General features: G+C 63.0%; 86 protein-coding genes, 1 other RNA gene, 1 pseudogene and 1 riboswitch. Of the genes and pseudogenes, 45 read left to right on the top strand and 43 right to left on the bottom strand.

The genetic code is table 11. From position 1 onward, the window contains the following. Nucleotides 1–295: 295 nt before the first annotated feature. From F758_RS0128345 to F758_RS44680, 3 genes and pseudogenes are all read right to left on the bottom strand, one after another. On the bottom strand, nucleotides 296–1492 hold the full coding sequence (locus F758_RS0128345) for a GAF domain-containing protein (RefSeq protein WP_024511058.1): 1197 nt from the start codon (nucleotides 1490–1492) through the stop codon (nucleotides 296–298). Nucleotides 1493–2623: 1131 nt separating this feature from the next. Continuing rightward, nucleotides 2624–3466: an AAA family ATPase gene (locus F758_RS0128350; RefSeq protein ID WP_024511059.1), complete on the bottom strand. Its 843-nt coding sequence runs from the start codon at nucleotides 3464–3466 to the stop codon at nucleotides 2624–2626. A gap of 105 nt (nucleotides 3467–3571) precedes the next feature. After that, a pseudogene (locus F758_RS44680) lies at nucleotides 3572–3816 on the bottom strand (GlsB/YeaQ/YmgE family stress response membrane protein). Between the two features lie 120 nt (nucleotides 3817–3936). On the opposite strand from F758_RS44680, the gene F758_RS0128360 reads away from it, so the two are divergent. The 3 genes from F758_RS0128360 (at nucleotide 3937) to sseA (ending at nucleotide 6650) form a co-directional block, all read left to right on the top strand. Then, entirely contained in the window at nucleotides 3937–5112 is a 1176-nt protein-coding gene (locus tag F758_RS0128360; RefSeq protein ID WP_024511060.1) for a vWA domain-containing protein, read from the top strand. Nucleotides 5113–5261: 149 nt separating this feature from the next. Further along, the gene (locus tag F758_RS0128365) at nucleotides 5262–5675 is read left to right on the top strand and encodes a rhodanese-like domain-containing protein (RefSeq protein ID WP_024511061.1); all 414 of its coding nucleotides are present in this window, start codon (nucleotides 5262–5264) and stop codon (nucleotides 5673–5675) included. A gap of 120 nt (nucleotides 5676–5795) precedes the next feature. Continuing rightward, complete coding sequence (gene sseA, locus F758_RS0128370; RefSeq protein WP_024511062.1) at nucleotides 5796–6650, top strand: 3-mercaptopyruvate sulfurtransferase; 855 nt, start codon at nucleotides 5796–5798, stop codon at nucleotides 6648–6650. Nucleotides 6651–6660: 10 nt separating this feature from the next. On the opposite strand, the gene F758_RS0128375 is transcribed toward sseA, so the two are convergent. Then, nucleotides 6661–7671 (bottom strand): hypothetical protein, encoded by a 1011-nt coding sequence (locus F758_RS0128375; RefSeq protein ID WP_024511063.1) that lies wholly within the window; start codon nucleotides 7669–7671, stop codon nucleotides 6661–6663. A 366-nt stretch (nucleotides 7672–8037) separates the two neighbouring features. Here F758_RS0128375 and F758_RS0128385 point away from each other — a divergent pair, with 366 nt between their 5' ends. Both F758_RS0128385 and F758_RS0128390 read left to right on the top strand, forming a co-directional pair. Beyond that, on the top strand, nucleotides 8038–9276 hold the full coding sequence (locus F758_RS0128385) for a L,D-transpeptidase family protein (RefSeq protein WP_024511064.1): 1239 nt from the start codon (nucleotides 8038–8040) through the stop codon (nucleotides 9274–9276). Nucleotides 9277–9397: 121 nt separating this feature from the next. Then, a complete protein-coding gene (locus F758_RS0128390; protein WP_024511065.1) occupies nucleotides 9398–10363 on the top strand; it encodes an NAD-dependent epimerase/dehydratase family protein in 966 nt (321 codons plus the stop codon). A 4-nt stretch (nucleotides 10364–10367) separates the two neighbouring features. Here F758_RS0128390 and F758_RS0128395 read toward each other — a convergent pair whose 3' ends face one another. Together F758_RS0128395 and F758_RS0128400 are read right to left on the bottom strand one after the other, a co-directional pair. Next, nucleotides 10368–11327, bottom strand: coding sequence for a D-2-hydroxyacid dehydrogenase family protein (locus tag F758_RS0128395; RefSeq protein WP_024511066.1), 960 nt, complete (start codon nucleotides 11325–11327; stop codon nucleotides 10368–10370). A gap of 123 nt (nucleotides 11328–11450) precedes the next feature. Further along, nucleotides 11451–11666, bottom strand: a complete 216-nt coding sequence (locus tag F758_RS0128400; protein WP_024511067.1) for a hypothetical protein — start codon at nucleotides 11664–11666, stop codon at nucleotides 11451–11453. 257 nt (nucleotides 11667–11923) lie between these two features. Here F758_RS0128400 and ettA point away from each other — a divergent pair, with 257 nt between their 5' ends. The 3 genes from ettA to F758_RS0128415 all read left to right on the top strand — a co-directional run bounded on the left by ettA (nucleotide 11924) and on the right by F758_RS0128415 (nucleotide 15699). Continuing rightward, entirely contained in the window at nucleotides 11924–13576 is a 1653-nt protein-coding gene (ettA, locus tag F758_RS0128405; protein WP_024511068.1) for an energy-dependent translational throttle protein EttA, read from the top strand. Between the two features lie 141 nt (nucleotides 13577–13717). Further along, nucleotides 13718–14302, top strand: a complete 585-nt coding sequence (locus F758_RS0128410) for a TIGR00645 family protein (RefSeq protein WP_024511069.1) — start codon at nucleotides 13718–13720, stop codon at nucleotides 14300–14302. Nucleotides 14303–14469: 167 nt separating this feature from the next. After that, nucleotides 14470–15699: a lytic murein transglycosylase gene (locus F758_RS0128415; protein ID WP_024511070.1), complete on the top strand. Its 1230-nt coding sequence runs from the start codon at nucleotides 14470–14472 to the stop codon at nucleotides 15697–15699. A gap of 242 nt (nucleotides 15700–15941) precedes the next feature. On the opposite strand, the gene F758_RS0128420 is transcribed toward F758_RS0128415, so the two are convergent. Continuing rightward, the gene (locus tag F758_RS0128420) at nucleotides 15942–16226 is read right to left on the bottom strand and encodes a hypothetical protein (protein ID WP_024511071.1); all 285 of its coding nucleotides are present in this window, start codon (nucleotides 16224–16226) and stop codon (nucleotides 15942–15944) included. Nucleotides 16227–16463: 237 nt separating this feature from the next. Continuing rightward, the gene (locus tag F758_RS0128425) at nucleotides 16464–16784 is read right to left on the bottom strand and encodes a hypothetical protein (RefSeq protein WP_024511072.1); all 321 of its coding nucleotides are present in this window, start codon (nucleotides 16782–16784) and stop codon (nucleotides 16464–16466) included. Between the two features lie 168 nt (nucleotides 16785–16952). Here F758_RS0128425 and F758_RS0128430 point away from each other — a divergent pair, with 168 nt between their 5' ends. The 3 genes from F758_RS0128430 (at nucleotide 16953) to bfr (ending at nucleotide 18324) form a co-directional block, all read left to right on the top strand. Beyond that, nucleotides 16953–17252: a hypothetical protein gene (locus F758_RS0128430; RefSeq protein ID WP_024511073.1), complete on the top strand. Its 300-nt coding sequence runs from the start codon at nucleotides 16953–16955 to the stop codon at nucleotides 17250–17252. Between the two features lie 176 nt (nucleotides 17253–17428). Next, nucleotides 17429–17692, top strand: coding sequence for a (2Fe-2S)-binding protein (locus tag F758_RS0128435; protein WP_024511074.1), 264 nt, complete (start codon nucleotides 17429–17431; stop codon nucleotides 17690–17692). A 143-nt stretch (nucleotides 17693–17835) separates the two neighbouring features. Next, nucleotides 17836–18324 carry a bacterioferritin gene (bfr, locus tag F758_RS0128440; protein WP_024511075.1) on the top strand — a complete coding sequence of 163 codons (489 nt, stop codon included), beginning with the start codon at nucleotides 17836–17838 and terminating at the stop codon, nucleotides 18322–18324. 165 nt (nucleotides 18325–18489) lie between these two features. Here the strand turns inward: bfr and F758_RS0128445 are convergent, their stop codons facing one another. Next, nucleotides 18490–19095 (bottom strand): pyridoxamine 5'-phosphate oxidase family protein, encoded by a 606-nt coding sequence (locus F758_RS0128445; RefSeq protein WP_024511076.1) that lies wholly within the window; start codon nucleotides 19093–19095, stop codon nucleotides 18490–18492. 300 nt (nucleotides 19096–19395) lie between these two features. Further along, nucleotides 19396–19794 (bottom strand): nuclear transport factor 2 family protein, encoded by a 399-nt coding sequence (locus F758_RS0128450; protein WP_024511077.1) that lies wholly within the window; start codon nucleotides 19792–19794, stop codon nucleotides 19396–19398. Nucleotides 19795–19937: 143 nt separating this feature from the next. On the opposite strand from F758_RS0128450, the gene F758_RS0128455 reads away from it, so the two are divergent. Further along, nucleotides 19938–20627 carry an ArsR/SmtB family transcription factor gene (locus tag F758_RS0128455; RefSeq protein WP_024511078.1) on the top strand — a complete coding sequence of 230 codons (690 nt, stop codon included), beginning with the start codon at nucleotides 19938–19940 and terminating at the stop codon, nucleotides 20625–20627. Nucleotides 20628–20643: 16 nt separating this feature from the next. Here F758_RS0128455 and F758_RS0128460 read toward each other — a convergent pair whose 3' ends face one another. Next, on the bottom strand, nucleotides 20644–20889 hold the full coding sequence (locus F758_RS0128460; protein ID WP_024511079.1) for a DUF2188 domain-containing protein: 246 nt from the start codon (nucleotides 20887–20889) through the stop codon (nucleotides 20644–20646). Between the two features lie 147 nt (nucleotides 20890–21036). Between F758_RS0128460 and F758_RS0128465 the strand changes: the two genes are divergently transcribed. Then, a complete protein-coding gene (locus F758_RS0128465) occupies nucleotides 21037–21303 on the top strand; it encodes a DUF2277 domain-containing protein (protein ID WP_024511080.1) in 267 nt (88 codons plus the stop codon). A 330-nt stretch (nucleotides 21304–21633) separates the two neighbouring features. Here F758_RS0128465 and F758_RS0128470 read toward each other — a convergent pair whose 3' ends face one another. Continuing rightward, nucleotides 21634–22164, bottom strand: coding sequence for a collagen-like protein (locus F758_RS0128470; RefSeq protein WP_024511081.1), 531 nt, complete (start codon nucleotides 22162–22164; stop codon nucleotides 21634–21636). Nucleotides 22165–22314: 150 nt separating this feature from the next. Between F758_RS0128470 and F758_RS0128480 the strand changes: the two genes are divergently transcribed. Continuing rightward, nucleotides 22315–22560, top strand: a complete 246-nt coding sequence (locus tag F758_RS0128480; RefSeq protein WP_024511082.1) for a hypothetical protein — start codon at nucleotides 22315–22317, stop codon at nucleotides 22558–22560. 9 nt (nucleotides 22561–22569) lie between these two features. On the opposite strand, the gene F758_RS0128485 is transcribed toward F758_RS0128480, so the two are convergent. After that, nucleotides 22570–23337, bottom strand: coding sequence for an SDR family NAD(P)-dependent oxidoreductase (locus tag F758_RS0128485; protein ID WP_024511083.1), 768 nt, complete (start codon nucleotides 23335–23337; stop codon nucleotides 22570–22572). A gap of 101 nt (nucleotides 23338–23438) precedes the next feature. Here F758_RS0128485 and F758_RS44685 point away from each other — a divergent pair, with 101 nt between their 5' ends. Further along, a complete protein-coding gene (locus F758_RS44685; protein ID WP_349543457.1) occupies nucleotides 23439–23876 on the top strand; it encodes a J domain-containing protein in 438 nt (145 codons plus the stop codon). Nucleotides 23877–23973: 97 nt separating this feature from the next. Here F758_RS44685 and F758_RS0128495 read toward each other — a convergent pair whose 3' ends face one another. Both F758_RS0128495 and F758_RS0128500 read right to left on the bottom strand, forming a co-directional pair. Beyond that, nucleotides 23974–24666, bottom strand: coding sequence for a glutathione S-transferase family protein (locus F758_RS0128495; protein ID WP_024511084.1), 693 nt, complete (start codon nucleotides 24664–24666; stop codon nucleotides 23974–23976). Between the two features lie 9 nt (nucleotides 24667–24675). Beyond that, the gene (locus F758_RS0128500; protein WP_035723382.1) at nucleotides 24676–25062 is read right to left on the bottom strand and encodes a RidA family protein; all 387 of its coding nucleotides are present in this window, start codon (nucleotides 25060–25062) and stop codon (nucleotides 24676–24678) included. Nucleotides 25063–25280: 218 nt separating this feature from the next. Here F758_RS0128500 and F758_RS0128505 point away from each other — a divergent pair, with 218 nt between their 5' ends. Continuing rightward, nucleotides 25281–25712 (top strand): hypothetical protein, encoded by a 432-nt coding sequence (locus tag F758_RS0128505; protein WP_024511086.1) that lies wholly within the window; start codon nucleotides 25281–25283, stop codon nucleotides 25710–25712. 89 nt (nucleotides 25713–25801) lie between these two features. Here F758_RS0128505 and F758_RS0128510 read toward each other — a convergent pair whose 3' ends face one another. From F758_RS0128510 to F758_RS0128540, 7 genes are all read right to left on the bottom strand, one after another. Beyond that, nucleotides 25802–26317 (bottom strand): mismatch-specific DNA-glycosylase, encoded by a 516-nt coding sequence (locus F758_RS0128510; RefSeq protein WP_024511087.1) that lies wholly within the window; start codon nucleotides 26315–26317, stop codon nucleotides 25802–25804. Between the two features lie 3 nt (nucleotides 26318–26320). Next, nucleotides 26321–28219: a phosphomethylpyrimidine synthase ThiC gene (thiC, locus tag F758_RS0128515; RefSeq protein ID WP_024511088.1), complete on the bottom strand. Its 1899-nt coding sequence runs from the start codon at nucleotides 28217–28219 to the stop codon at nucleotides 26321–26323. Between the two features lie 135 nt (nucleotides 28220–28354). Further along, on the bottom strand, nucleotides 28355–28963 hold the full coding sequence (locus F758_RS0128520; RefSeq protein WP_024511089.1) for a thiamine phosphate synthase: 609 nt from the start codon (nucleotides 28961–28963) through the stop codon (nucleotides 28355–28357). Continuing rightward, nucleotides 28950–29735 carry a thiazole synthase gene (locus tag F758_RS0128525; RefSeq protein WP_024511090.1) on the bottom strand — a complete coding sequence of 262 codons (786 nt, stop codon included), beginning with the start codon at nucleotides 29733–29735 and terminating at the stop codon, nucleotides 28950–28952. Before F758_RS0128525 ends, F758_RS0128520 begins: the two co-directional genes overlap by 14 nt. A gap of 193 nt (nucleotides 29736–29928) precedes the next feature. After that, a complete protein-coding gene (gene thiS, locus F758_RS0128530; RefSeq protein WP_024511091.1) occupies nucleotides 29929–30126 on the bottom strand; it encodes a sulfur carrier protein ThiS in 198 nt (65 codons plus the stop codon). Next, a complete protein-coding gene (locus F758_RS0128535; RefSeq protein ID WP_024511092.1) occupies nucleotides 30117–31133 on the bottom strand; it encodes an FAD-dependent oxidoreductase in 1017 nt (338 codons plus the stop codon). Before F758_RS0128535 ends, thiS begins: the two co-directional genes overlap by 10 nt. Further along, nucleotides 31121–31265, bottom strand: a riboswitch (TPP riboswitch). Its footprint overlaps the gene before it by 13 nt. Before the next feature lie 26 nt (nucleotides 31266–31291). After that, nucleotides 31292–31789: a lytic transglycosylase domain-containing protein gene (locus F758_RS0128540; RefSeq protein ID WP_024511093.1), complete on the bottom strand. Its 498-nt coding sequence runs from the start codon at nucleotides 31787–31789 to the stop codon at nucleotides 31292–31294. A 198-nt stretch (nucleotides 31790–31987) separates the two neighbouring features. On the opposite strand from F758_RS0128540, the gene F758_RS0128545 reads away from it, so the two are divergent. Both F758_RS0128545 and F758_RS0128550 read left to right on the top strand, forming a co-directional pair. Beyond that, a complete protein-coding gene (locus F758_RS0128545; RefSeq protein ID WP_024511094.1) occupies nucleotides 31988–33478 on the top strand; it encodes a MerC domain-containing protein in 1491 nt (496 codons plus the stop codon). Between the two features lie 244 nt (nucleotides 33479–33722). Next, a complete protein-coding gene (locus tag F758_RS0128550) occupies nucleotides 33723–33923 on the top strand; it encodes a hypothetical protein (protein WP_024511095.1) in 201 nt (66 codons plus the stop codon). Between the two features lie 13 nt (nucleotides 33924–33936). On the opposite strand, the gene F758_RS0128555 is transcribed toward F758_RS0128550, so the two are convergent. After that, nucleotides 33937–35286: an ATP-binding protein gene (locus F758_RS0128555; RefSeq protein ID WP_024511096.1), complete on the bottom strand. Its 1350-nt coding sequence runs from the start codon at nucleotides 35284–35286 to the stop codon at nucleotides 33937–33939. A gap of 1 nt (nucleotide 35287) precedes the next feature. Then, entirely contained in the window at nucleotides 35288–36028 is a 741-nt protein-coding gene (locus F758_RS0128560) for a response regulator (RefSeq protein WP_024511097.1), read from the bottom strand. Between the two features lie 258 nt (nucleotides 36029–36286). Here F758_RS0128560 and F758_RS0128565 point away from each other — a divergent pair, with 258 nt between their 5' ends. The 3 genes from F758_RS0128565 (at nucleotide 36287) to F758_RS0128575 (ending at nucleotide 37968) form a co-directional block, all read left to right on the top strand. Next, nucleotides 36287–36862 carry a hypothetical protein gene (locus tag F758_RS0128565; protein WP_024511098.1) on the top strand — a complete coding sequence of 192 codons (576 nt, stop codon included), beginning with the start codon at nucleotides 36287–36289 and terminating at the stop codon, nucleotides 36860–36862. 196 nt (nucleotides 36863–37058) lie between these two features. After that, on the top strand, nucleotides 37059–37556 hold the full coding sequence (locus F758_RS0128570; RefSeq protein WP_024511099.1) for a PRC-barrel domain-containing protein: 498 nt from the start codon (nucleotides 37059–37061) through the stop codon (nucleotides 37554–37556). 196 nt (nucleotides 37557–37752) lie between these two features. Further along, complete coding sequence (locus F758_RS0128575; protein ID WP_024511100.1) at nucleotides 37753–37968, top strand: dodecin family protein; 216 nt, start codon at nucleotides 37753–37755, stop codon at nucleotides 37966–37968. A 209-nt stretch (nucleotides 37969–38177) separates the two neighbouring features. On the opposite strand, the gene F758_RS0128580 is transcribed toward F758_RS0128575, so the two are convergent. The 3 genes from F758_RS0128580 to F758_RS0128590 all read right to left on the bottom strand — a co-directional run bounded on the left by F758_RS0128580 (nucleotide 38178) and on the right by F758_RS0128590 (nucleotide 42382). Continuing rightward, nucleotides 38178–39389, bottom strand: coding sequence for an ABC transporter substrate-binding protein (locus tag F758_RS0128580; protein WP_024511101.1), 1212 nt, complete (start codon nucleotides 39387–39389; stop codon nucleotides 38178–38180). Between the two features lie 321 nt (nucleotides 39390–39710). Further along, nucleotides 39711–41282: a DUF4403 family protein gene (locus F758_RS0128585; RefSeq protein WP_024511102.1), complete on the bottom strand. Its 1572-nt coding sequence runs from the start codon at nucleotides 41280–41282 to the stop codon at nucleotides 39711–39713. Between the two features lie 191 nt (nucleotides 41283–41473). After that, nucleotides 41474–42382 (bottom strand): LysR family transcriptional regulator, encoded by a 909-nt coding sequence (locus F758_RS0128590; RefSeq protein WP_024511103.1) that lies wholly within the window; start codon nucleotides 42380–42382, stop codon nucleotides 41474–41476. Nucleotides 42383–42547: 165 nt separating this feature from the next. Between F758_RS0128590 and attM the strand changes: the two genes are divergently transcribed. From attM to F758_RS0128610, 4 genes are all read left to right on the top strand, one after another. Beyond that, a complete protein-coding gene (gene attM, locus F758_RS0128595) occupies nucleotides 42548–43339 on the top strand; it encodes an AttM family quorum-quenching N-acyl homoserine lactonase (protein WP_024511104.1) in 792 nt (263 codons plus the stop codon). Between the two features lie 291 nt (nucleotides 43340–43630). Next, complete coding sequence (locus F758_RS0128600; protein ID WP_024511105.1) at nucleotides 43631–44686, top strand: glycosyltransferase family 4 protein; 1056 nt, start codon at nucleotides 43631–43633, stop codon at nucleotides 44684–44686. 50 nt (nucleotides 44687–44736) lie between these two features. Next, complete coding sequence (locus F758_RS0128605) at nucleotides 44737–45426, top strand: class I SAM-dependent methyltransferase (RefSeq protein WP_024511106.1); 690 nt, start codon at nucleotides 44737–44739, stop codon at nucleotides 45424–45426. Between the two features lie 182 nt (nucleotides 45427–45608). Beyond that, a complete protein-coding gene (locus F758_RS0128610; protein WP_024511107.1) occupies nucleotides 45609–46241 on the top strand; it encodes a hypothetical protein in 633 nt (210 codons plus the stop codon). Between the two features lie 210 nt (nucleotides 46242–46451). On the opposite strand, the gene F758_RS0128615 is transcribed toward F758_RS0128610, so the two are convergent. After that, nucleotides 46452–48122, bottom strand: a complete 1671-nt coding sequence (locus tag F758_RS0128615; protein WP_024511108.1) for an aminotransferase class III-fold pyridoxal phosphate-dependent enzyme — start codon at nucleotides 48120–48122, stop codon at nucleotides 46452–46454. A gap of 34 nt (nucleotides 48123–48156) precedes the next feature. Between F758_RS0128615 and asd the strand changes: the two genes are divergently transcribed. The 3 genes from asd (at nucleotide 48157) to F758_RS44690 (ending at nucleotide 52918) form a co-directional block, all read left to right on the top strand. Then, nucleotides 48157–49020: an archaetidylserine decarboxylase gene (gene asd, locus F758_RS0128620; protein ID WP_024511109.1), complete on the top strand. Its 864-nt coding sequence runs from the start codon at nucleotides 48157–48159 to the stop codon at nucleotides 49018–49020. Between the two features lie 254 nt (nucleotides 49021–49274). Further along, nucleotides 49275–51500 carry a GumC family protein gene (locus F758_RS0128625; protein ID WP_024511110.1) on the top strand — a complete coding sequence of 742 codons (2226 nt, stop codon included), beginning with the start codon at nucleotides 49275–49277 and terminating at the stop codon, nucleotides 51498–51500. 110 nt (nucleotides 51501–51610) lie between these two features. Beyond that, nucleotides 51611–52918 carry an Nramp family divalent metal transporter gene (locus F758_RS44690; protein ID WP_051387063.1) on the top strand — a complete coding sequence of 436 codons (1308 nt, stop codon included), beginning with the start codon at nucleotides 51611–51613 and terminating at the stop codon, nucleotides 52916–52918. Nucleotides 52919–52971: 53 nt separating this feature from the next. Here the strand turns inward: F758_RS44690 and F758_RS0128640 are convergent, their stop codons facing one another. Together F758_RS0128640 and F758_RS0128645 are read right to left on the bottom strand one after the other, a co-directional pair. Next, entirely contained in the window at nucleotides 52972–53445 is a 474-nt protein-coding gene (locus tag F758_RS0128640) for a DUF2269 family protein (protein WP_024511113.1), read from the bottom strand. Further along, the gene (locus F758_RS0128645) at nucleotides 53442–54725 is read right to left on the bottom strand and encodes an SDR family oxidoreductase (protein ID WP_024511114.1); all 1284 of its coding nucleotides are present in this window, start codon (nucleotides 54723–54725) and stop codon (nucleotides 53442–53444) included. The genes F758_RS0128640 and F758_RS0128645 overlap by 4 nt, the downstream gene beginning before the upstream one ends. 410 nt (nucleotides 54726–55135) lie before the next feature. Here F758_RS0128645 and F758_RS0128655 point away from each other — a divergent pair, with 410 nt between their 5' ends. The 5 genes from F758_RS0128655 (at nucleotide 55136) to F758_RS0128680 (ending at nucleotide 60877) form a co-directional block, all read left to right on the top strand. Then, nucleotides 55136–55954, top strand: coding sequence for a phytanoyl-CoA dioxygenase family protein (locus F758_RS0128655; protein WP_024511116.1), 819 nt, complete (start codon nucleotides 55136–55138; stop codon nucleotides 55952–55954). Between the two features lie 179 nt (nucleotides 55955–56133). Then, nucleotides 56134–56874: an NUDIX hydrolase gene (locus tag F758_RS48195; protein WP_024511117.1), complete on the top strand. Its 741-nt coding sequence runs from the start codon at nucleotides 56134–56136 to the stop codon at nucleotides 56872–56874. Between the two features lie 252 nt (nucleotides 56875–57126). Continuing rightward, a complete protein-coding gene (locus tag F758_RS0128670; RefSeq protein ID WP_024511118.1) occupies nucleotides 57127–57654 on the top strand; it encodes a (2Fe-2S)-binding protein in 528 nt (175 codons plus the stop codon). Beyond that, nucleotides 57651–58667 (top strand): FAD binding domain-containing protein, encoded by a 1017-nt coding sequence (locus F758_RS0128675; RefSeq protein WP_024511119.1) that lies wholly within the window; start codon nucleotides 57651–57653, stop codon nucleotides 58665–58667. Before F758_RS0128670 ends, F758_RS0128675 begins: the two co-directional genes overlap by 4 nt. Before the next feature lie 5 nt (nucleotides 58668–58672). Further along, nucleotides 58673–60877 (top strand): xanthine dehydrogenase family protein molybdopterin-binding subunit, encoded by a 2205-nt coding sequence (locus tag F758_RS0128680; protein WP_024511120.1) that lies wholly within the window; start codon nucleotides 58673–58675, stop codon nucleotides 60875–60877. A gap of 28 nt (nucleotides 60878–60905) precedes the next feature. Here the strand turns inward: F758_RS0128680 and F758_RS0128685 are convergent, their stop codons facing one another. Beyond that, the gene (locus F758_RS0128685; protein WP_024511121.1) at nucleotides 60906–62093 is read right to left on the bottom strand and encodes a FecR domain-containing protein; all 1188 of its coding nucleotides are present in this window, start codon (nucleotides 62091–62093) and stop codon (nucleotides 60906–60908) included. A 461-nt stretch (nucleotides 62094–62554) separates the two neighbouring features. Here F758_RS0128685 and F758_RS0128695 point away from each other — a divergent pair, with 461 nt between their 5' ends. Further along, nucleotides 62555–63880 (top strand): extensin-like domain-containing protein, encoded by a 1326-nt coding sequence (locus F758_RS0128695; RefSeq protein WP_024511122.1) that lies wholly within the window; start codon nucleotides 62555–62557, stop codon nucleotides 63878–63880. Nucleotides 63881–64155: 275 nt separating this feature from the next. Here F758_RS0128695 and F758_RS52830 read toward each other — a convergent pair whose 3' ends face one another. Then, entirely contained in the window at nucleotides 64156–64287 is a 132-nt protein-coding gene (locus F758_RS52830) for a hypothetical protein (protein ID WP_283805881.1), read from the bottom strand. Nucleotides 64288–64351: 64 nt separating this feature from the next. Here F758_RS52830 and F758_RS0128700 point away from each other — a divergent pair, with 64 nt between their 5' ends. Then, on the top strand, nucleotides 64352–65392 hold the full coding sequence (locus tag F758_RS0128700) for an alpha/beta fold hydrolase (RefSeq protein ID WP_024511123.1): 1041 nt from the start codon (nucleotides 64352–64354) through the stop codon (nucleotides 65390–65392). A 301-nt stretch (nucleotides 65393–65693) separates the two neighbouring features. Here the strand turns inward: F758_RS0128700 and F758_RS0128705 are convergent, their stop codons facing one another. From F758_RS0128705 to F758_RS0128725, 5 genes are all read right to left on the bottom strand, one after another. After that, nucleotides 65694–66365, bottom strand: coding sequence for an aquaporin (locus tag F758_RS0128705; RefSeq protein WP_024511124.1), 672 nt, complete (start codon nucleotides 66363–66365; stop codon nucleotides 65694–65696). Next, entirely contained in the window at nucleotides 66365–66778 is a 414-nt protein-coding gene (arsC, locus tag F758_RS0128710; RefSeq protein WP_024511125.1) for an arsenate reductase (glutaredoxin), read from the bottom strand. Before arsC ends, F758_RS0128705 begins: the two co-directional genes overlap by 1 nt. A gap of 15 nt (nucleotides 66779–66793) precedes the next feature. Then, entirely contained in the window at nucleotides 66794–67264 is a 471-nt protein-coding gene (locus F758_RS0128715) for an ArsI/CadI family heavy metal resistance metalloenzyme (RefSeq protein WP_024511126.1), read from the bottom strand. Nucleotides 67265–67277: 13 nt separating this feature from the next. Then, nucleotides 67278–67622 carry an ArsR/SmtB family transcription factor gene (locus F758_RS0128720; RefSeq protein WP_024511127.1) on the bottom strand — a complete coding sequence of 115 codons (345 nt, stop codon included), beginning with the start codon at nucleotides 67620–67622 and terminating at the stop codon, nucleotides 67278–67280. Nucleotides 67623–68455: 833 nt separating this feature from the next. Next, nucleotides 68456–69097, bottom strand: coding sequence for a TetR/AcrR family transcriptional regulator (locus F758_RS0128725; RefSeq protein WP_024511128.1), 642 nt, complete (start codon nucleotides 69095–69097; stop codon nucleotides 68456–68458). Nucleotides 69098–69284: 187 nt separating this feature from the next. Between F758_RS0128725 and F758_RS0128730 the strand changes: the two genes are divergently transcribed. From F758_RS0128730 to F758_RS0128745, 3 genes are all read left to right on the top strand, one after another. Further along, nucleotides 69285–70592 (top strand): HlyD family secretion protein, encoded by a 1308-nt coding sequence (locus F758_RS0128730; RefSeq protein WP_024511129.1) that lies wholly within the window; start codon nucleotides 69285–69287, stop codon nucleotides 70590–70592. Nucleotides 70593–70709: 117 nt separating this feature from the next. Continuing rightward, nucleotides 70710–72293 (top strand): DHA2 family efflux MFS transporter permease subunit, encoded by a 1584-nt coding sequence (locus tag F758_RS0128735; RefSeq protein ID WP_024511130.1) that lies wholly within the window; start codon nucleotides 70710–70712, stop codon nucleotides 72291–72293. Nucleotides 72294–72620: 327 nt separating this feature from the next. Further along, on the top strand, nucleotides 72621–74420 hold the full coding sequence (locus F758_RS0128745) for an ABC transporter ATP-binding protein (protein ID WP_024511131.1): 1800 nt from the start codon (nucleotides 72621–72623) through the stop codon (nucleotides 74418–74420). Nucleotides 74421–74432: 12 nt separating this feature from the next. On the opposite strand, the gene F758_RS0128750 is transcribed toward F758_RS0128745, so the two are convergent. Both F758_RS0128750 and F758_RS0128755 read right to left on the bottom strand, forming a co-directional pair. Then, nucleotides 74433–75359 (bottom strand): DMT family transporter, encoded by a 927-nt coding sequence (locus F758_RS0128750; protein ID WP_024511132.1) that lies wholly within the window; start codon nucleotides 75357–75359, stop codon nucleotides 74433–74435. A 127-nt stretch (nucleotides 75360–75486) separates the two neighbouring features. Continuing rightward, nucleotides 75487–76428 carry a DMT family transporter gene (locus F758_RS0128755; protein ID WP_024511133.1) on the bottom strand — a complete coding sequence of 314 codons (942 nt, stop codon included), beginning with the start codon at nucleotides 76426–76428 and terminating at the stop codon, nucleotides 75487–75489. 109 nt (nucleotides 76429–76537) lie between these two features. On the opposite strand from F758_RS0128755, the gene pdxR reads away from it, so the two are divergent. Continuing rightward, a complete protein-coding gene (gene pdxR / locus F758_RS0128760) occupies nucleotides 76538–77992 on the top strand; it encodes a MocR-like pyridoxine biosynthesis transcription factor PdxR (RefSeq protein ID WP_024511134.1) in 1455 nt (484 codons plus the stop codon). 2 nt (nucleotides 77993–77994) lie between these two features. On the opposite strand, the gene F758_RS0128765 is transcribed toward pdxR, so the two are convergent. Together F758_RS0128765 and rnpB are read right to left on the bottom strand one after the other, a co-directional pair. Then, nucleotides 77995–78732 carry a sulfite exporter TauE/SafE family protein gene (locus tag F758_RS0128765; RefSeq protein WP_024511135.1) on the bottom strand — a complete coding sequence of 246 codons (738 nt, stop codon included), beginning with the start codon at nucleotides 78730–78732 and terminating at the stop codon, nucleotides 77995–77997. A 224-nt stretch (nucleotides 78733–78956) separates the two neighbouring features. Beyond that, an RNA gene (rnpB, locus tag F758_RS46660) (RNase P RNA component class A) lies at nucleotides 78957–79391 on the bottom strand. 152 nt (nucleotides 79392–79543) lie between these two features. On the opposite strand from rnpB, the gene F758_RS0128770 reads away from it, so the two are divergent. The 4 genes from F758_RS0128770 (at nucleotide 79544) to F758_RS48200 (ending at nucleotide 85993) form a co-directional block, all read left to right on the top strand. Beyond that, entirely contained in the window at nucleotides 79544–79894 is a 351-nt protein-coding gene (locus F758_RS0128770) for a YciI family protein (protein WP_024511136.1), read from the top strand. Nucleotides 79895–80006: 112 nt separating this feature from the next. Then, nucleotides 80007–81254, top strand: a complete 1248-nt coding sequence (locus F758_RS0128775; protein ID WP_024511137.1) for an RNA polymerase sigma factor — start codon at nucleotides 80007–80009, stop codon at nucleotides 81252–81254. A 2017-nt stretch (nucleotides 81255–83271) separates the two neighbouring features. Continuing rightward, complete coding sequence (locus F758_RS47145; RefSeq protein WP_245286612.1) at nucleotides 83272–85443, top strand: autotransporter family protein; 2172 nt, start codon at nucleotides 83272–83274, stop codon at nucleotides 85441–85443. 178 nt (nucleotides 85444–85621) lie between these two features. Beyond that, nucleotides 85622–85993, top strand: a complete 372-nt coding sequence (locus tag F758_RS48200; RefSeq protein WP_084305707.1) for a cupin domain-containing protein — start codon at nucleotides 85622–85624, stop codon at nucleotides 85991–85993. Between the two features lie 299 nt (nucleotides 85994–86292). Here F758_RS48200 and F758_RS0128795 read toward each other — a convergent pair whose 3' ends face one another. Continuing rightward, the gene (locus tag F758_RS0128795; protein ID WP_024511141.1) at nucleotides 86293–86766 is read right to left on the bottom strand and encodes a VOC family protein; all 474 of its coding nucleotides are present in this window, start codon (nucleotides 86764–86766) and stop codon (nucleotides 86293–86295) included. A 327-nt stretch (nucleotides 86767–87093) separates the two neighbouring features. Here F758_RS0128795 and bla point away from each other — a divergent pair, with 327 nt between their 5' ends. Continuing rightward, a complete protein-coding gene (bla, locus tag F758_RS0128800) occupies nucleotides 87094–87945 on the top strand; it encodes a class A beta-lactamase (protein WP_024511142.1) in 852 nt (283 codons plus the stop codon). A 125-nt stretch (nucleotides 87946–88070) separates the two neighbouring features. Here bla and F758_RS0128805 read toward each other — a convergent pair whose 3' ends face one another. Continuing rightward, nucleotides 88071–88916: a 2Fe-2S iron-sulfur cluster-binding protein gene (locus F758_RS0128805; protein ID WP_024511143.1), complete on the bottom strand. Its 846-nt coding sequence runs from the start codon at nucleotides 88914–88916 to the stop codon at nucleotides 88071–88073. 129 nt (nucleotides 88917–89045) lie between these two features. On the opposite strand from F758_RS0128805, the gene F758_RS48205 reads away from it, so the two are divergent. Beyond that, nucleotides 89046–89263: IS4/Tn5 family transposase DNA-binding protein (locus tag F758_RS48205; RefSeq protein WP_198026584.1), on the top strand; the 218-nt coding region annotated here is incomplete at its 3' end.

Consider the following 89263-nt stretch of genomic DNA (forward strand, 5'->3'; position numbering starts at 1 on the left):
TCGAGCTGATCGACGGCGCCGGTCACTGGATCCAACAGGAGCAGCCGGTTCGGCTCAGCACGCTCCTGCTCGCCTTCATCAAGGAGGTCGGTGGGGCGGATCACACCAGCGATTTCGGACCTGGCGGCCGTTAGCCGGATGACGCGATCATTNTTGTCCTGCCAATACAATCCGCCAACACGCTGACGCCCCGGCGTGAGGGTGCAGCGACGTGTCTCGCATCTAAATCCGCGCCTGTACAGAAGGCTTATCGCGTGGCGTCCCAATGTATCGTGAGAAACGAGTCGGCTCCGCGTCAAACCCGGCACTGCGCCAGTGCTGCACGACCTTTTCGCCTCGTAAAATTCTCGACGAGAGCGATTTGCCTGTCCGTGAAGGGGCGAATCTCCTGGCGAAATAACGCGAACAAGCCGATAAGCTCGCTTTCCTTCAACATAGGCACTACAACCATTGTCCGCCCACCTGCGGTATCGACTGCCGCGACAACGTTGGGGACGCCGGCAGCGTAAGCCGGAAGCGCTTTTAGATCGGGAAAATGACCGACCTTGTGCGTCCTGATAGTAGCGGCCATCGGCGTATCAGGATGAGGTCGCATCTTCTTTTTACGGAGGCGCATAAACTCGGGAGGCACATTGTGCGCAACCAGATCGAGTTCAGTCCCGTCCCAAAGATTGAGGGTGCCGAAGCTCGCGTCGCAGACGCGTGTCGCATTCTCGAGCATCTTGCTGAATACGGGTTCCAATTCACCCGGCGACGAGCTGATTACCTTGAGAACCTCGGAAGCCGCGGTCTGCTGCTCCAAGGATTGCCGCAATTCATTAAATAGCCGCGCGTTCTCGATGACTATCGCGGCCTGTGCGGCGAAATTCTTCATCAGCTCGATTTGCCTTTCAGAAAACGGGCGCACTTCCTGACGAAAGATGCCGATATTGCCAACCAGCGTGTCTTCGCGAAGCATCGGCACCATCAGAAGCGTTCGGGCGCCCGCCAGATCAGCCAGTGCTACGGTCGATGCTTCGCCTTCGATGTAGGGCCGACGCGTTCGGAGGTCATCGATATGCGCGATCTGCTTTGTCCGAGCGAGATGAGCCAGGCCACTGGCCGGATGCGGAAGGATGATTTCGCCAATTCGCGTCGCGAATTGCGACGGCGTATTATGTACCGCAACACGACGGAAAGCATCTCCGCTATAGAGATTGAGCACGCCAAAACGAGCATCGCAGATGCGCGTCGCATGTTCTAGAATGGCCTGAAATACCGGCTCCGGCTGGCCGGGCGAGGAACTGATCACTCTGAGAATCTCGGAGGCCGCCGAGAGCTGTTCTAAAGCGTCGTCACGTTCGCGAGCGAGCTTTGATGTTTGCTTCTTTCGCTTGCCAACAAATGCTGCGCGACGGTCCGCAGCACTTGGGCCTCCGCGGACTTTCGCTAGCCCCACCTTGCGAAGCCGCCATTTGCTCGGTTCGCGACCAACCCTCGAGCGCCGTTTCATCCGCTATTCCCCGGGGTCTAGGCCGAAATCGTAGCAGACGGAGCTTGCGCAACGCCACAGTTATTCCGGTTCCAGCGTGGTAGGACGGCCGACCAGCGCACTTTTAAACGGGGCTGGCTGTGGCGACGGTTAGCGTTAGCTGTTCTCGTCGCGCGAGACGCCTTTCGCGCCGACCGCCGCTTTGGGTCAAAGTCGGGGTCGAAGATCGGGGGAGAGAAGTCCGGTTACCCGTGACAGCGAACCGGCGCGGCGTTCTCAGCTTCTTCGCCTTGGAGCCACAAGACGACCTTCGCCCCCGTCCCTGTGATCGGCTGATTGGCTCAGGCGTGGTGCCCTGTCTTGTTCATTCGATGTGTGCTGGCGGTGGGCGGGATGACCCCAGCAGTCAGGAATTCGCCGCCTGTCGGGCGAATCGGTTGCGTTATCGCTCCGGTGACTCGCTCATCCCTCCTTTTCCTGCACGAAAACGCTGCGCGCCAGAAATCGGATTCCAAGAGCCGCTTCAAGGGGATCGGGAGTTCAAGCCAGGTGCGCAAAAATAATTAGATTTCGTTTTTTCCGAATCTATGATTTAACCGTCCCGTTCCGCGCCGATGAAAGGGGCGTATCGCGATCGTCACGAACGTGGCGCGGAGTGCGGTGGACGTGAGTGGCCGATAGACGAGCGGCGCATTTGCGTACGGCGAAATCGTGTGGTCCTGGCGCGCCCATGCAGGCGCCAAGTTGGCGACGATGCTTACGCATCGCGCCGGCGACGGTGGCAACAAGCTGGTTCACCGAGGAGAGCGCGGAGTAAGCCGTAAGCCATCGTGCAGGGAAGGCCGGTTGTTACCGCCTGTACCTGTGGTCAACGCGCCTCGCGCAAATCTTCTTCGCGCGGGGACCCCGGGTGCATGCGGCCACCCGGCCTTCCCTGCGCCCTCTGCTGCTGGAGGGCTACGACTAATGCAAAGCTCGGACGCCAGGCGCCGCGAGAAGGCGAGATGTTGGCTTGCGAAAGCTCAAGCGAAGTTTCCATCCACGATCGAGGTGCTATGGAACTGCTACTGGCGAGTCGCGCGGTGTCGGGGCGAGGGTGCAGCCGGACTCGCTGCAGCACGTTCGATACCGAAAAGCAGCCGGCCTTTCCGTTCAAACCTCCCGCCGGCTCAAGAACGCCAGCCGCTCGAACAGGTGCACGTCCTGCTCGTTCTTCAAGAGCGCGCCGTGCAGCGGCGGAATCAGCTTGCGCGGGTCGCGCTCCCGCAGCATTTCCGGCGTGATGTCTTCGTTGAGCAGCAGCTTGAGCCAGTCCAGAAGCTCGCTCGTCGACGGCTTTTTCTTCAACCCCGGCACCTCGCGTACTTCGAAGAATATCCGCAACGCTTCTTCCACCAGGCGCTTCTTGATGTCGGGGAAGTGAACCTCGACGATCTTGCCCATCGTCTCCGCATCGGGAAACTTGATGTAGTGAAAGAAGCAGCGGCGCAGGAAGGCGTCCGGCAGCTCTTTTTCGTTGTTGGAGGTGATCATCACGATCGGGCGGAGCTTCGCCTTGATGGTCTCGCCGGTCTCGTAGACGTGGAACTCCATGCGATCAAGTTCGAGCAACAGGTCGTTCGGAAACTCGATATCCGCCTTGTCGATTTCATCAATCAAAAGCACCGGGCGCCGCTCGGAGGTGAAGGCCTCCCACAATTTGCCGCGCTTGATGTAGTTCTTGATGTCGGACACCCTGGCATCGCCGAGCTGGCTGTCGCGCAGGCGCGAAACCGCGTCGTATTCGTAGAGGCCCTGCTGCGCCTTGGTGGTGGATTTGATGTGCCAGGTTAGAAGCGGCGCGCCCACCGCCTTCGCCACTTCCTCGGCCAGCACGGTCTTGCCGGTGCCGGGCTCGCCCTTCACGAGCAGCGGGCGCTCGAGCACGATCGCGGCGTTGACGGCGACCTTGAGGTCATCGGTGGCAACATAGTCCTTGGTGCCGGTAAATTTCATCAAAGCTTTGCCTTTTTACCTTCTGCTGCAGCGCAAGCTGAACAATCCTGCCTTAGCAGGAAAACGCTGCAGAAACAGCATCGATTGAGGGAATAGGGGGATGCGTCAGGCGCGCCTGACCAATGACAGAATGACGAGGACGATGACCGCGCCGATGGTGGCATCGACGATTGCGCCGAGCGTGCCGGTGGCGAGTTCGACATGCAACTGCGGCAGCACCCAGCTTGCCACCAGCGCACCGATGATGCCGATCACGATATTGCCGATCAGCCCGAACCCGGCGCCGTGCAGATCAGTCCCGCGAGCCAGCCCGCGATCGCGCCGATGATCAGCGCGGCCAAGATACCCATTGAAAAGCCCTCGCCAAAACTTCGTTCACATCAATTCTAGATGAAAAAGCCGACCGGTCCAGGGTGGTCACGACGGGCGAAGCCCTTGACGCGCATCATATGACGGGCAATCTGTAAGCCATGTTCCTGCAATTCTTCACCTCGCTCCGCGATGCCCAGGTCCCGGTGACCTTGCGCGAATATCTGACGCTGATGGAGGCGCTCGACGCCGATCTCGCCGAGCACTCCGTGGAGAATTTCTATTACCTGTCCCGCGCTGCTTTGGTGAAGGACGAGCGCAATCTCGACAAGTTCGATCGCGTCTTCGGCACGGTATTCAAGGGGCTGGAAAGCCTGTTGGACGCGATGGAGAAGGCGGATATTCCGGCCGAATGGCTGAAGAAGCTCGCCGAAAAATATCTCACCGAGGAGGAAAAGAAGCAGATCGAAGCCATGGGCTGGGACAAGCTCATGGAAACCTTGCGCCAGCGCCTGAAGGAACAGAAAGAGCGTCACCAGGGCGGCAACAAATGGATCGGCACCGCCGGAACCTCGCCGTTCGGCGCGTATGGCTATAACCCCGAAGGCGTGCGCATCGGGCAGGACAAGAACCGCAATTTCCGTGCGGTGAAAGTTTGGGACCGCCGCGAGTTCAAGGATCTTGACGGCAATGTCGAGCTCGGCATCCGCAACATCAAGGTTGCGCTGAGGCGCCTGCGCAAATTCGCCCGCACCGGCGCGCCCGACGAACTTGACCTCGACACCACCATCAAGGAAACCGCCAACCACGGCTATCTCGACGTGCACATGCGTCCCGAGCGGCGCAATGCGGTGAAGGTGCTCGTGTTCTTCGATATCGGCGGGTCGATGGACTCGCATGTCGAGCAGGTTGAAGAGCTGTTCTCGGCGGCGAAGAGCGAATTCAAGCACATGGAATATTTCTACTTCCACAACTGCCTCTATGAAGGCGTGTGGAAGGAGAACCGGCGCCGCTTCACGGACCGCACGCCGACTTGGGATATCCTGCACAAATACCCGCACGACTATAAGGTCGTGTTCGTCGGCGACGCCTCGATGTCGCCTTACGAGATCATGGTGCCCGGCGGCTCGGTCGAGCATGTCAATGAGGAGGCGGGCTCCGTGTGGTTGGAGCGCGTCATCCGCACCTATCCGCATGCAGTGTGGCTCAACCCGGTGCAGCAGAAACACTGGGACTATTCGGAATCGACCACCATCATCCGCCGCATCTTCGAAGGCCGCATGTTTCCGATCACCATCGAGGGGCTGGAAGCCGCGATGAAGGAGCTGGTGCGGTAGAGCCGCGCGCCGTCGTTCCGGATCAGCCCGCAAAGCGGGCTGATCCGGAATCTCGAGGTTGTGGACGCGATCGAGATTTCCGGGTTCGCTCGCTTTGCGAGCGCCCCGGAATGACGGGAGAGAAACGACGGATAAGAGAGGGAGAGGCAATGCCCCAGACCATTCATCGCGGCATCAAGGCCTTGGTCGATGAAGCCAACGCCGAGATCGAAACCTTGAGCGCTGCGGATGCGATCAAGGCGGCGCAGAGCGGGGAGGTCGTGATCGTCGACATCAGAGATCCCCGCGAGATCGAGCGCGAGGGGCGCATTCCCGGTGCCTTCTCCTGCACCCGCGGCATGCTGGAGTTCTGGATCGACCCTGCAAGCCCCTATGCCAAGCCGATCTTCCAGCAGGACAAGAAATTCATCTTCCATTGCGCGGGCGGCCTGCGCTCGGCCCTGGCTGCCAAGACCGCGCAGGACATGGGACTGAAACCGGTCGCCCATATCGCCGGCGGCTTTGCCGCCTGGCGCGACGCCGGCGGGCCCACGGAGAAGTGGGAGCCGAAGAAGAAGGATTGAAGGACTTCTTCGTCATTCCGGCGCGCGTGAAACGCGCGAACCCGGAATCTCGCAAGACAACCTCTCGATTCCGGGTCTGCGCAAGCGCGCAGCCCGGAAATGACGAACAAGGACACACACATGAGCACCACCGACCCGCTCGTCACCACCGACTGGCTCGCCGCCCATCTCGACGATCCCGACGTCAAGATCCTGGACGCATCGTTCAAGATGCCCGGCGTGCTGCCGCTGCCCAAGGACGACTATCTCGCTGCGCACATTCCCGGCGCGGTGTTCTTCGATGTCGACGCGGTGTCGGATCATTCCAATCCGCTGCCGCATATGTTTCCGAACGCGGAGCAGTTCGGCCGCGATGTCGGCGCGCTCGGCGTCGGCAATGATGACACGGTCGTCGTTTATGACGCCGGCGGCTGGGTGGCCGGTCCGCGCGCCTGGTGGATGTTCCTCTCTTACGGTCACGACAAGGTCCGCGTGCTCGATGGCGGCTTGAAGAAGTGGCGTGCCGAGGGGCGTCCCGTCGAGAGCGGCGCGGTTACGCCCCGGCCCGCGACCTTCAAGGCGAGCTTCGATGCAAAGCGCGTCCGCACCATGCAGCAGATGGTCGCGAACCTCGAAAGCCAGGCCGAGCAGGTGGTCGATGCACGCGCGAGCGAGCGTTTCGAGGGGCGCGTGCAAGAACCGCGGCCAGGTTTGAGGTCAGGCCACATCCCGCGCAGCCGCAATCTTCCCTACAACAACCTGTTCGATGCCGCGACCGGCACGATGAAGCCCCTTTCCGAACTCCGCACCGCCTTCTCGGCCGCAGGCGTCAAATTGGACGCGCCGGTCGTGACGAGCTGCGGCTCGGGCGTATCGGCCGCGGTGCTGACGCTCGCGCTCTATCGCCTCGGCGTCGAAAACCCGGCGCTGTATGACGGTTCCTGGTCCGAATGGGGCCTCTCCGAGGGGCCCGCGGTCGCGACCGGGCCCGCGTGACCAGGCGAAGTCAACGCGTTGCCGCGGCCGGCTGGGCGAATTGCGTTGGCTGAGCGGGCTGCGCGAACGGCATCGGCTGACTGGGCTGTCCAAACGGATAGAGCGCCTGTTGTCGTTGCTGCGCCGCGGCGGTCTCCCGACCCAGCCGCGCGCGGCGGGCCGCCAAGCGGCGACGCCGCGCACGCTCCTTTTCCTTCTTGGCCTCGGCTTCCTTCTTGGCGTCGCTGCGGTCCGGCTCGGCCTTGAGTTTTGTCTCGGTCGCGGGCTGGTCGATGGTGACGGGCGTACCGCCCAGTGTCGCGATATTGCCGGCAGTCGGATCACGCTCGCTCGCGGCTGATGCATCGGCCGGCGTGAGCGTGTCTTGGAGCGGCTCGCTGGCAGCCGACGATGCGGGGGCCGTCGCCGCCGGCGGTGCAGCCACGCTATCGGGCGATGCGGGAGTGGCCGTCGTGGCCTGCTCGATGCTCGCGGGCTTGGTTTCGGAGGGCGACGGCGCTTCGGCCGGCGCTGCGTGTTGCGCGAGTGCCGCTTCCTGCGCCGGCTGCACTGGCACGGCTTGCGGTACCGCAATGGAGTCGGCGGCCGGCGCCTTGGCCTCCGCCATTCCCTGCTTGGCCGTGACTTCGGGCGTCACCGCCTCCTGCTTTACCGCGTCACCGCTTTGGGCTGCCTCGGCCTGGGCTGGCTTCGGGGCCGATGCCTGCGGATCAAGCGCGGCGGTCTTGTCGGGCTCGGCTTGCGGCGAAGGGTTTGCCGCGGACTGCGCGGGGGCAGCAACAACGGAAGCATCCGCTTCCTTCGACTCAGCCGCAGCGGGCTCGACCCGCAGCATCGCGATCACCGGCTTGGCGGTCTCGGCCTGCTGCGCAACGGAAGCTTCGGGCGCGGGCCGCCACGATCCGCTTGAAGCGAATTCCTCATGCGCGGCCCGCAGGATCGCCGTGGCACCCAGTCCGAACACCAGTACCGATATGGAGACGACGATCGCGGCGAACAGGAAACGAAAGCCGGGAAGCATGGAAAGGGCAATTCCACCTTGCAAGAAAGCTTGCGAAGGCCTTTGAGCCATCAGGAACGCGGTGACCACAGAATTGGCCACGTTCACTCCGCGTCTGGATAGCCGCCGATGCGGAGCGAATCAGGCTCGATCCAGAATACCGCAAGCCGTCTCGCGCTGTTTGTTAAAAAATGGGCGCCGCGATCGCGCCGCGATTGGGGAGAGAATTATTTCCGGAACCTGCGGCTTCCCTGCAACGCCGTTGAAAGATCGTCACAAATCGCCCCAATCGGGCTCTGATTTCGCGGAATTGTCTTGAATGCGCCGCTATCTTCGGTCATCAGCCCGTAAACGGTCCGCTGTCGGCTTGGGGTCTATACAAGAGCGATGATGATCAAACGCATTCTGACCATTTGCGCCGCTGTTACGGCTGGCGCGGCGACGATCCCGCTTGCACAGGCCCAGCAGGCCTATCCCGCTTCGCCCGGACCGGTCTATTCGGCCGCTCCGCAGCCCTATTCACCCGGTTCTGCTCCCAATTTCGACTCCCTGGACGACGACGAGGCGCAGCCCACCGTCAGGCCACTGCCGCCGCCGGGCCCGGTCATGTCCCCGGATGACCCGCGCTATGGCCGTCCGCTCTATTCGGACCGTGGCGTGCCGACTGGCCCGGTGATGTCGCCCGACGATCCCCGCTATGGCCGTCCGGCTGGCGCACCGCCGGTCTATTCGGAACGGAGCGGCGAGCCCACCGGTCCGATCCTCTCGCCCGACGACCCTCGTTACGGCCGCCCTTCCGGACCACCGCCGGTGATCTATGCCGACCGTCCGGCCGGCGCGGCGCCGCAGCCCTATGCGAGCGCCGATCCCAACACACCGCGTCCGCCTGAGGGCGTGGGAACTCCTGGCAATGTGACAGGCGCGCTGCAGCCGCCGCCCACAGGCCCCGATGGCAGGCCTATGACGGTTGCGTCGCTGCCCCCGGAGGAGCAACCCGACACCGCACCTGCGCAACTGCCGCCGAATCTGCGCCGGCAGGAGGTTTCCTTCGTCACCAAGGAACCGCCGGGAACGATCGTCGTCGATACGCCCAACACCTATCTCTATTACGTGCTCGGCAATGGTCGCGCGATCCGCTACGGCGTCCGCGTCGGGCGCGACGGCTTTACCTGGACCGGCGTGCAGAAGATCACGCGCAAGAAGGAATGGCCGGACTGGTACCCGCCGAGCGAGATGATCGATCGCCAGCCCTATCTGCCGCGCTTTATGGCCGGTGGTCCGGGTAATCCGCTCGGTGCGCGCGCCATGTATCTCGGCAACACCGTCTATCGCATCCACGGCACCAACCAGCCGTCGACTATCGGCAAGTTCGTCTCCTCGGGCTGCATCGGCATGCTCAATGAAGATGTCTCCGATCTGTTCGATCGCGTGAAAGTCGGGACTCGCGTGGTGGTGCTGCCGGGCGGTCCGCCGCCGGCCGCAACTGCCTCCGCCCAGCCGGTGCCGGGATCATCCTCGGCCACGGCGAGACAGGCTCCGGCACAGCAGCCGGTGCAGGTGTCCAGCGCGCCTGGCACGTCACCCACCGTGGTGCCGCCGCTACCGGCCCCGGTGACGGTGCGCTAAGCGCATCCCAAATTTCTTTCGAATCGGGCGATTGCCAAAGCAATCGCCCGATTTTTTGCGCTTGAATTTGCGCGCTGTCCGACTACGTGCCGCTCGTCGCAACGGCATGGAGATCTGGCACATGCGGATCTTTGTTGCAGGCGCCACCGGCGCCGTCGGTCGCGAGCTCGTTCCCGCGCTCGCTTCCAAGGGCCACGAGGTCACTGGGCTGACCCGTAGTCCAGCGAAAGCCGAAACCATCAGGCGCATGGGCGGCCAGGCGGTCGTTGCCGACGCGCTCGATGCCGCAACGATGATGAGCGCTCTCCGCGCCGCCGAACCTGAGGTCGTTGTTCACGAGCTGACGGACCTCGGCGCCTTGACGGATCTCCGGCATTTCGATCGTGCTTTCGCCGCCACCAACCGGCTGCGCACCGAAGGCACCGATATCCTGCTGGCGGCGGCGCGTGCGGTCGGCGCAAGGCTATTCATTGCACAGAGTTTCTGCGGCTGGACTTTCAGCCGCACTGGCGGTGCCATCAAGACCGAAGCCGATCGGCTCGATCCGAATCCGCCGAGCGAACTGCGCGGCACGCTCGAGGCCATCCGATATCTCGAGCGCACGGCAACGGCCTCATCGCAGCCTGAGGGCATCGTGCTGCGCTATGGATCATTCTATGGCGAGGACACCGGGATGCTCGCGCCGGCGATGGTCGATCAATTGCGCCATCGCCGCGTGCCGATGATCGGCGACGGCGGCGGCTGGTGGTCGTTCATTCATGTGGCGGATGCCGCGGCCGCAACCATTGCCGCGATCGAGCGCGGCAAGCCTGGCCAGATCTACAACATCGTCGACAACGAGCCTGCCCAGGTGAAGGATTGGCTGCCGACACTTGCGCAGCTCATCGGCGCGAAGCCGCCGCGGCACGTGCCGGCCTGGCTCGGCCGGCTGCTTGCGGGCGAGCACATGGTTGCGATGATGACGCAGGTACGCGGCGGCGCCAATGACAAGGCCAGGCGCGAACTCGAGTGGCGCCCGGCGTATGCGTCCTGGCGGGAGGGCTTTGCGCAGGTGCTGCACCAGCGAGCGCCGAAATCTGCGGCCTGAGCGATCAGACCAGCCTGCGCGGCGGCTCGCCCTTGAACCAGGCGTCAATTGTCTCGACCATCTGGCCATAATGGGCGCGCAGGGCATCGACCGAGACGTAGCCGAGATGCGGCGTGATTACCATGTTGTCGAGCTTGCGGAAGGGATGATCGAGGGGCAGCGGCTCGACCGAGAAGACGTCGACAGCCGCGCCCGCGATCTTCTTCTGTTGCAAGGCCTCCAGCAGCGCCTGCTCGTCGACGATCGGCCCGCGCGAGGTGTTGACGAGAAACGCGGTCGGCTTCATGCGGGCGAGGTCGTCACGGCCGACCAGCCCGCGCGAGCGCTGGCTCAGCACCACATGGATGGTGATGATGTCGGCGTTCGCAAACAATTCCTCCTTGCCGGCACAGGCGACGCCAACCTCCTTGCAGCGCTCCGGCGTCAGATTCGGGCTCCAGGCCATCACGCTCATGCCGAAAGCCCTCGCAAGGCTGGCGACCTTGCTGCCGAGCTTGCCGAGGCCCACGACGCCCAGCGTCTTGCCCTCGATTTCGATACCGGCAAAGGTCTGCCAGAGTTGGCCCGCATGCATCCGTGCGTTCTCTCTTCCGATGCCGCGGGTCAATTCCAGGATCAGCCCCATCGTCAAGGCCGCCGTCGGGTCCTGGCTCCATTGCGTGCCGCAGACCACGACGCCGCGCTCCTTGGCCGCCTCCATGTCGATAGCCGCATTGCGCATGCCCGAGGTGAGCAACAGCTTCAGCTTGGGCAGTTCGGCAATTAGCGCGCGGGGAAACGCCGTGCGTTCGCGCATCGCGCAGATGATCTCAAAGTCCTTCAGCGCGGAGCTTGCCGCTTCCTGGGATGCAAAGTGATGGTTGAACACGGTGACGTCGGCGCGATCGGAGATTTTCGACCAGTCGGCGACATCAAGCGCGAGATTGAGATAATCGTCGAGAATTGCACAGCGCAGCCGCGTCATGAGAAGGTCCGTTCATGGCGAGAGTGACGGCGCGGGCCGTCCGGGAGGGGTGCCATGGTTGCGCGCAATCTCGATGCGCGCAAGCGGTCCTCGGCTTCAAAACGCGCTGAAGAGGCATCCGCCTCAGAAATCGCCCGTCTTCAGCCGGAAGGCGGCCAGTTCGCCGTGCTTGGCGCGCCATGCCGGGCCGGGACCACGCATGTAATGCAGTTCCGGCCGGTAGGGGTGGAAGGCCTTGGCCACGAATTCGTGCCAGAAGCTCTTCAGGCCGGCTAAGGGGCCGGTACGTCCGTTGCGGCTCGCCGCGGGGGTGATGCGATCAGAAGCTGTGATGGCCATGACGCAGGCTCACTGTTTTCGTTGGCGGCTTTGGCCGCGTACGACGCGGTTTTCCACGTCGAAGACCAGCTTTGGCCCGATTTATTAAAAGATAGTTTCAAATGTCGTGATTCGCCGCACAGATGGTGAGCACCCCGTATTCGCCCGTGGTGAATAGACGGAAAACCCAAGGGTTGCGGTTGCCCTTTGCCGGTCCCACGGCTACATCAGCCGCAGCAAATTTCCGACAAATCTGAAGGGTTTCCCAGGGATCGCCGATGGCGCGTCAATTCGTATATTTCATGCAGGGTCTGTCCAAAACCTATCCGGGCAACCGCAAGGTGCTCGAGAACATCCACCTCTCGTTCTACCCGGACGCCAAGATCGGTGTGCTCGGCGTCAACGGCGCCGGCAAATCGACACTGCTGCGGATCATGGCCGGGATCGACAAGGACTATACCGGCGAAGCCTGGGTCGCCGAGGGCGCGCGAGTGGGTTACCTTGAGCAGGAGCCGCAGCTCGATCCCAAACTGTCGGTCCGTGAGAACGTCATGCAGGGCGTGGCCAAGCAGAAGGCCATTCTCGATCGTTACAACGAATTGGCTGTCAACTACTCCGACGAGACCGCCGAGGAGATGACAAAACTGCAGGACGAGATCGAGGCCCAGGGCCTTTGGGATCTCGACAGCAAGGTCGACCAGGCGATGGACGCGTTGCGCTGTCCGCCTGATGATGCCGATGTGACAAAACTCTCCGGCGGCGAGCGCCGCCGCGTCGCGCTGTGTCGGCTCCTGCTAGACCAGCCGGAGCTCTTGCTGCTGGACGAACCGACCAACCATCTGGATGCCGAATCGGTGTCATGGCTGGAAGGCCATTTGCGCCAATATCCCGGCGCGATCCTGATCGTTACCCACGACCGCTACTTCCTCGACAACGTCACGGGCTGGATTCTCGAGCTCGACCGCGGCCGCGGCATTCCCTACGAGGGCAATTACTCCTCCTGGCTGGTGCAGAAGCAGAAGCGGCTGGAACAGGAGGGGCGCGAGGAGGCGGCGCGCCAGCGAACGCTCGCGCGCGAGCAGGAGTGGATCGCGGCCTCGCCGCGCGCGCGTCAGGCCAAGTCGAAGGCGCGCTACCAGCGCTATGAGGAGCTGCTGCAGAAGGCGTCCGAGAAGACGACGCAGACTGCGCAGATCATCATTCCGGTGGCCGAGCGGCTTGGTCAGAACGTTGTCGACTTCGAAGGGCTCACCAAGGGCTTTGGCGACCGGCTCCTGATCGACAATCTCACTTTCAAGCTGCCGCCGGGCGGCATCGTCGGCGTGATCGGCCCGAACGGCGCCGGCAAGACCACGCTGTTCCGGATGATCACCGGCCAGGAGAAGCCGGATAAAGGCACGATCACCATCGGCGAATCCGTGCATCTCGGCTATGTCGACCAGTCGCGCGACTCGCTCGACGGCAACAAGACCGTGTGGGAAGAGATCTCCGGCGGCAATGAGCTGATCCTGCTGGGCAAGCGCGAGGTCAATTCGCGTGGCTATTGCTCAGCGTTCAACTTCAAGGGCGCCGACCAGCAGAAGAAGGTCGGCTCGCTCTCGGGCGGCGAACGCAACCGTGTGCACTTGGCGAAGATGCTCAAATCCGGCGCCAACGTGCTCCTGCTCGACGAGCCGACCAACGATCTCGACGTCGACACCTTGCGCGCGCTCGAGGAGGCGCTGGAGGATTTCGCCGGCTGCGCCGTGATCATCAGCCACGACCGCTGGTTCCTCGACCGTATCGCCACCCACATCCTGTCCTTCGAAGGCGACAGCCATGTCGAATGGTTCGAAGGCAACTTCCAGGATTATGAGAAGGACAAGATGCGCAGGCTCGGGCAGGACAGCATCATTCCGCACCGGCTCAAGTACAAGAAGCTGACGCGGTGAGGCCTCGAGGGCCGTAGTTTGGCCTGAAAGCTTTGCAAGGCAGAGCCTGCGTGGGAGGCGCTGCGGCCACTTGTCGCTTCACAGCACGAGGGGATTGCGTAGATATAGCGCTCCGCAATCAAATCCCACGAGCAATTCCAGATGTTCCTGACCTCCGACGCACCTGTGCCGCCGAAGAGCATATCGCTGCGCCCGGTTCCCATGCTGATCTTCGGGTCGCGTTGGCTGCAATTGCCGCTCTATGTCGGCCTGATCATCGCTCAGGGCATCTACGTCGTGCTGTTCGTCAAGGAACTGTGGCACCTGTTCGCCCATGCCTTCGATTTCAGCGAGCAGCAGATCATGCTGGCGGTGCTCGGCTTGATCGACGTCGTCATGATCTCGAACCTGCTGGTCATGGTGATTGTGGGCGGTTACGAGACGTTCGTCTCGCGCCTCAACCTCCAGGGTCATCCTGATGAGCCGGAATGGCTGAGCCACGTCAACGCCAGCGTCCTGAAGATCAAATTGGCGATGGCCATCATCGGCATCTCCTCGATCCATCTGCTGCGGACCTTCATCGAGGCAGGGGCGCTGACTTCCGGAAAGACCGGCTACACCGAAACCGGCGTGATGTGGCAGACCATCATCCATGCCGTTTTCATCCTGTCAGCGATCGGCATTGCCGTCGTCGACAGGCTTTCCAATGCTTCGATCGAAGACGCCAGGAAGTCGGCGGCACATTGAGAGCGATTCACGGCTTGCGCGCGCACCGGGAGCAGCGCGCTCGGTGTTGCGGTTCACAAGCCCATGCGGCCGTGATAGTTTGGCGAGATGACCGAGATCGATGCCCGCACCGAAATGATTGCGCGACGCTCCGATTGGATCACTGCTTGAGCGGACGGTTCGCGTTGATGTCCCGCCGCGCGCTCGGCTTCGGCCTCCTGCTCCTGACATTGCAACTGGCAGCGCCCGCCCACGCGGCCGATGCCGCCTTCACCCAGTTCATCGACTCGCTCTGGCCGGAAGCGGAGGCGGCCGGCGTGTCGCGCGCGACGTTTGATGCGCAGACACGCGGGCTGGAGCCCGACTACAAGCTGCCCGACCTGATCCTGCCCGGACGTCCGCCGACCGGCGCGCCGGCGCAGGCTGAGTTCGTGCAGGTTCCGGCGGATTACGTCAAGGAAGCTTCCATCGCCCGGCTTGCGGCGGAGGGGCAGAAGCTGTTGCAGCAATATCGCCCCTCGCTGAACACGATCGAGAGCCGCTTCGGCGTGCCCGCGCCGATCGTGCTCGCGATCTGGGGCCGCGAGACCGACTTCGGCCGCTACAAGCTGCCTTACGATGGATTGCGCGTGTTGGCGACGCAGGCCTATGTCGGCCGGCGCAAGGACACCTATCGCAACGAGTTCATCCTGGCGCTGAAGCTTCTCAGCGAGGGCGCCGTCAGTCGTAAGGACATGACGGCCTCGTGGGCCGGCGCGACGGGCCTAACGCAATTCCTGCCGTCGGAATATTACAAGCACGGCGTCGACCTGGATGGCGACGGCCGCACCGACATCTGGCATTCGGTGCCGGATGCGCTCGCCTCCGCGGCCAAGCAGTTGCTTGACAAGGGCTGGCAGAGCGGGGTGCGCTGGGCCTACGAGGTGAAAGCACCGGCAAACGTCGATTGTACGCAAGGCGTGCCGGAGGTGACAAAGCCCATCCGCGAGTGGCTGCGGGAAGGCTTTGTGCCGGTGCGGGGAGAGAAGCTCAGCGCCGCTGAGCAGGCGCAGCCGGCCTCGCTGTTGCAGCCCGAAGGCATCTACGGCCCGGCTTTCCTGACCACCCAGAATTACTTCGTGATCAAGGAATATAACTTCTCCGATCTCTATGTGCTGTTCGTCGGCCATCTGGCCGACCGGATGACCAGCCCGCTGCCGTTTGCGACGCCGTGGTCGGCGTCCACGCAGTTGCGCACCGCCGATGTCGAAGCGATGCAGCGCGGTCTCACGCGCATCGGACTGTACAAGGACAAGATCGACGGCAAGGCCGGCATGCAGACTCGCGCTGCGCTCGGCGCCTATCAGAAATCGGCCGGGCTGAAGGTCGACTGCTGGCCAAGCGAGACCGTGCTGCGCGCGATCAACGCGGCGCGGTGAATGAAAGGGATTGAGAAGCCGTCGCTCAGACCGTCATCCGAAGGAGGCCGCGAACCGCGGCCGTCTCGAAGGATGAACGGCCCTGCTTTGAGAACTGGGCGGTAGCCCTTCGAGGCTCGCTCTCGCGAGCACCTCAGGGGTGACGGGACGCCGAATTCGCTTCAGGCCAACGCGAACATACGCGCGAACATGGGCCAAAGAAAAAGCCCGGCCGAAGCCGGGCTTTTGAAACATACGTTAGCTCAGTAGCAGACGCGCACCGGGCGGATCACCCAGCCGTAGCCGTCCCAATAGCGCTGGCGCTGCCAATAGCAGCCATAGGGCGGCGGGGCCGGCTCCGCCACGTAAACCGGCCCGCCATAGGCAGGACGGCTCGCGGCAATGGCGCCGCCGACGATCGCGCCACCAAGCAGGCCGGCCGCAATGCCGGCGCCGACACCGTCATGGGCCTGCGCCGCCGGCGCGACCGAGACCAACGATCCTGCGACCGTTGCAACCGCAAGCAACGCGGCAACTGTCTTCTTCATTTCTTTGGCTCTCCTGAGGGTGGCGCGCCTTGGAGGCCGCGCCGGGTTTTAAGAACTCTTCACGCCGTGTCCGGAACTGGCCGTTGCGCTTAAGAAAACGCCTAAACGGTCAACCCCGGGTAAACGAGCTTCCAGGTGGCGCCAAAAAGCGGTGTTTTTCAGGCCACCAGATGAACGGCGTCCAGGGCGAATCTGAGGTCGGGACGCCGCCCACAAGTTTTAATGCGGATAGACGGGTCAACCACAGACGCGGACGCTGCGCACCCGCCAGGCGTAGCCATCCCAGAAGCGTTGACGCTGCCAGTGACAGGGACCGACCGGGACCCCGACCGGCGCGTCGACATAGGCCGGACCATAATAGGGGTAGTAGCCCGGTCCATAGTAGTAATCCGGGCCGTAGTAATACGGGCTGGAGGCGATGGCGCCGCCGATGATGGCCCCGCCGATCAGGCCCGCGGCGAGCCCCGGACCCCAGCCGCCGCGCCAGGCATAAGCCGGCGAGGCCGCCGATAGGGCCAAAATGGCGACGGCGGCGAGTGCCACAAACGTCTTCCTCATGGTGATACCTTTCCAACTCAGCGAAGACGGTCCGCAAAGTTCCACAGGACGCTTGAATGTTCAATGAACGAGACCGCCATATTTGGCGACAAATCGGCGGAATAGGCCCGCACACGCCGCGAGGCGCAATCTGCGGTGATTTGCGCAAGCTTTGGACCGGGAGACCTCGTGGCTGGCACCGTGACCAATTTCCTCTTCGCCGTCGGAGCCACATCGGCGATCTGCTACGCGCTGGTGAACCGGCGCGATAAGCGCCGCGCCAATCGCCAGCTCGCGCGCGACCGTTCCGGCTCGGATGGCGGCGACAGCGGCCCGTCCGCTGGCGACGACGGCTGGACCATCTCGAGCTGGTTCGGCGGCGATCATTCCTCCTGCGACAGCTCGGGCCATCCGAGCGACGGCGGTGGCGGCGACAGCTGCGGTTCCGACGGCGGAGGTGGCGGCGACGGCGGGAGCGGCGGCGATTGAGGCGCGGTCATGCGCCTTCGCGTGCGCGTTTGATCTGTCGCAAGAGGCTGTCCTTAGAGCGATTCTAGCCTGTGGCAGCCACTTTGGAATCACTTCAAATCAGGGTTTTTCCTTTTGATTCCCGCTGCACGCTTCTCTATCGAAGATGGCGCATCACCAAGGCCTTCGACCTCTTCATGATCGTCTGTTCCTGCAACGTCATCACCGACCACGATATCCGCAACGCCGTCAGCAGCGCTGACGACGTGCTGCGCCATGCCAAGCAGGTCTATGGGTGCCTTGGCTGCAGTATGGAATGCGGCCGCTGCGCGCGGACCATCAAGACCATCATCGACGAGGCGCTCGGCACCTGCGCACGATCCTGCCAGACCGGATGTCCGCACAGCCGCACCGTGGCGGATACGCCGTCCGAAAGCGAATTCGCGCTCGCCGCCTCCTGAGCGATCTGGCGTTCCCCCAAATTTTGCCCTTTCCGGCTTTCGCCGGAAGGGTTGTCTTGCCGTAGAATCTCATTCAGAACGGTTCCAGGTCGGCCGCTGGCCAGGCCTCAAGTCATCTCGGCCTTCAACCTCCGGAGTGCATCATGCAGGGCGACGCCAAAGTCATCGAGTATCTCAACAAGGCTTTGCGCCACGAGCTCACCGCCATCAACCAGTACTGGCTGCATTATCGCTTCCTGAACAATTGGGGCCTGCTGGAGATGGCCAAGGTGTGGCGCAAGGAGTCCATCGAGGAGATGCAGCACGCCGACCGCATCACCGACCGCATCATTTTCTTCGACGGCTTTCCGAACATGCAGGTGTTAGATCCCTTGCGGATCGGCCAGAACGTGAAGGAGATCATCGAATGCGATCTCGCCGCCGAGATGAGCGCGCGTGCGCTCTATCAGGAAGCGGCGACGCATTGCCACGGTGTGAAGGATTACGTCACGCGCGATCTGTTCGAGAGCCTGATGAAGGACGAGGAGCACCACATCGATTTCCTCGAAACCCAGCTCGATCTGATCAATCGCATCGGCCTTGAGCTCTACACCCAGAGCCATATCGGCGGCCTCGAAGACGAGGCGCATTGAGGGCTAAACGGTAAGCGATATTTCGGTTTCGCGCGATCTATCGATGGAGTTGTAGGGTGGGCAAAGGCACGTTGCGCCGTGCCCACCTTTTTAGTTGCGATTTTGGTGGGCACGCTTCGCTTTGCCAACCCCACGGAAACTGGCAAGGATAGTAACCGCGATCGCTCACAACTGCGTCTTATAGCGCGCTTCCACTGCGGCCTGGCTTTCCGGCTCCCCGAGCGTGGTCTGATCGTGGATGATCTCGCTGATGCTGGGAAAGCTGGCGCGCTTGACCTGCGCCTCCTGCGACCACAGGCGCGAGCGCATCAACGCCTTGCCGCAATGGAAATAGGCCTCGCTCACCTCGATCCGCAGCACGGCCCGCGGCGGCTTGCCGAACTCGACCATGCTCGCCAGGAGCTGCGGATCCGCGGTCAAGCTGCCGCGGCCGCCGACGCGCAACGTCTCGTCGATGCCGGGCACGAAGAAGATGAGCTGGAGAAAGCCGCTCCCCTCGACGATGTTCTTGAAACTGTCGATCCGGTTGTTGCCGGAGCGGTCGGGCATCAGGAGCAGGTTCGGCCCTTCGACATGGATAAAGCCGGGATGGCCGCCCCGCGGCGAGGCATCGACGCTGCCATCCGCGCCTGACGTTGCGAGCACGCAGAACGGCGACATCGCGATGAAGTTCTTTGCGTGTGCATCGATCGAAGGCCGTGCCTTGGCGACGACGCGCGGCGTCGGCTTGGGATAGATCGTGGCGAGGTCGGCGGCTGAAATGTCGGTCAAGGCGGGTCTCCGATTTTCTTTTTCTCGGCAAGACTAGTAGCCTCTCGCCATCGCGTCATCCCGTAGGGTGGGCAAAGCGCAAGCGTACCTATCCATCTTGCATCCGCGCAAATGCCGTGCCGGCACGTCGCTTTTGCGCGCCAATGGCTGCGGATTTAACGCTGCATCATTCCCGGGCAGTGCGAAGCACCGAATCCGGAATCTCGAGATTGCTAGATGTGCAATTGCACATCAGAGTTCACGCTTCACGTGCCCCGGAATGACGGTGCACCAATCGCATCCGCCCTGGCGCGCGCCGCCTTACCTGGGATGGCCGGTCCTGAGCACGTTCAGGGCGTACCAGCCCCAGTAAACGCGGTGGCGCTTGATCAGCCCGTTTTCGATTTCCATCACTTCCACCAGCTCCATCTGGTCGCCCTCGGGCGTTTGCCGCGGATATTCCCACGTCAGCACACGGCCATCCGTGAAAAAGCCTTTCCGGAAGCGCTTGCGTTGCGCCGGATTGGTCTGGAACACGCGGGCGATGAAAGCGCGCAGATTGTCCTTGCCTTGAACGACGCCATCGGGCGTGTTCATCAGGTGTTGAACGAGCGGACTTTCGATCGACGCATCGTCCGCGTAGAGTGAAAGGGAAGCCTCCAGATCTCGCTTCCCCAGTGCGTCGTCCCAAAGCTTGTAGATGCGCTCGGCGTCTTGCATGACTGTTCCCTATGGATGAGTTCGACAGCGGCGAGACTCGCAGATGCGGGAGCGGCGACGTTTCATCGAATTCTGAAACATATTGCGCGGCGGCCGGTATATTATGCGGAGGAACAGTTGCGGCGGAGGGAGTTTCAACGTCAATGCTTGATCAACCGGTGCAGTCGGGCTTCTCGAAGATCACGCAGGCGCTCAGCGATCCGGCGCGCGAAGCCATGGTCAGCGCGCTCGCCGATGGCCGGGCGCTGCCGGCCGGCGAACTCGCCGCCATTGCCGGCATCTCGCCACAAAGCGCCAGCGCGCACCTGCAGAAGCTCGTGGACGCACGCGTGCTCGCGGTCTGGGCGCAGGGTCGGTTTCGCTATTACCGGATCGCCGACGACGAGGTTGCATTGCTGGTCGAAAGCCTCGTCAATCTGGCGACGAAAGCCGAAGGAGCGGCGCGCCGGCGCGCATCGGTGCCGGAGGCGTTACGCCAATCGCGTAGCTGCTATCATCATCTTGCCGGCGAGCTCGGCGTGTTGCTGTCCGATGCGATGATCCGCCGCAAGCTGGTCGCGCTCGAGGGGCGGACGGGACATGTCACCGCGGCGGGGCTTGCCTGGTGCGACGCCGAAGATATCGATTTCACTCCGGCGCATGCGCCGCACGTTCGTCTCTGCAACGACTGGACCCAGCGCGTGCCGCATCTGTCCGGTCCGTTGCCCAACGCGGTGCTGCGCCATCTGCTCGAGAGCCGGTGCCTTGTCAGACGTCGCCTGCCGCGGGCCTTGCAGTTGACGCGCACGGGCCGCGCCTTTTTCAACCGGCTCGGCGTCGACATTCCGTTTTGATCGTTGCCCGATGCCGCTAACGCTTGTCCTCGACATCGGTCTCGGGGCGATCACTCCCCACGGCGGTTTCGGTGTGCCACCTGCCGTCCGGCGTCTCATACTCAATCACCTCGGTCCGCCCCGGCGTACGCTGCTCGGCGGCGGCGCGTTTGGCGGCGGCGAGCGCTTCGGCGCGGCTCGCAAAGCTTTCCGAGAATGCGCCGTTGACGGTGTAGGCCCAGCCGCCGTCATGTTCCACGATCTTGTAGGTCACGCGAGGCATCGAAACACTCCGCTCCCTGGACTGCCGCGGAAAGTGAATGGTACCATTCTAGGCCAAAAGCCCTGCACGATGTAGCCTTTTGGCGAGCTCGAACGTTCCTCAAAGTTAAGCCCGACATGGCCATATTCAGCGCCAGCGAGGTCAATCATGTGCCGCAACATCAAAACGCTGTTCAACTTCGAGCCGCCGGCGAGTGAGGACGAAATCCGCGCCTCCGCGCTGCAGTTCGTGCGCAAGCTCTCCGGCTTCAACAAGCCGTCACAGGCCAACCAGGCCGCGTTCGACCGCGCGGTCGAGGAGGTTTCCGACGCGGCACGGCGGCTATTGAGCTCGCTGCATACGCAGGCGCCGCCACGCGATCGCACGATCGAGGCGGAGAAGGCAAAGGAGCGCTCGCGGCTGCGCTTCGGCTGACCAGGTGTTCTCGCCTCACCTCGTTGCAGCAACTGCTCCGGCGCGATGGCTTCACATTCGTGGCCGTGCCGTAGATGGCTCGCCGAGCATTTCATCAGCTTCGAAATGCGCGCCGCAACCGTGATGACGGCCACATCGTCGGATGAGAGCGCATTGATCGAAGGTGCCGGCCAGTCGCACCGTCATTCCGGAATGGTCCGAAAGGATCAGACCTCAGGTGGGCAATTGCGCACCGAGGAATCTCGAGCTTCCCGTTCGGTCCTTTCGGACCGCCCCGGAAATGAAGGAGCAGATGGCTGAGAGAAGCCTCACGAAGAACAGGCCGTGCGCCTATTTGTCCTTGCGCTTGTTCTTATACTTCTTCTTTTTCTTCTTCTTGCGATTCCCATCGGGATCCGCATCGTCGTTATGGTGCTCGTCGAGCATGTCCACGCTCTCGAACACGCGCATGGCTTCGCGCTCCTGCGCTTCGAGTTCCTCGCGTTCGGCGGCTTCCCGCTCGCGTTTTTTCCGATAGTCTTCCCAGGCGTCGAAGATCAGATGCAGCCACGGCATCACCTGCTCGATCGACGGCAACTGACCGGGCGGTCCGGGCTCGCCGCGTGGACCGGGCGCTCCTTGCGGACCAGGTTTGCCTTGCGGCCCAGGCTCGCCGCGCGGACCCGCTTCGCCCGCTTTGCCTTGCGGACCCGGCTTGCCTTGTGGCCCCGGTTTGCCCTGCGGCCCTGGCTTGCCGCGCGCGCCGTCGGGGCCGCGCCGTCCGGGATGGCCTTGCGGGCCGGCGCGTCCCGGCTCGCCGGGCTTGCCACGCGGTCCGGGCGGACCCTGTCGTCCTTGCCGAGGGGCCGAATTGTCCGCCACGCGCCACTCCTCCACGTTTGAAATGGTGATTCTTAGCAGACGTGCGCGCGGAGCATCAATTGCGGCGCCGCCGTTTTGCGGGATTGATCAACATCAATCGACAGCATCGCCGCCCATGTCATCCATAGAGCAAGCGGAAGGAGCGAGGCGATGCGCGCGGGATGGAAAATGTTCTGGCTCGCCGCTGGTGTCTGTGCGACGGCCTTCGTTGCGGCGCGCATCGTCGTTCCGGATGTGGTGCCTGTCGGCTACGCCGAAGAGGCGCAGTCATCCTGGGCTGTGCTGACTGCCTTCGTGCTGCGCGCGATCGAACTCGCGAGCGGCTGGGTCGGCGCAATCGCGCTTGCGGTGATGTGCGGCGCCTGGCTGCGAGCCCGCCTGCGCCGCGCGGCGTGAGGCGGCGGCTCAAATCGAGCGATAGCCGCCATCCGCCATCACGATCGATCCGGTGACATAGGACGACAGGTCCGAGGCGAGAAAGATCGCCGGCCCCACCACGTCCTCCGGTTTGCCTGCGCGCCCGAGCGGCGTGTGATCGAGGAAGATCTGCACGAGCTGCGGATTGGTGTTACGCACATGCTCGTTGAGCGGCGTCTCGATAAGGCCGGGGCCGATCGCATTCACCCGCACGCCGTGCTTGCCGAGCTCGGCGGCGAGTGCACGCGTAAAACCGAGCACGCCATGCTTTGAGGCTGTATAGGCCGGCGAACTCGGCGTGCGCACATGCACGAACGACTGGATCGAGGCGATGTTGACGATGCGGCCCTTGCTGGCACGCAGCGGCTCGAGGAACGCATGCGTCACGTTGAACACGCCGTTCAGATTGATAGCCATGATGTCCTGCCAATCCTTGATCACGGCGTCCGCTTCGGCGGTGAACGCGTTGCGGCGATTGATGCCGGCATTGTTGACGAGCACGGAGACCTGCCCGATCCGGTCGGCGATCGTCTTCGCCACCGCGACGCAGTCCTCACGTCGCGTCACGTCAAGGCCGAAACTGTCTGCCTTGCCGCCGGCCTCGCGGATCTCCCTGGCGGCTTTCGCGGCACCCTGTTCGTTGATGTCCAGCAGCACCACGCGCGCGCCCTCGCGGGCGAAGCCGGTGGCGATGGCGCGGCCGATGCCCGATGCGGCGCCGGTGACGACAGCGAGATGATTTTCGAGAAGCGGCATGCGGTTTCCTCCCGGTTTTTCAGTTTGGCCGGTAAGCTAGTTCAAATTTGAATGGTCGAAAATGGCATGCATTCACCTTCTTGTGGCACCGTGGCAGTGTCATGCTTGAAGAGTTCAAATCCTGGAGAATGTCGCTGGAACGCCTGCTTTCGGCGACGAATATCGATTGGCCGGAAGCGGCTCGGCTTGGGGTCGAGATCGCCGGCCGCAGTCCCGACGTGATCTTAAGGCAGGCTGCAACGCAGGCGATTCCGATCCTGCGCAACGCCGCGCAGGGCGCCGCCGACGACAGCGTCAGCCTCGGCGCCAAACGGCGGCTGTGTATCATCATCGATGTCCTGCAAGCGTTGACGGCGCCGCGGTTCGGCATGCGCCGCGCCGCACCGAAGACGCTCACAGCCGAGGAGCGCGCCCGCAAATTGCTGGACCTGCCGCTCGGCAAGCAGCTCGCGGTGACCGATATCCGTCGCGCCTTCCGCCGCGCCGCCAAGTCGGTGCATCCGATGTCGGCGGCACTGAGCAGGCTTTTCTCGAACTGATCGCGGCGCAGGAGACGCTGATGCATCGCGGAAACTACAGGGGCGATTGACCTCGGCCGCCAGCCTTCTTGCAGATCTCAGCACGGCCGGCAGCATGTCAACGACGCACTGCGGCATGGATCGCGCGGCAGTGCCGGACGATATTGTCGTGCGCAGTGACGAACTGCTTCAGCGGCGTATCGATGTCATAGAAATAGATGTTGGCGATGAAACCGTAGATGCTGGCATCGATGCTGGTCGGTTTTGCGCCGTGCAGATAGGCCTGCTGCGGGATCAGTTCGGCCAGCGCCGCGAGATCGGCGAGGCCGCGCGCCATGGCGGCATCGGGCTCGTAACGGCCGATGCCCTGATAGTAATAGCGCTGCGCGTTGAACGCCTGCGCCTTGGCGAGGCCTTCCTCCGTCAGGCTCGGGTGCTCGCGCTTGAGCGCGTCGCGAAAGGCGGGCCAATAGCGTTCGTCCTTCCAGCGCGAATATGACATCACCCAGTAGAGATCGTCGAGCAAACGGGTGACCAGCAGATTGGTCGTGCGCTGTGCCGGCGTCAGCGCGGCATCGATCGTCACACCGTATTTTTCCGTGACGAAGGCGAGAATGGTGTCGCTGTCGCCCACGATATCGCCGCCGTCGACGATATAGGGAAGCTGGCTGCGCGGCGCGTTCGAGGCGTCAAAAATGTGTTCGTGCCGGAAGGGTACGCCCGCCAGCTTGAGGAAGGCAAAGACCTTCAAGCCGTAGCCGTTGTTGTCGGCTACGCCGAACAGCGGGGGATAGGAGTAGAGTGTCAGCATTCTGGTCACTCATTTCACAAGTGATGCCAAGCCTTCGATCTCGATGAGCATTTTAGGGTCGGGCAGCGCGTGCACCACGCAGGTGGTGCGGGCGGGGTAGGGCGCAGGCCCGAACGCGCCGGCATAGAGCGCATTCATCGCCGCAACATCGGACGCGCGGGTCAGGAGCACATTGACCTTGACGAGATCGCGAAACGTCGCGCCGGCCTCATCCAGCACGCGCCTGATGTTCTTCGCGACATTGCCGAATTGCGCCTCGAAGGTATCCGGCAGCGCGCCGTGCTCGTCAAAGCCGGGAATGCCGGAGATGAAAAGCAGGTCGCCGACGCGGGTGGCGAAGGAGAGCGGCGGGGCCTTGATGCCGGGCGGGGCAGGGAAATGCTGGATCTTGGACATGGAAACCTCCGACGCTTGGCTTGCACGAACTCGCCGCCCGCGGATCACGGGGCGAAACGCGCGGCACGGGCGCGAGGCGGAGATATTGCGCCGTTCGGGCGGTTTAGGCCAGCCGCGGGAATGCATTTTGTCGGCCCCGGCCATCGGCTAGATTCGACCGGCCTGATTCGATCTGCTCCGTTCCATCCGCTCGCAACGTCTTTCCGGAGATTGTGCCCATGACAATTTCATCCGCCATCCGTGGTGCGCTCTTCGCGCTCGCAGCGTTCGCCGGCCTCTCCACCGCTCACGCCGACGAGGGCACCGTCTCGCTCGTCATCTACAAGGGGGGATGGATCATCGGCGGGTCCGGCGGCCACGGCGTGCTGAATTTCCACGGCCGCAAATACCCGCTCACGACCGGCGGGTTGGACTACGGCCTGGTGTTCGGCGGCTCGAAGACGATCCTGCGCGGCCGCGTGCGCAACATCAACAGCCCCTCCGACGTCGCCGGCGTCTATGGCGCGGCGGGCGCAGGCCTAGCCGTTGGCGCCGGCGCCCGCGCGATCGTGCTGACCAACCAGAAAGGCGCGGTGCTGGAATTGTCCGGCCAGCAGGTCGGGCTGATGGCGAACGCCGATTTGAGTGGGCTTGCGATTACGTTGAAGTAGGGGGACGCAAAGGATCGTGGGGTGGGCCAGCGCAAGCGTAGCCCAGCGCCACCTCGATGTGGGCGCGACCGCGGTCGGTTTCGCGCTGCTCAACCCACCCTGATCCAATCCGCGAGTTCGCGCCAAGGCTCGACCGTCCAATGCCCCGAGGCAGCGCCGGACGGTGACGACAGCACGAATATCTCGGGGAAGTCCGGCTCCGGACGTTGGCGCCCAAGGACAATCACTTGTGTTGGCCTCGCGTAAAAGTAACTCGCTGCCTTCTTGCTCGTGAATGCAATCGTCCGCGGCCGAAACCTCTCCATCTTGGTGCGAAAGGCCGCAACGTCGATCGGATGCTCGACAATCTCGTGATCCATCCCAGCACCCGATTTGCAAAGATCGGTGAACCCAAAACCCAGGTTCAACAGGGACGGAAACTCGCGCGGCTCATACAGCCGTGGCGTGAGGCCTACCTCATGGATGGTCCGCCAGAAGCGATTGCCGGGATGCGCGTAGTAGTGGCCCACGGCGGCTGACCTTCGGCTCGCCGCCGTGCCCACGAAGACCAATCGAAGATTGTCCTGAAGCTGATCAGGAAGTCGGGCGGTCGAGTTGTTCGCCACCCCTCACAACGCCCGATTGCTCTCCTTCACCTTCTCCGCATCGAGATAGACATTGCTGCCCATCTCCTTGAACTTCTCGCTCATCTTGGCCATGCCGTCTTCGATCACGCCGCTCATCGACATGCCGACCGCCGCCGGATCGTTCAGCGTCGCCGCATAATCGCGCACATCCTGCGTGATCTTCATCGAGCAGAATTTCGGACCGCACATCGAGCAGAAATGCGCGACCTTGTGGGCCTCCTTCGGCAGCGTCTCGTCGTGGAAGAGGCGGGCCGTATCGGGATCGAGGCCGAGGTTGAACTGATCGACCCAGCGGAAGTCGAAGCGCGCCCGCGACAGGGCGTCGTCGCGCAGTTGCGCGGCGGGGTGGCCCTTGGCGAGATCGGCGGCGTGCGCCGCGATCTTGTAGGTGATGACCCCGGTCTTGACGTCGTTGCGGTCGGGCAGCCCCAGATGCTCCTTCGGCGTGACGTAGCAGAGCATGGCGCAGCCGAACCAGCCGATCATGGCCGCACCAATCCCGGAGGTGATGTGGTCATAGCCCGGCGCGATGTCGGTGGTCAGCGGCCCCAGCGTATAGAACGGCGCCTCGCCGCATTCCTTGAGCTGCTTATCCATGTTGATCTTGATCTTGTGCATCGGGATGTGGCCCGGGCCTTCGATCATGACCTGGCAGCCTTTGTCCCAGGCGATCTTTGTCAGCTCGCCCAGCGTCTCCAGCTCCGCGAATTGCGCGCGGTCGTTGGCGTCGGCGATCGAGCCCGGACGCAGGCCGTCGCCGAGCGAGAACGAGACGTCATACTTGCGCATGAGATCGCAGATGTCCTCGAAATGCGTGTAAAGGAAGCTCTCCTTGTGATGGGCGAGGCACCACTTGGCCATGATCGAGCCGCCGCGCGAGACGATGCCGGTGACGCGGTTGGCGGTGAGATGGATGTAGGGCAGGCGCACGCCGGCATGGATGGTGAAATAGTCGACGCCCTGTTCGCATTGCTCGATGAGCGTATCCTTGTAGACCTCCCAGTCGAGCTTGACCGGATCGCCGTTCACCTTCTCCAGTGCCTGGTAAATTGGCACCGTGCCGATCGGCACCGGCGAGTTGCGCAGGATCCATTCGCGCGTGGTGTGGATGTTGCGGCCGGTGGAGAGATCCATCACGGTATCGGCGCCCCAGCGGATCGCCCACACCATCTTGTCGACCTCTTCCTCGACCGAGGAGGTCACCGCCGAGTTGCCGATATTGGCGTTGATCTTGGTGAGGAAGTTGCGGCCGATGATCATCGGCTCGAGTTCGGCGTGATTGATGTTGGACGGAATGATCGCCCGTCCCCGGGCGATCTCGCTGCGCACGAACTCCGGCGTGATGAAGGCCGGCACCGCGGCGCCGAAGCTCTCGCCATCGGCGAGCGCCGCTTCCGCACGCTCGAGCTGCTTCTTGCGGCCGAGATTCTCGCGCTCGGCCACATAGATCATCTCCTTGGTGATGATGCCGGCGCGGGCGTACTCGAGCTGGGTCACCTTGTGGCCGTCGAAGCCGCGCAGCGGCCTGTGATAGGCGGAGAAGGCGCGCGCCGCCTTATCGGCGGAGACATTGCCGTTGTCCTCCGGCTTGATGATGCGACCCTGATATTCCTCGACGCCGCCACGCTCGAGCACCCAGGCCTGGCGCGTGCGCGGCAGGCCGGCATTGACGTCGATGGTGACGTTCGGATCGGTATAGGGACCCGAGGTGTCATAGACCGGCAGGTTCGGCTCGCCGGCACCTTCCGAGAGGATGATCTCCCGCAGCGGGACACGCAGATCAGGCGCGGCATCGGGCGTTGCAAAGATCTTGCGCGAGGAGGGCAGTGGTCCGGTGGTTACGGCGGGCACGGTGGTGTCCGGATTGGGGCGGATGTTCATGGATTCCTCCTTCTTAATCGCGTCGTTCCGGACGGGCCGCGGCACGCGGGCCGATCCGGAACCTCGACGTTGTGGTGCGAGATTCCGGGTTCGATGCTGCGCATCGCCCCGGAATGACGCTGTTGAAAATACGCATCACGCCGTCTCCATCGTTTGCGCGAGCCAGGCGCGCACGCGCGCGTCCGGGTCGGCGTTCTGGGTGACGTCTGAAACGACGGCGATGGAATCGGCGCCTGCGGCAAAGATCTCGGCGGCGTGCTCGAGCTTGATGCCGCCGATCGCGACCAGCGGGATGGAGCCGACGCGCCGCTTCCATTCGGTGATCTTTGGAATGCCCTGCGGCGCAAAGCGCATCGACTTCAAGGTTGTGAAGAAGATCGGGCCGAGCGCCACGTAATCCGGCTTGGCGCGCAGCGCAGTGGCGAGCTCTTCATCATCATGGGTGGAGATGCCGAGCGTCAGCCCCGCATCGCGGATCGCCTTGAGATCGGCGTCTGCCAGATCTTCCTGCCCCAAATGTAGATGCGTCGCATTCGCATCAATGGCCGCGCGCCAGTAATCATTGACCACGAGTTTTGTGCCCGTGCCCTTCGTCACCGCGAGGGCCTCGCGCACAATGGCGAGCGCATCGGCATCGCCGAGGTTTTTCGCGCGGAGCTGCACCGTGCCGACGCCGAGCCTGGCCAGCCGCGCGACCCATGCGACGCTGTCGACCACGGGATAGAAGCGATCAGGATACGGCATGCCAGAACGGGGTCCCAACGACTGGAGTGGAGGGGGAGGCGAAGTCGCGCGCGTCCATCAGCCCGGCCTCATAGGCCGTGCGGCCGGCTTCGACGCCCAGGCGGAAGGCGCTGGCCATGGCAACGGGATCTTTGGCTTTGGCGATCGCGGTGTTGAGCAGCACCGCGTCGTAACCGAGTTCGAGCGCCTGCGCCGCATGCGAGGGCGCGCCCAAGCCCGCATCGACCACCAGCGTAATATCGGGCAGGCGATCGCGCAGCAGCCTCAAGGCGTCGCGGTTGATGATGCCTTTGGCGCTGCCGATCGGCGCCGCCCAGGGCATCACGACTTTGCACCCGGCATCGACCAGGCTCGTCGCCACCGAAAGGTCCTCGGTGCAGTAGGGGAAGACATCAAAGCCATCCTTGATCAGGATGGTCGCCGCCTCGACCAGGCCGACCACGTCGGGCTGCAGCGTGTCGTTGTCGGCGATCACCTCCAGCTTGATCCAGGAGGTCCCGAACAATTCGCGCGCGAGCTTGGCCGTGGTCACGGCCTCGCGCACGGTGCGGCAGCCGGCGGTATTCGGCAGCACGGTCACGTCGAGCTCGCGGATCAGCTTCCAGAACGAATCGCCGGTCTTGCCGCCGGCGGATTCCCGCCGCAGCGACACCGTCACGATCTCAGCCCCCGAGCTGCGGATCGCGCTCTGCATGATGGAAGGCGACGGATAGAGCGCGCTGCCGATCAGGAGACGTGACGAAAATTCGCGGCCGTAGAAACTTAGTGACATCTCAGGTTTCTCCGTCATTCCGGACGGGCTGCGCGGCACGCGGCCCGATCCGGAATCTCGAGGCTGTAGCGCGAGATTCCGGGTTCGCGTCTTCCAAATCGGCTGTTGCCGACTTGGTCTTATTATCCGAACTCGGGTAAACCCGAGTTCGCACGCGCCCCGGAATGACGAGCAAGGCAGCTGCCAGCATTCATCACCCTCCCTGCCGCGGCGTGATGATCTCGATCTCATCGCCGGCGTTGAGCGGCGTTTCCGACCAGCGGCTCTTCGGCACCACATCGTAGTTCAGCGCGATTGCAAAATGCGTGCCTTCGTAGTCCAGTTCGCGGAGCAGGGCGGCGACGCTGTCGGATGCGATCTCGCGTTGCTCACCATTGACGATCACGCGCATCGCATCACCTCATTGTCGATCTGGCCACGCTCGACAAAGCTCAGCGTCAGTTCGGCCAGCGCCGGCGCGATCAGGAATCCGTGACGGTAAAGTCCGTTCACCTGAATGCGGTTGTTGCGGCCGATGGTGATGCGCGGCAGATTATCCGGAAATGCCGGCCTCAAGCCCGAGCCGAATTCGATGATGCGCGCCTCGCCAAAAGCCGGATGCACCGTATAGGCGGCGCTCAACAGCTCCAGCGCCGAACGCACGCTGACGCCGGTATCTTCCGCCTCGATCGAGGTCGCGCCCAGCATGAACAGGTGATCCTCGCGCGGGATCACGTAAAGCGGCCAGCGCGGATGGATCAGCCGCACCGGGCGCGACAGCGTCACTTCATCCGTTTCGATCAGGATCAATTCGCCCTTGACGCCGCGCAGCTCGCCCTGCTCGTCACGCGCGGCTAATCCGCGGCAGTCGATCACGATGCCGTCGACCTCGTCGGCGGAAACGTCGCTGTTGAATTTGATGGTGCCGCCGGCGGCGATGATGCGCTCATGCAGCTTGGGTAGCACGCGGCGCGGTTCGACATGGCCTTCGGCGGGAAAGAACAGGCCTTCGCGGAAGCGGCCGTCGAGCGAGGGCTCGAGCTCGCCGAGGCCTTTCGCATCCAGCCGCCGATGGCCCTCAGTCAGCCTGGCAAAGCGTTCGAAGTCGCTGCGATCGCGCGGATGCGCCACCACCAGCGAACCGTTGAAGGGCGTGTCGGGCAATTCGCGCCGCCACAGGTCGAGCGCGCGCAGGCCCAAGCGACTGATGATGGGCTCGGCGACCTCGGCCTCGCAATAGGGGGCGAGCATGCCGCCGGCCCAGTGGCTGGTGGAGAGCATCAGGCTCGCGTCGCTGCGTTCGTGCAGCGTGACGTCGTGCCCGGCCTGGGCAAACAAGAGCGCCTGCCAGGCGCCGGCAATGCCTGCGCCGATGATGGAGACGGACGATTCCGTCCGCGGTATTTTGGTCTGCTGCATCCCTGTCCCTTCGCCGGCATGACCCGGATCAGGTTCAAAGGGTCACCGCGGTCTTTCGGCCCTGTTGCTCGGAAGCCTGGCCTCAAGCGTGCGGTTTCTCAGCTCCTCCTCGGAGCTCCCCTCGGAACGCGGCTAATGTAAGCGGATGCGCGGGCGTGTCAACGCTGCCTGTGGCGCGAAACTTGGGCGCGCGCATCGATCACGCTGGCGGCGACCCGATATTGCGGCGCAATAAGCTGCAGCGGGGCGTGAGGCCGCTGCTGCTTGGCGGCACCGTAATAGCCGGCCGCATAGTAACGGATGGCACGGGCATGGTCGCCATTCGCCGCGCGATAGGCGCCGGCGAGATATTTGACCGCATAGGTGAGATTGGTTTCGGGGTCGCGCAGGCCTGCAGCGTCGCCGGTGTAGCCCATGCTGCGGGCCGTTGCGAGCTTGATCTGCATCAGTCCGATGGTGCCGCCGCGCCCGACGAGCTGCGGCTGATAACGGCTCTCGCGCATGATCACCCGGTGGACCAGCACTTCCGGCACGCCCTCGGCTTGCGCATGGGCGGCGACCATGGCGGCATATTCGGGTTGTCCGGCTTGCGCGATCGCGGGGGCCGCGAGCACAGCGGCGACTGCGAGGGAGCTCAGCGGAAGTGCACGTTTCATGCGGGATGGGCTCGTCAGGTATGGCGTTGGGCGCGTCTTAACCTTTTGCCTACCCTGTTCCCCGGCAGCAGGGCAAGGATGTGGCAAAAACCGGGCAGGATCGCGAGATCATGGCCCAAATCTGCAGACCCGGTTTACCCGGAATTATGCCTCGCATGCTTCGATCGCGGCGGAAACAGCGCGTCAACCAGCCCGCTCATGACGATTTCAGTCTCCCATGCCGATGAGGGCGCCCGCGGCTTACGCGGGCCGTTGCCGCTATGGGTATTGCTTTCCATTTACGCGCTGTTCGTGGTCGCCGGAAATCGGCTGCTGATCGACCCCGATACGCTGTGGCAGGTCACGATCGGGCAGTGGATCATCGATCACCGCGCCGTGCCGCAGGTCGACGTGTATTCCTTCACGATGCGCGGCGAGCCCTGGATTTCGACCCAGTGGCTGGCGCAAGTGATCTACGCCAAGGCCTTCGCGCTTGCCGGCTGGACCGGGCCCGTGGTCGTTGCCGCCTTCGCGATCGCGGTGACGTTTGCGCTGTTTGCGCGATCGCTGAGCCGGGATTTGAGCGACAGCACGACGCTGGTGTTTGTCGCCGCCGCGCTGGCGCTCACGGCGCCGCATCTGTTTGCGCGGCCGCATGTGCTGGCGATGCCGGTGATGGTGGCGTGGATCGCCGGACTGGTCGCGGCCGCTGACCGTCACGAACCGCCGTCGTTTTGGCTGCTGCCGCTGATGGCGTTATGGGCCAACCTGCATGGCGGCTTCGTGTTCGGCCTGATGATCGTCGCCCCGATTGCGCTCGATGCGCTCGTGAGCGCGGCGAAGACCGAACGCAGATGGCTCCTCTTGCGCTGGGCCATGTTCGGATTGGGGGCGCTCCTCGCCGCTTGCTGCACGCCCTATGGCTGGAATTCGCTGCTCGCCTCGCAGAAGATTCTGGCGCTCGGCAGCGCGCTTCCGCTGATCATGGAGTGGAAGCCGGCCGATTTCGGCCATCTCGGCCCGTTGGAGCTTTGTCTCTTGCTCGGCATCGGCCTTGCGCTTTATCGGGGCGTGACGCTGCCGCCGATGCGCATCGTCATCCTGCTCGGATTGTTGCACATGGCGCTCGCGCAAGGGCGGGCGGCCGAAATCCTGGCGCTGGTTGCGCCGCTCATCCTCGCGGCCCCGCTGGCGAGGCAGATTGGCGGTGCCGGGGCTCGGGACGCAGCCGCGGCATTTCCGCGCGGCACTCTGATCGCAGCTCTTGCACTTGTGATGGCTGCGGGGACCTTTGCCTACGCCGCGGTGCATCGCTTCGAACCGAACATGCGCGGCGCGCCGGTTGCCGCGGTGACCGAACTGAAGAAGCTTAACCTGGCGCGCGTGTTCAACGACTACGATTTCGGCGGCTATCTGATCTATCGCGGTGTTCGAACGTTCATTGATGGCCGCACCGAGCTCTATGGCGAAAAATTCTTCGTCGATCACAACGCGGCGTCAGGATTGATGGAACCAGATAATCTGTTCCGTCTGCTCGATCAGTACGACATTCAGGCCACGCTCATGCGCACGCAGAGCGCGGCGACAAAACTGCTTGACCATATGGACGGTTGGCAAAATATTTATTCGGACGACATCGCCACCATCCACCTGCGCAAAGCGGGCGCCACGCATACGCGCGAGCCGGCGATCGATCCGGAGGCGAATTGATCGCGCCATCGCAAGCCGAGGCCGCCGCGGGACACGCGAGCCCGATCCGGCGCGATCTGGAACTTCGTTGAACTCTTCTCACATTGGGCTTTGCAAGGACACTTGTCGCGACGACCCTGCATTGCTATTTGAGATGTCCACAGGGCTGTTGGGAACAATCCACGGCGATCTGCTGGATGATTTCCGACAGCGATCTTGCCCCATTGCTTGCAAAACAAGAAACGCCCCGAAGGGAGGAAGTGCCATGACCCGCTCAGGCCTTCGTTACTTGCCCAAGCAAAATCCTTGCGCCCAATGCGGCCAGCCGATTGCCGCTCCTGACTGGGTCGAGGAAGAAGCGGATCGCACCATCTATCTCTGGCATTGTCGCGCGTGCGACTACCGTTTCGAGGCGATCGCCTTTTTCGAAGACGCCGGCACCCACAAGCGGCCGCTCGCGGCCTAAGCGGAAAGCGCGATTACGCCACGTTGCGCTTGCCTTGCGCGCGCGAGGGAATGGCGCGCAAGGGGATCTGCATGCGCACGACGAGGCCCTGCGGTGCGCGGTCGTGTAACGACAGTTCGCCGCCATGGGCGAGCGCGATGGCGCGCGCGATCGATAAGCCGAGCCCGAAGCCCGTGCATTCATCATCCATGTTGCGAGCGTCATCGCCGCGCACGAAGGGTTCCAGCATCGAGGCCTTGTTGGCGTCGGAAATGCCCGGACCGTCGTCGGCGACATCGATGGTCATGCTGTCGGCACACAGCGTCAGGCTGATCGTAACCTCGGCGCCGAACCGCACCGCGTTTTCGACGAGATTGGTGACCCCGCGACGCAAATCGTCCGGTCGCCCCATCGCCATCGCATGATCGGGGCCGACATAGCTCACGCGACGGCCCATGTCGGAGAATTGATCGCTCACGAGCTGCAGCGTGCTTGCGACATCGACCAGCGTAAACGATTCGAGCCTGCGGTCGTTGCGCAGGAACGAGAGCACGGACTCCAGCATCGACAGCATCTGGTCAAGATCAGCCTGCATGCGGCCGCGGCTGATATCGTCCTCGATGAATTCGGTGCGCAGGCGCATCCGCGTGAGCGGCGTGCGCAAATCATGGCTGATCGCCGCCAGCATCCGGGTGCGATCGTCGATCAATCCGGTGATCCGCTGTCGCATTCGGTTCAGCGCCTTGGCTACGGCGCGGATTTCCTCGGGCCCGCGTTCGGGGAGGGCCGCGGAAGTGCCATCCAGGCTGAAGCTCTCGGCGGCTTTGGCGAAGGAGGACAGCGGCCTCGCCAGCGCCCGTGCCGCCCACAGGCCGAGCAGGGTGACGCAGATGACCGCAAACATCAGCGTGTTCATCAGCGGGCTGCCCCAGAACGGTCCGGGTCGCATCGCCTGCGGAACAGTTGCTGCGACGGCCTCACCGTCGGGCAGGACGACGGCGAGTCTTTGCGAATCGTTGCCGGTCGACAGCCTGACGACGCGATACTCCGTCGGCAGATGCAGCAGGTGATGCAGCGCGCGATCTTCGGCTCGGCTTGTTGCGGGCACCGAGGCGGGCGCCAATTTTTCGAAGGAGAGTTGCGGAAACGCCCGCTCGACATCTGCGAGCAGACGTGGCCGCTCCGATGTCGGAGCGGCGCCGAGCAATTGGGCCGCCGCCGCGAACCGACTGTGCAGGTGCCAGGGCTGAGGGTGGGAGTCGTCCAGCCGATGCGCGAGGAAGATCGCGGTAATGATCAGGTGCAGCACGAGGATCGAAACGATCACCAGCGCTGCGAGCTGTCCGCCGATGGCCCTGAGATTCAGAAACCCGAACGGCGTCATGTCAGAGGTTCGAAGCTGATGCGACCGCTTCGACCCGGGGCGTGAAGATGTAGCCCCCGGACCGCACGGTCTTGATCAGCGTCGCCTCCTGCGGATCCGGCTCTATCTTGCGGCGGATGCGGCTGACCAGCACGTCGATGCTGCGCTCGAACGAGCCTGCGCTGCGGCCCTGCGTCAGATCGAGCAGGCTGTCCCGCGAAAGCACGCGGCCCGGCCGCTCGCAAAAGGTGCGCAGCAGGTCGAATTCGGCGCTGGTCATCGCCACCCGCGCGCCCGCCGGATTGCGCAATTCGCGGAGGCGGAAATCGATATGCCAGCCCTGAAACGACAGAGCGGTTGCGCCTTCGACGGCGTAGGCGTTGCGGGCCGCCGCCTGACGGCGCAGCACGGCCTTGATGCGTGCGAGGAGTTCGCGCGGATTGAACGGCTTCGGCATGTAGTCGTCGGCGCCCATCTCGAGCCCGACGATGCGGTCGACGTCCTCGCCGCGCGCGGTCAGCATGATGATGGGCACGGTCGATTCCGCGCGCACCTTGCGGCAGAGGCTCAGCCCGTCCTCGCCCGGCAGCATCACGTCGAGGATCAGAAGGTCGACGCGATGGTCGGTCATGGCGCGTGCCATCTCCCGGCCGTCGGCGGCAGTGGTGACGTTGCAGGCATTGGTGCGCAGATACTTCGCAATCAGCGCGCGCGTTTCGCGGTCGTCTTCAACGACGAGAATGTTGGGCGATAGGCTGACCATACTCACTTTTGTCGGTGATTCGGCCGGTTTGGGGAAAGTTTTTTGTTTCTAAACGTTTCTGCCGGGGCCGCCGCAACAGCCGGCAACATGCGACAAGGCCGCGTTAATATGGTTAATTCAGGGTCGGCGCGTCCTAGAGCGTGATCCGGAAAAGTGTGTAGCGGTTTTCCGAAAAGATCATGCTCAATCAAAGAGCTAAAGCGCGATGACGATACAACTCAATCTCATCGCGCTTTAGCTGAGAAATTGGAGCCGCCCATGACCACGATCTCTTCGCTTTCCAGCACCGCGTACCAATCGCCTCTGCAAAAGCTCGAGGCGGAATTGCAGTCCGAAGTCGCGGACGGCACCGTCAGCTCGTCGGATGCCTCGGCGCTGTCTTCGGCGCTGAAGGACATCGATTCCGAGCTGCAGGCGGGCAGCAGCCAGAGCGGATCGACCACATCCTCTCCGGGAGATCTGCAGACTAAGATCGACGATCTGATCCAGAACAAAGTGTCCTCGGGCAAGCTGACCAGCGATCAGGCGAGCGAACTGAAAGGCGTGTTCAAGGCGGCCTTCGGCAACGGTGCCGGCGGGCCGCCTCCCGCAAGCGATGACGGCAGCACCACGAGCGCCAACAACTCATCATCCACCAGCTCATCATCGAGCGGCAGCACGAGCGGCTCGTCGGACACGACTACTGCCGAGTTGCTGCAGCAGTTCCTGCAGTTGCTGCAGTCTTCGCTCTCCAGCTCCGCCTCTTCTTCGACTACCTACAACGCCAATGGCGGCACCAGCACATCCGACCGCGGCTCCTCGCTGTCGGCGGTTCTTGTCGACTACCGCACCTGAGCTGCGGGCAGCTTGCGCTTCGGGAGCCATCCTCAGCGACAAAAGATGGCTGTCGCTGCTCGGCGGAACCCGCAACTGGCAGCGCAGCGGAACTCCTTTGCCGCTGTGCAACTTGGAATTCGACAATCGCGGCCGGAACCGCGCATCGGCAATCGGGGTTTCTTCTCCACCTTTTGTCTAATGAGGGAGAGAAGAGATGCTACTGAAATATATCACCGCCGGCGTGGTCGGTTCGGCGTTGCTGGCGACGGCCGCGTTCGCGGAGCCGCCCGCAGCGATTTCGCAGTCTGATCTCCACGGCACCTGGCGCGCGTCGAAGGTGGTAGGCCTCAGCGTCTACAATGACAACAATGAGAAGATCGGCGCGATCAACGATCTCTTGATGGACAAGGGCGGCTCGATCAAGGCGGCCGTAATCGGCGTCGGCGGCTTCCTCGGCGTGGGCGAGCGCCTCGTCGCCGTGTCCTTTGACAAGATGAAGTTCTCGGACGAGCCGGTTTCCTCCGCCACCGCGTCGAACACGAGCCCGCCCGGCAACCGTCCGCCTTCGACCACGACCACCGGCTCTGCGACCACCGGCTCGCCGTCATCGGCCAACGCGTCCAAATCCAATCCCTGGTATCCGGACCACGCGGTCTTCAATGCCAGCAAGGACGATCTAAACAAGATGGCGGAGTTCAAATACAGCGAGTAGGGTGGTCGCCCATCTCAAACACAGCGCGCCCGATCCGGCCGGGCGCGCTTTATTGTGCTTCGTCGTCCTTTCGGTTCGCGCCATCGCCAATGCACCGGGTGCGACGCAGCCTTTCGGCGCGGTTCTGGCGGTGTTAGCCTTGCGTCGGCAGGGAGCACCCTGCTCCCTGTTGCTTCACAGCGGACGGGAGGACGGCATGACCGATAGCGTCTACAAAGTCATCGAAGTGATCGGTACCAGCAAGGAATCCTGGGAGAGGGCGGCCGCAAACGCGGTCGAGCAAGCTTCAAAATCTCTTCGTGACCTTCGCGTCGCGGAAGTTGTCGAACTCGATTTGCAGTTGGATGCCACGGGAAAGGTCGAAGCCTATCGCTCCAAGCTCAACCTTTCGTTCAAGTTCGAGGGCACCTGAAGTGGCTTTGTAGGGTGGGCAAGCGCACGCGTGCCCACTGCGGCGAGCGGCGACGCCTAGGGTGGCACGGCGGTGAAGCGCCTTTGCCCACCCCATGCATCCTTTTGCGTCATTCCAGGCATCGCGCAGCGATGAACCTGCAATCTCGAGGTTCCGGGTTCGCTGCTGCGCAGCGCCCCGGAACGACGGCGATCACCGTTGATAGACGGTCAGCCCTTCACCAGCGGACAGCCACCCTTGTCCAGCGGACGGAACGCCTCGTCGCCGGGGACGGTGGTGATCAGCTTGTAGAGGTCCCACTCGCTCTTGGACTCCTCCGGCTTCTTGACCTCGAACAGATTCATATCGTGGACCATGCGACCGTCGATGCGGATCTTGCCGTTCTTCGCAAAGAAGTCGTTGATCGGCATCGCGCGCATCTGCGCCATCACCTTCGGGGCTTCATCGGTGCCGATGGCGTCGATCGCCTTCAAATAGTGCATCGTCGCCGAATAGAGACCGGCCTGAATCATGGTCGGCATGTGTCCGACCTTGTCGTAGAAGCGCTTTGAGAAGGCGCGCGTCTCGTCGTCCTTGTCCCAGTAGAAGGCGTCGGTCACGATCAGCCCCTGCGTCGCTTTGATGCCAAGCGCATGCACGTCGGTGATCTCCATCAAGAGCGCGATCATCTTCTGCGTCGGCGTGATGCCGAATTCGGCCGCCTGCTTCAGCGCGTTGGTGGTGTCGCCGCCGGCATTGGCGAGCGCAACCACCTTGGCTTTCGAGGCCTGGGCCTGCAGCAGGAAGGAGGAGAAGTCGGAATTGTTGAGGGGATGGCGGACATCGCCGAGCACCTTGCCGCCGCTTTCCTTGACCACGTTCGCCGCATCACGCTCCAGCGCCTGGCCGAAAGCGTAATCGGCGGTGAGGAAGAACCAGGTGTCCTCGCCGCGCTTGACCATCGCCTTGCCGGCGACATTCGACAGCGCGTAGGTGTCGTAGGTCCAGTGCACCGTGTTGGGCGAGCAGGCGGAGCCGGTCAGATCGGAGCTGCCGCCGCCGGAATTGATGTGGATCTTGTTCTTCTCACGGGTCAGCGCCGAGATCGGCAGCGCCACCGATGAGGTCGGCACGTCGAAGATGGCGTCCACCTTTTCATTGTCGTACCAGTTGCGCGCAATGGAAACGCCGACGTCCGGCTTGTTCTGGTGGTCGGCATAGACCACCTCGACGGGCTTGCCTTTGACCTTGCTGCCATAATCGGCGACCGCCATCTGGACCGCGGCCACCGAGCCCTTGCCGGTCGCATCGGCATAGAGGCTCGACATGTCCGTGAGCACGCCGATCTTGACGACGTCGTCGGAGATAGTTTGTGCATGGGCGGGGATGGCCAGTGCCGCGAAAGCAAATCCCGCCGTGAGTGATGCGGCAAGTCGTTTCATCATTGTTCTCCCTACTTGTGTTGTTGTTTAAGCGGCTTAAGGACGGCCGCTACTTGCCACATCCGTCCCGCCACGCAAAGCCAAAGGCGAGGAAAATCAACGCGAACGGTGAACAAAAAGGTGGGCGGATCCTGTTGGCAGATGCCTTGCTTACCTCGCCCGCTCGCGAGGAGAGGTCGACGCGCCAACGGGTCCGCGCGAAGCGCGGCCCAATGACAGGCTCTGCGCGGCGGGTGAGCGGCTCTCCACAAGTGCACTCGCGAAGACAGCCTCTCACCGCGACCCTCTCCCCGTGAAGAACGGGGGGAGGGAGAAGATCCCTTACAACCCCGGCAGCTTGGTCACATAGACGTTGATCGAGCCTTCCGCCTGCGCGATCACGCGCAGCGTCTTGGCATCAAAGGCGATGTCGGCGAGCCTGAGATCATTGATCTTGCTTTCCACTCGCACCCCATCGTCGGTCTTCTGAAAATCCGCGATCGCTTCCGCGATCTTCTGCTTGGCATTGGCGGCGAACGGCTTCAAGTCAACGATCGACCTTTCGTACAGCGCCTGCTGCAGTCGCGGCATCACTGCGCGGGCCGCGGCCCCGAGCAGACCGAAGGCCGCCTCCGATTCGACGGCAAGCTGGATATCGGTGAAGTGCAGCGTCTGCTGTGCCCCGTCCAGCACGGGCCTGCCCCAGATGTGCACGGTCGCGTCGGTGCCGAACCCGAAGAAGCTCTTCTTCTCCTTCGCGTGCACCACAAGCGAGATCAAAAGCCGATCGCCGGACGGTGCGACCGTCGCGTGCTTGACGGTGACGTCGACCGGCCCCGAGCCGTCCTCCGGAAAGGTCTTGCCGGCAAATTGCGTCTCGACGATCTTGTTGATCTCGGTGAAAGGCAGATCGATCGGCACGCCGATGCTCAAGCCGCCCGGAGTCGGCGGCACGATGGTGATCTTGTCGGGGAAGGGACAGTCAGGTTTGGTCGGCATCGGGGTGATCCGTGTCTCCGCCTCGATCCCCAGCGTCAGGGTCAAGGCGGAGGTATCGATCTGCGGCTGTGCCGCGATGGCGCGGGTCGGGCGCATTTCCAGCCACAGCGCCGGCATCGCGGCCGTCGCGCCCGCGCCCTGCAGCGGCAGCGAGCGGCACGCCTTGACCCATTGCACGCGCGCGTTCTTCTCGAGCGTGGGATCGTTGCGAATCCTCGTGCTCACCGCCTCGAGCTGCTCGCCGACGGTCTTGTCGATGAAGGGCTTGACCTGCGCCGGCACGTTGACATGCGCGCCCGCGAGCGAAAGGTCGGTGTCGCCGAGCGTAACCTGGGCGCCGAAATTCGGCTCCAAGTGCCAGGCGGCGGCGAACTTCGGCCGCGCGGTGATGGTGACGTTGCCCTTGATCTCGGCGTTGGCGTTGATCGCCTTGATGTTGACGCTGCCGAGCTGTCTTGCCGCGTTAGCCCCCAGCAGTCCGCCGATCGCATCGGTGATCGCGCCGGTCGCCTTCGACGACAGCGCGCCGGTGACGTTCAGCTTTCCGGTGAGCGGGGTCGAGAGCGACAGCATGTCCTGTCCGCCGCTCGCGGTGATTGGTCCGCGCGAGGCGGTCCAGCCGACCTCGGCATTCTGCAGCACCTGCGCTACCAATGGATTGTCGGCCTTGCCGGCGAAATTCTTCTGCGTGCCGCGCTCGGCGGCATCGCGAATGGCGGCGAGCGTGATCGTCACCGGCGCAACGACGAAGGAGCTGCGCGAAACCGGTGGCAACGGCGCCGGTTCGGCGATGGCGGGAGCTTTCACCGCACCGCCTGGCGCCAGCCAGTCCATCAGCTTGAGGCTCACCAGAAACGACAGCACGATCACGCCGAATGCGAGTCCGATCGCTTTGAGCCTTTTGTCCAGACGCATTGTCGCCCCGAAAGGAATCGAGCTGGAAGTTTTACAGGGCTGGGTGAGCCCGCGCCAGACCGGCGCCGGGGCCGATTTACCCAAACGAAAGCGGCCTGGGCGAGGCGGAGCCGCTTTATCCACCTGTATGGAACTTAATGTGCACGCGAAACGGCTTCAGTTCACCTGCCGCGCGCATCGCCGGAAACAGGTCAGCGCAGAATCCCCGGTAAATGCTCTTCGAGCAGCGAGAGGACCGCGCGTATCCTTGGCGCAATGGGCCTTGCCGCCGGGTAGAGAGCGTGCAGATCGAAACCCGGGACGGCAAACTCGGGCAGGACCTCCGTGAGCCGTCCGCTGGCGAGATCCTCGGTGCAGACAGGCTCCTGTAGAACGCCGATGCCGGCTCCGCCGAGCAGGAGTGCATGTACGGGGCGCCAATGGCTCATGTTGAGTGCGATCTGGATCGGAGCCGGTTCGGTCTGCTGGCCGTTCGAGACCAACGGGAGCTGACCGTTGTTGAACAGGCCGGTCACGCGGACGAAGGGATGATCGATCAGTTCGGCCGGTTTCGCCGGTCTTCCGTGTCGGAGGAGATAGTCCGGCGCTGCCACCAGCACACGGCGCACGTGGCCAAGGCGGCGCGCGACGAAGCTGCCTTCGCCGCAATCCCCAAGCCGCAACGAGATATCGACGCCTTCGGTCACCGGATCGACAACCCGATCATTGAGCACGAGATCGATCTTCAGATGCGGATGACGGTCCCGCAGGCGGAGCAGGAGCGGCGGCAAGACCACCTCACCCACGCCATGCGGCGCGGCCATACGGATTCTGCCTCGCATGGATTTGTGTTGGCTCGCGGCATCTTGGGCGACGGCGGCCACCGCATCGTCGGCCACCTCCAGCGCATGTTTACTGCGCTCATAGAAGGCGACTCCCGCGTCGGTGAGCGAAATCTTGCGCGTATTCCGTCGCAGCAGGCGTGTGCCCAGATGACTCTCCAGCCGCTCGATGCGCTCGCTCACCGCCGGCTGGCCCATGCCGAGGTCGCGGGCCGCTGCGGACATGCTGCCCCGCTCCACGACCCTGACATAAACGCGCATCGCTACCAACAAGTCCATGCACGCAACATATCGGCTCAGCCAATAAATGTAATCTGACGATCCGGTCTACCGGCTGCGCGGCGGATCGCCGTAACAGGCGTCGGGCACGGCCAGTTCGCTGCCCGCTTCCGCGACAGCGCGGAGATATCGGCGGCTTTGCCCGCCTCAACGGCGAGAAGGTGCATGAACGACATCCGGCTTTACATGCTTCAATCCGGTACCCAGAAATGCAAGGTGCACGACATCAAGATGAACCAGGGCATTGGGATCGACTACGAGATACCGGTCCCGTGGTTCCTCATCGTTCACCCGAAGGGCAATGTGATTATCGACGGCGGGCTCGCGGCTGAAGGCTTGGCCGATCCGCGCGGCTATTGGGGCGATGCGGTCGATATCTTCCAACCGGTGATGAGCAAAACGCAAGGCTGCGTCGCCCAGTTGGCAGCCCTTGGCCTCGCGGCCGAGGACATTCGCTTCGTGGCGCTGTCGCATCTGCATTCGGATCACACCGGTGCGATCGGCCGCTTCCCCAACGCCACGCACATCGTGCAGCGGCGCGAATACGAGTACGCCTTCACGCCTGACTGGTTTGCGTCCGGCGCCTATGCCCGCAAGGATTTCGATCGGCCGGGACTGAAGTGGCAGTTCTTGGAGGGCGAGGCGACTGAGGGCTATGATCTCTACGGCGACGGTACGCTGCGGATCGTGTTTACTCCCGGCCATTCGGTCGGACATCAGTCCTTTCTGGTCACGTTACGCAACAGGGGGCCAATCTTGCTCGCCGTCGATGCCGCCTACACTTCGGATCACTGGAATGAAAAGGCGCTGCCCGGCCTCATGGCCTCCGCAGTGGACACGGTGCGGTCCGTTCGCAAGCTGCGCGCCCTGGCCGAACGGACCGGCGCGACCGTGGTGACAGGTCACGACCCGGATGCCTGGCCCGGCTTCAAACTCGCTCCGGCGTATTATGATTGAGTTTTGGACTGTCTGGACGACGTTAGCGCGCCGCGCCGATTTTTCGCTTGTGGCGCCGGTTTCGGCGCTCGCTTGCCCAAAGGCTTAACGGCGAAAAGTTTCGGGGCGTTCGTGCCTGCCCGCTAAAGCGGCTTCGCGCTTAAGGAATCGTTTCGTGACGGTTTCGCGACAAGGACGGCGCGGGGAGTCGTAAAAAGATTCTTCAACATTTGCATGACGTCACACGTTTGAAATATCCATAGACCAACACTCGGGAAGCGAGAATCATTCCAACTCTCGAGGCTTTCCCTGATGCGGATTTTAATTGCGACCGATGCCTGGCATCCGCAGGTCAATGGCGTGGTCCGCACCCTGACGTCGCTGTCACGCGCCGCCGCGAAGCTTGGGGCCGACATCGAATTCCTGACGCCCGACGGCTTCCCGTCGATGGCCGTTCCGACCTATCAGAGCTTGCGGATCGCTTTGCCGAACCGGGGCGAGATCGCGAGGCGGATCGAGGCGGCCGCACCGGAGGCGATCCATATCGCGACCGAAGGGCCGATCGGCTGGTCGGTGCGCGGCTACTGTCGTCGCAACGGGCTTGCCTTCACCACCTCCTATACCACGCGTTTCCCGGAATATATTTCGGTCCGGACCGGCATTCCCGCGAGCGTCGGTTACGCGGTGCTGCGCTACTTCCACAATGCCGGCGCGATGACCATGGTCGCGACGCCGTCGCTGAAGCAGGAGCTGTCAGAGCGCGGTTTCAAGAGGCTCGGCTTCTGGACGCGCGGCGTCGATACCGAGCTGTTCAATCCGAACGAGCCCGCCAAGCTGGACTTGCCGCGGCCGATCTTCATGACGGTCGGCCGTGTCGCCGTGGAAAAGAATCTCGAGGCGTTTCTGTCGCTGGATCTGCCTGGCTCGAAAGTCGTGGTCGGCGACGGCCCGCAAAAGGCCGAGCTGGAGCGCCGCTTTCCCGACGCGCGCTTCCTGGGCGAAAAGACCGGCAAGGATCTCACCGCGCATATGGCGGCGGCCGACGTGTTCGTGTTTCCGAGCCTCACCGACACCTTTGGGGTGGTGCAACTGGAATCGCTTGCCTGCGGCACGCCGGTAGCGGCCTTTCCGGTGACCGGTCCGAAGGACGTGATATCGGATCATCCGATCGGTGCGCTGGACAACGATCTGCGCGGTGCGTGCCTGCGCGCGCTTTCGATGTCGCGCGAAGCCTGCCGCGCTTTCGCGCTTGAGCGATCCTGGGAAAACAGTGCCAGACAGTTCATCGGTAATTTGAGCGCGTTGCAGCCTAGCCGCGTGCTGCGGCCGAGCCGGGTCGCGGCCAGCCGCAGCCCCGTCCGCGGCTGATTGGAACATTCACCTTCAGAGCACCATTACAAGGGTAAGCGAGACGAACGATGGCAGAAACCATGAAGCTTGACGGCACCAGGCAACTGGACTTCGACCGCGAGATGGTCGAGCAGGCCTATGACCGCTGGGCTCCCATTTATGACCTCGTGTTCGGCGGTGTCTTCAGCAAGGGGCGCGATGCGGCGATCGAGGCCACCAACAAGATCGGCGGTCGCGTGCTTGAGGTCGGCGTGGGCACCGGCATCTCGCTGCCGCTGTACGCGCCGCATGTCCGCATTTTCGGCACCGACATCTCGGAAGAGATGCTCAAGAAGGCGAAGAAGCGCGTCACCGAGCAGCGTCTGAAGAATGTCGAGGGGCTTGCGGTGATGGATGCCGAGAAGCTCGAATTCGCCGACAATTCGTTCGACGTTGTGATGGCGCAATATGTCGTCACCGCGGTGCCGAACCCGGAAGCCGCGCTTGACGAATTCGCGCGCGTGCTGCGCCCGGGCGGGGAGCTGATCATTCTGACCCGCGTCAGCGCCGATGCCGGCATGCGCCGTTTCATCGAGCAGCGCCTCCAGCCGGTGGTGCGCCGGCTCGGCTTCCGCACCGCCGAGTTCGCATGGTCGCGCTACACCAAATGGCTGGCGGGTGCCAAGGGCATGGAATTGGTGGAGCGCCGGCTGATTCCGCCGCTCGGCCACTTCTCGCTGGTTCGCTTCCGCAAGCTGGACGTCGCCGCTGCCGCCTGAGCAGCGGGTCCCCAAGCAAAAAAGCCCAAGCCGCGATGGCCGGTCTCGGCCTGACGCCATCGCCTTGCAGCAATCCCTGTCACTGCGTCAGTTGCGTGATGTCATATGTCATCATGATGATGTCACACGCGCTACATCGAATCCCTGTACAACCACTTGCGACTCACTCTTAGGGGCAAGAAATGATCAAGAACTTCCTGGAGCAGCTTCGCATCCAGCGCTGGGATGACCATCGTTATTATCATCACAGCCGGATCAACCAGAGCCTGCACTTCGTCAGCGCCGTCAGCTTCATGATCGGCTACGTGATGCTGTATTTCGATCCGCTGATGTCGGCGCTGATCGGCTGGCTGGTCTCGATGACCTCGCGCCAGGCGGGCCATTTCTTCTTCGAGCCGCGCGGCTACGATCACATCAACCAGGCGACCCACGAGCACAAGGAAGAGATCAAGGTCGGCTACAATCTCCGCCGCAAGGTGGTGCTGATGGCGATCTGGGCGGCTTCACCGGTCGTGCTGTATTTCGATCCGACCCTGCTCGGCCTTTTCACCCCCTGGGCAACGCCCGCCGATTTCGTCCGCCAGGTCGCGAAAATCTGGCTGGTGGTGGGTATCGGCGGCCTGTTGTTCCGCACCGTGCATTTGTTCTTCATCCGTGACGTTGAAACGGGCCTGGTCTGGATGACCAAGATCATCACCGATCCCTTCAACGACTTCGTGCTGTATCACAAGGCGCCGCTCGCGTTGTTGCGCGGCGAGCTGATCGACCCGGGTCTCGATATCATCGAGCATGGCCTGGAAGAGAAGCCGGCCTGAGATTTTGGTTCGAAGCCTCTCACTCGCGCGTCATGGCCGGGCTTGTCCCGGCCATCCACGTTTTGCATCCGTCATGCCAGCCTATTGCCCCCGTCATGCCGGGGCGCGCGGCGCACGAACCCGAAAATCTCCAGATTCCGGGTTCGATGCCACGCATCGCCCCGGAATGACGGGGCAAGGGGATCTACTGGGAGAGGTAAGCGGCCGAGCTCACCGCCCGAACCGGCTGCCGATCATTTCCCGCAGGATCTGCCGGCGGATGCGCTTATTGGTGAGCGCGGCATCATGCCACCACCAGCCGTCCTGCTGCATCTTGGAGGCGGCGGTGACAAAACGCTGCATCACCTCGGCGAAATCGGCCTCGGTGTAATTCAGGCTGAAGATGAAGCGCCCGGTGCCGACCCAGCTCAGCGCCAGGCCTTCGGCACGGAGATAATATTGCAGCATCCAGTTGTAGCGGGACGGTTCGGTGTAGGTGACGGTCCAGATCGAAGAGAGATTGGCGACACGCACCGGCAGATTCTGGGCCGCGAACGCCTCGTTGAGCTGTCGTGCGCGGCCGTTCCAGATCTCGTCAAGCCCGTTATACACCGCACGGAAATTCTCGCTCGCAAGGCGGCTCAGGAACTCGTCCATCGCCGTCATCACGTAAGGATGCGCGTTGAAGGTGCCGCGGGCGAGGCAGACGTCGGCCGGGCGGTCGTCGCGAAAGCGCCGCATCAGTTCTCTTTTGCCGCAGACCACGCCGATCGGCAGTCCGCCGGCAAGACTCTTCCCATAGGTGACCATGTCGGCGCGCACGCCGAAATATTCCTGGGCGCCGCCGGGGGCGAGCCGAAAACCGACGAAGACCTCGTCAAAGATGAGGACGATGTTGCGCTCGGTGCAGACCTCGCGCAGCTTCTTCAACCATTCGCCATAGGCGGCGCGGTCGACACCGCTCTTGCGGGAGCTGTCGACGAGAGAGCCGTCGCTCGGTGCATTGGCGTTCGGATGCAGCGCCTGCAGCGGGTTGACCAGAACGCACGCGATGTCGCGACGCGTCTTCAGCACATGCAGCGTCCGCTCCGACATGTCGGCGAGCGTGTAGGTCTCATGCGGCGAAACCGGATTACCGACGCCCGGCTGCACATCGCCCCACCAGCCATGATAGGCGCCGGCGAAGCGGACCAGATGCGTGCGGCGGGTGTGATAGCGGGCGAGCCGCACCGCCTGCATCACCGCTTCGGTGCCGGACATGTGGAAGGAGACTTCGTCCAGCCCCGAGATCTCGCAGAGCCGCCGCACATTCTCGGCGACGACTGGATGATACAAGCCGAGCACGGGCCCAAGCGCGTGCGCGCGCTTCTCGCCGTTCTCGATGCATTCCTTGTAAAAATCGTAGCCGAAGATGTTGACGCCGTAGGAGCCGGCGAGGTCGTAGAAGACGTTGCCGTCGAGATCAGTCAGCGTCACGCCGGAAGAGGCCTGCATGAACGTGCCGGCGGAAAGATGCTCCCGCACCAGGCGGCTGTACTGGAACGGCACGCGATAGGCCTGCGTGAACTGCAGGTCGGAAATCCGCCCTGCCGCCTCCGCCGTCATCTGCCGCGATTGCGCAAAGCGCTGCTTGTAAAGTTCGGCGAGCCGGAAGAAGCCGTCCTGGCGTTTGGTGGCCACCTCTGGCGGCGCTCCGTCGGAGCGGAAAAAGTCGTTGATATCGAACTCGTAGTGCGGGATCAGGCGCGCCACCAGTTTCGACATCTTCGAATGTCCGGTAAGCGAGCGGTGCTTGGCGCGCGACAGCGCGATCCGCGCCTTGACCTTGGGGGCGACGGCGGCAGTGGCGGTCAAGGCGACCGCACCGGCCGCGAACGAGAGAATCGGAAGCTGCGTATCCATAAGTTAAGCGCTAACCAGTCCTGCTGACAGATTCATGACAGTCAAAAGCCTCATCTCCGCGATAACCCAGCAGGAAGACCTCAATTTCCTGCTCACCAACCGGATCCCGCGCGCAGCAGTGACCCGTTTCATGGGCTGGTTCTCCAAGATCGAGAACCCCCTGGTGCGGGATCTCTCCATCGGCCTATGGCGCCTGTTCTCCGACCTCGACCTGTCCGAAGCCAAAAAGACCCACTTCAAGAGCCTGCATGATTGCTTCACCCGCGAGCTGAAGCCGGGCCTGCGTCCCTACGATCCCGATCCGAACATCGTGGCGAGCCCGTCGGACGCGATCATCGGCGCCTTCGGGACGATCCGGGAGGGCGAGCTGTTCCAGATCAAGGGCGCGCCATATTCGCTCGCCGATCTCCTCGGCGATCCCGCGCTGGTGGAGGCGCACCGCAACGGGCGGTTCGTCACTTTGCGGCTGACGTCGAGCATGTATCACCGCTTCCACGCGCCGCATGACTGCCATATTGACGAGGTCAGGCTGATCCATGGCGATACCTGGAACGTCAATCCGATTGCGCTCAAGCGCGTCGAAAGATTGTTCTGCAAGAACGAGCGCGCGGTGATCCGCACGCATCTGAAAAGCGGTGACGCGTTGACCCTGGTGCCGGTCGCCGCCATCCTGGTCGCGAGCATCCGCCTGCACTTCCTCGATCTCGTGCTCAACGGCCGGACGCGCGGGCCGCTGAACTACCCTTGCGATGTCGATGTGAAGAAGGGTGACGAGCTCGGCTGGTTCGAGCACGGCTCGACCATCATCGTGTTGGCGCCCGCGCATTTCGAATTCTGCGACAACGTTACAGAATGGGGCCGCATCCGCGCCGGGGAACCGCTGCTACGAATCTCCTAAAGCGGGGGCCCCTCGATCGAACGCAAAACAGGTGGGCCCGGCGTCTTGTTTGGGCGCGGCGCGGAACTTCCTGGTCTTCGCGCTAGTTCCTTGCGCAAGCTAAGGGCAAGAGTGGTTCACTGACGGCTGCAGCAGGCGCCGCCGGTATCTAGGTGACATCGCGCCTTCAAAATCAGGCCGTGCGGCCTCTCCGTACGCCCGGCTCGTGAAAACGTGCTATCGTCGTCGTACCAACTCGAACGGAAAGGCAGTGGATGGACATTGCCGGTGAGTTTGGGCCTTTTGCAGCAGCAGATGGCGCCGCCGATCTCGAAACACAGTTTCTAGTTTACCTCCGCGATTTCCTTCGCCGCGAGTGGCGCCTTCTCGCTCTGATCACCGCTTTGTCGTTTGGTGGTGGGGTTGCGTACGTTGCCACGACGCCGCCCAAATACACCGCGACCGCGGATATGATCATCGATACCGAGAAGATCACCTGGACTCACAGCGAGATGTCGTCGGAGACCCGCTCCATCGATGATGCCGCAGTGGAAACGGAACTCGAGACGACCAGGTCCGAAAGAGTTCGAAGGTCCGTCGTTCATCAGCTCAAGCTGAATGAAGACCCGGAGTTCGTCGGACCCTGGCAGGGCATTCGGGCCCGCATCATTGCCTTCCTCACGCGAGAACCCGGGCCGGACCCATCAACCGACGAACCGATGCGACGCGCGCTCTCCACGATCAAGGACAATCTGCGCGTGACCCGAGTAGGGCAAAGCTATGTGGAGCGGATCGCGTACACGTCTCTCGACCCGGAAAAAGCGGCGAAGATAGCGAACACGTTTGCAGAGTCTTACATTGAAGACCAGCTTCAGGCGAAGTTCGACCAGATCCGTCGCGCAAGCGAATGGCTTGACGAGCGGATGCGCGCGCTCCGCCAACAGGCGAGCGACGCCTATAAGGCGGTTCAGGATTTTAAAACCGAAAAGAACATCATCATTGGCAAGGATGGCAAGCTGGCGAGCGACATCGAGCTTGATCAGCTTGGTGTGTCGCTGGCCAAGGCGCGTGCCGACACCAGTCAGGCCCGCGCCAAGCTCGAGCGCATCCAGCGCGTCCTCGCGCAGCGCTCCAACAATATGGGCGATTTCAGCATCCCCGACCCCGTTGTTACGGATGCCTTGAGCAGCCCCGTCGTCACCAAGCTGCGGCAGCAATTCCTGGACGATCAGGCCAAGCAGGCGGAATGGACCGCCAAATATGGCGTCAATCACATTGCGGTCAGGAATCTTCGCGCCGAAATGGCAGCCCTGCAAAGTTCGATTTGGGATGAGATTTCCCGGATTGCGGAAAGCTACAAGAGCGAGCTCCAGATTACCAAAAGCCAGGAAGAAGCCATCGATAAACGGATGATGGAGGTGTTCCAGGAGTCCGGCTCGACAAGGCAGGCGCAAGTTCATTTGCGCGAACTGGAGAGCGGTGCCGAGACCTATCGCGGGATCTACGAGACGTTCTTGTCGAGGTTCACTCAAGCCCTACAGCAGCAATCGTTCCCCTCGACCGAGGCCCGCCTGGTAACCGAGGCGCCTGTTCCGCGCGAGCCAAGTTCGCCCAAGATCGCCATGGCTCTCGCGTTTGCGACACTCTGCGGATTGGGATTTGGCGTGATGTCCGCGATCGCTCGCGAGCAATTGATGAACCGCCGAATTCACACGCGCGATCAACTCGAAAAGCTTGTCGGCTCTGCCTGCCTCGCGGTTTTGCCGGCAATGTCCAAGCCGTTGGGCAGATTTCGGGGAAGCGAATCCTTGCCCTTCGTCCAAATCACCGAAGCCTCATGTTTCTCCGCGACCGCGGAAGCGCTGCGATACATGAAGGTTGCGATCGACCTTCATCCAACGGGCGCCAAGATCATCGGCATCACGTCGGCGCTTCCGGGGGAGGGCAAGACAACTGTCACGGCTGCGTTTGCAGCTTTCCTTGCGGGGACCGGTGCGCGGACTCTTCTGATCGACGCTGACCTGCGCAGTCCCTCCGCATCTCGAATGCTTGGCTATGCCGACAGGCCGGGACTGATTGACATGGTCGAGAATGGCTTGGAACTCGAAAATCTCGTCATCACAGATCCGAACTTCAAGTTTGATGTCTTGCCATCTCCCATCGCGGCGAGACCTTTCAGCAGCTCGGACGCGCTGAACTCGTCGGCGATCAAGGACATGCTGAAAGCGGTACGCAAAGAGTATGACTACGTCCTTTGCGATCTGCCCGCAGTCCTGCCGATCGTTGATGTCAAGGCAACAGCCCATCTTTTCGACGCGTTCATCTTGATCGTCGAATGGGGCGGCACGTCGACGAAGGAGATCCGCAACGCCATACGCTCATCCCCCCTTCTTTCCGAACGTCTGCTGGGGACCGTTCTCAACAAGGCAGACGAGAAATTCCTGCGACGTTTCGAGGGCTATTCGGATCGGCGCGACGCCTACTATCGCGAGTCACCCTGAGTGACCGCAGGCGCGCCATGACGAAGCGGGTATGCCGCGGTGCGGGAACGAATCCAGTCGCGCGAGCTTGATGCTCTGATGGACCGGTTAGACTCGGGCGTCCGTAATCGATGTCGGGAAGAGCGGAGACTGAGAGTCGGGCAACGAGCCAATCCGGGGGAACGCGGAACCGAAGAGAACTGGCGCGGACGCTCGGACTCGGCGTCGTCACCGGCGCTGCCGACGATGATTGCTCTGCAATCGGGACTTATGCAAGTGCAGGCGCGCAATTCGGACTGGGCTTGCTTTGGACGGCACCTGTCACCTTTCCGATGATGTTCGCCGTGGTCTATCTGTCCTCCAAATTGGGGCAGGTGACCGGCAAGGGCTTGTTTCAGGTCGTAAAGGAGCGCTATCCAAAATGGGTTCTGTGGCCGATGCTTATTGGTGTCCTTGCCGGAAACACCATTGAAGCAGGTGCAGACATCGCCGGCATGGCCGCGTGCCTGAACATCTTCTTTCCAGTCCCGCCTTTTCTGATCGTCATCGCGGTGGCCGCGACCATTCTGCTGCTTCAGGTATTCGGATCCTATACCTTCATTCGCAATATCTTTCGTTGGCTCGCGCTCTCGCTGTTCGCCTATGTCGGCTCTGCGTTCCTGGCAAAGCCGGATCTTTGGGAAGTGCTGCGGGGAACGTTTGTTCCCCACATCGAGCCATCAAAGGACTTTCTTTCGATCCTCGTCGCGGTGATCGGCACGACCCTGTCTGCCTATCTGTATACGTGGCAGTCCAATGTCGAAGTCGAGGAAAAGATAGAAGAAGGAAAGACCAGGCTATCCGATCGGCAGGGCGCCACCAAAAGCGAGCTCAGGCGATCACAACGCGACATCGTCGTCGGAATGGCGTTCTCGAACATCATCATGTACTTCATCATTCTGTCGACCGGGGCTACGCTGCACAAGGCCGGTCAAACCAACATAGAGGATGCAGCGCAGGCGGCGGAAGCGCTGCGACCCTTGGCCGGGAGCGCGGCGGCGTTCCTGTTCGCCATCGGCGTGATCGCTGTCGGATTCCTCGCCGTGCCGGTCATGACGACGGGCGCGGCGTACGATCTTGCCCAGGTCTTGGGCTGGAAGAGCAGCTTGCACGCGCAGCCAAAGGAGGCGAAGGCGTTTTATGCCCTGATCGCGGGCTTTACATTGTTTGCTGTCCTGCTCAATAGCCTCGGCTTCAATCCAATGAAAGCCTTGGTGTATGCCGGAATTGTGCAGGGCTTTTCGACCCCGCCGCTCCTCTTGTTCATCGTCCTCATGACGAACAACCGGGACCTCATGGGCGATAAGGTCAACAGCTTCTGGCTCAACGGTCTAAGCTGGCTCACGGTGGCTGCCATTTTTTCGGCAAGTATCGGATTGCCCGTGAGCTGGTTGTTGTAGCACCGCTGTTGAGCCATTGCGTCGGCACCGCTGCGAGAAGTGGTAGAAGCCTTTCACCCAATCGACGGCCGGGAAATCATAAGCCAGAAAATGATCATGACCGCGCCAAATGCCGGAAAGCCAAAGGCGAACCAAATCCGGAACAGGATATAGTACCGGACCGGCAGCGGTTTTCCCTCGCTTGCCGATGCGGCAGCAAGATTGCGCATTTGAATCTGGATCCAGACGACGGGCAGCCAGAAGACGCCGGTGAAAAGATACAAGGCCACCGAGAGCACGATCCAGCCGTCGGTCAGGGAATAGCCCGCCTGAGAAGCAAGCGCTATTCCGGTCAGCGGCTGCAACACAACCGCCGTCGCCGTGAACAGGGCATCCGCGAGCACAACGATACGTGCCACGGCCGCAATGACCGCAGGCTCGCCAGTCAAATGAGCCCGGAGCATGAAGAACGCGATGCCTGCGCCCGTGCCGAGCAGCACCGAGGCTCCGATCAGGTGGAGATACTTCAAGAGAAAATAGAGCGTCATCTTTCGTCCAGAATCGCGAGCGCGACCAGATGCAGGACGAGAATCGGGATGATCTTGAAGAGAGGACCCAGCGGCTCTGTCCATAGATCCGGGCGCAGCACAGTCGCGGCAACGGCGTAGAACGATGACAGCGGAAGCGCCGCGTAAAGGCCATAGCGGGTCAGGGGACGCCACGCTATTCCGACGCCGATCGCCATATCCGCGAGCGCGCCGGCGATGACGGCGGCTCCCGACAAGGCGCCGGCGCCCGTGCTGCGCATCAATTGAACTCCGCTCGCATATCCTGACGTCAGCGAGATCAGTCCTGTGCCGATCCAGAATGCCACCAGCACCGGAAATATCACGGCCTTGAGCAGATACAGTCGAGCAAACCATTTGTCTTGAATGGCCGCCGGCTCGGCCGCTAGCGCCTCTTGAAGAGACTGAGGTCGAATGCCGGTAACGGACATCCACGGCGCGGGGTCCCCGATGGCTCCTCGTGCGATTTCCAGCGCGGCGTTGGTTCGCATCGGAGGACGCCAGCCGAGCGCGCCGACCAGATCGCCGAGACGGTAGAGAACGTGGGACAGCGGCCTCGGAACGATGATCTTATGAGCAGCGCCCCAGCCATACCAGTTTCGATACTGCGCGACGACATCTCCCATCTGCAGTCGGTCGGGACCGGCAAGTTCCAGTTCGAGGCGCGAAGGGGCATCCGCCTTCAGGAAGAAGGAGATCGTCGCCAGGACATCCGAGAGCTGCACCACCTGAAGCGGCTGTGTGTCAGGCATCAGCGGCACAACCGGCAGGCTGGCAAGGGAGCGGATCAGAGCGCTGGCGCCGAACGCGGATCGGCCGAGCACCACCGAAGGCCTCAGGATCACCCACTCCAGATCTCGCGTCATCAATTGTCGGTCGCCCGCGTATTTGGTCGAGGAGAACGTCGAGGGACGCTCTCTGTCGACCCCGATTGCGGATAGATGGATAACCCGGCGGATACCGCTTTGCTCGCACGCAGCGAACAATGTGGCCACTCCCGTCGAATGAACGCCTTCCGCGCATTCTTGAGGGCTGTCCTGCAGAACGCCGGCGCAGTTGACGACCGCGTCGATGCCGGCGAGATAAGGCAACCAGTCAGCGGGCTCGCGCATGGACGCGATATCGACTATGGCCCAGCCCTTGAGCCTCAAGGATCGGGAGCGGTGGCGGGCAAGGCCAATGATGTCGTGCCCCTCCTGCATAAGGCGATACGCAAGCGCGGATCCGATCAGTCCGGTCGCGCCTGTAAGGAGAATCTTCATCGCGATCGCATCATGCGGCTATGCGAGTTCAATCACAGCCGCTTACATTGGTTCCTGTCGTTGCCTGCGGCGGCGCGCCGGCTGGTGCAAGGCACAGTCGGCCGTTATCTTGCACCGCGATGCCGCACCGAAATGGCCTCAAGGGCGCAGCTTGTGGAAACCTTCTTGCGGCCGGAACACAGCCCTGTTGCCGGCGAGCCTGCGCGTCACCTCGCTGTCGGAGGGCTGCACATGGATTTCTGCTGTTCGTGCGGCAGCCGCTTCAACGAATTCGGTGTCATCCCCCGCGAAGGCGGTGATCCATAGTCCCAGGCTCTAGTTGTAGCGCGAGATATGGGTTACCGATCTTCGCCAAACTCCGGCTTGGAGTTATGGGTCATAGGTGCATGGCCAAGCGATGCGAGGATTTCATGTCTATCCATGAACACGAGCCGGCAAGCGTATTAGGCGATGCGCAGATACAGCAATTCATTCGAGATGGCTTCATCCGAATCGATCAAGCCTTTCCCCGCAAACTCGCGGAGGAAGGCCGCGCGATCATGTGGAGGGATCTCCCTTGTGATCCTGGCAACCCGGCGACCTGGAGCAAACCTGTCATTCGACTTCCCGGATACGGCCAAGAACCATTCAGGAAGGCGGTCAATACGCCAACTCTCCATGCCGCGTTCGATCAGTTGGTCGGGAAAGGACGTTGGCGTCCGCGTGACGGTCTTGGCACCTTCCCGATACGCTTTCCGCATACCGATGATCCCGGCGACGCAGGATGGCACATCGACGTCAGCTTTCCTGGACCGACAGGAAGCTGGGACGAGAACAAGGACTTCTCGGATTGGCGTGTAAACGTAACCTCGCGCGGTCGCGCGCTCCTTATGCTGTTTCTTTTTTCCGATGTTGGAGAGGACGACGCGCCCACGCGCATCAAGATCGGGTCGCATCGGGACGTCGCAAGATATCTCCAGCCCGCCGGCGAGGCGGGGCTGTCGCATGGTGAACTGGATAAATTCTGCGCGACACTGCATAGACCGCTGGCGCTGGCAACGGGGCGCGCGGGTGATGTCTATCTCTGTCATCCATTTCTGGTTCATGCGGCGCAAATGCATCGAGGCAAAGAGCCGCGCTTTCTTGCCCAGCCGCCGCTGCATCCCAGCGAGCCATTCCGGCTGGATCGCGAGGACGGTTCCTATTCGCCGGTTGAGATGGCGATCCGGCACGCACTGCAGGAGAGCTGAGGCAAGCGAGGCGAACACCCTTTGATCTGCCCTGACATCCCGCGATCTTCGCTTTCGCGACCGGATGCAAGATTTAACCAATCAATTACATGCCGTTCGCAATCTCGATTTTGTCGTCGCCAGGCCCTATATCATCACGGTCGATTCTTTCATCTCTGGCTGATCCTTGAGGAAACGGGATGGCGCGGGCGCCTGTTCTGGCGGCGGGAGGCATTGTGCTGCGGCGGGCAACCCCGCCGCAGATTGCGGTGGTGCGCCTGCGCAAGCGCAACGAATGGGTGTTGCCGAAAGGCAAGCTCGACAATGGCGAGACGCCGCGCGACGCCGCCGAGCGCGAAGTCAATGAAGAGACCGGGCACGATGTCACCGTGCACGAATTTCTCGGCACGCTGGTTTACGAGTCGGGCGGGCGCTCCAAGGTCGTGCATTATTGGCGGATGGAAGCCAATGGCGGGCCGGCCTATGAACTGATGAGCGACATCCGCGAGGTCGAGTGGCTGCCGCTGGATGCGGCGGTGGAGCGGCTGTCCCGCGCCTATGAGCGCGCGTTTCTCGCCAATGTCGGACCGCTGGCGCTGGAAGCGGCGGCCTCGAACGTCATGCGCGCCAGGGCGAAGCCGTCCGCGCAAAGGAAACGGCGCAGCCGGCCGGCCTCGCCGGCGGAGCCGCCGCTCGCCGCGCCCGCTCTGTCCCGCCCGCCGATCGACGTGCCCGCAGCGGCGCCGGAGCGTGCTGTTGATGGGGCGAGCGGAATCCCCTCTGGCGAGGTCGCGGCGGTCGAAAAGCCCGAGCCTGTGGCGGCCGGGTTCGTTCCAGCTGAGGCGTCGGAACCGAGCGATGGCTTCGCAGGCTCGGCCGTCGAACCGCGCCGCAGGACTCTTGCCGCGTTGCTGCGCGATTGGCTGCAGCGCGCGGTGTAAGTCTCGACGCTCAGCCGCAGCGCCGCCCAGCCTTGGAACACGGCCCACTTGAAGGCCCACTTCGCGGTGCTCGCCCGCAACGGTGGCATCCCGATGCCGCCGGCGCGCTTGTCCCGAATGCACGCCGATTCCGTAAACGCACGCTGACCGGCCCGTGATCGAACCATCGTCATCGCAACGAATTGTTCTCACTGCTACTTCACGTGCAGCCGTACAGGCGTGGACTGCTGCTTTGCTTTCCGGAGGGATTGCATGAACCGACCACCCGTAGCCCAAGCGGGCCCTCGACATACCTCGACGCCCGCCACGTTTCCGGTGACACTCACGATCAATGGCGAGAAGCGCACCATGGACGTCGCGCCCTGGACGACGTTGCTTGACCTGCTTCGCGACCGGTTCGATCTGACCGGCACCAAGAAGGGCTGCGACCACGGTCAATGCGGCGCCTGCACGGTTCTGCTCGACGGGCGGCGAGTGACTGCGTGCCTCACGCTCGCCGTCATGAAGGACGGCTCCGATGTCGTCACAATCGAGGGGCTCGCAAGTGGCGATGCGCTGCATCCCCTGCAGCAGGCCTTCATCGATCATGACGCATTTCAGTGCGGCTACTGCACGCCGGGGCAGATCTGTTCGGCGGCCGGGTTGATCGCGGAAGGGAAGGCAAAGACCGCCGACGAGATCCGCGAGCTGATGAGCGGCAACATCTGCCGCTGCGGCGCATACCCCAACATCGTTGCCGCCATTCGGCAGGCAATGGGCGCGATGGGAGGCAAGCCGTGAACAATTTCGAATATTCGCGGGCGACCGATGTCGCCGATGCCGTCAGGCAGATTGCAGCCGATCCGGCGGCCAAATTCATTGCCGGCGGGACCAACCTCATCGATCTCATGAAGTATGACGTCGAACGTCCGGCACGGCTGATCGACATCACGCGCCTGCCGCTCAAAAGCGTAGAGGAGACCAGGGACGGTGGCGTGCGCATCGGCGCGCTGGTGCCGAACAGCGATCTCGCCTATCATCCCCTGATCGAGCAGCGCTATCCGCTGCTGTCCAGCGCGATCCTCGCCGGTGCTTCGGCGCAGCTTCGCAACATGGCATCCACCGGCGGCAATCTCCTGCAGCGAACGCGCTGCTTCTATTTCTACGACGTCGCAACTCCCTGCAACAAGCGCGAGCCCGGCTCCGGCTGCGCGGCGATCAACGGCATCAACCGCATCAACGCCATTCTCGGCACCAGCGAGGCCTGCATCGCGACGCATCCGTCCGATATGTGCGTCGCGCTGGCGGCCCTGGAGGCCAAGGTGCACGTAATGGGCCCCTCTGGCGAGCGCAGCATCGCGTTCGAGGATTTCCATCGACTGCCCGGCGACACCCCGCATCTCGACAACAATCTCGGGCCGAACGAGGTGGTGACGGCGATCGAACTGCCCGCCGAGGGGTATGCCGCGAATTACAGTTACTTGAAGATTCGCGACCGGCTGTCTTATGCCTTTGCGCTGGTATCGGTCGCGGCCGCCCTCAAGCTCGACGGCGGCCGCATCAAGGAGGCGCGCCTTGCGCTTGGCGGTGTCGCGCACAAGCCCTGGCGCAATCGCGACGCCGAAGCCGCGCTGCGCGGCGAGGCTCCCGGCAGGGCCGCGTTCGAGAAAGCCGCCGCCGCGCTTCTCGCGGGCGCCAAGGGCTATTCGCATAACAGCTTCAAGATCGGTCTTGCGCGGCGCGCGATCATCCGCACGCTGACTCAGGCGGCGAACGCGACGCCGCAAATCCAGTCCGTCAAGAAGATCCGGTGAACGTCATGGCACCAAGCATCGGCACATCCACCTCTCGCGTCGACGGCCGCGCCAAGGTTACGGGACTGGCCAAATATGCCGGCGAGTTCGCCGCGCCCGATCTCGCCTATGGAGCGGTGGTCACCTCTACCATCACCAAGGGCCGTATCGCGCGCATCGATGCGAGCAGCGCGCTTGCGATTCGAGGTGTGCTCGACGTGCTCACCCACACGAACCGGCCGAAGATGGCGGCGGGCGACGACGATTACCGCGACGACGTCGCGCCCGAAGGCGGCTCGCCGTTCCGCCCGCTCTACGACGACAGGGTTAAATTCAACGGCCAGCCGATCGCGCTGGTCCTCGCAGAGGATTGGGAGACCGCGGTCTTTGCGGCAACGCTCGTGCAAGTCGATTACGAAGAGGACGGTTTCGCGACCGATCTGCATGCGCGCCTGGAGCAGGCACACACCGTCGACAAACCGCAGAAGCCGCGTGGCGATGCCGCGAAGGCGTTTGCCGGTGCAGCGGTGCGGCACGACGCCGAATATTTCATCCCGGCCGAATATCACAACCCGATGGAGCTGTTCGCCGCGACCGTCGTCTGGAACGGCGGCGGCAAGCTCACCATTTATGACAAGACGCAAGGCGTGCAGAACGTGCAGCGCTATGTCTGTGGCGTGTTCGGGCTCAAGCCGGACGATGTGCGTGTGATGTCGCCCTTCGTCGGCGGCGCATTCGGCATCGGTTTGCGTCCGCAATATGAGGTCGTGCTGGCAACGCTCGGCGCACTCAAGCTCAAGCGCTCGGTGCGCGTCGTGCTCAGCCGCGCCCAGATGTACGGGCTCAGCTATCGCCCCGCGACCATCGAGCGGGTTTCGCTTGGCGCGAATGCCGGCGGCGCGCTCGATGCGGTCGCCTATGAAGCCGTCGCGATGACTTCGCAGCACGAGGAGTTCTCGCGCAACGACGCCGGCTGGGCGGAGCAGCTCTACGCCTCGCCCAACGCGCGCTATGCCCACAAGCTCGTGCCGCTCGACGTGATGACCCCCTGCGACATGCGCGCGCCGGGCGCCGCCACCGGGGTTTATGCATTGGAATGCGCGATGGACGAACTCGCCGTCGCGTTGAAGCTCGATCCGCTGCAGTTGCGGCTGCGCTGCTACTCGGATCGCGACCAGGAGAGCGGCCTGCCTTACAGCAGCAAGCAGCTCAAGGAATGCTATCGCCAGGGCGCCGAGGCCTTCGGATGGGACCGGCGCAGTCCGTCGCCGCGTTCGATGCGGGACGGAAGCGAACTGGTGGGCTGGGGAATGGCGAGCGGCGTCTGGGAAGCGTTGCAGATGCCGTTCTCGGCGCGGATCATACTGACGGCCAACGGTCACGCCGAGATTTCCACCGCCGCCACCGACATCGGCACCGGCACCTATACCATCGTGGCGCAGGTCGCCGCCGACATGCTCGGCCTGCCGCTCGATAGCGTGACCGTGAAGCTCGGGGATTCCACCCTGCCGACCGCGCAGGTCGAGGGCGGGTCATGGACCGCGGCGTCGGTCGCGCACGCGATCGTCAATGCCGCGGACGATGTCCGCAAGGAGCTGCTATCGATCGCGCAAACCATGCCGGGCTCGCCGCTGAGCGGTCTTGCGCCCGACGACGTCGTGCTGGCCGATGGCGCGCTCGCCAGCAAGAGCGACGGAGGTCGTGCCGTTGCGGTCGCGGACGTCATGCGGCACGGCAAGATGGAGCGGCTCGAGAAGGAGCGATCCTCCGACTTCAAGGAGGACGACAAGCATGCGCGCAATACCCACTCGGCGATCTTCGCCGAGGTCAAGGTGGATGAAGAACTTGGCGTGATCCGTGTGACGCGGGTGGTCAGCGCGGTTGCGGCCGGACGAATCATCAACACCAAGACCGCGGCGAGCCAGATCATGGGCGGCGTGGTGTGGGGAATCGGCATGGCGCTGCATGAGGAGGCGCTGACCGACCACGCCTTCGGCCGGGTGATGAACGCCAATATCGCGGAGTACCACGTTCCGGTGAACGCCGACGTCCACGATATCAAGGTGATTTTCGTCGACGAGCCGGACAGCGTCATCAACCCGATGGGCATCAAGGGTGTCGGCGAAATCGGTATCGTCGGCGTCGCGGCGGCGATCGCCAACGCCGTCTATCATGCCACGGGTCAGCGCGTTCGCGACCTTCCCATTACGCTGGACAAGCTCGCGCGGTAAGGCTCGCGCGCGAGCGCGGAGAGCATTTCTAATGCTTCTTCTCGCGCTTGGGCGCTGGTGGCCGCGGTTTTTGCAGGCCCGGTCGGTTCGGCCCGGGAGCTCTCTGGACGCCGGGCGGGCCGGGTGGCAGGCCACCTTGGCGAACGGCCGGCTGCGCCGGCGACGGGCGCTCACCCTGCCGCTGCGGAATCGCGGGTTGTGGGCCCGGCTTGGTGTTGGACTTCTCGTCCGGTCGCGGCGTCTGCTTCGGCGCCTGCGGGGTTCGCTGCTGCTGACCGCCGCGGTTCGGCGCGCCCTGCTGCGGCTGTCCGGGACGGTTTTGTCCCGGCGCCTGATTTTGCCGTTTCGGGCCGGGCGGCCGGTTGCCGCGGCTCGGCGCGTTCGGCCCGGGTGGACTGGCGCGGCGCAGCGCGCGTTGCTCGGTGACGATCTGGCGGCCGACGTTCTGCGCGGTGTGCACCTGGCGCACAAAGCCCTGGTCGCGCGCAACCTGTTGCGGCGAGATGGTCAGTGGCACTGCGGTCGGCCGTGCGCCGCCGACACCGGAGCGGATAGTGAAGCCGCTCGCGCCTTGCGTCAGCGCCCCGAGCCGCATCCCTGAGCGATCGTTGACCTCGATGCGGCCGACATGGCCGTCCGCGTCAGGATAAAGCTTGATGTTCACATTGTTGGCGCCGCCGCCTTCCGGCACTTCCACGAGGCCCGTCGTTCCGCGAATGCCGAGCGTCGAGGTCGGCGTGGTGATCTTCATGTCGCCGGTTTTCGCCACTGCGGCGGCGACGAAGGCGACCGTGCCCTTGCCGATATCGAAAATGCCGGCGTTGCTCTTGCCGCCATCCTCGTAGACGTAATTGTCGATGGTGATCTTCGCGTTCGCCGACAGATTGAAGGTCGTCGCGTCATTGAAGGTGATGCCGAGCGAGGAACTTGACGAGGTCTGCACGGTGTCGTTGAGAAAGATGTCGTCGCGCAAATGCAGCGGCAGCGAGTTCTTGTTGCGGATCACGGTGACGGTCCCGGTCAGCGTGACGACATTGCCGATCGGCTCCTCGGCGGTGGCGGCGGATGCGGGCGTGCTTGAGGAGGAGGCCGGCGTACTTGGCGCCGGCTGGGCCTGCGCCAGCCGGACGAGATCGGGCGCCGCATCGGGTGTGATCGATGCGGTTTCGTCTGATGGAGCCGGCATCGCCGCGACCTTTGCCGAGGCGCCGAGCATCAGCGGGCCGACAAGCGCGAGCGTCAGCCAAAGCCTCTGTGATGTCACAACCAACCTGCCCAAAGAGTCGACCGGACCGAGTAGGGCGGCTGCCGGCTGAACCGCCGCTGAATGTGGCGTTCAGTTCGGTCAACTCACATCAAAAACCCGGCGGCTGAAACAACCGCCGGGCTCTCAAACCCCGCTGCGTTGGCGTTCAGAAGACGCCGAGCACGATCGCGGCGACGAAGGCAAGCGCGACATACACGGCGACCACACTCAATCTGTTGACCATGGTCATGGCAGTCCCCTCGGATGAATTCGCTGCCCACATCACGCCACACATCTTAATGAGCGCACCATAACGGGAAAAGTCAGCATAGCTGTCCGTCGCGCATCGTGCAGCGCAGGCAACGTGGTTAAAGGTCCGTGAAAACAACGTGTTGATGAGTCCTTAAGTAAATTCGCGCAAACGTTTGCGGATGACGCGCGGAGTTCGTTTGTATCTCGTCGGCTCCATCGTCCTCGTTTCGCTGGCAGGTTGCGGCCGCGGGTTTTTCCAGGCCGAAAGAGAACCCTGGCGGGCCGAGGCCGAAGTCGCCTGCCTGAAATCCGGCGCGGTGAAAGAAGGGCCGGACGTCGTCCGCATCGACCCGATCTCCGGTCCCGGCGTCTGCGGCGCCGACTATCCCCTGAGGGTATCGGCGCTCGGCGAGGACGCACCGCCCGCTTACAGCTTTGCCGACGAGGATTTGCGGCCGCCGGCGCCGATCGGCAACCAGCCGCGCTGGCCGATCGCGCGACAGCCGCCGGCTTCACCGCCTGCGCCATTACCTCAGGCGTCCTATCCGCAATCCTATCCTTCGCCTTCGTCCTATCCGCCCGCGCAAGGCGCGTCGCAATCGTCTTATCCGCAAAGCTCTTATCCGCAGACTTCGACCTATCCGGACCAGACCAATCGTCAGCCCGCCTATGGCGCGGCACCGAACGGTCCGATCTCGTTGTCGGCGCCCGGCGTTCCACCTGATCAGGACCAGATCAATCTGCCGCCGGACGGCGCGCCGCCAGCGAATGCACCGATGGTACGCGCGCCCTACAGCCAGCAGGGCTATCCGACACAAGCCTATCCGCCGCGCGCCGGCGCTGGCACGCCTTATCCGCAAGCCGACGGGCAATTGCCGCGGCTCGGCCCCGGCTCCGGCAATTCCGTCGCCGCAGTCGGACCGGTCGCGGTGAAGCCGCCGGCGACACTGGCCTGTCCGATCGTCTCGGTGCTCGACCGCTGGCTCGACGAATCCGTGCAGCCTGCCGCTCAGCGCTGGTTCGGCGCGCGCGTGGTCGAGATCAAGCAGATCTCCGCCTATTCCTGCCGCGGCATGAACGGCAATCCGAACGCGCATATTTCCGAACACGCCTTTGGCAACGCACTCGACATCGCCGCCTTCACGCTGGCCGATGGACGGCGCATCACCGTCAAGGATGGTTGGCGCGGTCTTCCCGAAGAGCAGGGCTTTTTGCGCGACATCCAGGGGGCGGCGTGCCAGCAGTTCACCACCGTGCTCGCGCCGGGCTCCAACGTCTACCACTACGATCATATCCATGTCGATTTGATGCGCCGCGCCTCCAGGCGCCTGATCTGCGAGCCGGCTGCCGTCTCGGGCGAGGAAGTCGCCGCCCGCGCCATGCGTCGCAATCCTTACGCCGCGCGCGATCCTTACGTGACGGGTTCGCTCGGCGGCCATAAGGAAGCCGCACGCCGCAACAAGCGCGAGAAGGTCAACGAGGACGACGACTACGAGGACGAGTAGTCGTTGAACGGTGCTGTAGCCCGGGTGAGCGCAGCGATACCCGGGAAGCGACGCGTCAATAGCCTTCTCGCATATCGCTTCCGCTCATGCGCGCTACCGGCTCTCACACCCAACCGGCTGAACTGAAGTTGCCGGTGTAGACGTTCTCCCGATGCGACATGCGATCGCTCATGCCTGCTTTTTCGCGCACTGGTCGGATTCCTCGGGCGCAACAGCGGCGGCACATGTGCCGCCATAATCTCACGTCTTCGAGAGCAGCTTGCACAAGCGGCGGCTTAGCGCAACGAAGCCGTTGAAATGATGGAGAAAATATTAAGCCCCTCGGCTGTGCCGATGTGGGGTGAACCAGCACAGGTTGCGGCCGGAAGAATCAGCGCCATCTGAAGAAAGAAAAAGAAGAAGTCCACGGTATCTCCACCTCACCGGTTGCGCATCGGGCAACGCACCTCCAACCCGAACCAGGAGACCGCCATGTCAGAGCGCCTCGACCACGGCCGCCGCCGCTTCCTTGGCCTTGCCGCCGGAACCCTTGCTTCGGCCCAACTCGCTCTTGTTGCTTCCGCACGGGCGGAAGCCGCCCGGACGAATCCACCGCCTGCGACAAAGGCGGGTGGGTACACCTCGTTTGAACAGTTGAAGCAGATTGACGCCGGACTGCTCAATGTCGGCTACGCCGAAGCAGGCCCGGCCAACGGTCCCGTGGTGATCCTGCTGCATGGCTGGCCCTACGATATCTACAGCTATGTCGACGTGGCGCCGGCGTTGGCGTCGGCCGGCTATCGCGTGATCATTCCGTATTTGCGCGGCTACGGCACCACGCGCTTTCGCTCGGATGCGACCTTCCGCAGCGGTCAACCGGCGGCCGTGGCTGTCGACATCGTGGCACTGATGGATGCGCTCGACATCGCCGAGGCGACGCTCGCCGGTTACGATTGGGGTGCGCGCACCGCCAACATCATTGCAGCGCTTTGGCCCGAGCGCTGCAAAGGCATGGTCTCCGTCAGCGGCTATCTGATCGGGAGCCAGGAGGCGGGCAAGCAGCCGCTGCCGCCCCAGGCCGAGCTGCAATGGTGGTATCAGTTCTATTTCGCCACCGAGCGCGGCCGGGCCGGCTATGAAAAATACCGGCGCGATTTCGCGAAGCTGATCTGGCGGACGGCTTCGCCGAAATGGAATTTTGATGACGCCACCTTCGAGCGCAGCGCCGTTGCCTTCGACAATCCCGATCACGTCGACATCGTGGTTCACAATTATCGCTGGCGCCTTGGTCTCGCCGAGGGCGACTATCTCGAGCTGGAGAAGAAGCTCGCGACGTTTCCCGTCGTCTCCGTGCCCACCATCACCCTGGAGGGCGACGCCAACGGCGCGCCGCACCCCGAGCCGAGCGCCTATGCGAAGAAATTTGTCGGCAAGTACGAGCACCGCCCGATCGCCGGCGGCATCGGCCACAACCTCCCGCAGGAAGCGCCACAAGCCTTTGCGCAGGCTGTCATTGATGTCAGCCGGGGGTGAGCTCACTGGGAGGCGTAGGGCGTAATAGTGTATTGCGGCGAGGCGTGGCGGATTACGTCGTCACTAGCCTTACTGCGTCACAAGCGGCTTTATCGCCGCCTCCTGAAGGATGTGGGCGGGACGGGGCCTCATGGTTCGAGACGGCGCTTACGCGCCTCCTCACCATGAGGATCTGATGGCGCAGTAAGACTGATCCGCCTTAGAGCATGATCCGGAAAAGTGGAAACCGGTTTTCCGAAAAGATCATGCTCAAACAAAGAGATGAGATCATGATCCGATTCCGTCTAATCGGATCATGATCCTAGAAGGCTACGGCTTTCTGCTTCCACAGCCAGCCCGACAACGTCACTGCGGCCGCGGCGCCCAGCAATTGGGCTGCAACGAATGCCGCAACGTCCCCTGGCGCGATGCCCGCAAATGTATCCGACAGCGAACGCGCAATGGTCACAGCCGGATTGGCAAAGGAAGTCGAGGCGGTGAACCAATAGGCGGACGTGATGTAGAGGCCGACAGCATACGGGATCGTGGCGGGCGTGCGCGCCGCACAGCCGAAGATCGTCAACAGCAAGCCGAACGTTGCTACCGCTTCCGCGAACCATTGGCCGGCGCCGGTCCGCTGCGTCAGCGAAGATTGAAGCACCGGAAGTTCGAACATCACGTGCGCCGCCCACACACCCATGATCGCCCCCGCGATCTGCGCGATCATATAGAGGCCTGCAAGTCGCCACGTCAATTCGCCGCGTTGCGCGAACGCAAGGCTCACCGCCGGATTGAAATGCGCACCGGAGAGCGGGCCGAACACGAGAATGAGCACGACAAGGATCGCGCCGGTCGAAATGGTATTGCAGAGAAGGGCGAGCGCGACGTTCCCGCCCGCGAGCTTCTGCGCCATGATACCGGAGCCGACGACAGCCGCCAGCAGAAGGGCGGTGCCGAGCCATTCGGCGACGAGGCGGCGCGCTAGCGACGGCATCATGCGGTAGATCGCGGATCGGTAACGCGCTCGCCATCCTCCTTGACAAAGTCGCCACGCTGCGGCGGCAGCAAGTCGATGACAAGCTCGGAAGGCCGGCAGAGCCGCACGCCGTTCGGCGTCACCACGATCGGCCGGTTGATCAGGATGGGATGCGCCATCATCGCATCCAGCAGTTCGTCATCGCTCAGGGCTTCATTGTCGAGTCCCAGTTCACGATAAGGCGTGCCCTTTTCGCGCAGGAGCGCGCGCACTGAAATGCCCATGCGTGCGATCAACTGCTTGAGCAGCGCGCGGCTCGGCGGCGTCTTGAGATACTCGATGACATGCGGCTCGATCCCGGCGTTACGGATCATGCCGAGCGTGTTGCGTGACGTCCCGCAGTCCGGATTGTGATAGATGATGACATCCATTCGTGTAACCCGTCGTCAGCAGCAAGCCGATGCGGCTTTGGGGGCCCCTTGCGGCGCGCAGCAGGCACCCTGTTTTTCATGCGCAATTCTTGCGCTGTTCTCGCCGCTGCCATCACCATAGACGGTGCTTTCGCCCGTCGTGCGAAAAGTCTCCCAGGCGATCCCGGCGGGATCGTCGATCCACGCCTTTTCTGACTTGGCGTAGCAGCAGGTCGTCTGGCCCTGTTCGATAATATCGCCACCGGCTTCTCGAAGCCGCGCATAGACCTCGTGCAGCTCCTGCGTGCTTTCCACCTGAATCCCGAGATGATCGAGGCCCTTGTCGCGGCCCCGCGTCGAGATTGCGAAATTCACGCGGGGGTCCTCGAGCATCCACTTCGCATAGTCGGATTTCACGACCGCAGGCGTTGCGGCAAACAGCGCGGAATAGAAACCGATTGAGCGCTCAATATCATCGACGGAGACGTGAACGTGCAGGCGCTTCATTGGGTGCATCCTTTCATGCCGGTTCTTTGGCGCGTTTACGGGCAGGCTTGCAGCTCGCGGCCGGCGCGCAGAGCACGCCGCCGCAGCAGTTTTCGGTGAGGAAAGCGACCAGCGCGTTCATCTGCGCAAATTGCGCGGCATAGATGATGGAGCGGCCCTCGCGCCGAGCGGTCACGAGGCCGGCCGTGCGTAGCCGGTCGAAATGGAAGGTCAGCGTGTTGGGCGCAAGGTCGAGCGCCTCCGCGACGGCACCGGCCGGCATGCCTTCCGGGCCGGCTTGCACCAGGAGGCGGAACACATCGAGGCGGTTGTCCTGCGCGAGGGCGGCAAGCGCTGTGACGGCGATCTTCTTTTCCATATTTCAACGATTATCGAAATGTTGGGCGAGAGTCAACCAGCCCAGCGGGCGTAGCCCGGAATGCCCTCCGCCGAAAAACTAATTTGCTGAGCGGAATCAAAGTGGCATAGCGCGTCCAGATCTGCTCGCAAAAATAAATCGCTTCGCGATTACCCCAAATCAGTCGCATGCTCCTGCGCGTTCCGGCCCGAAATCGAGGGGCGTATCGCGATCGTCACGGACGTTGGGTCGGAATGCGGTGGACGCGTTGGCGCTAACTGACGAGCAGCGACAACGCGGACGGCGAAGTCGTGTGGTCCTGGCGCCCCAAGGCTGGCGCTAAGTTGGCGATGATGCTTCTCGCATCGCGCTGATGACGGTGACAACAAAGTCTGGCTCACCGAGGAGAGCACGAAGTAAGCCGTAAACCACTCGCGCAGGGAAGGCCGGTGTGACCCCGCCTTGCCTGTGGTTACTCCCGTGTGCGTTTTTGCGCAATTTTTTGCACACGGGGCCGCGGGTGCGGCGGGCACCCGGCCTTCCCTGCGCCCTCTGATTTCTGAGGAGGGTGGTCGTGAGCAAAACTCGGACGCGCATCGCGTCGCGAGAATGTGGAGTTGTGGCCGCAGCGTCAGTCGTGGCCACCCTTCGAGACGCCGCCGAGTTTATCATCGGGCCGTGCTTTGCGCGGACCCGTTGGCTCCCCCGGATGAGGTCGTCATGCGCGGCAAACAGTCAAACTCATGGTGAGGAGGCGCGCGAGCGCCGTCTCGAACCATGAGGCCCCGGAAGCTGCAATGACCGGAAGCATCTATCAGAATGGCAATGGCCGTGGCTTTCGCCGCGACGACACCTTAGTTCGCCTTCACTTGATACGCCGAGAGGAACATCCGCACCGCGCTTGCCACGACCTTGCGGATGCGTTCGGGCGAGGGGGCAGGCGCCGCCTGGAAAATGAAGGGAAGAAACAGCGTGGCCTGGCACATCAGCGGGAATTGCGCGGCGGCGAGCTGGCAATCGTCGATCGCAAGCTCGCCCAGCTTCACACGTGCGTTCAGATAGGCGGCGAGCCGGTTGATGGTTCTTTCCAGCACACAATCGTAATAGCGCCGGCCGACATCAGGCATGCGCTCGGCAATCGACATCACCGTGCGGATCGCCGATCCACCGCCGGGCCGGCACACCATCGCAATATAGGCCTCGCCAAATTCCTGCAGCGTCGTCGGCGCATCGCGAGCGGGATCGAAGTTGAAGATAACGTTGCCCTGGTCGACCATCTCCTGTTCGATGATCGCTTCGAACAGCGCGAATTTATCGGCGAAATAGACGTAGAGCGTGCCCTTGGAGACGGCGGCGGCACGGGCAATCTCCCCCATGCTGGCGCCGTCAAAACCCAGATCCATGAACACCCTGCGCGCGCCATCAAGGATCTGGCGGCGCTTCGCGGAATCCTCCTCGCCGTTTGCCCGAATGGAATGTGGATCGGCTGCAACCATTGGTTTAGGCTCTTGGGAAAGATTTTTGCGCTGCGAAACCCGAGCGAAGGGGTTCGCGGGCTATTCTCCGCGCATCGAAATGTATATTGACCGAACGGTTCGGTCAATGATAATTGTAAGTTCATGCGGGTCGGCGGTAGCCGCAGTGGCTCTTTGTGGTCCGCGATTGTGAGTGGGGAGGCCAAGCATGGCCGCAGCAAGAGACCAGGCCGCACGCATCCTTCGTGCCGAACCGGATAAGGATGAGGCCGGCGTCGCCCATGATGCATCGGCCGCCGTGCCTGAGACCCTCCGCGCTCCCGTGGGGGACGAAACCAAGCGCAGGCTTCCCGAGACGCCCGCGCCTGCCACCGACAAGCCGCCGCCGGCCGCTCCGCAAGCGTCCGCACCTGCACCCGCAAAAAAGTCCGGCAAGCGTAAGCTGGTCCTGATGGGGATCTTTGCGCTGCTGGCGCTCGCCGTTGCTGCCTACGGCACATATTACCTGCTGGTCGGACGCTTCTATATCTCGACCGACGACGCCTATGTCCGCGCCAACAACACCATGCTCGGCGCGCGGGTGAGCGGCCATATCGCTGCAATTCTTCCCGCCGACAATTCGCTGGTCCACAAGGGCGATGTAGTGCTGCGGATCGACGATGGCGATTACCGTATTGCCGTCGATGCCGCGCGCACCAAGATCGCGACGCAGGAAGCGACCATCGCGCGCATCGGTCGCCAGGTCGCGGCGCAGCAGAGCGCGGTCGAGCAGGCGCAAGCCAACCTCGCCTCCGCCGAAGCCGCGCTGAAGCGCGCCGGTCTCGACTATGATCGTCAGCAAACACTGAGCAACAAGGGCTTTGCCTCGCATGCCACTTTCGAGCAGTCCGAGGCTGCGCGCGATCAGGGCGTAGCCGGCGTCAAGGCCGCACAAGCGGCTTACGACAATGCGCGCGATATGGTCGAGGTGACCAAGGCGCAGCAGGCGGAAGCCGAGGCCCAGCTTGCGGAGTTGAAGACGTCACTGGCGAAAGCCGAGCGCGATCTCGACTTCGCGGCCGTGCGCGCGCCGGTCGATGGCACCTTTTCCAATCGTCTTGTGAATGTCGGCGATTTCGTCTCCGTCGGCCAGCGGCTCGGCAATGTCGTTCCGCTCGATGACGTCTACATCGATGCCAATTTCAAGGAAACTCAGCTCAAGCGTATCCGTCCCGGCCAGAGCGTGACTGTCTCGGTCGATGCCTATGGCCATCGGAAATTTGCTGGAAAGGTGGAAAGCATTTCACCGGCTGCAGGCTCGGTGTTCACGCTGCTGCCGCCGGACAACGCCACCGGCAATTTCACCAAGATCGTGCAGCGGCTGCCGGTGCGCATCCGGGTGCCAAAAGCCGTCGCCCGCGAAAACCTGCTGCGCGCCGGCATGTCGGTCTACGCAACCGTTGACACCACGAGGGGCGCCGACGACGCCGACAGCGACGCCGATCTCGACTCGCCGACGATGATTCACCCACAGTAGGGGCGAGGAAGTTGGAGCGCAACGTGAGCCCTCGAATCCATCCGCAGGCTGAGTCCACCTCTCCCGATGGGAGAGGTGGACCTTCGATGCGGCTGGCACGGTAAGGCTGACCGAATCATGGCGAACGCCACCACCGCACCACCCGCAATGATGAGCGCGCCGCCGGCGGCCGAGCGCATTGCGCCGCGGCGGCTGATCGCGTTTCTCATCATGGTGTTCGGGATGTTCATGTCGATCCTGGACATCCAGATCGTCTCGGCATCGCTGACCGACATCCAGGCCGGCCTGTCCGCGAGTTCGACCGAGGTGTCGTGGGTGCAGACCGCCTATCTGATCGCCGAAGTCATCGCGATCCCGCTGTCCGGCTTCCTGTCGCGCGCGCTCGGCACGCGGCTGTTGTTCGCGATCTCGGCTTCCGGCTTCACCTTCTCTAGCCTGTTGTGCGGCTTTTCCTCTTCCAGCGAAGAGATGATCCTGTGGCGCGCCATCCAGGGTTTCCTGGGTGCCGGCATGATCCCGACCGTGTTTGCCTCCGCCTACACGGTGTTTCCGCGTTCCAAATTCTACATCGTCGGCCCGATCATCGGGCTGGTCGCGACCCTGGCGCCAACCGTGGGTCCCACGGTCGGCGGCTACATCACCGATGTGATGTCCTGGCACTGGCTGTTCTTCATCAACGTCATTCCCGGGGTCATCATCACCGTCGGCGTGCTGGCGCTGGTCGATTTCGACCAGCCGCATTTCGAACTGCTCGATCGCTTCGACTGGTGGGGCCTGCTGTTCATGGCGGGCTTTCTCGGCTCGCTCGAATATGTGCTCGAGGAGGGGCCGCAATATGAGTGGCTGCAGGACACCTCGGTCGCGATCTTCGCCTGGGTCTGCGCCATTTCGGCCGTTGCCTTCTTCTGGCGCGTATTCAGCGCCGGGGAGCCGATCGTCGACCTGCGCGCGTTCACCAACCGTAATTTTGCAATCGGCTGCGTGCTTCAGTTCTGCATCGGCATCGGCCTGTACGGCCTGACCTATATCTATCCGCGCTATCTTGCCGAGGTGCGCGGCTACAGCGCGATGATGATCGGCGAGACCATGTTCGTCTCTGGCATCACCATGTTCTTCATGGCGCCGGTGGTCGGCCGTCTGATGCAGCGCTATGACATGCGCTACATCATCGCCGGTGGCCTCATCATCTTCGCGCTCGGTGCCTACCAGATGACCTGGATCACCCGCGACTATGATTTCTATGAGCTGTTGCTGCCGCAGATTTTGCGCGGCATCGGGATGATGTGCGCGATGGTGCCGACCAACAACATCGCGCTCGGCACTTTGGCGCCGGATCGGGTGAAGAACGCCTCGGGCCTGTTCAACCTGATGCGCAATCTCGGCGGCGCGGTGGGGCTTGCGATCATCAACGAGGTCTTGAACGACCGCACCGATTTGCACATCACCCGCCTGCAGGAGCGGGTGACCTGGGGCAATGCGCTGGCGACCGAAACGCTCAACATGATGACCCAGAAGTTCCAGGGGATGGGCGATGCGGCGTTGATCGCGCTGAAGCAATTTGCGCAGATCGTCCATCGCCAGGCCGTGGTGATGAGCTATGGCGATGCCTTCTTCATGCTGACGCTGTTTTATATCGGGCTCAGCCTCTTGGTGATGCTCTTGAAAAAGCCCAACATGATGGCGGTCGGCGACGCGCATTAGTGCCAGGGCCGCCAGCCGGCGAAGCACGCTGTTGCAAATCGCGCCTGATGCATCTATAAAGAGCGCATCGTGGCTCGAACCGGGAGAGATTTGCATGAATGCGCATGTTTCGCAAATCGCGCGCCCGCGTCCGATGCTCTCGCTGGGCATGATGTCCGGTTCCACCGGATTTCGCTTCTGTTAGAAGCCTCTTTCGCCAGCACCGATCGGGTCTGACGCCCCGGTTTTCCCAAATCCCCGACTGAGTTTTCTCAAAACGACTCGCGCGCTGTGGCGCCGCGTCGAATTGGAGCCGGCATGCGGAGGAAGCCGCAGCCGGATGACGCCATGACTATAAAAGCCCAAAAGCCCGCCGCGATCCGCGTCGTGATGCCGTTCGTGTTCCGCCACTGGCTGAAGCAGCCGGTGATGACAGCAGTCATCGCCTTTGGCCTGCTCGGTGCCACGGTCGCCGATCTGTTCATGCCGATCTACTCCGGCCATCTCGTCGACGCCCTGACCAAGGGCGCGCAGGACGCCTCCGCACGCCATGACGCGCTGATCGCGTTTGCCGCCATCGTCGCGCTGGGGTTCACCTCCATCGTGTTGCGCATGGTTGGCCTGCAGGCGATCGTGCCGTTCACACTCCGGATCATGTCGGATGTGGCCCGCGATGCGTTCCAGAGAGTGCAGCGATTTTCCACCGACTGGCACGCCAACTCCTTTGCCGGCTCGACCGTGCGCAAGGTTACCCGCGGCATGTGGGCGCTCGATCTGTACAACGACACCATCCTGCTGGCGCTGCTGCCGTCGTTGGCCGTGCTGTTGGGATCCATGATCCTGCTCGGGCTGCACTGGACGTCGCTGGGCCTCGTCATCGCGGTCGGCGCGCTGATCTATGTCGCGATGACGGTTGCGCTTTCCACGCGGTACATCGCGCCCGCCGCGCGTGTCTCCAACGCCTGGGACACCAAGGTCGGCGGCACGCTGGCGGACGCGCTGACCTGCAACGCCGTCGTGAAGTCGTTTGGTGCCGAGGCGCGCGAGGACGCAAGGCTGATGCGCGTGATCAACCGCTGGCGCCGGCGCGTCAATCGGACCTGGCTCCGCTACAATTACACCGCTGCCGTGCAGCTCTCGGTGTTGTTGTGCCTGCGTGGCTCGGTGATCGGCGGTTCGCTGCTGTTGTGGATGGCGGGTCGCGCCTCGCCGGGCGACGTCACCTATGTGCTGACGAGCTATTACATCATCCACGCCTATCTGCGGGATGTCGGCATGCACATCAACAACCTGCAGCGCTCCGTTAACGACATGGAGGAGCTGGTCGAGATCCACGATGAGCCGCTCGGCATCGTCGATGCGGCTGACGCGCAGCCGATTGCCATCACCGGTGGGCGCATCCAGTTCGAGGACGTGACCTTCCACTACGGCGGTCATCGAGTGCCGCTCTATGATGGATTGTCGATCGATATCCGCGCCGGCGAACGCATCGGCCTGGTCGGCCGTTCCGGTTCCGGCAAGACGACCTTCGTCAAGCTGGTGCAGCGCCTCTATGACGTCTCGGGCGGTCGTATCCTGATCGATGGGCAGGACATCGCTCGCGCGACGCAGCAGTCGCTGCGCAGCCAGATCGCGATCGTGCAGCAGGAGCCGATCCTGTTTCACCGTTCGCTTGCCGAGAACATCGCCTACGGCGCGCCGGGTGCCAGCATGGCAGCGATCGAGCAGGCGGCGCGGCTGGCGAACGCGCATGACTTCATCCTGCGCCTGCCGAAGGGCTATGGCACGCTGGTCGGCGAGCGCGGCGTGAAACTCTCTGGCGGCGAGCGGCAACGTGTGGCGCTAGCGCGTGCGTTCCTGGCGGATGCACCGGTGCTGATCCTGGACGAGGCGACCTCGAGCCTGGATTCGGAATCTGAGGCGCTGATCCAGGAGGCGATGGAACGGTTGATGAAGGGCCGCACCTCGATCGTGATCGCGCACCGGCTGTCCACCGTACGCAGCCTCAATCGCATCCTGGTATTCGATCGCGGCGAAATCGTCGAGCAGGGCAACCACGCCGCGCTCATTGCGCGTAGGGATGGAATCTATCGCTCGCTGTTCGAGCGGCAGGCGATGGAGTTCGCCCGCATCACGGCGGCCGAATAAGCCGTCGTCGATCTACCTGCGCGGGCGCGGTGCGTTCGGGCTCCGCGTCCATGTCGAGATCGCGACGGTGGCGACCACCGCGGCCGCGAACAATACAATCTGCGGCGTGATGGTCTCGCCGTTGAAGAGCGCGGCCAGGGTGAAGGTGACGAACGGCTGCAGCAATTGCATCTGCGATACCCGCGCGATCCCACCCATGGCCAGTCCCGCGTTCCAAGCAAAGAAGCCGATCCATTGCGAGAACAGCGCCACATAGAGCAGCGCCAGCCAAGGCCCGGGCGCGATCGCGCTCGCATGGCCGGGCATGAAAAGCGCCGCTGCCGGCAAAGAGATCGGCAGCGCGATCACCAGCGCCCAGCTAATCACCTCCCATCCCGGCATCTCGATGGTGAGCCGTCCGGAGAATGCATAGCCAACCGCCGAGGCCGCTACGGCCGCAAATAGCAGGAGGTCGCCGGAAGACAGCGATCCGCCGCCCTGGCGCAACGCGAATGCGACCACCAGTGCCGCGCCTGCAATGGACGCAATCCAGAACAGTGGCCGCGGCCGTTCGTGCGTAATGAGTACGGCCACAAAAGCTGTTGCGATCGGGAGCGCGCCCATCACCACACCGCCATGGGATGCATCAACTGCTGTCATCGACACGGCCATCAGGAACGGAAACAGGATGCTGACGCAGAGCGAGGCCACCGCAAGCTGGAGCCGCAACCGGCGCGGCGGAAATTGCCGGCGCAAGACGATCAAAAGCGCCAGCGAGGCGACGCCGGCGATCGCTGTGCGCAGCGCGGTCAATGCCAATGGATCGATCGCCGACACCGCGATCCGCGTCGCCGGCAGTGTCCCGCCGAAGATCGCCATGCCGACGAAGCCGAGGGCAAGGCCGAGCCGTTCACGCGATAGCGCGTGAGAAGATTGCTGCGACAGTGAAGGACTGGACATGATGCTGGGGAGCGGGACGAGAGATTTGTGATCGTGGAGGGATCTGGATAAGGCAAAGGTCGCGCAACTCCAAGCCGTCGCGTTTCCCGGGACAGCGCTCGGCGGGCATCCCTGCTGCGCGATGGGATCATGGTCGGGCGATCGTCGCGACCAACGCCTGCTTGTCCTGACCAGCGGAGCCTCGCTTCGCGGGGATGGTGCCGATGGCGATGCCCGCGAGAATCAGAACCATCGCCAGCAGCAAGGAAATATCGACGGCCTCGCCCAGCGCCAGCGTGGAGGTGACCACGCCGACCACGGGAGTCGCCAAAATGCCGAGCGAGGTCGTTGCCGCGGGCAGGCTGCGGTTGACCATGGCCATGGCCCAATACGCCAGCGCTGTGCCGAAGACTCCTGCATAAAAGAATGCACCCGCGAGCGCCGGACTCCAGTTGATTTGCGGTGCCCCGTCGACGAGCGCGGCAAGTATTGCGAGCACAACCGCTGCCAGCAACGTCTGCCAGAAGGTGAGCTGGAACGGAGTCGAGACCCATTTGTGCGCGCGGACATAGAGGATGTTCGCCGCCCAGGACAACGCGGCGAGCAGGATCAGCCCACTTCCGACGACCGCCTCGCGATTGCTCCAGTCAAACGCAAATGGGTTGAACATCGCGGCGAGTCCGAGCAGGCCAAGAGCGGTGCCAACCAGCCGCGGCCGGGTGATCGGCTCGCCCAGGAAAAGCGCGGCGCCAGGCACCACCCAGAGCGGGGTCGTGTAGCCCAGCACGATCGAGCGGCCGACCGGCGTGAATTTGAGGCCGAAGGCGACCAGCGCCGAGAATGCCACCATGTGCAGCAGTGCGATCGCGGCGATCACAGGCCAATCGCCGCGGCGCGGAATGATCAACTGCCCGCGCGCGAGCTGCACGACGAACAACGCCGCAGTGGCGATCGCGGTGCGGATCGCAGTCGCCCACAGCGGGAAGACGCTGTGAACGATGACCTTCGTGACGGCCCAGTTCAGGCCCCAGGTCACGACCACGATGGCAAACAGTAGAAACGCGACGCGGCGGGGCAGGGCATAATCCATAAGATCAACTCGGCAAGGATGTCGATCGGGCGCTCGACAGGGCTGCCAAGTTAGCCTTAACTGGTATTCAACAAAGAGCCATTTGTAACAATTTGACGGAGCCAGTTGGATGCAGGATGTGCTGGCCGGGCTGGTCGATATCGAGCTGTCGCCAAACCGCTCGGAAACATTGACTCATCAGCTCGCGAATGCGCTGCGCGAAGCGATCTTGAAGGGGGCGCTTCTGCCTGGGCGCCGCCTGCCGTCTAGCCGTGAAGTCGCGCGTCAGCTCAAGGTATCGCGCAACACGGTCTCAAGCGTGGTCGACCAGCTCGCGATGGAGGGGTACCTGGAGGTTGCACAGGGTCGCCGCCCCGTGATCGCGGCGCAGCCGTTGAGGCTTGCGCGCGGCAAGTCGATCTCGGCGACGGCAACTCTGGCGCCGCGGACCTCGCGTTGGGCGAAGCACCTGCAAAGGTCCAATTGGCCTTTCCGGGACAAGGCGCCGCCGCGGCCGTTTCAGACGGGGATAGGCGATGCGCGCGAATTTCCACACGATCTCTGGGCGCGGTGTCTTCGGCGCGCCGCGCGCAGCGCGGCCACCCGTCAGGCACTGTCCATCAATAGCCCGGCGCTGCAATCGGCCCTGCTGCGGCATTTGGTGATCCATCGCGGCGTGAGGGCGCAGGCCCGCCAGCTCATGGTCATGCCCTCGGCCCAGGCCGCGATCGAGCTCATCGCGCGCGTCGTGCTCGACGCCGGCGATCTCGCCTGGATGGAAAGTCCCGGCTATGGTGGCGCGCATGCAGCCTTCGAAGCCGCGGGCGGACGCGTCGCCGGCACATCCCTCGATCGCGCCGGATTAGTGATCGAGAGCGGAAGCGGCCGGCCACGCCTGATCTTCGTCACGCCCTCGCATCAATATCCGACGGGACGGCTCATGAGCATCAACCGCCGCCGCCAGCTCCTTGCCTTCGCAGCAAGCGTCGGCGCGCTCATCATCGAGGATGATTACGACAGCGAGTTTCACTATGACGGCCGGCCGGTGGCCGCGCTGCAAGGCCTCGATGAAGCGGGATGCGTCTTCTATGTCGGAACGTTCTCGAAATCGACTTTCGCGGACATCCGCCTGGGCTACGTGCTCGTGCCTGAGGCTTACGTCGACATTTTCGGAAAAGCGCAGCGGCACAGCGGGCAGATTGGGGCGGCGCCATTGCAGGAGGCGTTGGCCGAGTTCATCGACGATGGCCATTTCGCCGCGCACATCCGCAAGATGACGCGCATCTATCGCGAACGACGCGACCACCTCGTGCGCGCGCTGCATGCGGTGGCAGGGGATTGGCTCAAGATCGATCCACCGAGCGGCGGCATGCAGCTCGTCGCTTCGCTCGGCAAGCAGATCGACGACCATGAGGTTGCCGGGCGCATGGTCGACAACGGCATTTCGCTACGTCCATTGTCGCCGCATTTTCTCGGCCGCGTTACCGAGCGCGGATTGTTTCTCGGCTTTGCGGCCTGGAACGCGCGCGAGATCGAAAAAGGCGCAGAGAGGATCGGTGCCGTGTTGCGACAATATCGCCGCTGAACCTATTTCAGGCCGCTCCACAGCAGGCCGATGCCGGAGATGAACAGCAGGCCCAGCACGACATCGGTGAAGTTGCGGTCGCTCATGGCGTGATAGACCCGCGCGCCCAGCCAGGCGCCGGCGATCGTTCCAGGGAAGGCAACCAGCGCAAGCCAGATCACGTGCGGCTCGATCAGGCCGCTCGCGATCTGCAGGCAAAGCGCGGCGGCAAGCACGGTCCAATTGAAGAGTTGGAAGACCCCGCGCCGCTCGTGCTTGCCCCAACCGCGCAGGCTCGCCCACAAAATTGGAAGCGGGCCTGACAGGCCGGCCAGGCCACCCAAGATGCCGCCGGCAAAACCGACTGCGCCATCCGCCAGCTTGCCGCCGAAGCGAAGCGCCGGCCAATCGCGGTTGAAATGAAGCGCCACGGGAAACACCAGCAGGAAGATGCCTATGGTGCGCTTGAACACATCGGGATCGGCATGCGCGATCAGCATCGTGCCCAGGGGGACGCCGGCAAGTCCGCCGATCAGGAACGGCCAGACCAGACTCAGATCAAAGCCCTTCCACATCGACGGCAGCGTCGAGGTTTGCGCGACGACCGAACAGATCAGCACCAGCGTCACCGCAACCGAGGGCGGCAGCACATAGAGCCAGATTCCCAGTGCCATCAGCGCGGTGCCGAAACCGGCAAGGCCGGAGACGAAACCGCCGGCGAGCGCACCGACAAACAGCAGCGCATAGCCGGCCGCGTGCATGTTTCCTCCCGTGCATTGAAACCGTCGCGACGTTTACACGACGACTTCAGCGGGGACCATCGATTTGAGAACACGCTTGTGGCGCGAGATTCCCCTTCGCGCGGAGCCTGTCGTTGGGCCGCGCTTTGCGCGAACCCGTTGGCGCGCCCTGCAATGACGTGGCCGACCATGATCTCCAAAATGGCGAGGGGTCCGGCGCGGTTGGCGCAGAACCCCTCATTTAAAGCATCAGCCGGCCTGTAAGCCGGGTTCTGTAGGGCACCGCGCCGGTCGCGCGGCACGATACGTGACGGCCATTCCTCTGGGATCGCGCTTGCGCGCGACCTCCTGCAACCTACCCGGACGGCGAGCCTGACATCGCTCCCGCGGGCGTTGTCGCATTCCGCGAACTGCCCGCGTAACCGTCCCTATTCGGTCTTGCTCCCGGTGGGGTTTACCATGCCGGTTCCGTTGCCGGAACCGCGGTGCGCTCTTACCGCACCTTTTCACCCTTACTCGCCCTCGCAGCTTGCGCCGCAGGGCGGGCGGTTCGTTCTCTGTGGCACTTTCCCTAGGGTTGCCCCCGCCGGATGTTATCCGGCACCGCATGTCAATGGAGCCCGGACTTTCCTCTCCGACGACCTTTCGGTGCTTGCCGGAGCGGCCGTCCGGCCGACTGACGCCCTTACGCATGGGGGCTGACGGCGGCGACGTCAAGGGGATCATCGCCCGACGCGCGCCCGAAAATAAATTATCCTGAAGATGTCGTTCCGGCCGTCGGCGGTTCGACTGGATGTCGGCGATCCAGCCAATCAAGAAGGAGCAAGCGACGATGCAGTATCTGCTATTGATCTACACCAATGAAGTCGACTATGCGAAGCGCGACGCCGCGACCGTCGAGAAGACGACGGCTGAATACCAGGCCTTTACCCAGTCGATCATCCAGAGCGGCAACTTCAAAGCCGCAGACCGGCTCCAGCCGACATCGACCGCAACGACGGTGCGCGTCCGCGACGGCAAGGTGCTGACCACGGATGGCCCGTTTGCGGAAACGCGCGAGCAGCTCGGCGGCTTTTACCTGATCGAGGCCAAGGATCTCGACGCTGCGATCGGCATTGCCGCGCGCATTCCGAGCGCCCGCGATGGATCGATCGAGGTCCGCCCGATCTGGGTGTATAAATAGCGTCCGCCGTCGTTCGGGGGCGCTCGCTTCAGCGGGCGAACCCGGAATCTCGAGGTTCCGGGTTCACCCTTCGGGTGCCCCGGAACGACGGTGTTTCGTAACGACTAGTCGCATGACCCCAGCCGAGATCGAACGAATATTCCGGGACGAGGCGAGCCGGGCGCTCGCAACGCTGATTCGCCTCGTCGGCGATTTCGATCTGGCCGAGGATGTCCTGCAGGAAGCCTTCGCTGTCGCACTGGAGCGCTGGCCGGCTTCCGATCCGCCATCCAATCCCCGTGCCTGGCTGGTCAATGTCGCGCGCAACAAGGCGATCGACCGCATCCGCCGCCAGATGTCGTTTCGCGGCAAGCTGGGGGAGTTGACGCACGAATTCTTAAACAACGCCGCGGGCTGTGAGGAGCCGGAAGACGCCGGCACGCTCGATGACGATATGCTGCGGCTGATCTTCACCTGCTGTCATCCGTCCTTTGCGCCGGAGGTCCAGGTTGCACTCACGCTGCGCACGGTTTGCGGCCTCTCCACCGCGCAGGTCGCGCGTGCGTTCCTGGTCAGCGAGGATGCGATGGGGCAGCGCCTGTTGCGTGCCAAGCAGAAGATCCGGCTTGCCGGCATCGCGTATGAGGTGCCGGAGCGTGAGGCGCTGGAGCCGCGCCTCACCGGTGTGCTTGCGGTGATCTATCTCGTCTTCACCGAGGGCTATGTCGCGACCTCAGGCGAGGATCTGATGCACCCCGATCTGGCGCGCGAGGCGATCCGGCTGGGCCGGCTGCTTGATGGATTGATGCCGCAGCGTCGCGAGATCAAGGGGCTGTTGGCGTTGATGCTTCTGCATGACGCACGGCGCGCCGGGCGCGAGACGGATGCCGGCGACATCGTGCTGCTCGAGGAGCAGGATCGCTCGCTCTGGGATCGTGCGCAGATCGCGGAAGGCCTGCGGCTTGTCGATGAGGCCTTGCTGCTGCCGGGCCGGCCGCAGACCTATGTGGTGCAGGCCGCGATCGCCGCGCTGCATGCGCGTGCCTCCAGCTACGCCGACACCGATTGGCCGCAGATCGCGGGCCTTTACGAAGTGCTGCTGCGCATCGCGCCCTCGCCGGTGATCGAGCTCAACCACGCTGCTGCGATCTCGATAGTCGACGGACCGGCGCGGGCGCTCGCGCTGATCGATGCGCTGGAAGCGCGCGGCGGCCTCAAGGGATACGAGCTGTTGCCGGCGGTGCGGGCCGATCTGTTGCGCCGGCTCGGCCGGTGCGACGCCGCGCGCGAAGCGTATCTTGCGGCAACAGCCGCGACGCAGCTCGAACCGCTGCGCAGGCTTTATGCGCGGCGGATGCGGGAGATGGAGAGCACCGGTTAGCCTGCACGGCACGAGACTTCACCTCGCCCCGCTTGCGGGGAAGGTCGCCTCGCATCGAAAAGATGCGATGCGGGTGAGGGCCTCTCCAGGCACTGCGCTTGTGGATACAGCCCCTCATCCCAACCCTCTCGGAGCTCGTCTCGACCCCGTAAGAACAGGGAGAGGGCGAGGCGTGCCAGCCAGCGGCAACGCATTCAGGGCTGTCGCTGCAATCAGCCTGGTTTTTCCGATTCAATTGTCAAACAGCAAGGTGAAGACACGCCTTCGCATTCCCGCGGCACGATGCGCGCCCGGGGGCTCTGCGAGGACCTCGAGAGATCGAGGGCGCAGGGAAGACCGGGTGCCCGCCAGACACCCGCAGCCCTCGCGCGAAAAAAGTGCGCGAGAGCGCGACGACCGCAGGTGGCGGCGGAATCACGCCGGCCTTCCCTGCGCAGTGGTTTGACGGCTTACTTCGTGCTCTCCTCGGTGAACCAGCTTGTTTGCCACCGTCACCGGCGCGATGCGTGGGGCATCCTCGCCGATTTGGCGCCTGCATGGGCGCGCCAGGACCACACGACTTGGCCGTACGCGAACGTGCCGCTCGTCCGTCGGCACAATCAGCGTCCACCGCATTCCGCCTCGCGTTTCGTGACGATCGCGATACGCCCTCTTCAATCAAGGCGGGATGGGCGAAAGCTACCATGGGAGCTGTTTCTGAAAAACAGAAATATTTTTTCCATAGGGGCTGGACAGGAATTTTGCGAGCGTGCCCGCCGGGCAAATCACCTGCGCCTCGGCCATGTCCGGTCTGCGCTGAGATCTCAACGCTGCAATGAACGCTTGCAGACGGTGGATCGACATGGGTGACGGAGCAAGAGACGCATTAGCAGGCAACAGTCGGGCGCACTGAGGGCTTACAAGAGGTCCCCTGCCTTGAGCAATTCGACGTGGTGCAAGGGCATCCTTCGAGCCGGATGGCGGGAACAACAGACAATAACGGAGCGTTCGATCTTATTGTCTTCAAGATGAGGCGAGGCTCGGAGTCGCCACTCACGCCTACTCGCGAGAAGAGTTCTTCCACCTGCTTTCGGGTGCAATGAATGTCTATGTGGACGGCGAATCCGGTTTACTTCGAGTGCGGACATCGGCGGACCTTCGAGCCGTTTCGGCTCGGGGCCAGGAAGAGACGTTCTGAGGGTCGATCGCGGCTATTCGATCACCTCGTCGGCCGGCGCGAGTAGGATCGACGGCACATCTTCAGGTAGCGAGCGGTGATTTCGTTGCGGGGCTCCCACCGAAGCAGGAAGCCGTCGAAACCACGCAATTGGTCAGCATCGCTGTCCACTCCGTCGCGCGATAGCAACAGCCATCGGGAAATCCGAGCCGCCTCCGGCAATTGCCACACCTGCGGCAAGTTGTGCGGCCATTTCGAGACAACTAACAGTGCAGATTGGGTCACCGAGTCTTTAAGACTTACCCCGCAGGGGCTCGCCGGTTTTGCCGTTGATGCGCGAGGGGAGGCAACGTGGGGAACCGAGCTAGCGGGTCCGGGAGCATCAACGCCGATATCGGCTGGCGCGTCAGTTTAATCTCGCCCAGCGCAAGGATGTGTAACACCGTTGGTCGGCATTTACCCCAAAGGCTTTTCACTGGCCAGAGCCGGCGGGCTGTTTGCGCCTTCTGTGTCGTCGTGACTATCTGTGTCGTCTTGACTGGCGTCGCATCGGTCCCGGTCCACGCCCAGAACATACCTCCTGTCGTCGCCAACGGCCCTGGAGCGACGGCCAATGTCCCGGCCGGATCCGTGGTTGAGACCCCATCCTTTGGTGCCAATGCTACGAATGGAGGCACCATCACCATCGGCGGTCCCGGCGTAGACACATTTATTACCAGCACGCAAAACATAGCCGTCCAGGCTTTCGGCGCGAACTCAACGATAACTGCGGCAAACGCGATACTCGCGGGACCCAATTCCGCGGCCAGTGCCAATGGGCAGAACGCCCGTATAGAACTGACGGGTGGGTCGGCCACAGGCTTGGCAACCAGCATCGGTGCCCAACTGGGCGGCACAGTGACGCTGATGGGTACCGAAGTGATCGCCAACGGCGACGCCGCGATGCTCGGCAGCGCCGTCACCGGCATCGCCGCGGCCAACAACGGCACAGTGAATATGACGGGTGGTTCGGTCGACTCCACCTTTACTGCCATACAAGTTGTTAATAACAGCACTGTCACGATGACGAACGTGACTATGGTCCACGGCAACGCGTTTGGTATCTTTAACCTCATTGGCAACAACGCGGTGAATCTGGTCGATACCAACGTCACAGCACCCACAGCGATCGCGGTGGGGCAGTTGTCGGGGATTCCTGGAATGCCGGCTTTGCCAGGGACGCTGCAGGTGAACGTGAGCGGTGGTTCCATCACGGGTAATACGGCGCTGCTCAGCGTCGGCGGTGGCAGCACCCTCAATCTGACCGCCAGTGATGCAGCCAGATTGGCGGGAGACGCAATCGTCTCGCCTGGCGGCACCGCGAACATCAACCTGATGACCAACGCGAATTGGAGGGGTGCGGCGACGAACGTGACCGAGGTCACGACCGCTTCGGGCGGCAACTGGACCGTGACAGGCGACTCGACGGTCGGCACGGTGATGAACGGCGGCGCCATTCAGTTCACCCCACCCGCGAACGGAATGTTCAAAACGCTGACGACGATGACGTATGTGGGCCAGGGCGGATTACTCGGCCTCAACACCTTCCTTGGTGCTGACAGCTCACCCTCGGACAAGCTTGTCATCGTCAACAACGGCACGGCGAGCGGAACGACTTCCCTGCGCATCACCAATGCGGGCGGCCCCGGTGCTCAGACCAACGCCAACGGCATTCAGGTCGTCGAGGCCCTGGGTAACGCCACGACACAAGTCCCGGGCGCCCCTGCGACATTCACGCTCGCCGGCGAAGTGCGCGGCGGCGTCTACGACTACGATCTGTTCCGCGGCAGCCTCAATGGCAGCGACCCCAGTCTCGCCAATGATTGGTTCCTGCGCTCGACCTTCCTCGGCAATGGAGGGAACGGCGGCAACGGCCCAGTTACGCCGCCAGGCGAGTTGCCCACTGAGCCTGCACCCGACAACGGGTTGCCACCACCGCCGGGCGTCTGGCCGATCATCGGGCCGGAGCTTGCCACCTATGGTGTGGTGCAGCCGATCGCGCGGCAGATGGGGCTCACCACGCTCGGTACCTTGCATGAGCGCGTCGGCGACGCGGCAGCGGACACGGCGTGCCTGAACGCCACCTCAGACGACGGCGCCCTCATCACCAAGGCTCCGCCTGTTCCGTACAACTGCCGGTCGGCGGTCTGGGGCCGCTTGTTCGGCCAGCAGATCGACAACCACTACCAGGCCTTCGCCGATCCGCGCGCCACCGGCCAGATCGCCGGCATTCAGAGCGGCGCCGACATCTGGCGCGGCAGCCTGATTCCGGGCCACAGCGATAACGCCGGCGTCTACTTCGCCTATAGCAACGGCAATGTCGATGTGAACGGTCTCGTCACCAACGCGGCGGCGACCGCCTATGTGCTGCAACACACCGGTTCGGTGAATCTCAATGCCTTTTCGGTGGGCGGCTACTGGACGCACTATGGTCCAACCGGCTGGTACATCGACGCGGTGCTGCAGGGCTCGTTCTACAACGGCAACGCGGCGACGCAGTTCGCCAACCTGCCGCTCAACGGCACCGGCTTCACCTCCTCGCTGGAGACGGGCTATCCGATCCCGCTGCCGTGGCTCGGGCCGCTCTTCGTGCTGGAGCCGGAGGGCCAGATCATCTGGCAGCAGGTTTCCTTCCGCGACGACAATGACGGCTTGGGCCCGGTCGGGCTCGGCACGACGTCCGGCGCCAGCGGGCGGCTCGGGCTGCGCGGCAAGTGGACCATCAGCGACCCCGCCGGGCGGGTGTGGCAGCCTTACGTGCTCGCCAACGTCTGGCGCGACTGGGGTGCCAACGCGACCACGATGTTCGGCATCGATTCGGTGCCCTTGCGCGAAGAGGCGACGCGGCTCGAGTTCGCCGGCGGCCTCAGCGCGAAGCTTCTTCCTGGCCTCAGCCTCTACGCCCAGGCCGGCTACCAGTTCGCCGTGAGCGGCACCGACGGCGGCCGCCGCGATGGCGTGAGGGGAGACCTCGGCGTGCACTACACGTGGTAGAGACTATTCGAGCGACCTTGCAGGTCGTCTCAAATATGTCGGAGGTCCGAGGCCATGAGCCGACATGTAGAACTGCCGCTCGGGCACCTTGCTGCTTTGGCGAGGCCTCCCCATCGTCGTTCGCTCCGCGATCTGATCGAGGTACGACGGCTCGACGTCTGACAACAAGGGGTGTCCAATGGGTGAAAATATCGATGGTCAGGCAAGCGCCCAACAAGCCGGGTTTCCGGGTGTCACACGTAAGGTTCTCGAACGTCTTCCATTGTCCGGCGATCATCGGGAACTTGTCGTGGCTGAGGTGACCTATCCACCCGGCGGTGTAGCTCCGCTTCACCGGCATCCGGTTGGGGGAGTGGTCTTCATCATTGAAGGTGTTGCCGAGTCAGCCTATGGCAGCGATGATCCGCGACAGTATCGAGCAGGCGAGACCTTGCAGGATCGCTCCGATATTCCACACACCCTCTTTCGCAATTGTGACCCGGAACGCCCGCTCCGCTTTCTGACCATCTACGTGCTCGAACCCGGGCGCTCCTACACAATGGAGCCATGAGCGCATGATCCGGATCATGCGCTCAAGCGCGATGAGATTGAGTTGAATCGTCATCGCGCCTTAGCTCTTTGATTGAGCATGATCTTTTCGGAAAACCGCTACACACTTTTCCGGATCATGCACTGGTACTTCCCGCCAAATTGCGAGATTGGCTATTTTCACGACGCCACATTAGGCCAAGCACGGTCCTGGCCGCTCCACGAGTCGCAGACATAGGCCATCAGACCGGGATCGTTTTCCCGCGTGGCTGATCTCGCCACAGTCTTCGAAAGGGGTATCGCAGCGCCTGCAAGCGCAAGTCAGCCGCGCCGCGCCGCCTTGATCGCGGCGACGTCTATCTTCTTCATGCCCATCATCGCATCAAATGCGCGCTTTGCTTCATCGCCGCCAGCCGCCAACGCTTCGGTGAGCACGCGCGGCGTGATTTGCCAGGAAACGCCCCATTTGTCTTTGCACCAGCCGCACGCGCTTTCCTGCCCGCCATTGCCGACGATGGCATTCCAATATCGGTCGGTCTCGTCCTGATCGTCGGTGGCGATCTGGAACGAGAAGGCTTCGTTATGTTTGAACGCGGGACCGCCGTTGAGGCCGATGCAGGGCACGCCTGCAACAGTAAATTCGACCACCAGCACATCGCCCGCCTTGCCGGCCGGATAGTCACTAGGTGCACGGCGGACGGCGCCTACCACGCTGTCGGGGAACGTCTCGGCGTAGAAGCGGGCAGCAGCCTCGGCGTCCTTGTCATACCAGAGGCAAATCGTGTTCTTTGCCATTGCAAGTCCTTTCGGGTTTCACACGAATCGATCTTACGCGGATATGTCGCTCGTCTCTCGGCATCTCATTCTGCCTCGCGTCCGTAGGGGCTGGACAGAAATTTTGCAAGCGCGCCCGCTCGGGCAAATCACTCGCGTCACGGGACAAATCCGCGGGGCGGGTTGGCGAGACGTGGGTGGGACCGCGAATATGCTCCTTCAGAAATGGCTGCAGCTTTACCTTCCATCGGATTGCGCCCCGCCAATAGGTGACATTCGAAATGAAATTGGCCACAACTGAGGCCGATTTAAAATCCTTCTTAGCTGGAGATTGACGACGTGGTTTCGATGACACGCCGAGGCGCTATCATTGGCGCGTGCCTGTTCATCGGGCTCGGAGCCCAAAGCGCGACGGCCGAGGAAGCTTCGATTGCCGAGATCGAGAAGCGCCACGGCGGTCGGCTTGGAGTATTCGCGGTAGATACCGGAACGGGGCGGACCCTCGCTCACAGAGCGGACGAACGCTTCCTGATGTGCAGCACCTTCAAAGGGCTTCTCGCAGCCTTGGTTCTGGCCAGAGTGGACGCTGGCCAAGAGGCGCTGTCCCGGATGATTCCCTATGGCGAGAAAGACCTGATATTCACTTCGCCGATTACAAAAGCCAATGTCGGGAAAGGAGCGCTGTCGGTTGGCGATCTGACCAAGGCGCTCCTGGAGGCGAGTGACAACACCGCCGCCATTCTTCTGATGCGAAGCGCTGGGGGCCCGTCTGGTCTTACCAAGTTCGTTCGCGGTCTTGGTGATACGGTGACCCGTTCGGATCGATACGAGCCGAAGTCAAACGAGGACAGCGGGATCCTGGACACAACGACTCCACGGGCGATTGTCGGCTCCGTTCGGAAGATACTGTTGGACAACGTGCTCAAGCCTCAGTCGCGGCAGCGGCTCGAAGCTGGGATGATCGCCTGCACGCCGGGGCTGAAGCGCATCCGGGCGGCGCTGCCTTCCGACTGGATTGCGGGGGATCGCCCTGGGACGAGCACCAAGGGCGAGTCAAACGACTACGCGATTGTTCGACCGCCTGGTCGTGCCCCCTTGCTCATAGCCGCTTACTATAACGCGCCGAAGCTGAGCATGGCGGAGCGCGAAGTCGTCCTTCGCGAGACCGGATCGGCGTTCGTGGAATGGGCCCAAGGCTGAACACCCAAGGGCGTAATTCGGTATAGCAGGCCGCAGCGCCTTCGCTTCGTTCAGCATTTCCTGGGCATGCTCCTGGAACTGAGTCGTGACCATCCCTCAGTCAGAGATCGAATCCTCGTCGTGATTCACAAATCGATGACGACGTCCCGAATCGGCTGCGAGCAGCAAACGAGAACGTTGCCGTCGGCGGGTTTCTCCAGCGGCTGCGGTTCATAGGCGACCGCGCCCGAAACCAAACCGCTTTCACAGTTGTGACAAACGCCGGTCCGGCACGACCAACGGACCGGGACGTCGCATGCCTCGGCCAGCTCCAAAATGCTCTGGTAGGCCGACGGCTTCCAGTGCACGGCGATGCCGCTGCGTGCGAACGATACCAATGGGCCGGTGTCGGCGTCGTCCTCAGGCAGATGTGGGGATCGCGTCGCTGCGCCGACGACACCAGGAGTCATCGACTCGCTGCCATTGAAGATCTCGACGTGAATCCGTTCCGGCGCCACGTCCATGGTTGCGAGCGCCTGCTTGATGTCTGCCATGAAGCGAACGGGTCCGCAGAGGTAGACGTCCGCTTCTGGCGGGATGCCGACTTCGTCGAATACCGATCGCGACAGGTGACCGGTCGCGTCGAAATCCTCGCCTTTTCTGTCGCGCGGGCCCGGCCTGCTGTAGCAGACATAGCTGCGGCCGTGGGCGAGTGCGGGCATAAGGCGACGCACTTCGGCGGCAAATGGATGATGCTGCCGGTCGCGAGCCGCGTGCAGCCATAAGACCTGTCGTGTCGAATGGGCCCCGGCCAGCGCGTACAGCATCGCCAGAACGGGCGTCGCTCCGATACCCGCGCTGAGCAACACCACGGGCCGCTCGGCGGATTGCAGGATGAAGCTTCCGCGCGGCGAGCTGACGTCGAGAACATCGCCCAGGCGGACATGCTCCCGCAGGTAAGTTCCGGCGACCCCATTCGGCTCGATCTTCACGCTGATCCGGTAGCTTTCAATTACCCATAACTTTGACCACTCGGGCTGATCCGCTGATCGGCGAAATGTTGAATCGAAAGAATCACTTGTGATTCCTTGCTGAGCACCTGATTCGCGAGGGGGTGCTCTATGGGGCTGACATTAAGGGATCGATCGGCAAGAGGCCGTTTGCGGTCCTTGGAAGGTGAATGTTGGATTGATCGAGAGAGTAGTGGATGCGAGTTTAGGGACGCGCGGCTCGGCGACAGATTCCGCAAACTGCTCAGGCAGATTGGAAGCGCCATGGGACAAAGCATCCCGCTCGTTTGCCAGGATTGGGCGAATACCAAGGCAGCCTACCGCTTCTT

The organism is Bradyrhizobium sp. ARR65 (genome assembly GCF_000472385.1).
In the GTDB taxonomy this organism is placed as follows: domain Bacteria; phylum Pseudomonadota; class Alphaproteobacteria; order Rhizobiales; family Xanthobacteraceae; genus Bradyrhizobium.

Excerpts from the sequence above, each read along its gene's own strand:
- F758_RS0128345 (WP_024511058.1), bottom strand. The coding sequence starts at position 1,492 with ATGAAACGGCGCTCGAGGGTTGGTCGCGAACCGAGCAAATGGCGGCTT.
- F758_RS0128350 (WP_024511059.1), bottom strand. The coding sequence starts at position 3,466 with ATGAAATTTACCGGCACCAAGGACTATGTTGCCACCGATGACCTCAAG.
- F758_RS0128360 (WP_024511060.1), top strand. The coding sequence starts at position 3,937 with ATGTTCCTGCAATTCTTCACCTCGCTCCGCGATGCCCAGGTCCCGGTG.
- F758_RS0128365 (WP_024511061.1), top strand. The coding sequence starts at position 5,262 with ATGCCCCAGACCATTCATCGCGGCATCAAGGCCTTGGTCGATGAAGCC.
- sseA (WP_024511062.1), top strand. The coding sequence starts at position 5,796 with ATGAGCACCACCGACCCGCTCGTCACCACCGACTGGCTCGCCGCCCAT.
- F758_RS0128375 (WP_024511063.1), bottom strand. The coding sequence starts at position 7,671 with ATGCTTCCCGGCTTTCGTTTCCTGTTCGCCGCGATCGTCGTCTCCATA.
- F758_RS0128385 (WP_024511064.1), top strand. The coding sequence starts at position 8,038 with ATGATGATCAAACGCATTCTGACCATTTGCGCCGCTGTTACGGCTGGC.
- F758_RS0128390 (WP_024511065.1), top strand. The coding sequence starts at position 9,398 with ATGCGGATCTTTGTTGCAGGCGCCACCGGCGCCGTCGGTCGCGAGCTC.
- F758_RS0128395 (WP_024511066.1), bottom strand. The coding sequence starts at position 11,327 with ATGACGCGGCTGCGCTGTGCAATTCTCGACGATTATCTCAATCTCGCG.
- F758_RS0128400 (WP_024511067.1), bottom strand. The coding sequence starts at position 11,666 with ATGGCCATCACAGCTTCTGATCGCATCACCCCCGCGGCGAGCCGCAAC.
- ettA (WP_024511068.1), top strand. The coding sequence starts at position 11,924 with ATGGCGCGTCAATTCGTATATTTCATGCAGGGTCTGTCCAAAACCTAT.
- F758_RS0128410 (WP_024511069.1), top strand. The coding sequence starts at position 13,718 with ATGTTCCTGACCTCCGACGCACCTGTGCCGCCGAAGAGCATATCGCTG.
- F758_RS0128415 (WP_024511070.1), top strand. The coding sequence starts at position 14,470 with ATGTCCCGCCGCGCGCTCGGCTTCGGCCTCCTGCTCCTGACATTGCAA.
- F758_RS0128420 (WP_024511071.1), bottom strand. The coding sequence starts at position 16,226 with ATGAAGAAGACAGTTGCCGCGTTGCTTGCGGTTGCAACGGTCGCAGGA.
- F758_RS0128425 (WP_024511072.1), bottom strand. The coding sequence starts at position 16,784 with ATGAGGAAGACGTTTGTGGCACTCGCCGCCGTCGCCATTTTGGCCCTA.
- F758_RS0128435 (WP_024511074.1), top strand. The coding sequence starts at position 17,429 with ATGATCGTCTGTTCCTGCAACGTCATCACCGACCACGATATCCGCAAC.
- bfr (WP_024511075.1), top strand. The coding sequence starts at position 17,836 with ATGCAGGGCGACGCCAAAGTCATCGAGTATCTCAACAAGGCTTTGCGC.
- F758_RS0128450 (WP_024511077.1), bottom strand. The coding sequence starts at position 19,794 with ATGCAAGACGCCGAGCGCATCTACAAGCTTTGGGACGACGCACTGGGG.
- F758_RS0128455 (WP_024511078.1), top strand. The coding sequence starts at position 19,938 with ATGCTTGATCAACCGGTGCAGTCGGGCTTCTCGAAGATCACGCAGGCG.
- F758_RS0128460 (WP_024511079.1), bottom strand. The coding sequence starts at position 20,889 with ATGCCTCGCGTGACCTACAAGATCGTGGAACATGACGGCGGCTGGGCC.
- F758_RS0128465 (WP_024511080.1), top strand. The coding sequence starts at position 21,037 with ATGTGCCGCAACATCAAAACGCTGTTCAACTTCGAGCCGCCGGCGAGT.
- F758_RS0128480 (WP_024511082.1), top strand. The coding sequence starts at position 22,315 with ATGCGCGCGGGATGGAAAATGTTCTGGCTCGCCGCTGGTGTCTGTGCG.
- F758_RS0128485 (WP_024511083.1), bottom strand. The coding sequence starts at position 23,337 with ATGCCGCTTCTCGAAAATCATCTCGCTGTCGTCACCGGCGCCGCATCG.
- F758_RS44685 (WP_349543457.1), top strand. The coding sequence starts at position 23,439 with ATGCTTGAAGAGTTCAAATCCTGGAGAATGTCGCTGGAACGCCTGCTT.
- F758_RS0128495 (WP_024511084.1), bottom strand. The coding sequence starts at position 24,666 with ATGCTGACACTCTACTCCTATCCCCCGCTGTTCGGCGTAGCCGACAAC.
- F758_RS0128500 (WP_035723382.1), bottom strand. The coding sequence starts at position 25,062 with ATGTCCAAGATCCAGCATTTCCCTGCCCCGCCCGGCATCAAGGCCCCG.
- F758_RS0128505 (WP_024511086.1), top strand. The coding sequence starts at position 25,281 with ATGACAATTTCATCCGCCATCCGTGGTGCGCTCTTCGCGCTCGCAGCG.
- thiC (WP_024511088.1), bottom strand. The coding sequence starts at position 28,219 with ATGAACATCCGCCCCAATCCGGACACCACCGTGCCCGCCGTAACCACC.
- F758_RS0128520 (WP_024511089.1), bottom strand. The coding sequence starts at position 28,963 with ATGCCGTATCCTGATCGCTTCTATCCCGTGGTCGACAGCGTCGCATGG.
- F758_RS0128525 (WP_024511090.1), bottom strand. The coding sequence starts at position 29,735 with ATGTCACTAAGTTTCTACGGCCGCGAATTTTCGTCACGTCTCCTGATC.
- thiS (WP_024511091.1), bottom strand. The coding sequence starts at position 30,126 with ATGCGCGTGATCGTCAATGGTGAGCAACGCGAGATCGCATCCGACAGC.
- F758_RS0128535 (WP_024511092.1), bottom strand. The coding sequence starts at position 31,133 with ATGCAGCAGACCAAAATACCGCGGACGGAATCGTCCGTCTCCATCATC.
- F758_RS0128540 (WP_024511093.1), bottom strand. The coding sequence starts at position 31,789 with ATGAAACGTGCACTTCCGCTGAGCTCCCTCGCAGTCGCCGCTGTGCTC.
- F758_RS0128545 (WP_024511094.1), top strand. The coding sequence starts at position 31,988 with ATGACGATTTCAGTCTCCCATGCCGATGAGGGCGCCCGCGGCTTACGC.
- F758_RS0128550 (WP_024511095.1), top strand. The coding sequence starts at position 33,723 with ATGACCCGCTCAGGCCTTCGTTACTTGCCCAAGCAAAATCCTTGCGCC.
- F758_RS0128555 (WP_024511096.1), bottom strand. The coding sequence starts at position 35,286 with ATGACGCCGTTCGGGTTTCTGAATCTCAGGGCCATCGGCGGACAGCTC.
- F758_RS0128560 (WP_024511097.1), bottom strand. The coding sequence starts at position 36,028 with ATGGTCAGCCTATCGCCCAACATTCTCGTCGTTGAAGACGACCGCGAA.
- F758_RS0128565 (WP_024511098.1), top strand. The coding sequence starts at position 36,287 with ATGACCACGATCTCTTCGCTTTCCAGCACCGCGTACCAATCGCCTCTG.
- F758_RS0128570 (WP_024511099.1), top strand. The coding sequence starts at position 37,059 with ATGCTACTGAAATATATCACCGCCGGCGTGGTCGGTTCGGCGTTGCTG.
- F758_RS0128575 (WP_024511100.1), top strand. The coding sequence starts at position 37,753 with ATGACCGATAGCGTCTACAAAGTCATCGAAGTGATCGGTACCAGCAAG.
- F758_RS0128580 (WP_024511101.1), bottom strand. The coding sequence starts at position 39,389 with ATGAAACGACTTGCCGCATCACTCACGGCGGGATTTGCTTTCGCGGCA.
- F758_RS0128585 (WP_024511102.1), bottom strand. The coding sequence starts at position 41,282 with ATGCGTCTGGACAAAAGGCTCAAAGCGATCGGACTCGCATTCGGCGTG.
- F758_RS0128590 (WP_024511103.1), bottom strand. The coding sequence starts at position 42,382 with ATGGACTTGTTGGTAGCGATGCGCGTTTATGTCAGGGTCGTGGAGCGG.
- attM (WP_024511104.1), top strand. The coding sequence starts at position 42,548 with ATGAACGACATCCGGCTTTACATGCTTCAATCCGGTACCCAGAAATGC.
- F758_RS0128600 (WP_024511105.1), top strand. The coding sequence starts at position 43,631 with ATGCGGATTTTAATTGCGACCGATGCCTGGCATCCGCAGGTCAATGGC.
- F758_RS0128605 (WP_024511106.1), top strand. The coding sequence starts at position 44,737 with ATGGCAGAAACCATGAAGCTTGACGGCACCAGGCAACTGGACTTCGAC.
- F758_RS0128610 (WP_024511107.1), top strand. The coding sequence starts at position 45,609 with ATGATCAAGAACTTCCTGGAGCAGCTTCGCATCCAGCGCTGGGATGAC.
- F758_RS0128615 (WP_024511108.1), bottom strand. The coding sequence starts at position 48,122 with ATGGATACGCAGCTTCCGATTCTCTCGTTCGCGGCCGGTGCGGTCGCC.
- asd (WP_024511109.1), top strand. The coding sequence starts at position 48,157 with ATGACAGTCAAAAGCCTCATCTCCGCGATAACCCAGCAGGAAGACCTC.
- F758_RS0128625 (WP_024511110.1), top strand. The coding sequence starts at position 49,275 with ATGGACATTGCCGGTGAGTTTGGGCCTTTTGCAGCAGCAGATGGCGCC.
- F758_RS44690 (WP_051387063.1), top strand. The coding sequence starts at position 51,611 with ATGTCGGGAAGAGCGGAGACTGAGAGTCGGGCAACGAGCCAATCCGGG.
- F758_RS0128640 (WP_024511113.1), bottom strand. The coding sequence starts at position 53,445 with ATGACGCTCTATTTTCTCTTGAAGTATCTCCACCTGATCGGAGCCTCG.
- F758_RS0128645 (WP_024511114.1), bottom strand. The coding sequence starts at position 54,725 with ATGAAGATTCTCCTTACAGGCGCGACCGGACTGATCGGATCCGCGCTT.
- F758_RS0128655 (WP_024511116.1), top strand. The coding sequence starts at position 55,136 with ATGTCTATCCATGAACACGAGCCGGCAAGCGTATTAGGCGATGCGCAG.
- F758_RS48195 (WP_024511117.1), top strand. The coding sequence starts at position 56,134 with ATGGCGCGGGCGCCTGTTCTGGCGGCGGGAGGCATTGTGCTGCGGCGG.
- F758_RS0128670 (WP_024511118.1), top strand. The coding sequence starts at position 57,127 with ATGAACCGACCACCCGTAGCCCAAGCGGGCCCTCGACATACCTCGACG.
- F758_RS0128680 (WP_024511120.1), top strand. The coding sequence starts at position 58,673 with ATGGCACCAAGCATCGGCACATCCACCTCTCGCGTCGACGGCCGCGCC.
- F758_RS0128685 (WP_024511121.1), bottom strand. The coding sequence starts at position 62,093 with ATGCTCGGCGCCTCGGCAAAGGTCGCGGCGATGCCGGCTCCATCAGAC.
- F758_RS0128695 (WP_024511122.1), top strand. The coding sequence starts at position 62,555 with ATGACGCGCGGAGTTCGTTTGTATCTCGTCGGCTCCATCGTCCTCGTT.
- F758_RS0128700 (WP_024511123.1), top strand. The coding sequence starts at position 64,352 with ATGTCAGAGCGCCTCGACCACGGCCGCCGCCGCTTCCTTGGCCTTGCC.
- F758_RS0128705 (WP_024511124.1), bottom strand. The coding sequence starts at position 66,365 with ATGCCGTCGCTAGCGCGCCGCCTCGTCGCCGAATGGCTCGGCACCGCC.
- arsC (WP_024511125.1), bottom strand. The coding sequence starts at position 66,778 with ATGGATGTCATCATCTATCACAATCCGGACTGCGGGACGTCACGCAAC.
- F758_RS0128715 (WP_024511126.1), bottom strand. The coding sequence starts at position 67,264 with ATGAAGCGCCTGCACGTTCACGTCTCCGTCGATGATATTGAGCGCTCA.
- F758_RS0128720 (WP_024511127.1), bottom strand. The coding sequence starts at position 67,622 with ATGGAAAAGAAGATCGCCGTCACAGCGCTTGCCGCCCTCGCGCAGGAC.
- F758_RS0128725 (WP_024511128.1), bottom strand. The coding sequence starts at position 69,097 with ATGGTTGCAGCCGATCCACATTCCATTCGGGCAAACGGCGAGGAGGAT.
- F758_RS0128730 (WP_024511129.1), top strand. The coding sequence starts at position 69,285 with ATGGCCGCAGCAAGAGACCAGGCCGCACGCATCCTTCGTGCCGAACCG.
- F758_RS0128735 (WP_024511130.1), top strand. The coding sequence starts at position 70,710 with ATGGCGAACGCCACCACCGCACCACCCGCAATGATGAGCGCGCCGCCG.
- F758_RS0128745 (WP_024511131.1), top strand. The coding sequence starts at position 72,621 with ATGACTATAAAAGCCCAAAAGCCCGCCGCGATCCGCGTCGTGATGCCG.
- F758_RS0128750 (WP_024511132.1), bottom strand. The coding sequence starts at position 75,359 with ATGTCCAGTCCTTCACTGTCGCAGCAATCTTCTCACGCGCTATCGCGT.
- F758_RS0128755 (WP_024511133.1), bottom strand. The coding sequence starts at position 76,428 with ATGGATTATGCCCTGCCCCGCCGCGTCGCGTTTCTACTGTTTGCCATC.
- pdxR (WP_024511134.1), top strand. The coding sequence starts at position 76,538 with ATGCAGGATGTGCTGGCCGGGCTGGTCGATATCGAGCTGTCGCCAAAC.
- F758_RS0128765 (WP_024511135.1), bottom strand. The coding sequence starts at position 78,732 with ATGCACGCGGCCGGCTATGCGCTGCTGTTTGTCGGTGCGCTCGCCGGC.
- F758_RS0128770 (WP_024511136.1), top strand. The coding sequence starts at position 79,544 with ATGCAGTATCTGCTATTGATCTACACCAATGAAGTCGACTATGCGAAG.
- F758_RS0128775 (WP_024511137.1), top strand. The coding sequence starts at position 80,007 with ATGACCCCAGCCGAGATCGAACGAATATTCCGGGACGAGGCGAGCCGG.
- F758_RS48200 (WP_084305707.1), top strand. The coding sequence starts at position 85,622 with ATGGGTGAAAATATCGATGGTCAGGCAAGCGCCCAACAAGCCGGGTTT.
- F758_RS0128795 (WP_024511141.1), bottom strand. The coding sequence starts at position 86,766 with ATGGCAAAGAACACGATTTGCCTCTGGTATGACAAGGACGCCGAGGCT.
- bla (WP_024511142.1), top strand. The coding sequence starts at position 87,094 with ATGACACGCCGAGGCGCTATCATTGGCGCGTGCCTGTTCATCGGGCTC.